This is a genomic window from Streptomyces sp. NPDC047525 (genome assembly GCF_040643025.1).
GTDB lineage: Bacteria > Actinomycetota > Actinomycetes > Streptomycetales > Streptomycetaceae > Streptomyces > Streptomyces durmitorensis.
This window is the reverse complement of the sequence record NZ_JBEYTL010000003.1, coordinates 513748-627489: the sequence shown is the minus strand read 5'-3', so window position 1 is coordinate 627489 and position 113742 is coordinate 513748. Positions and strand designations below refer to the sequence as shown.

The following is a 113742-nucleotide window of genomic DNA, read 5'->3' as shown; positions in this document are numbered from 1 at the left end:
GCGCTCATGGCCGCACTCCTCGACCTCAAGCTGAACCAGCGCGCGCTGATGCTGGCCCTGGACCGGGCGGGGACCGGCAGCCCCTACCTCAACCCCGCCTACGACCTGTGGCACTCCGAAATCGCCGGGATGCTGACCGGCGTACACGGACGCGAGGATGCCGACTATCTCGCGCACGCCCTGCTCGCCGCCGTCCGCAGTGACCTCGTCGAGCATCTGACCAGCCAGGGCGCGAGCCCCGGCCAGCTGCACGCGGGGTTGCGGAGGCTGTGCGCCTCCGTGCTCGCTCACGGTGCGGACGACGGCGTGTGAGGTGCCGGGGGTCGGCCGGAAAACCACGTGTAGTCGTCCCGTAACACGACTGGTGTTATCTTCCGGACCGGAACACTCCAGGCTCCATGGGGCGGTGCTGGCTCGGATGGCAGTAGGACAACTCCCGGATCAGGTGCGGGAGTTCGCGAGGTACCTCAGAGATCTCCTGGCGCGGCTCGATCCGGGCGCCGGGTGGTGCGGTGTGTTCTGGTCCCGTGACCCCGAGGGGATGCAGGCCTGCCTGGATGGCTCGGAAGTGCCCCCCTGGGATGTGATGGAGGCCCTGCTGCACGATCTGGCCACCCGGTACGGGGCGCAGGCCGCCGAGCCTGAGACGGAGCGGGCGCGGGCGCTGCACGGTGCCTCGCTCGCCGCGTACGACGCGCGGCCCGGCGGTCGCGGGCTGCTCGGCGAGCGCCTCGACATGATGCTCACCGAGCAGCGGTTCGCCGTGGAGCGGCAGGCGGACCTGGGCCGCGCGCTCGCGGCCGCGGCCACGCCGCACGAGGTGGAGCGGCTCAACCGCGATCTGGCCTGGGTCCGCGACGACCACGAGCGGGCCACCGCTCGGTGCGCGGAGCTCCGGGAGCGCATCGAGCTGCTCGACCGTGCGGACCGCCCGCAGTGGGTCGACTTCGGGACTCCGGTGTCGGACGACTTCGCGGCCGAGGACTTCGACGCCTTCGACGGGCAGGCGCCGGCGGCCTTCGGGGCTCGGGGAGTGGACGGCTTCGGTGGTGCAGGCGATGGCCTCGACGCCGGATCCTCGGAACTCGGCGGCCGGACACGGGAGTTCTGCGAGTCCCCGGAGGGTCGGGGCGCCCCGGCTCCGGATTCCCGCACCGTCTCCGTCGACGTCGACCCGGCCGACTCCGGCTCCGGCTCGGACCCCGAGGCCTCGCCCCACGACGCCCCCGCCGTCCCGAAGCAGGGCCGCAAGTCGCGCGACACGTCCCGCCGCCCGCGCCGCCCCCGAGGCGCCCGCTTCGCGGGGTTCGCGGGCCTCGACGAGGGCGTGGACGCGGCCGATGCCGTCGCCGCGCCGCAGGCGGCCGGGCAGCCGCCCGCCGTGAGCATCCCGCGCGGCGCGCGGTTCGCGCACGCCTCCGACGGCGGCGGCGACGAAGCCGGGGGCCGCGACACCGAGGGACCGGACCGCGACGCCGAGCAGGCCACCGCCGAGGCGGTCGCCGCCCTCGTCCGGCTCCGTGGTGAGGGCCGCAGCGGCGAGGCGCACGGCGTCCTGGTCGAGGCGGCGGGCTGGCCCGCGGCGCGCATCCCCGTGCTCGCCGGTGAGCTGCACCGCGCGGGCCTCGGCGCAGACTGGTCGACGCTGCTCTGGGAGGCCGCATCGCTGCCGCCCGACCGGCTCGTGGCGCTTGCCGACGCCCTCGCGGGCTCCGGCCGCGCCGACGACTGCCGCAAGCTGCTGCGGCAGGGCGTCTCACGGCCCGCACCGGAGATCGCCGAGGCGGTGCTCGCGCTGATCGACGCGGGCCGCGAGCGCGAGGCCCGCGCCCTGCTCGACGCCTATCTCCGTGTCCGTACCCCCGAGGACGCGGCCGGCTGCGCGCACACCGATCCCTACCGGCTCATCCCGCTGCTCCTCCAGGCGGCCCAAGGGGTGTCGGACGAGCGCCACTGGGATCTCGTGCACGCGCTGCGCGTCGCCGGATTCAGCGCCTGACGCGCCCTGACGCGCCCGCTTCGTCTGCGCGTTCTCGTCCGGTTCTCGCCCGGTTGGGTGCGAAACATGATCGACTCCGCCGGTTAACGGCGATGGTCTTGCCCAGCCCGGCGACGAGGCTTACGTTTTCCTGTCTACGCACCAAGTCTACGGGCGTAGAAGCTCTCTGACGTCCCGTCGAAGGAGCAGCTCATGGCCAACGTCGTACGCGCCGCACTGGTTCAGGCAACCTGGACCGGCGACACCGAATCCATGATTGCCAAGCACGAGGAGCACGCCCGCGAGGCGGCCCGCCAGGGTGCGAAGATCATTGGCTTCCAGGAAGTGTTCAACGCCCCCTATTTCTGCCAGGTGCAGGAGGCCGAGCACTACCGCTGGGCCGAACCCGTGCCGGACGGACCCACCGTCACGCGGATGCGGGAACTCGCCCGCGAGACCGGCATGGTCATCGTCGTCCCGGTCTTCGAGGTCGAGCAGTCCGGGTTCTACTTCAACACCGCCGCCGTGATCGACTCCGACGGTTCGTACCTGGGGAAGTACCGCAAGCACCACATCCCCCAGGTCAAGGGCTTCTGGGAGAAGTACTACTTCAAGCCCGGGAACGCGGGCTGGCCCGTCTTCGACACGGCGGTCGGCAAGGTCGGCGTCTACATCTGCTACGACCGCCACTTCCCCGAGGGCTGGCGCCAGCTGGGCCTGAACGGCGCCCAGATCGTCTACAACCCCTCCGCCACCTCCCGCGGCCTCTCCGCCTACCTCTGGCAGCTGGAACAGCCCGCGGCGGCCGTCGCCAACGAGTACTTCATCGCGGCCATCAACCGCGTGGGCGTCGAGGAGTACGGCGACAACGACTTCTACGGAACGTCGTACTTCGTCGACCCGCGCGGCCAGTTCGTCGGCGAGAGGGCGAGCGACAAGGCCGAGGAACTCGTCGTCAGGGACCTGGACTTGGGGCTGATCGAGGAAGTACGCCAGCAGTGGGCGTTCTACCGGGACCGCCGCCCCGACGCGTACGAAGGACTGGTACAGCCGTGAGTGATCTGCACACCCGCCACAAAGCCGTCCTGCCCGAGTGGCTCGCGCTCTACTACGCAGAGCCGCTGGAGATCACCCACGGCGAGGGCCGCCACGTCTGGGACGCGGACGGCAAGCAGTACCTCGACTTCTTCGGCGGCATCCTCACCACCATGACCGCCCACGCACTGCCCGAGGTCACCAAGGCGGTCAGCGAGCAGGCCGGGCGGATCATCCACTCGTCCACGCTCTACCTCAACCGGCCGATGATCGACCTCGCCGAGCGGGTCGCGGGCCTCTCCGGCATCCCGGACGCCCGCGTCTTCTTCACCACGTCGGGCACCGAGGCCAACGACACGGCCCTGCTCCTCGCCACCGCGCACCGCCGCTCGAACCAGATCCTGGCGATGCGCAACAGCTACCACGGCCGCTCGTTCACGGCCGTCGGCATCACCGGCAACAACGCCTGGTCGCCGACCAGCCTCTCGCCGCTCCAGACGCTGTACGTCCACGGGGGCGTCCGCAGCCGAGGACCGTACGCCGCGCTGAGCGACACCGAGTTCATCGAGGCCTGCGTCGCCGATCTGAAGGACATGCTCGGGCAGGCGCGGGGGGGAGTGGCGGCCCTGATCGCCGAGCCCATCCAGGGGGTCGGCGGCTTCACCTCGCCTCCGGACGGCCTCTACGCCGCCTTCCGCGAAGTCCTGTGGGAGCACGGCGTCCTGTGGATCTCGGACGAGGTGCAGACCGGCTGGGGCCGGACCGGCGACCACTTCTGGGGCTGGCAGGCGCACGCCGCGAGCGGCCCGCCGGACATCCTCACCTTCGCCAAGGGCATCGGCAACGGCATGTCCATCGGCGGCGTCGTCGCGAGCGCCGAGGTCATGAACTCCCTGGACTCCAACTCCATCTCGACCTTCGGCGGCTCACCGGTCACCATGGCGGCCGGCCTCGCCAACCTCACGTATCTCCTGGAACACGACCTCCAGGGCAACGCGCGGCGCGTCGGCGGACTGCTCATCGAGCGGGTGCGCGCCATCTGCGCCCAGCTGCCCGTCGTACGCGAAGTGCGCGGCCGAGGCCTGATGATCGGCGTCGAGCTGGTCGACCCCGCGACGGGCGAGGCCAATCCGCGGGCGGCCGCCGCCGTGCTCGAAGCGGCCCGCGAAGGCGGACTCCTGATCGGCAAGGGCGGCGGCCACGACACCAGCGTCCTGCGCATCGCCCCGCCGCTCTCGCTGACCGTCGCCGAGGCGGAAGAAGGGGCGGCGATCCTCGAACAGGCCCTGCGGAGCGTCTAGTTCACGTGCCTGCCGGTATGAACGTACGAGCATGAGAGGGAGCGCCCCATCATGAGTACCCGCACCCTGATCCGCGGTGGACTCGTCATCACCGCCGCCGAAGAGACCCACGCCGACGTGCTGATCGAGGACGGCCGGATCGCGGCGCTCGCCGCACACGGCTCGGGCGCCGCCGAGGCGTGGACGGCGGACCGTGTCATCGACGCGTCCCACAAGTACGTGATTCCGGGCGGAGTCGACGCGCACACGCACATGGACTTCCCGTTCGGCGGCACGTTCTCCTCCGACGACTTCGAGACGGGCACCCGGGCCGCGGCCTGGGGCGGCACCACCACCATCGTGGACTTCGCGGTGCAGAGCCGGGGGCACGCGCTGCGCGCCGGGCTCGACGCCTGGTACGCGAAGGCGGACGGCAAGTGCGCCATCGACTACGGCTTCCACATGATCCTCTCGGACGTGAACGAGAAGTCCCTGCGGGAGATGGACCTGCTGATCGAGGAAGGCGTCACCTCGTTCAAGCTCTTCACCGCGTACCCCGGCGTCTTCTTCAGCGACGACGGCCAGATCCTGCGGGCGATGCAGAAGGCCGCGGGCAACGGCGGCCTGATCATGACGCACGCGGAGAACGGCCTGGCCATCGACGTCCTGGTGGAGCAGGCGCTCGCGCGGGGCGAGACGGATCCGCGCTACCACGGAGAGGTGCGCAAGGCGCTCCTCGAGGCGGAGGCCACGCACCGGGTGATCAAGCTCGCCCAGGTGGCGGGCGCGCCGGTGTACGTGGTGCACGTGTCGGCGCAGGAGGCGGTGGCCGAGCTGGCCAGGGCGCGCGACGAGGGCCTGCCGGTGTTCGGGGAGACCTGTCCGCAGTATCTGTTCCTGTCCACGGACAACCTCGCGGAGCCCGGCTTCGAGGGTTCCAAGTACGTCTGCTCGACCCCGCTGCGGCCGCGCGAGCACCAGGCGGCGCTGTGGCGCGGACTGCGCACGAACGACCTCCAGGTGGTGTCGACCGACCACTGCCCCTTCTGCTTCGTCGGGCAGAAGGAGCTGGGCCGCGGGGACTTCTCCAAGATCCCGAACGGCCTGCCCGGCGTGGAGAACCGCATGGACCTCCTCCACCAGGCCGTCGTGGACGGGCACATCGGCCGCCGCCGCTGGATCGAGATCGCCTGCGCGAGCCCGGCCAGGATGTTCGGCCTGTACGGCAAGAAGGGCACGATCGCGCCGGGCGCGGACGCCGACGTCGTCATCTACGACCCGGCCGCCGAGCAGGTCATGTCGGCGGACACGCACCACATGAACGTGGACTACTCCGCGTACGAGGGAAAGCACGTCACCGGCCAGGTGGAGACCGTCCTGTCCCGCGGTGAAGTGGTCATCGACCAGCGCAAGTTCACCGGCCACGCAGGACACGGCGCGTACGTGCCGCGCGGCACCACCCAGTACCTCGGCTAGGAGAGGCGACGCACCATGGACTTCGGACTCGTCCTGCAGACCGATCCGCCGGCCGCCCAGGTCATCAGCCTCATGAAGCGCGCGGAGCGCAGCGGCTTCCGCTACGGCTGGACCTTCGACTCGGCCGTGCTCTGGCAGGAGCCCTTCGTCATCTACAGCCAGATCCTGGCCCAGACCGACCGGCTGATCGTCGGCCCGATGGTCACCAACCCGGGAACCCGCACCTGGGAGGTGACGGCCTCCACCTTCGCGACCCTGAACGACATGTACGGCAACCGCACGGTGTGCGGCATCGGCCGCGGCGACAGCGCGATGCGGGTGGCGGGCCGCGCCCCGAACACCCTCGCCCGGATCAGCGAGGCGATGAAGGTCATCCGGTCGCTGGCTTCGGGCGGGGAAGCGGACCTGGGCGGCACCACGATCCGCTTCCCCTGGATCAAGCCGGACGCCCAACTCCCGGTGTGGATGGCCGCGTACGGCCCCAAGGCGCTGAAGATGGCCGGTGAGGAGGCCGACGGCTTCATCCTCCAGCTGGCCGACCCGTATCTCACGGAGTCGATGGTGAAGGCGGTCAGGGACGCGGCCACGGCGGCGGGCCGCGACCCGGCGTCGGTGAAGATCTGCGTCGCCGCCCCCGCCTATCTGACGCAGGACGACTCGCCCGCCGCGCTCGCCCATGCCCGTGAGCAGTGCCGCTGGTTCGGCGGGATGGTCGGCAACCACGTCGCGGACCTGGTGAAGAAGTACGGCGAACACTCGGACCTGGTCCCCGAGGCCCTCACCGAGTACATCAAGGCCCGCGAGGGCTACGACTACTCCCACCACGGCCGCGCCGACAACCCCGACACGGCCTTCGTCCCCGACGACATCGTGGACCGCTTCTGCGTGATCGGCACGGCGGCGCAACACATCGCGAAACTGAGGGAGTTGAAGCAGCTGGGGGTGGATCAGTTCGCGCTGTACGCGATGCACGACGACCGTGAAGGCGTCATCGACGGATACGGCGACACGGTCATCCCCGCCCTGTCGTGAGCAGCCCCGGCGAGTTGGGCACTGCGCACCCGAGCGAAGGCGTCCGGTCAGGGCTGACGGACGGCGATGACGTCGAACTCCAGGATCACCTTCGGGCTCACGAGAAGTGAGGTCGCGGTGTTCCAGTTCACGCCCCAGTCGTTGCGGTTGATCGTGACGCTGCCCTCCAGACCGACCCGGAGGTCGCCCCGTGCGTCGCTCTCGGCGGCGGTCAGCTCGACGTCCAGGGTGACCGGTTTGCTCACGCCGCGGATGGTCAGGTCGCCGGTGACCCTGTAGGTGGTCTCGCCGGCCGGTGCCACGTCGGTCGAGGCGAAGGTGATGGCCGGGTGGTTGTCCGTGTCCAGGAACGTGCTGCGCAGTTGGTCGTCGCGCTGCCGGTTGTGGGTCTGCAGGCTCGTCGCCCGGATCGTGAGGCGTGCGCCGGATTTCGACGGGTGGTCGCCGTACAGGAGTACGTCGCCTTCGTACTCCTCGAACCGGCCGCGCACCCTGGTGGACATGGTGTGCCGGGCGACGAAGCCGATCCGGCTCTGGGTGGTGTCGAGGGCGTAGGAGCCGGTCAGCTCGGCGAGATCGATCGGGGTCGATGACATGGGTGGTGCCTCCTGGAGGTTGGAGGTTGGGGGTGGGATGGGCCGGCTCCCGAGGACCGGGAGCCGGCCGCCGGTCATCCGAACTGGCCGACCTGGTACTCGCCCGCGGGCCGCACGGTGAGGACGTTCAGGCGGTTGAAGGCATTGATGACGGCGATGATCGACACCAGGGCGGCGAGTTGGTCCTCGTCGTAGTGCTTGGCGGCGTTCGCCCACACCTCGTCGCTGACACCACCGGCCGCGTCGGCGATGCGGGTGCCCTCCTCCGCGAGCGCCAGCGCGGCCCGCTCGGCCTCGGTGAACACCGAGGCCTCCCGCCAGGCCGCGACCAGGTGGAGGCGGACCTGGGTCTCCCCGGCGTGCGCTGCTTCCTTGGTGTGGATGTCGATGCAGAAACCGCACCCGTTGATCTGGCTGGCGCGGAGTGCGACCAGCTCGTGCGTCGCGGCAGGCAACGTCGAGTCCGCGAGTGCCTTGCCCGCGGCAGCGATGTGCTTGACGACCTTGGCCGACACCGGATTGGTGAGGAAGTCGAGACGGGTGTCCACAGTGATCTCCTTCGCCTGCTTGACCGGCTCGCCCCATGGGCGGAACGGCCGTTCGCGGGACCTTGTCGTCCCAGCACCACCGACGAGACAGCCCCTCGGAATGTGAGGCGACGCCCCGGCGACGCAGGCGGGCATCACATTCGGGGAGGCTGTCTCGTCGTACTGGTGACGGCACATGCGGCAAGGGGAGTGGCGACACCATGAGGATCCAGTTCAAGACCGGCGACGCCCGGCGCGACCCGGGCCTGGGCGCGATCATGAGCGAGCGGCGTCAGCTGATCAATCTCGCGTACCGGCTCCTCGGCTCACTTGCCGATGCCGAGGACGTCGTACAAGAGGCCTACGTCCGCTGGTACGCCATGACCGAGCGGCAGCGGGAGGCCATCGAATCCCCCGGTGGCTGGTTGACGAAGGTCGCCGGTCGCATCTGCCTCGATCAGCTCCGCTCGGCACGGGCCCGGCGCGAGAGCTACGTGGGCGCGTGGATCCCGGAGCCGCTGCCCGATCGCACGGAGTGGGCCGAGGGGCGGCCGGGCGGCACGGCATCCGATCCGGCCGACCGGGTCACCCTCGACGAGTCGGTCAACATGGCGTTCCTCGTCGTGCTCGAATCCATGACCCCGGCCGAGCGCGTCGCGTTCATCCTGCATGACGTCTTCCGCTACTCCTTCGCCGAAGTGGCCGAGACCGTCGGCCGCAGCCCGGGGGCATGCCGCCAGCTGGCGTCCTCGGCCCGCCGCCGCATGCGCGCCTCGCACGCTCCCACGGCTCCGGCGGCCCGCAGCGCCGACGTCGTCAGGGACTTCAAGCGGGCATGGGAGGCCAAGGACATCGCCGCGCTCATCGGCCTCCTCGACCCCGATGCCACGGCACTCGCCGACGGCGGTGGCCTGGTCAACGCCGCGCCCCACCCCGTCGCGGGAGCCGAGGAGATCGCGCGCTACTTGATCGCCGTCTCCGGCAGGCTGCCCGGCCAGACGATCCTGGAGCGCACGGTCAACGGCCGCCCCGGCCTGGTGGTCCAGCACGAGGGTGTCACCACGTCGGTGATCGCCCTCGACGTCGCGGGCGACCGGATCACGCGCTTCTGGGCCGTACGAAATCCCGAGAAGCTGCGGACCTGGACTGCCTGAGAAGCCTCCCCGTCGAGCCGCCGGGCGCCGGCGTTTGTCCGCTTGGGGTCTGTGGTTTCCCATTTACGATCTTTGTCGTACGGTAAACTAACGAACTGAGCCAAGGTGCTCCATTGAGCCAGGGGTTGCTCAATATTCAAGCGGCGACGACGATCGCCGACGGTCGGAGGGGCGGGGGCAAGAGATGGGTCCCAGAGTCGTGCGCATCGACAACTCCGCCCGTGACAGCGTGCCTGATATCGACGGCGCCATGATGAGCAGCCCGCGCCGTTGATGCCTTCGGGGTTCTGACTCCGCCGTGCCCGCGCCCAGTTGCCGTCGCCCGTCTTTTCCGACGGCATGGAGCGCCGTGCGCCCGTGCCGCACCGCCGTGTCTGTCCTCTGGAGACCAGATGACCACCCAGGAGATTCCCGAGCGGCTGCTCGACGGCTACGCCGACATTCTCACGCGGGCCGCCGCGACCGGCCGCCGCCTCACCCGCGAGGAGCTGACGTCACGCCGTGCGCTCGGTGCGCAGGCCGCCCACGCCGGATACGCGTGGCGCGTCCTGATACGCGAGCACCTCGCCGCCACCCGCGCCCACCGTCCCGCGGCCGGCGATCCCGACCATCTGCTCGCGACCGCGGAGCAGGCCATCGACGCCTTCGCCGAGGGGTACGAACACGCGCAGCGGCTCGTCGTACGCCAAGAGGAGGCCGCGCGGCGCGAGTTGATCGACGACCTGCTGTACGGGCGAGGGGACCTGGGGCGTCTCGCCGCGCGCGCCGAGCGATTCGGCCTGCGGCTCTCCCACGCGCACACCGTGGCCGTGGCCGAGGGCCCTGACGCCTATGACGAGACCGATCCCGTGTCGCGGGACGTGGAGAGCGATCTCGTCGGCCGCTTCGGCGACCGCCACATCCTGCTCACCACCAAGGACGGGCGGCTCGTGTGCATCGCCCCCGCCCATCAGGACGAGGTGCTCGACCACTTCGCCAAGCGGGCCTACGCCGCCACCGACGGCGGCCGCATCGCCATCGGCCGGCCCCAGCCCGGCGCGGCAGGCATCGCCCACAGCTACGAAGAAGCCGTCAGCACCCTGGAGCTCGCGACGCGCATGGGCTTCGACGAGCCCGTGCTGCGCGCCGCCGACCTCCTGGTCTTCCCCGTCCTCGCCCGAGACCGGCAGGCCCTGGTGGACCTGGTGCTCACCACGCTCGGACCCCTGGAAGAGGCGCGGGGCGGCGCCGTGCCGCTGCTGAAGACCCTGTTCGCGTACTTCGACACCGGGTGCGTGGCGGCTCAGGCGGCGCGGGAGTTGTCGCTGAGCGTACGAGCCCTGACGTACCGCCTGGAGCGCGTCCGCACCCTCACCGGGTCCGACCCCGCCGACCCGCTGGACCGCTACACCCTCCAGACAGCGGTGATCGGCGCCCGACTGCTGGGCTGGCCGACCACTTCGCTGTGACCTGTGAGCTGTGACCAGTGGGCCGTGAGTTGTGAGCCGTGAACTGTGAGCCGTGAACTGTGAGCCGTGAACTGTGACGGTCAGTCGGTGACGTCGATCTTGCCGTTGAGCTTGGTGGGAGCCGCGCCCGCCAGGGGCTTGCCGCCGGTGATGCCCTTGAGGAGTTCGGCGACGTCGACTCCCGTGGTGGAGCTGAGGAGTTCGACGCCCTGGGCGACGTTGTCGGCGACCGTGCGCGACAGTTGGCTCGCGCCGTCCGTGGAGATCACGGTCATCTTGTCGATCGCGCTGAGCGGCTCCGCCGCCTTGGCCACCACGCTGGGCAGCACCTCGACGAGCATCTGCAGCACCGCCGCGTCGCCGTATTGGGCGAACGCGTCGGCCTTCTTGCGCATGGCCTCCGCCTCCGCGGCTCCCTTGGCACCGATCGCGGCGGCCTCGGCCTCGCCCTCCAGGCGTACGGCGTCGGCGAGCGCGGCACGCTGCGCCTTCTCGCCCTCACCGGTCAGACGGGCCCGGTCGGCATCGGCCTCGGCCTGCTTGACCAGGGAGACACGGCGGGCCTCGGCCTCCTGCTCGGCCTGGTAGCGGGCGGCGTCCGCGGGCTTGCGGATCTTGGTGTCCAGCTCCCGGTCGGTCAGGGCGGCCTGCCGCTGGGCGACCTTCTCCTGCTCGGTGAGGACCTCCTGCTGGCGGGCGGCCTCGGCGAGCGGTCCCGCGGCCCCGGCGCGCGCGGACGCCTCGTCGGTCTCGGCCTTGATCTCCGCCTGCTTGAGGGAGAACGTCCGCTGGGCGACGGCGATCTCCTCCTCGGCCTTCAGCCTGGCCTGCTCGGCGGCGCGGCGGGCCACGGCCTCGGCGATGTCCGCCTCCTGCTTGGCGCGGGCGGCCTCGGGACGGCCGAGGTCCTCCAGGTAGGAGCCCTCGGTGGTGATGTCCTGGATCTGGAAGGCGTCGAGCACCAGGCCCTGCCCGGACAGGCTGGCCTCGGCCTCCTCGGCGACCTGCCCGGCGAAGGCGGCGCGGTCGCGGATGATGTCCTCCACCGACATCCGGCCCACGATGGAGCGCAGCGCCCCGGAGAGCACTTCCTGGGTGAAGCCGACGATGCCGCCCTGCTGGGCGAGGAACCGCTGGGCCGCGGCGCGTATGGAGTCCTCGGTGCCGCCGACCTTGACGATCGCGACGCCCTCCAGGTTGGCCTTCACGCCGCGCAGCGTGACCGCGCCGCGCACCGCGATCGGGATGTGCCGCGAGGAGAGGTCGAGCGTGAACTTCTGCTGGACGAACGGCACGACGAACACGCCGCCGCCCACCACGACCTTCTGGCCGCTGTTGTCGGTGAAGATCCGGCCCGTGTCGGGGTCGGTGGACTTCTTGCCGCGCCGCCCGGTCACGATGAAGGCCTCGCTGGGCCCGGCGACCTTGTAGCGGGTCACGACGACGAGCGCGAGCAGTACGAGGAGTACGACGACTCCGATGACGGCGGTCAGGACTGGACTCATGGTGAATTCCCCCCTGCCTCCCCGAGGGCGGCAGATCGGTGATGTTGTACGCAGGCATGGTTGGCGCAGGCGTGGTTTGTACGCAGGCGTGGTTGTACGCAGGCGTGAAGGGGGCCGGCGCGGTGGTCAGCGCTGCACGGGGCGGACCGCGACCGAGGTCGGCGACAGTGCCGCCTCCACCCAGATCTCGGTGCCGCGGGTGATGGACACGGCGCTCTTGGCGGCGAACTTCACCGGCTGACCGGCGAGTTGGAGCAGCACCTCGCCGTAGCCGTCGACCGGGATCGCGGTGACCACGGCCCCCGAGGTGCCCACGAGATCGTCGCCCCGTGGCGTGGCCGCGGTCTGATCCCGCATCAGGGCGCGGCTGAACTTCCATGTCAGCCAGCCCGTTCCCGCACCGGCGGCCGCTCCGACGGCGGTGGCGCCGCCGGCGCCGAGCCCGGTCGTACCGAGCACGATCGCGCCGCCGAAGCCGAGCATGGACACGAATCCGGCGACCACGGGAAGGGACAGCACCCCGTCGAAGAGCCCGTCGAGCACTCCCACGCCGTCGAAGAGCCCTTCAAGGACCCCGTCGAAGACGAGGCAGAGCACCAGCAGCGCGATCCCCGCGACGCCAAGACCCAGAAAGACAGTCACCGGAGCACCTCCCCAACTTGCCGGATGTCTCGGTGAGGTGGGGATCGTCGCATGCCGGGCAGATGGTGCACATTGCCGTGACCCGGCAATCATTGGAGCTCTTTCATGCCGGTCTGCTGTTCTGCCGAGGCTCCCGGGCTCCCGGGCTCCCGGGCTGCCGATCTGCCGTTCTGTTGTTTCTTCGTTCGGCCGGTCTACGCGTCGGCAGGGCCCGTCCGGGCCTGGGCGCGTCGGCCGAGGAGTTCCGCCAGGCCCTGGCGGGTAGCGGCCAGGACGACGCGGTCCTGGGAGCGCAGGACGTACCCCGGGTGGAGGTCCCAGACGAGGCCCGTCGGCTGGTCGGTGCCGTCGTCCGACCGGGAGGCCGTCAGGTCCGGCAGCCGCTCGTCCGGCGCGGCGGAATCCAGGGCGATGACCCGCCAGACCCCGGGCCGGAACGACTCGGCGATCGTCCGCCCCTCCAGCTGGCGGTGCCCGGCGACGTCGAGGGCGGCAAACAGCAGGACCCGACGCTCGACGGGGATCGCGCCCAGGATCTGCCGCCCCATCATGGCTCCCGCGAACGCGGGGGCGGCGAGGGTGGAGACGCTGCGGCTGCGTGTGAGGGCCTGCGGGTGGGCGGCGCGCAGGGTGCGGTAGACGGCGGTGGCGAACGTGTCGTCGTAGAGGCGGAGGGCCACGCGGACGTTGGGCTTGACCGAGCGGGCGTACAGGGCGGCTTCGAGGTTCGTGGTGTCGACGCTGGTGAGGGCGAGCAGTGCGTGCGCGCGGTGGATCTTGGCGGCTTCCAGTACGCCTTCGTCCGTGACGTCGCCGACGACCGTGGGGACGCGCAGCCTGCGGGCGAGCGGGATGCCGCGCGCCTCGGGATCCTCCTCCACGCACACGACGGGGATGCCGAGTTCGCGGAGGCGGGCCAGGACGCGGGTCCCGATCTTGCCGAGGCCGAGCAGGACCACGTGGCCGGAGAGACCGCGCGGCGGACGGCGCAGGGAGGAGGCGGTGCGGAACGTGCCCAACGCCTCAAGGACGGCGGCGAGCAGCACCGGCAGGAGGAGCAACCCGGCCAGGCCGGAGAGGAGTTGAAGGATCTGGCGTGCGGTGGACTCGCCGAGCGCGGGGTCGTCGATGGCGAACAGGTCGAGCAGGGTCAGATACGCGGCGTGCAGCGGGTGGGCGTCGCTGGTCAGCCAGTTCGCCACCGCGAGGCCGAGGACGCAGGCCATGAGCCCGGCCACCGACCAGCGCAGCCGGGGCGAGAAGAGCGAGCCGAACGGGAGCCCGCGCCCGGTGAGGCGGCCGGGAGGCCGGTCGGGCCCGGCGTGCGAGACGGCTTTGAGGACCACGGTGCCCCTGCCGGTGGCGGAGGTGACGGTGCGGTCGTCGGGCAGCAGCAGCGGTCCGTCCTGGCCGCCGTCGTCCGAACCCTCCGCGCCCGCAGGGTCGTTGGTGGTCGACGAGAGCAGGGCGAGTGTGCAGAGACCGGGGTCGGCGACCTGGCCGCGGCCCGGCGGGTCCCGCTCGACGGCGCGCAGGAGAAGGCCGTCGGCCTGGACCACCTTGCTGGTACCGGCGACCGCGGTGGCCGCCAGGGCGGGAGCCGCGGTGTCGGCGTCGGACAGGACGGTGGTGGAGGCGATCACCTCTGCCGGATCCAGGCTGGGGGACGCGACCGCGGCGGCCTGGTCGAGGAGCTCCTCCAAGTGCTGGCCCAGCTTGCGGTTGTAGAGCCGGATCACGATCCGCAGGCGGGGGTTGAGGCGGCGGGCGACGAGCGCCGCGTGGATGTTCGTCTCGTCGTCGTCGTACACCAGCGCAAGCGCGGCAGCCTCGTGGACGCCCGCCTCGACGAGGGCCGCCTCGTCGGGCTCCGGTGCCTCCAGGACGCGAGGGACCTCGGGCCGCGGCGCCCCGTCCCCGTTGCCGCCCGGCGTACCGGCCGCGCGCGCCATGACGGCCTGCATCCGGCCCAGGAAGGCGACGGCCCGCGCCCGCCGGGCCGGTCCGGAGCGCGGGCCGTCGACCGGCAGCGCGGAGGGGACGACGACCGTCACCTGCTCGCGGTACACCGAGCGCAGCTCGGCGGCGAGGCGTTCGGCGAGCGCGTCGTCACCGCACACCACCATGTGGCCGCCGCTCTGCGGCGGTTGCCGCGCCTGACGAGGTATCACGGCCTCGTCGTCCGCGTCAGCGGAGTGGCGGACGGGCTGCGGATTCCCGTGGCTCACGACTCGCCCTCTCCAATGCCGGTATTGACACCGACACCGACACCGCGAGCGGGACCGACAGCGACTCCCGATGGCGGCGGCCAACCACGATTGAACATGTGGGACAAGGTAGTTGGGGTACGCGGCTGGCGCGATATGGCTCACCGGGAGCAGGATTGCCGTCGCCGCCGGTCGGGGAAACTGGCGGAGGGCGGGCTCTGAAAACTCTCCAGCACCCGTCGGCACCAGCCCCCACACCAGTACCTGACCTGAGTTGACCCGCGATGACCCGCGTTGACCCGAGTAAGGAGCCTGGGCATGGATTTCGGACATGTGCCGCAGACAGATCCGACCGCCTCGTGAGCGGCACCGTCCCCACGGGGCCGGCCGCCGCGGAGCCCGGCGCGACATCCCAGACCGTCGCCGACGACGGCCGCGTCGAACTGCTCCCCGGCGCCTTTCCGGAGCACAGCCGCTTCGCCAACGACGACCTCAAGCCCATCCCCGTCGCCGAACGCCACTGGGGCACCTACAACTTCGCCGCGCTGTGGGTCGGCATGGCCCACAACATCCCTTCCTGGACGCTCGCTTCGGGCCTGGTCGCGCTCGGCATGGACTGGCGCCAGGCCGTCTTCACCATCGCGGCGGCCAACGTGATCGTGCTCCTCCCCATGCTCCTGACGGGACACGCGGGCCCGAAGTACGGCATCCCGTTCCCCGTCCTGGCCCGCGCGTCCTTCGGCCTGCGCGGCGCGAACCTGCCCGCCCTGATCCGGGCCGCCGTGGCCTGCGGCTGGTTCGGCATCCAGACCTGGATCGGCGGCCAGGGAATCTACGTCCTGCTCAACCAGGTCTTCGACGGCGCATGGAGCGACGAGTCACGCATCGGCGGCTATCCCTGGCCGCTGTGGCTCTGCTTCGTACTCTTCTGGATCCTCCAACTGGCCATCATCTACCGGGGGATGGAGGCGTTGCGCCGCTTCGAGAACTGGGCGGCGCCCTTCGTGCTCGTCGGGGCCGTCGTGCTGCTCGTGTGGATCGCCGACAAGGCGGGCGGCCTCGGCCCGCTGCTCGACCAGCCGTCCACGCTGGGCTGGGGCGCCGACTTCTGGCCGGTGTTCTTCCCCGCCCTGATGGGCATGATCGGCTTCTGGTCCACGCTGTCCCTGAACATCCCCGACTTCACCCGGTTCGGGAAAGGGCAGCGGGCGCAGGTGTGGGGGCAGACGCTCGGCCTGCCGACCACCATGACCGCGTTCGCGCTCCTGTCCGTCCTCGTGACCTCCGGCTCGCAGGCGGTGTACGGCGAGCCGATCTGGGAGCCCGTCGACCTGGCCGCCAAGGCCGACAACGTCTTCGGGCTCCTCTACGCCCTGGTGACGGTCCTGGTCGCCACGGTCTCCGTGAACATCGCGGCGAACGTCGTCTCACCCGCGTACGACCTCGCCAACCTCGCCCCGAAGTTCATCAACTTCCGTACGGGCGCGCTGATCACCGGTGTCGTGGGCGTGGTCATCTTCCCGTGGAAGCTGATCGAGACGCCCGAGCTCTACATCTTCGTCTGGCTCGGCGTCGTGGGCGGACTGCTCGGCACGGTCGCCGGAATCCTGATCGCCGACTACTGGGTGGTGCGGCGGACGGTCCTGGACCTCGCCGATCTGTACCGCCCCGAAGGGCGCTACTGGTACACCGGCGGATGGAACCTGCGCGCCGTCGCCGCCTTCGCGGTCGGCGGCGTGCTGGCCGTGGGCGGTTCGCACTCCGCGCCGGGGAAGGGGCCGTTCCCCGAGGACGGGCTGATCCCGGTCCTGAAACCGCTCGCCGACTACGGATGGGCGATCGGGCTCGCATCTGCGCTGGTCGTCTACGTCGGGCTGATGGCGATGGGCAGGCGCGCGGGCTCCGGGGGAGGCCGGCCGGCGGCCTAGACTGGACGCTCGCGACCCTTGCGTACGAGACGTTCGTGCGCGCGAGTCCGGGCGCGGAGGGCGGAGGAGGACGACCGTGGCGACAGGCGGCACCGGCTTCGACGATCCGCCGGCCGAGGTTCTCGCCGAGGCGGCCGCGGCCTTCGGCCTGCTCGCCTCCTCCGCGCGGCTGCACATCGTGTGGGCGCTCGCGCAGGGCGAGAGCGATGTGACGGGCCTTGCCGAGCGGGTCGGCGGTGCGCTGCCCGCGGTCAGCCAGCATCTGACGAAGCTGAAGCTTGCCGGTCTCGTGCGGGCCCGGCGCGAGGGGCGGCGCCAGGTCTACTTCGTCGACGACGCGGATGTGGTGACCGTGGTGCGGCTGATGGTCGGACAGCTGTCGGACCGAGCCGACCGCTCCGACCGTGCCGACCGCTCCGTCCGAGCCGACCGTGCCGATCGCTCCGACCGTGCCGCGGAGGCTCCCGGGCGTCGGCTCCGCGGCCTTGGCGCCTGAGACCTTGGTTCCTGAGACCTTCGCGCCTGAATCCTTCGGGCCGGAAACCTTCGCACCAGAGGCCGCGGCCAGTGGGCTCACCTCGCTCGAAGTGCTGCGCCGTGTGGACAGTGGCCCGCGCGGCCTGACGGACGAGGAGGCCGAGCGGCGCGTCGCCCGGTTCGGCGAGAACACCCTTCCCGACCGGCGTGCGGTGTCGTGGCCGCGGCTCTTCGGCCGCAGCATGCGGGATCCGTTCACGGCGGTGCTGCTCTGCCTCGGTCTGGTGTCGGCCACTGTGGCGTCGTGGGGCACCGCCTGCGTGATCCTCTGCCTGGTCGTCGTCAGCGGGGTGCTGCGGACGTCCGGTGAGCACCGCGCCGACCGGTCCATGGCCGCGCTCCGGGCACTGGTGGCCACCACCGCGACCGTGCTGCGCCGCGCGGAACGGGACGGGGACCCGCAGGAGCACCCCCAGGAGCGGGAGATCCCGGTCGAGGAGCTGGTGCCCGGGGACGTGGTGCGGCTCGGCCCCGGTGACCTCGTCCCCGCCGACGTACGGCTGCTGCGCGCTAGCGGACTCAGCGTGCGCCAGGCCGCGCTGACGGGGGAGTCGGCGCCGGTGCCCAAGGCCGCCGCCGATGTGCCGGGCCCGCGGCGCCCCGAAGGCGCCTTCGACCAGCCTCATCTCTGCTTCCAGGGCAGCAGCGTCGCCTCGGGCAGCGGCACCGCGGTGGTCGTCGCGACCGGGGAGCGGACTCGGTTTGCCGCGGCGCAGGGCCTGGCGGGGAGGCGGGGGCTTTCAGGGTGGCGGGGGTTGTCGGGGAGGCGGGGCCTTTCAGGGTGGCGGGGGCTGTCGGGGCAGCGCGGGCTGGCGGGGAAGCGTGGGCTTCCGGGGTGGCGCGGGCAGTCGGAGCAGCGCGGGCTGTCGGGGCGGCAGGGGCTGCCGGGGCGGCGCGGGCTGCTGGAGCAGCGTGGGCTCTCGGGGTGGCGCGAGCCGAGTGCCTTCGACCGCTCCGTGCACGGCATCTCCTGGGTCCTCATCCGGTTCATGCTGCTGACCCCGCCGCTCGTCCTGATGGCCAACGCCGCCCTGCGCGGGCGAGGCCTTGAGACCCTGCCGTTCGCGGTCGCCGTGGCGGTCGGCCTGACGCCGGAGATGCTGCCGGTCATCGTCACCACCTGCCTGGCGCGCGGTGCCTCGCTCCTGGCCCGTACGCACGGGGTGATCGTCAAACGGCTGCCCGCTCTGCACGACCTCGGCGCCGTCGACGTCCTGTGCCTGGACAAGACCGGCACGCTCACCGAGGACCGGCCGGTGCTCGACCGCGCCCTGGGCGCCGACGGGCGTGCGGCGCCCGAAGCGCTGCACTGGGCCGCGGTCAACTCCTGGTGGACGCTCCAGCTCGCCGAGCTGCCCGCCCCCGACCCGCTCGACGACGCGGTCCTCGATGCCGCGGACGAGGAAGAAGCCTTGCGGTACGACGGGGTGGCGGCGCTGCCCTTCGATTCCGTACGCCGCATCGCCACCGCCGTCGTACGCCGTCCCGGCAGCCTCGGCACCCACACGCTCGTGGTCAAGGGCGCCGCCGAGGACGTACTGGAACGCTGTGTGCTGGAGGACGGTGAACGCGCGAGGCTCCTGTCCGTCGCCGCCGACGAAGCGGCCAGTGGCCTGCGCGTCCTCGCCGTCGCCACCGCCGAGCGGCCCGCCCGCACCCGCGCCTACACCGCGGCCGACGAACGCGGCCTGACCTTCCGTGGCTTCCTCACCCTGCGGGACGCGCTCGCCCCGACCGCGGCCACCGCCCTGCGCGACCTCGCTCAGAGCGGCATCACGGTCAAGATCCTCACCGGCGACCATCCGGGGACTGCGGCGCGGGCCTGCCGCGAGCTGGGGATCGGCTCCGGCCAGGTCCTGACCGCCGACCGCCTCGACTCCCTCACCGACGCCGAACTCGCCGAGACCGCCCGGCGCACCACCGTCTTCGCCCGCTGCACCCCCGAGCACAAGGCCCGCATCACCGCGGCGCTGCGGTCCTGCGGGCACACCACCGGATTTCTCGGCGACGGGGTCAACGACCTGCCCGCGCTGCGGGCCGCCGACGTGGGGATCGCCCCGCGGGCCGCCGTGGACGTCGTACGCGAGAGCGCCGACGTGGTCCTCGCCGACAAGGACCTCACCGCGATCGACCAGGCCGTCCTCGCGGGACGCCACAGCAGCGGCAACATCGCCACGTACCTGCGCGTCACCCTCTCCTCGAACCTCGGCAACGTCATCGCGATGCTCTCCGCGGGACTCCTGCTGCCGTTCCTGCCGATGCTCCCGGCGCAGGTCCTCGTGCAGAACCTGTGCTTCGACGCCGCGCAGGTCGCCTTCGCCTACGAGCGGCCGCATCCGGCGGTGCTCCGTCGCCCCACCGTGCTGCGGCCCCGCGCCTTCCTGCGTTTCATCACCGGCTTCGGGGCCCTCAACGCCCTCGCCGACCTCGCCACCTTCCTCGTCCTCGCGCTCGCCCTGCACGGCCCCGGTGCCGTGGACGACCAGGCGGTGTTCCACTCCGGGTGGTTCACCGAGAACCTGCTGACCCAGGCTCTGGTGATGCTGCTCCTGCGGACCGGCCGCCGCAGGGCCGAGGGCAGGACGCCGGGCCCGGTCGGCTGGTCGGTGGCCGCGCTCGCCGCCGTCGGACTGCTCCTTCCGCTCTCCCCGCTGGGGCCGCTCCTGGGGATGACGGCTCTGCCGGGCCTGTACTACCTGCTGCTCGCGGTGGTGCTCGGTCTCTACGCGGTGGCGCTCGAGGCGCTCCGGCGGCGGTGGGACGCTCAGCCGTAGGAGAGATCGGAGCAGGGGGTGTCGTCGGCCGAGCGGGCGTCGTCGGCGACTTTGGTGGGGACCTTGGTGGGGACGGGTTCCGGCTCGTCGGATGGCGCGGCCGAGGGGGCATCCGCGTACGACTGGCCGAGGGTGACGGTGATGCCGGGCGTGGCCGCCGCCTCGAGTTCCGCGCCAGGGAACAGGCGGGCGAGGGACTTCGCGCGGCTCCGTTCGCCGGGGCCGTGGGCGATCACCGTGGTGGCGTGATCCTGGGCTGCGGCGGTCGCGGTGCCGGTGACCGTGAAGTCGTGCTCGGCGAGGGTCTTCGCCGCGCGGGCGGCGAGGCCGGTGACGGTGGTGCCGTTCTCGACGGCCACGGCGGCGCCGCCTCCGGAGACGGCCGCGGCGGACTTCGCACCGCTGGACTCCCGCTTGCCCTTCTCACTCTTCTCTCCCTTCTCGGCCCTCTCGCCGTTCTTGCCGCCGGCGTCCGCCCCGTCCAGCGTGCGGTCGTCCTTGAGCGACGCCCAGAGCGCGTCGGCGTCCGGCTGGACGACGGCGACGCGCGCACCCTCGTACCGCCAGGGGATGGTGACGAACTTGGTGTTGCTCAGATCGATGTCCTTCAGGGACATCGCGAACGAGATCAGTTTGTCGGCGGAGCCGAGTCCGGGGTCGACGGTCATCGACTTCGTCGCGGCGTCCGCGAGCGGCAGCAGCTTGGTGGGGGTCAGGCCGTCGCTCTTGACCTTCTTCAACAGGCTGGCGACGAAGGCCTGTTGCCGCTTGATGCGGCCTATGTCGGAGCCGTCGCCGATGCCGTGCCGGATGCGTACGTAATCCAGGGCCTTCTGGCCCGCCACCTCCTGCTCGCCCTTGGCGAAGAGGCGCGTGCCCCGGGTGGTGCGGTGGGGGTTGAGGTCGCGTTGGTAGACGTCCTGCGGCAGGCACACCTGCACTCCGCCCACCACGTCCGTCAGCTCCGCGAACCCCTTGAAGTCGACGACGACGGTGTGATCGACGCGCAGGCCGGTGAGGTGCTCGACGGTGTTCTGGGTGCAGGCGGGGTTGCCCTTGGCGGTCTGACCCACGGAGTACGCGGCGTTGAACATGGTGTGCGGCCGGGTCCTGGTCCAGCTGCCGTCCGGCAGTTTGCAGGGCGGGAGGTCCACGAGGGTGTCGCGGGGGATGGAGACGGCGACGGCGTGCCGGTGGTCGGCGTACACATGCAGCAGGAAGGCGGTGTCGGAGCGGCCGATGTCGCTCTTGTCGCCGCCGCCGAGCGCGCTGTTCCCCGCTGTGCGCGCGTCCGAGCCGATCACCAGGACGTTCTCGCCCTTGGATGCGTCGGCGTCGGGCCGGTCGCCGGAGACGCCGTCCGCCGCGAAGGTGTCGATGTTGCCGCTCAGACGGAAGTACGCCCACCCGGCGCCTGCCGTCACGAGAACCAGGAGTGACAGGACGACGCCGAGCGTGAGCCGCACACGGCCGCGCTTGCGCCGACGGCCGCGTACAGCTGCACGGTGGCTGGTTGTCATGGGTGCCGCCCTATCCGTCCGAGTCGTTCCGCCTCATGGAGAGGGACCTTCTGGCCCGCCCCATGGTTGTACAGTTGCGCAATGTAGCAATCTTTTCTGAGGCAACCGACGGCTGAGTGACAGCTGAGACATCTGTGGAGAAGGGCGGGCGACGATGCTCCGAAACGGACTGGAACCCTGGCATCTGCTCATCGTGGCGATCGTGGTCATCGTGCTGTTCGGCTCGAAGAAGCTGCCGGACACGGCGCGCGCGGTGGGCAAGTCCCTGCGGATCCTGAAGAGCGAGACCAGGGCGATGCAGGAGGACGGGGAGCGGGGGAAGGGCTAGGTCGGCCGCACCGCCGTCACCAGCCACACCCCCGCCCGCAACCGCACGCCGAACTCGGTCGCGTACGGCCGGAACGCCTCCTCCAGCGATGCCCGCGTCGCGGCGGTCACCGTCCGGCCCGGTGTGCGCGACAGGATGAAGTCGACGGCGTCCGCCGGGGTCTGGCCCCATACCGTCTCCACCGGCACGGGAGTCACCGTCACGTCCTCATACGCGGTGAGCACCTCGTGGATGCGGGCCGGGTCCGAGAGCGAGGCCATCGCGGTGCGGGCGGCGGTGGCGTCGGCCGCGGCCTCGGGCGGTATGGACTCCGGGCTCTCCTCGGGGCCGTCCTCCCGCGCGAGGAGTTCGGCGAAGAGGCCGAGCGTGCGGGACTCCTCGGTGCCCTGGCCGACGGGCTGCGGACAGACGAACACCAGCCGCCCGCCGGGGCGCAACGCGCGGGCGATGTTCGTGAACGCGGCGGTGTGGTCGGCGAAGAACATCACCCCGCCACGGCTGATCGCGACGTCGTACCCGGCTGGGGGGAACGCGTGGGTCTGGGCATCCGCCTGTTCGTACGCCGCGTTCGTGATGCCGTCGGATGCCGTGCTCGCACGGGCGCGGTCGAGGAGCGGCGCCGATATGTCGACGCCCACCGCATGGCCGTGCGCGGCGCGGCGGGCCGCGATGCGCGTGGTGATGCCCGCACCGCAGCCGATGTCCAGGACGCGGTCGCCGGAGCCGATGGCCGCGGCTTCGAAGAGCGCGTCGTTCACGCCGGAGAGCATCGTGTCGTACCGGTCGTGGTGTGTGGCCCAGTGCGTGCCCACCGAGCCGTTCCACGCCTGCGCCTGGCGGGAGTTGGGGGTCGGTGTCGTCGCTGTGGTCATGACGTCTCCTTGGCGTAGCGGGCCGAGTGGTGCACCGCGAGGGCGCCCTCGATGCGGTCGACCGCCGTGAACGCGCCGTACGCGACCAGGTGCACGAGGCAGTGGTCGCTGAACGGTGGCTTCTTCCAGGCCGCCACGTCCTCGTCGGTGATGCGGTACGGCGCGAGCGCGGCGAGCAGCGCGAGGCGTGCTCCCGGGCGGGACGCGCGGTCGGGCAGGGCGTCCCAGGACAGCGGCGGATGCGCGCCGTCCCACGCCGCCACCGCCGCCTGCACTAGGGCCTGGTCCGCTTCGTCGAGCAGTCCCGCGCCCATCGTCGCCGCGGCACGGAGCGCGGCGTACGCGGAACCGATGGGCGTGCCCGCGGCCCAGGCAGGGCCGGGCTGAGGATCGTCAATCAGGGCCAGGGAGTCGCCGGGGGCGAGGGTGCGGCGCACCGTCTTCTGCAAGGTGCGGCCGCCGAGCGAGCGCACCGCCCGGAAGCGCTGCGCGTTGCACGGCAGCATGGCCTCGGTGATCAGCGACGACGCGACGCGGTTGATGAAGTGGAAGGAGAGCGCGGTGCCGATGTGGGCCGGGGCGTGGGCCCGCGGGAACGGCGGAGAGACGAGCTCCGGCGCCCGCGGCGTCCGGGTCGCCTGAGCCCAGGCGAGCAGCCGCGCCTGCGCCGGGTCCTCGGGCTGCTCGCCGCGCAGCACCCGCTCGGCGACGCGGTGGTCGCCGGTGGCGTGCAGCATGACCGTGTGCGCGCTCACGCAGAACGGGCAGCGGTTGGCGAGCGAGACGCCCAGCGCGACCAGCTCCCGGCCGGTGCGCGTGGTGCCCCCGCTGCCGAAGGCGTCGTCGCCGCCGACCAGCAGGGACTCGCGGAGCAACGCCCAGGTGGCGGTGAACAGTTCGGGCGCGGGCGAGAGGGCGACGAGCGGCGCCGGCTCCGCGATACCGAAGTTCTCGGCCATCTGCGCGTACGCCTCGGCGGTCCTGCCGGTCGCGGATTTCGGGAGTACGGGATCGGTGTATCGAAAGGTTGCCATGCCCCGATGGTCGGGGCGCCGGGTGCCTCGGGTCGTCGTCCGGCGGAAGGCAGTTGAGGGTACGTCGCCGGGGCCGGACGGGGCTGTGGCTACTACGCGGGGAGTAGTGCGGGAGCGGTCTGCTGGGGTGACGCGGTTGTCAGCGGTGGGCTCTATCGTTCTGAACACGGCGGGGGATGCGCCGGTGCGAGGGACGCGGGGATGCGATGACGCGGGGGCGGAGATGGCGGCGGACAGGGCGGTAGGCGCGGCGGAGCAGGTGAACGTGCGCGACCGGGTGCGGAATCAGGTGCGGCAGGCGTGGGTCGGTGACGCCGTGCTCGCGGTCGTGGTGGGGGCGATAGTCGCGGTCGCGGCGGGGCTGGGGGACGGCGGCGCGGGGCTCCTCGACTACGCCCTGATCGGCACCGGTTCGCTCGCTCTCGCCGCGCACCGGGCGGCGCCGCGCGCCGCGCTCGCGCTCACCACGGCGTGCCTGCTCGGCGAGGTGTTGTACGCGGGCGCGAGCAGTGTCGCGGCGATCCCGGTGGTGGCGGCCGTGCACACGGCAGCGCGCGCGGCTCACCGGGGCCTCGCCGCTGTCGCAGCCGGGGTGTTCCTCGTGGGCTTCGCGGTCGCGGGGGAGGCGTCGGACGACGTCGTGCAGCGGACGCTGCTGCTGGCCGGCTGGTTCCTGTGCGCCCTCGTCACGGGCCTCGCCGACAAGAACTGGCAGGCGTATCTGCGCCAGACCGAGCAGCGGGCCCTGGAGGCCGAGCGGACCCGCGAGGAGGCGGCGCTGCGCAGGGCGGGCGAGGAGCGGCTGCGGATCGCGCGCGAACTGCACGACTCGCTGACGCACAGCATCTCGATCGTCAAGCTCCAGGCGGGGGTGGCCGTCCACCTCGCCCGCAAGCGGGGCGAGGACATACCGCCCGCGCTGCTCGCCATCCAGGAGGCGAGCGGCGAGGCGATGCGTGAACTGCGGTCCACACTCACGGTGTTGCGCACGGACGAGCCGACGGGGAGTCCCGCGCTGCTCGTCGAGCGTGCGCGGGCCGCGGGGCTCGCCGTGGAGCTTGCGGTGCGGGGCCGGGAGCGGACCCTGGCCGGTGAGCTGGAGCGGGCCGCGTATCGGATCGTGCAGGAAGGCCTCACCAACGCGGCCCGCCATGCGGGCGGCTTGGCCACGGTGACGGTCGGACTCGACTACGGGGAGAGGGTGCTGGGGGTGCGGGTGGAGGACGACGGGGTCGCCGACGCGGGGCGGCCACCGGTGGAGGGGACCGGGCTCACGGGGATGCGGGAGCGGGTCGCCTCCCTGGGCGGGACGTTGCGGGCGGGGCCGCGGGTCGAGGGGGGATTCCTGGTGCGGGCGGAACTGCCGCTGGGGGATGGGGTGTTGGCGTCCGGTGTGACCGCCGGGCGGCAGGAAGGAACGTCCGCGGAGGCCAGGGTGGCCGCCGGGCGACCGGGGGAGGAGATGTGATCCGGGTGGTGCTCATCGACGACCAGGCGTTGATGCGGGCCGGGTTCCGTGCGCTGCTCGAAGCCGAGGACGGCATCGAGGTGGTGGGGGAGGCCTCCGACGGGGAGCGCGGGGTCGCTCTCGTGCGGGAGTGCATGCCGGACGTCGCGCTCATAGACGTACAGATGCCGGTGATGACCGGGATCGAGGCGACACGTCGGATCGCCGCCGACCCCCGCCTCGGCGGCGTACGCGTCGTGATCCTCACCAACTACGGCCTCGACGAGTACGTCTTCGACGCGCTGCGTGCCGGTGCCAGTGGGTTTCTGCTCAAGGACACGGAGCCCGCCGACCTGCTGCACGGCATCGAGATCGTCGCGCGCGGGGACTCCCTGCTCTCGCCCTCCGTGACCAGCAGGCTGATCGGCGAGTTCGTCTCGCGGCCACCGGACCGGGCCACCGCGCCGGGCCTGGAGACCCTCACGCGCCGGGAGCGGGAGGTCACCGCGCTGGCCGCGCGCGGGCTGACGAACGAGGAGATCGCCGAGCACATGGTGATCAGCCCGTTCACGGCGAAGACGCATGTGAGCCGGGCGATGACGAAGCTCGGCGCGCGCGACCGGGCCCAACTGGTCGTGTTCGCCTATGAGTCGGGGCTCGTCGCGGCGAGGAACGCAACTCCTTAGGCGCCCATGGACTCGGAGCGCCGATATGAAGGCGAAGGCAGATAGGGGGAAACTGTGGCCATGGCATGATCTCCGCGTGACCGTCATAGCGTTCAGACATGTCGCTGCCCTCTCGGCCGTGGTCCTGCTCGCCACCGGGTGCGGGCTCTCGGAGGAGTTGGAGCGGGAGGCGGATCCCGGGCGTACGGCGCCGGCTCAGGACGGCCGGACCAGCGCGGGGGGCGGTCTGTCGGCCTCGGCCGGTCCCGACTCGCCGACCGGGATACCCGTCGAGACGGGGCCGTCGCAGGTGCCCGACGTGGCGTCGCCCTCCTGCCCCGCGTCCGGTGTCCGCATCGAGGCGGGCATGGTCAACCCCGCCATGGGCCTGCGCGCGATGAGCGTGACCGTGACCAACTGCGGCAAGGACATCTATCGCCTGAAGGGCTATCCGAAGCTGCGGGTCCTGGACGAGCACCGCGAACCCCTCGACGTACAGATCCTCGAAGGTACCGAGCCCATCATGGCGAGAGACGACGACCCCGGGCCGAACCACCGCGTCTCGCTCAAGCGGGGCGAGGAGGCCTACACCGTCCTCGTCTGGCGCAACACCGTCACGGACACGACCACGACCGCCGTCAGCGGCACCTACCTCAAGGTCACCCCGGCGCCTGGCACCCGCCCCGGGACCGTGACGCCGGAGGGCCGGATCGACCTCGGCAACACCGGCCGCATCGGCACGACCGCCTGGCAGAGGGAGCCCGCCGACGACGCGAGCCCGTCAAGGCCTACGGCACCCGCGCCGTCCACTCCGGCGAGCTGAACTTCGTCCGGGCCAGTTCCCGCGCCCTGGCCATCTCCTCGTCCGTGGCCTTGCCCACCGTCAGGCCGTACCGCCCGCGGAAGGAGTCGAGCATCCGCTCGATCACGGTCTCGCGCGGGAGGCCCGTCTGGCGGCGCAGCGGGTCCACGCGCTTCTTCGCGCTCCGCGTGCCCTTGTCCGAGAGCTTCTCGCGGCCGATGCGGAGCACCTCGACCATCTTCTCCGCGTCGATGTCGTACGACATGGTCACGTGGTGCAGTACGGCGCCGTGCCCGCCGGCGACGCGCTTCTGGGCGGCGCCCGCGACCTTGCCGGCGTCGGTGGCGATGTCGTTGAGGGGTTGGTACCACGCCTTGATGCCCATGTCGCCGAGGGCGTCGAGCACCCAGTCGTCCAGATAGGCGTAGCTGTCGGCGAAGGACAGGCCCTGCACGAGGGAGTCCGGGACCGAGAGCGAGTACGTGATGGCGTTGCCCGGCTCGCAGAACATGGCGCCGCCGCCACTGATCCGGCGCACCACCTGGACGCCGTGGCGCGCGGCGCCCTCCTGGTCCACTTCGTTGCGCAGCGACTGGAAGCTGCCGATGACGACCGCCGGGGACTCCCACTCCCACACACGTAGCGTCGGCGGGCGGCGCCCGGCGGCGACCTCCTCGGTGAGCACCTCGTCCAGCGCCATCAGGAGGGCGGGGGACTGCGGGGCCTCGTGGATCAGCTGCCAGTCGTAGTCGGTCCAGTCCGTGGCATGCGCGAGGGCCCGGCGCACCGCGACGCCCACGCCCTCCGACGTGAGGCCGTACATCACCGTGCCCTCGGGGAGCGCGGCGTCGACGCGGGCGGCGAGACCCGCCGTGTCGGTCTCGGCGGGTGCGCCCTCCAGGGCACGGCTCAGGGCGTCGAATGCCTCGTCAGGTTCGAGGAAGAAGTCCCCCGCCACCCGCACATGCCGCAGCGTGCCGTCCTCGACCTCCAGGTCCACGACGACGAGCTTGCCGCCGGGGACCTTGTACTCACCGTGCACTGTGCTTCCTCCGGGCCTTGCCGAATCGCGGACACCGGCAGCCTGCGATTTCATATCAGGACAACTCGACCCACTAGGGATAGATTCCCGCACAGGGTGGTCAGTCGTCCCCTCGGCGCCGGCCCTGACGGGAGCTGACGAGGAGTCCATGAGCCACGCCGAGACCAGTGACCAAGCCACCGCCGGTGCGTCACCGGCCGTCAAGCTGACGCTCGCCACGCTGACGATGATGGTCGTCGGCTCCATGGTCGGCGCGGGCGTGTTCTCGCTGCCACGGCGGTTCGCCCAGGAGACCGGGGTCGCGGGCGCGTTGATCGCCTGGGCCATCGCCGGTGCGGGCATGCTGATGCTCGCCTTCGTCTTCCAGACCCTCGCCGTCCGCAGACCGGATCTGGACGCCGGTGTCTACGCCTACGCGAAGGCAGGGTTCGGCGAGTACCTCGGCTTCTTCTCCGCCTTCGGGTACTGGGCCAGCGCGTGCGTCGGCAACGTCACCTACTGGGTGCTCATCATGTCGACCATCGGCGCCATCTGGCCGAGCCTCGGCGACGGCGACACCCTGCTCGCCGTCGTCCTCTCCTCGTTCGGCCTGTGGGCGTTCTTCCTGCTCATCCGCCGCGGCGTCAAGGAAGCGGCGGCGATCAACAGGATCGTCACCGTCGCCAAGATCGTGCCCATCCTCGTCTTCGTGATCCTGGCCCTCTTCTTCTTCAAGCCGTCCGTCTTCGCGGACAACTTCGGCGGCGCGGACTACGCGGGATCGCTGTTCAACCAGGTGCGCGGCACCATGCTGGCCACCGTCTTCGTCTTCCTCGGGGTCGAGGGCGCGAGCGTCTACTCCCGGCACGCCAAGCGCCGCGAGGACGTCGGCCGGGCCACGATCCTGGGCTTCCTCAGCGTCTTCGCCGTCTTCGCCTCGGTCACCATCGTGTCGTACGGGATCATGCCGATGGCGGAGATCGCCGAGCTGCGCCAGCCCTCCATGGCGGGGGTCCTGGAGGAGGCGGTCGGCACCTGGGGCAAGGTCTTCGTCAGCGTAGGACTCATCATCTCCGTGCTCGGCGCCTACCTCGCCTGGACGCTGATGGCCGCGGAAGTGCTCTTCGTCGCCGCGAAGGACGACGACATGCCCCGCTTCCTGCGCAAGGCCACATCGGAGGACGTGCCGGTCCCCGCGCTCCTGATGACCACCGCGCTGAGCCAGGTGGTCCTGGTCGTCACGATGTTCTCCGACGACGCGTTCAACTTCGCGCTCGACCTGACCAGCGCGCTGAGCCTCATCCCGTTCCTGCTCGCGGCCGGTTTCGCCGTCAAGATCGCCACCGGGCCCGGCCGCGAGGGCGTCGCCGGACAGAGCACCCGCAAGGAACTCGTGATCGCGGTGATCGCCACGCTGTACATGGCGTTCCTGCTGTACGCGGCCGGGCTCAAGTTCGTCCTTGTCTCCTTCATCATCTACGCCCCCGCGACGCTCCTGTTCATCAAGGCCCGGCGGGAGCAGAACCGGCGCCTGTTCTCCCCGCGCGAGGCCGTCATCTGCGCCGTCTCGATCGCGGGCGCCGTCGTGGGCGTGATCGCGCTCGCGGCGGGCTGGATCGACCTCTGACCGGACCAGGCCGGGCCCGCCCCCGAACCAGTCGCCACCGACCGAAAGGCGCACCGTGACCAGCCACGACACCCCCGCCGCACCGACGTTCGGCGTCCACTCCGAGGTCGGCAGGCTGCGCAAGGTACTGGTCTGCGCGCCGGGACTCGCACACCGCAGGCTGACCCCCACCAACGCCGACGACCTGCTCTTCGACGACGTCATGTGGGTGGAGAACGCCCAGCGCGACCACGCGGACTTCGTCATCAAGCTCCAGCAGCGCGGCGTCGAGGTCGTCGAGCTGCACGACCTCCTCGCGCAGACCATGGCGATCCCCGAGGCAAGGACCTGGCTCCTCGACCGGAAGATCACCGCGAACGAGGTCGGCCTCGGGCTCATCGACGGCACCCGCGCCTTCCTGGAGACACTGGAGCCGAGGCAGCTCGCCGAGTACCTCATCGGGGGCCTTGCGACCGCGGATCTGCCGGACGAGTTCCGCTCCGGCTATGTCGCGCTCGTGCGCGAATCCACCGGCGTACGCGAGTACTTGATGCCGCCGCTGCCGAACACGCTCTACACGCGCGACACGACGTGCTGGCTGTACGGGGGCGTCACGCTCAACCCGCTGTACTGGCCGGCCCGGCACGACGAGACGCTCCTGATGAAGGCCGTCTACCGGTTCCACCCCGACTTCACGGGGGCCACGGTGTGGTGGGGCGACCCCGAACTCGACTGGGGCCAGGCGACGTTCGAGGGCGGCGACATCATGCCCGTCGGCAACGGCGTCGTCCTGATGGGCATGAGCGAGCGCACCTCGCGGCAGGCCATCACCCAGGTCGCGTCCGCGCTGTTCGAGAACGGCGCGGCCGAGCAGGTCATCGTCGCGGGCATGCCCAAGCTGCGGGCCGCCATGCACCTCGACACGGTCTTCACCTTCGCCGACCGCGACATCGTCACGCTCTACCCGAAGATCATGGACGCCGTGCACTCCTTCACGCTGCGCCCCGGCGGCAAGGCGTCCGGTGTCGAGATCACGGACGAGGGCTCGCGCGCGTTCGTCGACGTGGTCGCCAAGTCGCTCGGCCTGCCCGACCTGCGCGTGATCGAGACGGGCGGGGACGTCTACGCCTCCGAGCGGCAGCAGTGGGACAGCGGCAACAACGCCGTCGCCCTGGAGCCGGGCGTGGTCTTCACCTACGACCGCAACACCCAGACCAACACGCTGCTGCGCAAGGCGGGCGTCGAGGTCATCACCATCGTCGGCGCCGAACTCGGCCGGGGCCGCGGCGGCGGACACTGCATGACGTGCCCGCTCGTCCGCGACGCCGTGGACTTCTGAAGCCCCCAGCGGTACGGGGGCTCAGTACCGCCGGTCTAGTACCGCTGCGCCTTGACCAGCTTCGCGGAGAGCTTCGGCTCCGGGGGCTCGTGGCTGATGGCGTACCGCTGGGCGCGCTTGCCCGGTTCGAGGTTCTCCGTGCCGACGTAGCGGGTCTCCACGGTCTTGCCCGACGAGTCCACGAAGTCGACCTGCACGGCGAAGTCGGCCGTCTTGTCGGTCCTGTTGGTGAAGGTCACCACGGAGGCGAGCACACCGCCCGTCTCGGCGCGCGGCTTGCCCGTCATCGAGACGTCGGACATCGCGTTGCCCCGCCCGTCGACGTCCTTCAGGGCGTCCTTGGCGGCCTGGTTGGCCCGTTCCGTGTCGGCGGACACGGACGCCTCGAACTCGTCCGCGCGCTCCGAGGCGGAGGCCTCGGCCGCCGAGGCCGAGGCACGGGCGGACTCGGCGGCCTCCGAGGCCTGCGACTTCAACGGCGACGCGGTCTTCTCCGAGAACGACGACGAGTCCGGGGCGGTCGGCCGTTCGCTCACCGTCCGGCTGCCCTCGGCCGACGGGGCGTCGCTGTCGGTGCTGCACGAGACGAGGGCGGCGGCGGCCGTCACCGTGGCGGCGAGCGTGAGGGCGGCGGACACCGCGGGCCTGCGGCGTGCGGGGCGCCGCTTCCCGCGGGGCGGCATCGGGTTCATTCGGTGCGGTCCTTTCCCTGCTGCTGTTGCTTGTTGCCTGTTACCTGTTGCTGGTCGTGAGGGGGGGTGTCAGTAGCGCAGGGCGCAGGCGATCCGGCCCCGGTCGGCGAGCGCGCCTTCGGGTACGAAGTGGACCTGTGTGCCGGTGTCCAGGGCCCGCTCGACGATGTCGTCGACGACGTCGTCCACCGCGTCGAGGTCGTCCGGATCGGCAGGCACCAGATGTCCGCCGTCGTCGCGCACGGTCGCCTGGTAGGTGTCCTCCACGGCGAGGAGGCGTACCCGGTCCGTCGTCACGTTCTGCCAGACCTCGTCGAGACCGGCGGCGTAGTGGCGTCGGCCCTGCGCCGCGTCCAACTCATGGAGCACGGAGTCGAGTTCGCTCTTGTCCTGGGCGGCGAGGAAGGGGCGTACCGCCTGCCACACCGCGTCCGCCGGGCCGTGCACGAGGCCGCCGTGCGGCACCCGGCCGGCCTCCTTGATGACCGTGCCCGCGCCGTCGAGGAGGGACAGTGCCGCGGCCTCGCCTGCCACGAACAGGGGGCGCGGATGGGCGCGGAGCACACTGGCCGTGGACAGGTCCGCCTCGCGCAGGAACCTGCGGGTCTGCTCGTCGCGGTAGGTGCTCGGCAGGTCGCCGATCCGCTCCTTGCGCTCGGCGTCCGGGTCCTCCAGGCTCCGGGTCAGCGGGAATCCGTCCGCCTTGTGCTCGGTGACCCGCTCCGGGGTGCCGCTCCACAGCGAGACGCGGTCGGCCGAGATGGTGAGGACCCAGTACGGACGCTCGGCGGCCTGGGCCGCGACGACGTTGCGCGTCAGGAAGGTGTCCGAGAGCACCACGCGCGACGGCACCGTCCTGGCCAGGGACCACACCTGGTGCTCCCCGGGGGCGGCGAACACGGCGAGCCCGTCCTCGGCGTGCACGAGGTCGATCTCCGCCACCGCCCGGTCCAACTGCGCGGCCACCTCGATCCGCTGCTCCCTGGCCACGGCCGGGTCGGACTTCAGACGCTCCTTGGCCTCGGCGACGAGGTTGCGCAGCCGCACGGCATCCTGCGCGTTGTCCGGCTCCCTGCGGTGGGTCGGCAGCAGGACCGTGACGGCGGGATAGGGGCGCGGCCGGCGCAGCCCGGCCAGGGTGGCCGGGTTGAGGGAGGGGTGCATGGGGTGACCCTTTCGGGGCGGGGCGGCGGATGAGGTGGCTCCGGAGGCGGCTGGGGGGGAGCCTCCAGAGAGGGATGAGGTGCCTCCAGAGAGGGAATTACGCCATGAAATGCACCATATGCCGGTTCCCTGGCCGTGGCATTTCACCCGGGGCAGCTCACCTCAGCAGGAAGCCGAAGACGTACCCGAGGGCATTCGTGGCCCAGTGCAGCCCCATGGGGGCGAGCAGGCTTCCGCTGCGGCGGCGCAGTTCGCAGAAGAGGCAGCCCGCCAGTGCCGTGAAGAGGACCGCTCCGGCGTCGACGACGATCACGCCGAGGATCGAGTGCCCGAAGGCGCCGCCGAGCGCGGGCTTGGCGTCGGCGAGACCCAGCGACGGCAGGATGTGCCAGAGACCGAAGAGCCCCGACGAGACCAGGGTCGCGGTGAGCGGCCCGCGCGAGCGCAGGAGCAGCCCGAACAGGACGCCCCGGAAGGCCACCTCCTCGAGCAGGACCGTGCCGAACGGAACCGTCACCAGCACCCGCTGGGCGACCTCACCCCCGCTCAGACCGCTCTGCCGCTGATCCTCGAACAGCCCGCGGGTGAGCGGCAGCGCGGCCGCGACGGCGTACCCCGCGGCGACGATTCCGATCAGGGCGAGCGCCCAGCACAGACCGCGCACGAGGGTGCCGCGCGCGAGGCCGACGTCGGCCCACCGCCCGCCCGACCAGTACACGATCGCGAGCAGCACCGCCGTGGCCAGCAGGGAGAGGGGGAGGCTCAGGGACTGCGCCCACCGGTTGTTCGCGAGGTTGCTGAGCACGAGGACGGCGACGGTGGCGGTGACGGCGGTGGCCGTCGTGACCGGACGCCGCAAGAGCCGCGGAAGCCGCACGAGCCGCAGGTGCCGCGGGTGCCGCGAGGAGGGGCGTCGGGCGTGCACGAGTCCATCGTGCGGGCGTCCCGCGCACGCGGCGACCGGAGGTCCGGAGCCGCGTACCGAGTCGCCGCGTGTACGCAGGGGACTCAACCTGAAGGCATGGAAGAGCGCGCGTCCGGCCAGCGGCGCCGGCGCCTGTGCCTGCGGTGGCTCCGGCCCGTCGCCTGGGTCGTGGCGGTGCTGTGCGTGGCGGTCCTCGCCACGACGGCCACGGCGCGCAGCACGGTCCTCAGTCCCGGCTTCCACCAAGGCGTGCTGAAGGACCAGCACGCCTACGACCGCCTCTACAACGAGGTCCTGGTCGACCCGCAGAGCCTCCCGGTCGCCCGCGGCCTGCTGGGGCGGCTGCCGGTCCCGGAGGCCGCCGTGACGTCCAACCTGAAGATCGTGCTTCCCCCGGAGACCTTGCGCGCCATGACCGACCGCCAGATCGAGGAGGTGACCGGCTATCTGCGGGGCGAGCACGCGACGCTGCGCCTCACGGCGGACCTGCGGCCGGTGCTCACCAATGTCGGCGACCTGGCCCAGACGTACTTCGGCGATCTCGTCGCCTCCGTGCAGCGGCAGCCCGAGCCCGACTTCCCCGCATTCCTGACGGACCTGAACAGCGCGGCGCGGAGTGTGACCACCGGAGAGCCGCCCACCGGCCTTCCCGCCCTGGAACTGTCCAGGGAGCAGGCCGTCACCGCGGCCCGCGCGCTCCTCCAGGTGGTGCCCGAGGACCGCCGCGACGCACTCCGTCCCGAGGTCGAGGTGGCCCTGGAGAGCGGCGACGTGGCGTCGGCGCTCGCCGCCGTCGGCCCCGAGGCCGTCTCCGACCGCACGCGCCTGGCCACCGAGCAGCTGCGGACGACCGTGGGCGGCGACACCTGGGACATCACCGCCGACCTCGACACGTCGCAGGACGCGCTCGCCCCGCTGCACCGGGCGCGCTCCGTCACGCACCTCGCCCAGGAGGTGGTCGAGCCGCTCGCAGCCCTGCTGGGCGTCGCCGCCCTGGCGTTCCTGTGGTTCTCCGGGCCGCGGGCCCCCGCGCGCCGTCTGATGGGGCTGGGCTGGGCGCTCGCCGCGGGCGGACTGCTGACCGGCCTTGCCGCCCTGTTCGCCCGCACGGCCACGGACGACGGGGTGATCACTGCGCCCGTGTCCTGGCCGGAGTCCGTGGCGCGGCTCGTCGACGACGTGGGGAACGCCGCCCTGGACGGCGTCATCGGCACGGCCACCGCGACCGCGTACATCCTGCTCGCGGCGGGCGCGCTGCTCGTCACCGTCAGCTGGGTGTGGCAGGCGGGACCGGCGCTCACGGTCAGCCCGCGGCGGGTCCAGGTGCTCGCCGTCGGGGTGGCCGGGGCCGCGCTCGGGGGTGTCGTCCTTGCTCCCCTGGCGGTCGGCCGCTCCGAGCCGCGGGCCTGCCAGGGCAGCGCCCGGCTCTGCGACCGCCCGTACGACGAGATCGCCCAGCTCACCTCGCACAACGCGATGTCGACCACGGCCGACCAGTTCATCGGGCCGCTCCAGGACCCCGGCATCACGGCCCAGCTCAACGATGGCGTACGCGCCCTGCAGATCGACACCTACACCTGGGAGGGGCCCGAGCAGATCGCCGAGCGTCTGAAGGGCTCGGACTTCTCGCCCCGCCTCCAAGGGCAGATCAAGGCCGCGATCAACAAGTTCAACCCGCCCCGTGACGGCCTGTGGCTCTGCCACTCGGTGTGCCGGGCCGGGGCGATCGGCCTCGTGCCCACGCTGCGCGAGACGGGCGACTGGCTGCGCGCCCACCCCACCGACGTGGTCACGCTGATCGTGCAGGACGCCGTCAGCGCCGATGACACCGCGGCCGCCTTCGAGGAGGCCGGGCTCACGGACCTGCTGTTCACGCCCGACCCCGACCCTGACGAGCCGTGGCCCGAGCTCGGCGACATGATCGACAGCGGTCGGCGCCTTGTGGTGTTCGCCGAGCGCGAGGACGGGCCCCAGCCCTGGTACCGCAACTTCTACCGGTACGGCATGGAGACGCCGTTCGCCTTCCGCAGCCCAGCGGACATGACCTGCGCCCCGCACCGGGGCGGCGAGGACAAGCGGCTCTTCCTGCTCAACCACTTCATCACCATCGACGGCGGCAGCCGCCTCGACGCGGGCACGGTCAACCGGCGCGAGGCGGTGCTCGACCGCGTGCACGACTGCGAGCGGCAGCGCGGCAGGCCGGTGAACTTCGTCGCCGTCGACTACCTCAACATCGGCGATGCGAGGGGGGCGGTGGATGCGCTGAATGCGGAGCGCTAGCAGGGGTGGAAGTGCGATTTGAGCCGGTTTGCGAGGTGTGGGGGACTGGGTGAGCATGGGGTCGCGCGCCCTTTGCCGGGGACATCCGTCATCGGACGGCCGCGCCGGACCTCGGAGCTGAGGCGGTTGACGAAGGATGCGCCTTTGGCGGACGCTCGGCGGTGGATCGTGCGGCGCGGCGGCGCGATCGTCAGGAAGCCGTACTGGGAACGGCCCGACTCCACCTACCTGGTCAGACGCTGGCCGGACCTCACGGCAGCCTGCGTCGGCACCGTCTTCTTCTGGCTCTCCCTCACGCCGTCCCTCGTGCCCCGGCCCTGGTTGCTGCAGGGCGTCGTCGGAGGGATCACGGCGGCCATCGGATACGGACTCGGCTCGGTCGTCGCCACCGTGTGCCGCGCGCTGTTCCGGTGGCGGCCGAGCGAGAAGGCACGGGCGCGTCTCTGGCAGGCGTACTGGGTCATCGGGCTCGTCCTCACGGTGTGGCTGATCGCCGAGAGCGACCACGCGCAGCGCCGCCTGCGCGAGCTCCAGGGACTGCCGCCGTCGATGGCCTGGCACACGCCGGTCATCATGCTGATCGCCCTCCTGCTCTGGGCCCTGTTCCTTTTCGTGGCCCGTGGCATCCGCCTCGGTGCACGCAGGCTGATCCGCGCCCTGCACCGGTTCGTGCCGCTGCCCGTCGCCATCGGCCTCGGCGTCGCGCTCAGCGCGCTGATCGTCACGATCGGGCTGCGCGACGTCGTCTTCCAGCGCGGCGTCATCGACCTCGCCGATCGCATCGCCTACGCGACGAACGGCGGCACCAAGGAAGGCATCCGCCGACCGACCTCGCCGCTGGTCTCCGGGGGGCCCGGCTCGCTCCTGCGCTGGCAGGACCTCGGATTCCAGGGCCGCAACTTCGCGGGGTCCACGCCGACGAGCGAGCAGATCACCCAGTACACGGGCAGGCCCGCGAAGGACCCCGTGCGGGTCTACGTCAGCGCGTCGGCGCCGGAGGCCTTCAGCAGCAGGGACCCCTTCGAGGCCAAGGCCCGGCTCGCGGTGGAGGAGCTGGAGCGGACCGGTGCGTTCGACCGGGACGTGCTGGCCATCGCCGGGACCACGGGGACCGGCTGGGTCAACGCCGACATCAGTGAACCCCTGGAGTACATGCACGACGGCAACACGGCCATCGTCGCCGTCCAGTACTCCTACCTGCCCAGCTGGGTTTCCTTCCTCGTCGACAAGGAGCGCGCCGCGCAGGCCACGAGCCTGCTCGTCGACGCGGTCCTCGCGAAGTGGTCCGCCCTGCCGGAGGACGACCGGCCCAAGCTCGTGGTCACCGGGGAGAGCCTGGGCGGGTTCGCGATCGAGTCGTCGTTCGACGGGGTGGACGATCTGCTGGCCCGGACGGACGGGGCGCTGATCGTCGGCACGCCCAACTTCGCGCCGATGTCGCAGGAGATCCGCGATCACCGGGACGCGGGGAGCCCGGTGTGGCGGCCGCTGTACGACGAGGGCAGGAACGTGCGGTTCGCGCAGTTCCCCGAGCGGGATCTGAAGCGGCCGGGCGGGGCGTGGGGCCAGCCGCGGGTGGTGTACCTGCAGAACGCGTCCGACCCGGTCGTCTGGTGGTCCTCCGCCCTGCTCCTGCACCGCCCGCAGTGGCTCGACGACCCGCTGGGCCCGGACATCACCCCGGCGATCAGGTGGTTCCCCGTCGTCACCTTCTGGCAGACGTCGGTGGACATGGCGGTGTCGTACGGCGTCGAGGCGCCGCACGGTCACCGGTACGGGTCGGGGCCGGTGGACGGGTGGGCGGCGATCGTTCCCCGGGAGGGATGGGGCGAGAAGGACACGGAGCGACTACGACAGCACATGGAGGAGCGGAAGCCGCCTTACTGAGGCGGGGCTGCGGGGGCTGCTTCGGCCGGGAAGCGCGAGGCCCCGCCCCGCCCCACCCTCGGCACCGCGGGGCAGCCTCGCCCCCCACCCACCCCTGTCACTGCGGGGCAATCGGGCGGGTGGGCGGGAGAGGCTTGTTCGTCCAGGGGCGGATGCGGGGTGACGGGCGGGTGGGTGGGAGGGGCCTGTTCGTGCAGGTGGGACGCGGGGGGCGAGGTAAAGGCAGGGCCCAGGGGCCAGGTCACGTGGGATTCATCTCGAATCCATGTCCCGTACCGCCGACCCGTACGGATTGTCAGTCCGGCGTGCTCTCATGGATGCATGATCGAAGTGATCGAAGACTTTCTTGTACGTGGCGTCTCCGACGTCGAAGAAGCCCTCCGCAAGGCCGCCGCAGCCGAGGTCATGCCGAGATTCCGGCAGCTCGCCGAGGGCGAAGTCGTCCAGAAGAGCGGGCCGCACGACCTCGTGACGGTGGCCGACCGGCTCGCCGAGGAGCAGCTGACGGCAGCACTCACCACCCTGCTCCCGGGCTCCCTCGTCGTGGGCGAGGAAGCCGTGCACGCGGACCCCTCGACGTACGAGGCGATAGGCACCGACGCACCGGTGTGGATCGTCGACCCGGTCGACGGCACACGGCAGTTCGTGCACGGCGACCCCGGATTCTGCATGCTGATCGCCCTGGCGTGGCGCGGAGAGGTGCTCGCCTCCTGGACGTACGCCCCGGCGCTCGACGAGATGGCCGTCGCGGTGCGCGGCAAGGGCGCCTGGCTGGACGGGGAGCGCCTGGTGGCCGGTTCTCCGGGCGAAGTGCTCGAAGTGGCGACCTCGCACCCGGACTTCACCACCCCCGAGCAGAAGCGCGCGCTGCTCGGCCTCCGCGTGGAGGGCGTCGCGCCGCGGCCCTGCGGTTCGGCGGGGCTCGAGTATCTCGCCATAGCCAAGGGGGAGTTGGACGCGGTCGCGTTCTCCTGGGAGCTCGCCTGGGACCACGCGGCGGGGCTGCTGCTCGTCGCCGAGGCCGGGGGCGGCAATCTGACCGTCGCCGGGGAGCCCTTCCGCATCGAGGGCGGGAACGCGCTGCCGTTCACGGCCGCCCGGGACGCCGCCACGGCTGACCGGGTGGTGGAGTTGCTGTCGGCCTCAGCCTGATCTGCGGCGCGCTGCGCCGCGGCTCGAGGCTGAAGCGCACGGTGGTGACCTCGAACTCGATGACGGTGCCGACGCCCGGCCAGTCCCCGGGATCGAGCGGGAGCTGCGCCAGGTCCACGAAGCCCACGAGCGGCAGCCCCAGCTCGACGAAGAGCCCGACCCGCCCCGGGCCCCACGGCAGGACGTCGACCGTGCCGGTCAGGCGGGTGCCTTGGGGGAGCGGGCCGCTCGTTTCCGGCGCCGTGGTGTTCCGGCTGTGGCGGGCGCGCTCCCACGCGGCTTCGAATTCCGCCTCGGAGACCGGCTCCCCACCGCTGACGGGGCCGTTCACGAGTGCGCCGTACCTCACCTCGTAGAGCTGCGCCCCCAGCGGCTCGAACTTGTCGAGCACCCAGGCCAGTTCGTCACGCGAGGCCGCCACGGACGCCGGGCCGTGCGGGTCGGTGAAGGACGCCTGCCGTAGGGCGATCGCGTCGTCCCCCGTCTCGAACCACTCGTCGGAGCCCACGTCAGCGCGGCGGAACCAGTACGTCACCCGTCAGAGGCTACCCGCGCCCACGGCGCTGTCGGTGGCCCGGCCTATCCTGGGCGGCAGAGGCCATCGGCTGACAAAGGAGTCCGAAGGTGCCGTCGATGCTTGATGCCGTCGTCGTGGGGGCGGGTCCGAACGGACTGACCGCTGCCGTCGAGCTGGCCCGCCGGGGCTTCTCGGTGGCCGTGTTCGAGGCCAAGGACACCGTCGGTGGCGGGGCGAGGACCGAGGAGCTGACGCTTCCCGGGTTCCGGCACGACCCCTGTTCCGCCGCACACCCGCTGGGCATCAACTCACCCGTGTTCCGCACCATGCCCCTCGACCGGTACGGCCTTCAGTGGCTCCAGCCGCAGCTGCCCATGGCCCACCCCTTCACGGACGGCAGCGCCGCCGTGCTGTCCCGTTCCGTCGCCGAGACCGCCGCCTCGTTCGGGCCGCGCGACGCGGGGGCGTACAGAAGGCTCATCGAGCCCTTCGTCGGCAAGTGGGACACCCTCCTGCAGGACTTCATGGCGCTGCCGTCGACGGCGCTGCCGCGCGACCCCGTGACCCTCGCCCGCTTCGGCCTCGCGGGCCTGGCGCCCTCCACCTGGCTCATGCGGCGCTTCCGCGACGAGCGGGCCCGCGCCCTGTTCTCCGGGCTCGTCGCCCATGTCATCGCGCCGCTCGGCGGAATCGCCACCGGCGCCGTCGGCATGGTCTTCGCGCTGGCCGCGCACGCCCGTGGCTGGCCGGTGGCCCGGGGTGGTTCGCAGTCGATCTCGGACGCGCTCACCGCGTATCTGAAGGACCTGGGCGGCGCGGTCCACACGGACTACGAGGTCAAGCGGCTCGACGACCTGCCGCCGGCGCGCGCGTACATCTTCGACACCTCACCCACCGCACTCGCCCGGATCGCAGGTCTGGGGCGGAGCTATGAGGGCTATCGGTACGGCGCGAGCGTCTTCAAGATCGACTACGCCCTGGACGGGCCCGTCCCGTGGACGGCGAAGGAGGCCAGGGAGGCGGGCACCGTGCAGGTGGGGGGCAGCAGCGCCGAGATCGGCGCCGCGCTGCACGCCGCCTCGCGCGAGAACCGCGCGCCCGACCCGCCGTTCCTGATCACCGTGCAGCCCAGCCTCGTCGACCCGTCCCGCGCGCCCGCGGGCAAGCAGGTCTTCTGGGCGTACGGCCATGTGCCGAACGGCTGGGACGGCGATCTCACCGACGCGATCGAGCGCCAGCTGGAGCGCTTCGCCCCCGGCTTCCGCGACCGCGTCCTCGCCCGCGCCACCGCGGGCCCGCCCGAGATGGCCGCGCGCAACGCCAACTACGTGGGCGGTGACATCGCCTGCGGCGCGGCCAGTGGACTCCAGTTGCTGCTGCGCCCCAAGCCCTCCCTCTTCCCTTATGGCACCGCGCACCCGGCCGTCTTCCTCTGCTCGTCCGCGACGCCGCCCGGCCCCGGCGTGCACGGCATGTCGGGGCACAACGCCGCGAAGGCGGTCTGGCGCAGGCTTCGCGCGGTGTGAGGGGCCTTGGGGCGGCTTCCGCGGCCCCGCAGCACCCCCGAACCTCCATGTCGGATTTTCGCCAGCCACCCCACCCGCCATGCCCGATCCTTGAACCATGCCCACCGCCCCAGCCGCAACCACGACAACCACCGCCACCACCCCACCGCCCCCCTCGATGCACACCGACGCCGAGCGCTGCGTACGTGCCGTGCAGTCGAAGGACGCGCGGTTCGACGGCTGGTTCTACACCGCCGTTCTGACCACCCGCATCTACTGCCGCCCCAGCTGCCCCGTAGTCCCCCCGAAGCCCGAGAACATGAGCTTCTACCCGAGCGCGGCGGCCTGCCAGCAGGAAGGGTTCCGGGCGTGCAAGCGGTGCCGGCCGGACAGCAGTCCCGGCTCGCCCGAGTGGAATCAGCGTGCCGACCTCGTGGCCCGCGCCATGCGTCTCATCGGGGACGGCGTGGTGGACCGCGACGGAGTCCCCGGCCTCTCCACCCGCCTCGGCTACAGCACCCGCCAGGTGGAACGCCAGCTCCTCGCGGAACTCGGCGCGGGCCCCCTCGCCCTGGCCAGGGCCCAGCGTGCCCAGACCGCCCGCCTGCTCATCGAGACGACCCCGATGCCCATGGCGGAGATCGCCTTCGCCGCCGGTTTCTCCTCGATCCGCACCTTCAACGACACCGTCCGCGAAGTCTTCGCCCTGGCCCCCAGCGAACTACGAGACCGCGCCCCGAAGACAGCCAAGCCAGCAGCACCGAAGGCCGCCCAGAACGTGCCCGCCCCCGGCACCCTCTCGCTCCGCCTCCCCTTCCGCGCCCCGCTCAACCCGGACAACCTCTTCGGCCACCTCATCGCCACCGCCGTACCCGGAGTCGAGGAGTGGCGCGACGGCGCCTACCGCCGCACGCTCCGACTCCCCTACGGCCACGGAGTCGTCGCCCTCACCCCCGCCCCGGACCACATCGCCTGCCGCCTCAGCCTCACCGACATGCGCGACCTCACGATCGCCATCAGCCGCTGCCGCCGCATGCTCGACCTGGACGCGGACCCGGTCGCGGTGGACGCCCAGCTGAGCGCCGATCCGCTGCTCGCACCCCTCGTGGCCAAGACGCCGGGCCGTCGCGTGCCGCGCACGGTCGACGAGGCGGAGTTCGCCGTACGCGCGGTACTCGGCCAGCAGGTCTCCACGGCCGCCGCCCGCACCCACGCCGCACGCCTGGTCACCGCGCACGGCGAGCCGATTGACGACCCCGAGGGCGGCCTCACCCACCTCTTCCCCGCCCCGGAAGCCCTCGCCGCGCTCGACCCGGAGTCACTCGCCCTGCCGCGCAGCCGCCGCACCACCCTGACCACGCTCGTACGTCACCTCGCCGACGGATCGCTGAAACTCGGCGTGGAGAGCGGCTGGGAAGAAGCCCGCGCCCGGCTCACCGAACTGCCCGGCTTCGGCCCCTGGACGGTCGAGGTCATCGCGATGCGGGCGCTCGGCGACCCCGACGCCTTCCTCCCCACCGACCTCGGGATCCGGCGCGCGGCACAGGAACTCGGCCTCCCGCACACCCCGGCGGCCCTGACCGAACGGGCCGCGGCCTGGCGCCCCTGGCGGGCGTACGCGGTGCAGTACCTGTGGGCGATCGACGACCACCCCATCAACAGCATCCCGGCGTAGTCCACCCACTCGCCCCATACAACAGACGTCCGGCCCCGCGACAGAGGACAGACAGACCATGCACCGCCAACACACCCTCATCGACAGCCCTTACGGCCCCCTGACCCTCGTGGCCACCGACGGCACCCTCAGCGGCCTCTACATGACAGAGCAGCGCCACCGCCCGCCCGAGGAGACCTTCGGCGACCGCGACGCGGGACCGTTCAGCGAGACGATCAGCCAGCTGGAGGCGTACTTCGCGGGCGAGTTGAGGGAGTTCGACCTGCCGATGCGCCTCGACGGCACGCCGTTCCAGCGCACCGTCTGGCAGCAGCTCCAGCTGATCCCGTACGGAGAGACCCGTACGTACGGACAGCTGGCGGACGCGCTGGGCAAGCCCAACGCCTCGCGCGCCGTCGGCCTGGCCAACGGCAAGAACCCGATCGGCGTCATCGTGCCCTGCCACCGGGTGATCGGCGCGGGCGGCTCCCTGACCGGCTACGGCGGCGGACTCGACCGCAAGCAGCGGCTGCTGGCCTTCGAGGGCGCGACACAGGGGAGCGAGGACGCCCTCTTCTAAGGGCCAGACACAACGGAACAATGGAATAGCGGCCCGCGGAGGTCAGCCGACCCGCAGCCCGTTCTCCAGCTCCACGGCCCCCACCCCGGCCCCGGCTCCCGCCCCCGCATCGAGCACCTCGAGCCCGGCCCGCACCCGCAGCCCCAGCTCGCCCGGCAGGAACTCCGGGAGATCCTCGCGGGCCACGAGCCGCCAGGAGAGCAACTCGTCGTCCTGGAGCTTGATCGACTTCAGCTGGTCGTCGCCGAGCACCCCGCCGTCGTACAGATAGGCCACCAGCGGCGGCCGCGCCGTACCCGGCACCCAGTCCACCGCGAGCAGCGCGCCCAGCTCGACGTCCAGGCCGATCTCCTCGGCGGTCTCACGGCGTGCCCCCTGCCGAGGTGTCTCCCCTTCGTCCGACTCGACGGTGCCGCCGGGCAGCGCCCACCCGTCCCGGTAGTTGGGCTCGACCAGCAGGATCCGTCCCTCGGAGTCCCGGAAGAGAGCGGCGGCCCCGGCGATGACGCGGGGGAGGCCGGCGATGTACGTGGCGTAGTCCTGAGCGGTCATCTGGAAAGGGTAGACAACTCCACCGTCCGTGCCGCCAGCTCGCTGATCCGCGCGCCGTCGAAGCCGAACACCGCACTGCGCACCCGGTCCTCGAGCGGATCCCGCCACTGCGCGGGGATCGCCTTGGCCCCGCACAGCACGCCCGCGACGGACCCCGCGGTCGCGCCGTTCGAGTCGGTGTCGAGGCCGCCGCGCACCGTCAGGGCGATGGTGCGCGTGAAGTCGCCGTCCCCGTACAGGAGTCCGGCGGTCAGGACGGCCGAGTTCGGCACCACGTGGACCCAGCCGAGCCCGGAGGTCTCCGCCTCGGCGGTGGCCAGCGTCTCCTCCCAGCTGAGCCCGGCCTCGTGGAGGGTGACGACCCGGCGCACCGTACGGGCGAGCCGGCAGCTCGACGGGATGACGCCGAATGCCACGTCCAGGGCGGCGCGCGGCGTCACCGCGGTGAACGAGGCCGAGACGAGCGCCGCCGCCCACATCGCCCCGTAGACGCCGTTGCCGGTGTGCGAGAGCACCGCGTCCCGGCGGGCGAGCGAGGCGGCACGGCGCGGTGCGCCGGGGTTCGTCCAGCCGAAGACGTCGGCACGGATGAGGGCGCCGATCCACTCCTGGCAGGAGTTCTCGTACGTCGCGGTGAGCGGCGGCTTGAGACCGTTCACGAGATTCCGGTACGCGGCGCGCTCCGCGGTGAACGTCTGCAGGTAGGGAAGGCGCAGCAGCCACAGCTCGCCGACCTGCTCGGTGCTGAACGCGAACCCGTGCGTCTCCAGGAGGTGCAGTCCGAGGATCGCGTAGTCGACGTCGTCGTCGCGGCAGCTGCCGTGCACCCCGCCGCGCACGCAGCTCTGCCACTCGGGACGGAGCTGGAACTCCTCCACCCAGGAGGGAGGTTCGGGCAGATAGTCGGTGAGCGGCAGCGCGTCGGCCTGGCGCAGATAGCGCTCGATGCGCTCACGCGTCCAGTAGTCGCCCCGCTCGATGGGTTTGCCGAGCATGTTGCCCGCGATCCGCCCGATCCAGCCGCCGAGGACGCGGTCGGCGAGTTCCGTGTGCACTGGGGTCATGCCTCCGGTTTACCGAATTCGGGGGGCTTGTGCGCGGTCAACGCGACCGGTTCGGCGCGGAGCATGAGACGTTTGTCTGGTTTTCGATCAGATGCACATTCTTGGGAGCGTCCGTGCAGCCCGTGCAGCCCATGAAGCCTGAAGCGACTGATCGATCATTTCTGTGATCAGAGTGCACTGGTATAGCCCAATTTAGAGCGATTTAAGGGAGCGGACCGAGGCTCCGAAATGCGGGCGGCCATGGGCAGGCGGCCCCTCCTCCGGTTATGGTCGCAGCGGCGCGACTGCCTTGACGCGAGCAAGGCCCGGAAAGCAAGGGGATGCAAGGTGGCGGACGCTGCTGGGACGGCGGGGCATGTGCTCATCGCCGCGGACAAGTTCAAGGGCTCACTCACGGCCGTGCAGGTCGCGGAGCGGGTGACGGCCGGGCTTCGCCGTGTCGCCCCGCACGTGGAGGTCGAGGCCCTGCCGGTGGCCGACGGCGGTGACGGCACGGTGGCCGCGGCGGTCGCCGCCGGTTTCGAACGCCGTGAGGTACGGGTCACGGGACCGCTCGGCGACGAGGTCACCGCGGCGTACGCGCTGCGGGACGGGACCGCGGTGGTGGAGATGGCGGAGGCGTCGGGCCTCCAGCTGCTGCCCGAGGGAGTCTTCGCGCCGCTCACGTCCACGACGTACGGCTCCGGGGAACTGCTGCGCGCGGCGCTCGACGCGGGCGCGCGGACGATCGTCTTCGGCGTCGGAGGCAGCGCGACGACGGACGGCGGCGCCGGAATGCTGGCCGCGCTCGGTGCGGTGTTCCTGGACGCGGATGGCGCGCCGGTGGCGCCGGGCGGTGGACCGCTGGCCTCGCTGGCCACGGCTGACCTGTCCGGCATCGACAAGCGGTTCGCCTCGGTGGACCTGGTCCTGGCCAGCGACGTGGACAACCCGCTGACCGGCCCGAAGGGCGCTCCCGCGGTGTACGGGCCGCAGAAGGGGGCGAGCCCGCAGGACGTGGCCGAGCTGGACGCGGCCCTCGCGCACTTCGCGCGGGTGCTCTCCGATTCGGTGGGCTCCTCCGCCCTGGAGTACGCCGAGTCCCCGGGAGCCGGAGCGGCAGGCGGCATCGGCTACGGCGCCCTCGTCGGGCTCGGCGCTAGCTTCCGCCCCGGCATCGAGGTCATGCTGGACGTTCTCGGCTTCGCGCCCGCGCTGGCGCGGGCGTCGCTGGTCATCACGGGGGAGGGCTCGCTGGACGAGCAGACCCTCCACGGCAAGGCTCCCGCGGGTGTCGCGGCGGCGGCCCGTGAGGCGGGCGTCGAGGTCGTGGCGGTCTGCGGCCGCCTGGCCCTTCCGGCGGAGGCCCTGGGCAAGGCGGGCATCCGACGCGCGTACGCCCTCACGGAGGTGGAGCCGGACGTGGCGCGATGCATCGCCGAGGCCGGGCCCATCCTGGAGACGGTGGCGGAGAACATCGCCCGGGATTTCCTGAGCTAGGCGTTCCACTGGGGGGTGCGGTGATGGCCTGCGGGCCGGTGGGGGCCGGCCGCGCAGTTCCCCGCGCCCCTGACGGGGCCGAACACCGGCCGGGCTGGATCTGTCCAGCCCGGCCGGATGGATCCAGCCCGTCCGGCGTTTGAGGACGAACTCGGCGGAGCCGGTGATCTACGGCGCGCAACGCCACCGGAGGCAGGATCCCCACCTCAGCCCGGCGCCAGCCGATACGCGTCGAGGGCCAATGTCATCTCCATCAGATCCCGGGGCCGCGCAAGCGACCGCGAGGTCAGCTGCTCGAGCCGCCGCAAGCGGTTGAACACCGTGTTCCGGTGGCAGTAGAGCCGCCCCGCGGCCCGCCCCGCCGACCCCTCGCACGCGAGCCAGGCGTCCAGCGTCTCCAGGAGCACCGCCCGGTCGGCCGGTTCAAGGGCGAGGACCTCCCCGAAGACGTCCGACACCAGACGCCCCGCCAGCTCCGGCTGGCTCACCACCAGGGCCGTCGGCATCCGCTGGTCGAGCCGCACGATCCCGGTCGCGTCCGGCGGACACGTACGCAGTGCAAGCTCGGCCAGGCGCCGCGCGTGGCCCAGCTCGGAGAGCCCCGCCACCACAGGGCTGATGCCGCCGGGCCCCGGGCACCGCCCGTCGAGCGCGGCGGTCAGCTCGTCAAGGCCCTCCTCCGCCCCGAGCGCCACCACCCCCACCTCACGGTCGGTCCGCATCCGCCAGACGAAGCGGAACCCGGCCCGCTGGATCTGCCGGTGGAACGCGGCACGCCCGTCACGCCGCTCGGCCCGCAGGACCACCACCGCGTACGGCCCGCGCTCCGGCAGATCAAGCCCCGCGGCCACCTGCGAGGCGAGCCCGGGGGCCGACTGGCCCTCCAGGAGCGCGTCGAACAGTGCCTGAAGCTGCTCGTCGGTGCGGCGCCGCAGCTCCATCTCCGTCGCCCGGTACGCGTCGGACGCCGCCGCGGCCTGGGCGTCGACCGCCGACCACACCATCGTCGCCGACCGCATCAGGACCGCGAGCTTCTCCGGGTCCTGCCCCACGGTGCCTTCGAGCAGCGAGTCCCAGACCAGATAGCCCGCGTTGCGGTACGAGTGCACCACCAGGTCGAGCGGCAGACCCTGCTGGGCCCGGCGCCGTCCCGCCTCCTCCGCGTACTCCAGATCGCGCCGCGGCGACGCGCGGGGAGCCGAGATGGTCTCGATGCCGATCCGCATCGCGTCCTCCGCCTCCCGCCACTGCTGGTCGTACGGCAGCACCCGCGCGTACACCGGCGAGTGCTCGAACAGCTGCCGCAGATGTTCGTCCACCAGCTCGGGAACGCGGGGGAGCAGCGCCACGCACGCCTCCTCAAGGACCTTCCAGTCGTGGCCCGTCCGAGGCCTGCGTCCGCTCATGGTTCTCTCCCCCATCGCTGCCGCCCGCCGTGCCTCTCTGCTGCGGAGGATGCCACCGCCCGGCCACCCCTGGCAGGCCCCTGACACGGGGTGTTGTGCCCGTGCACAACGGGCGGCCGGTCCCGCTGGTCACCCGCAGCGATTCGGACACAGGCCGTGGACGGGCGGGCGCGGCGGTGCTGTTGTGAGCGCCACGTGAAGGGCCGTGCGGCACGGGCGGCCGAGCGCCATGGGCAGGGCAGGCGGAGGACAGGGGGTCCCAGGTGGGTGGTTCCGGACTGGTCGTACAGGACGCGTCGGTCGGATACGGACCGGTGCGCGCGCTGCGCCAGGTGTCGATCGAGGTACCGGACGGCGCCGTCGTCGCGGTGCTCGGCGGCAACGGCGCGGGCAAGTCGACGCTCCTGCGCGCCATTTCACGCACCCTCGCCTTTCACCGGGGTGCGCTCACCACCGGCTCCATCCACTTCGGCGGGCGGCGCATCGACGGACTCCACGCGGACCGGGTGGTCGCCGCCGGAGTCTCCCAAGTCCCCGAAGGAAGAAGGGTGTTCGCCCGGATGACCGTCGCCGACAACCTGCGGGCGGGCGCGCTCGGCTCCGCGGGAAGCCGGGCCGCGAAGGCCAGGGCCCTGGAGCGCGTCCATGAACTCTTCCCGGTGCTCGCCGAGCGCGCGGGCCAGCGGGCCGGGCTCCTCTCGGGCGGCGAGCAGCAGATGCTCGCGGTGGCCAGGGCGCTGATGGGCTCGCCGAAGCTGCTCCTCCTGGACGAACCGTCCCTGGGGCTCGCCCCGTTGATGGCGGCACGCATCGCCGACACCATCCAGGAGATCAACACCCAGGGCACCTCGGTGCTCCTCGTCGAACAGAACGCGGCGCTCGCGCTGCGCCTCGCGTCGCGTGCGTACGTCCTGGACGTGGGCGAAGTGGCACTCGCGGGACCGGCGGACGAGCTGTCCGCGTCCGACGAGGTACGCCGCCGCTACCTCGGCGTGGTCGACGAGACCGCGGCGGCCGACGCCTCGCGCGGGGTCAGCGCGCTGCCGGTGCTGCGGCGATGGGCGGGCCGGCGATGACCGAGGACCACACGGCGGCCGATGGGCCACCGCAGGAGGCGGTCGACGTACCCGCCCTGGAAGTCAGGGAGTTGACCGTCCGCTTCGCGGGTCTCACCGCGCTCGACGCCGTCAGCTTCACCGTCGGGCCCGGCACCGTGCACGCGGTCATCGGGCCCAACGGCGCGGGGAAGTCCACCTGCTTCAACGTCCTGTCCGGCGTGTACCGCGCCACCGGCGGCAGCGTCCGCTTCGGTGAGCACGAGCTGACGGCGATGCCTCCGCACCGCATCGCCGACCTCGGCGTCGCACGGATCTTCCAGAACCTCGCCCTGCCGCCGCGCGCGACGGTCGCCGACAGCCTGATGCTCGGCCGTCACCGGCTGACCCGCACGGGATTCCTCGCCGCGGGCCTTCGCCTGCCGTCGGCCGCGCGCGAGGAGCGCGTACACCGCGAACGCGTCCGTGAGATAGCGGCGTTCGTGGGCATCGAACAGCAACTGCACGCACCGGCAGGCTCCTTGCCGTACGGGCAGCAGAAACTCGCCGAACTGGCCCGTGCCTTGTGCATGGAGCCACGGCTGCTCCTGCTCGACGAGCCCGTCGCGGGCATGACCGCGGATGAGCGCCGCCGCACGGCGGCCGTCATCGCGGGCGTCCGCGACAGCCTCGGAATCTCGATCGTCCTGGTGGAACACGACATGGGGGTGGTGATGCGGCTCGCGGACGCGGTGACCGTACTGGACTTCGGCCGGCGCATAGCGGACGGCGCCCCGGCGGCCGTGCAGAACGACCCGGCGGTCGTGCGGGCCTACCTGGGAGAGGAGGCCACGTCATGACCACCTTCGTCGAGCTGCTTCTCAACGGTCTCGCGATGGGCTCCGTCTACGCCCTCATCGCCCTCGGCTTCGTCGTCATCTTCCGGGCCACCGAAGTCGTGAACTTCGCGCATGCCTCGCTGCTCCTGGCCGGCGGCTACATCACCGCGATCCTCCACGACGACATCGGCTTCTGGCCGGCGCTGCTCGTCGGCATCGCGGGCGCCGCCGTGGTCGGCGCCGCCATCGAGTTCTTCGTCATGCGGCGCTACCGGGGCTCGGACCACAGCGTCCTCGCCATCGTCACCATCGGCGTCGACATCCTGCTCACCACCGAACTCACCCGCCGCCTAGGCACCGATGTCCTCTCCCTCGGCGACCCCTGGGGCGACTCCGTGCTCACCATCGGGTCGGTCTCCATCGCCCATACGCGGATCGCCGCGTTCGTCTCCGCCGCGCTCCTGATCACCGTCTTCCTGCTCGCCTTCCGCTACACCTCCTGGGGTGTGGCGATGCGCGCCGCGGCGGAGAGCCCGGAGACGGCGGCCCTGATGGGCGTGCGCCTGGGCAGGGTCTCGCTCGGCGCCTGGGCGGTGGCGGGCGGTCTGGCCGCCGTGGCGGCGCTCTTCCTCACGGTCTTCCCGACCCCGGGGCTCGAACGGGCCACCTCGCTGGCCGCGCTGAAGGCGTTCCCCGCCGCGATCCTCGGCGGGCTCGACTCCACCACGGGCGCTCTCGTCGGCGGGCTCGTGGTCGGGGTCACCGAGTCGCTCGCCACCGGGTACCAGAGCGAACTCACCTTCCTGGGAAGGGGCCTCGGCGACCTCGCGCCCTACCTCGTGATGACCGTCATCCTCCTCATCCGGCCCGCCGGACTCTTCGGCACGAAGGAGCTCACCCGTGTCTGAAGTCCTGGCCCGTGGACGGGAGTTGCGCTCCCGAGGCCGTACGCGGATGACGCGCCCCCGGACGTACGTCTGGATCGCGGGGGCCGTCCTCCTGCTCGCCCTGCCCTTCTATCTCGACCGGTTCTGGCTCCAGGCGGGCCTCTTCGCCATGGCGGCCGCGATCGGCGCCATCGGCCTCAACCTCCTCACCGGCGCGACCGGCCAGCTCTCCATGGGGCACGCCTTCTTCCTCGCGATCGGCGCGTACGGATACTGCGTCTTCGCGGGGGACGGGGAGGACGGCCTGACCGGGCTCGGGCTCCCCACCTGGATCGCTGCCACCCTCGCCGTGATCGTCGCGGGGATCGCGGGCGGACTCTTCAGCCCCATCGCGGGACGCCTGCGCGGCGCGTACCTCGGCATCGCGACCCTCGCCCTGATCTTCATCGGGCAGCACGTGCTCTTCAACGCCCATGACCTGACCGGCGGCTCCAACGGACGCGACGTGCCGCCCCTGAGCCTCTTCGGCATCACCTTCGACGACAGTGAGCTCGTCGTGGCGGCCGTGCCGTTCGGGTCGTCGGAGAAGCTCTGGTACGCGGGGCTCTTCCTCCTCTTCGGCTGCGGACTCTTCGCCCGCGGTGTGCTGCGCGGGCGGCCGGGGCGCGCCATGAACGCCATCCGCGACCACCGCATCGCCGCAGGCGTCATCGGGGTGCCCGTCGCCCGCTACCGTGCGGGAGTCTTCGTCCTGTCGTCGATGTACGCGGGCCTCGCCGGGGTCCTGCTGGCCCTCGTCTTCCAGCGCACCGTGCCGGACTACTTCGGCATCACGCTGTCCCTCGAATACCTCGCCATGATCGTCATCGGCGGCCTCGGCTCGGTGGCGGGCGCGGTGGCCGGTGCGGCCGTCGTGTCCCTGCTGCCGCAGCTCCTGACCCGGTACAGCGACGCGCTGCCCCTGGTCTCGGCCCCCGGCAGTGGCGGGATCACACCGGGTGAGGCGTCCCGATATCTGTACGGCGCCGCCGTCGTGGCGGTGGTGCTGTTCCTGCCCGGCGGCCTGGCCAGCTTCGCCGCCCGGCGCTCGAGGCCGACGTCCGGCCCAACTCCAGGGGAGGAACGATGAGTTCACGCACATTGAAAAGGGCCACCGCGACGGCTACGGCACTTGCCGCGCTGCTTGCGGTGGCGGGTTGCAGCTCCAAGGCGGAGGACGACAAGGGCGACAAGAAGAGCGAGGGCGGGGTCAAGACCGGCGTCGGCGTCTCGTCCGACGCGATCACGCTCGGCGTGCTCACCGACATGACCGGTGTCTACGCGACCCTCGGCAAGAGCGTCACCCAGGCCCAGCAGCTCTACGTCAAGCAGACCAACGCCGACGGCGGCATCTGCGGCCGCAAGCTGAAGCTGACCGTCCGCGACCACGGCTACGACCCTCAGAAGGCGGTCGCCGGGTACACCGAGCTGGAGCCGGACGTCCTCGGCTTCGCCCAGTTCATCGGCTCCCCGTTCGTCGCCGCGGTCAAGCAGCGGGTCGACGCGGACAAGGCGCTCGTACTGCCGCAGGCCTGGTCCGCGAACCTCCTGGGCAGCCCGTACGTCCGGGTCGTCGGCTCGACGTACGACCTGGAGACGATCAACGCGATCGACTTCCTGATGAAGGAGAAGGGCCTCAAGAAGGGCGACAAGCTCGGCCATGTCTACTTCGAGGGCGACTACGGCGAGAACGCTCTGAAGGGCTCGCAGTACATGGCGAAGAAGTCGGGCCTCACCGTCGTCGAGCAGAAGATCAAGGCGACCGACAACGACATGACGGCGCAGGTCGCCGCCCTGAAGAAGGCCGGGGTGAAGGGCGTGGTGATCAGTGCGGGCCCGCGCCAGGCGGCCTCGCTGGTGGGTGTCGCGGCGGCGGGCAAGTTCGACGTCCCGATCATCGGCAACAACTCGGCGTTCGCGCCCCAGCTCCTGGGCACACAGGCGGGCCCGGCCCTCGCGAAGAACTACTACGTGGCCTCGCCGACCCTGCCGATCGGCGCGGACACCCCCGTGGCGAAGAAGCTGGTCACCGACTACAAGGCGGCGTACCCCAAGGACGCCCTGGACAACGGCGTGTCGGCCGGCTGGACCGCGGCGTCCATCTTCGGCGAGGCACTGAAGAGGGCGTGCAAGAGCAAGGACCTCACCCGTGAGGGCGTCGACAAGGCGCTCCTGACGATCAACGCCTACGACACGGGCCTCGGCGTCGACCAGAACTTCACCGACCCCAAGGCGCCCTCCTCGAAGGAGAGCGTGATCCTGCGGCCCGACAAGAACGTGACGGGCGGCATGAAGGTGGCCAGGGAGCCGGGCGCCTCGGCGGCGGCCGAGGGGTACACCACGCCGGGAGCCTGAGAGCGCACCGCGTCCGAGCGGCCCGGATCCGGGCAACGAGAAGGGGCCCGAACCAAGTGGTTCGGGCCCCTTCCGCGACGTACAAGAACCGCTACGGCAGCTGCGCTGCCCGTGCCTCACGCCGGTTGTCCCGGAAGTTGTTCACCCGGCGGGCCGTGGCGAACAGCGGGATCACCGCGCCGAGCACCAGCTGCAGCGCGCAGCCGGTCTGCAGCAGGAGCTGCCCGCCCGGAGCCTCGAAGGCCCAGGCCGCCAGCAGCCCCATGGCCGCGACGATCCACGCGAGCATCGCCACCGCGAGGGGACCCCGCGGCTTGGGGTACTCGACCCGGCTGACCATGAGCCACGCCGTACCGATGATCGCCAGGAGCGTCGCCACGAAGGGCAGCTCCAGGAGCACGATCGAGACGACCGTGAGGGCACCGAAGGGCGAGGGCATGCCCTGGAAGGTGCCGTCCTTCACGGTCACGCAACTGAACCGCGCAAGCCGCAGCACCACCGCCAACAGCACGACGATCGCTCCGACCGCGGCCACTCTCTGGTGCGCGTCGTCGGCGACCATGCCGTAGACGAGGACGAAGTACGCGGGGGCCAGACCGAAGCTGATCAGGTCCGACAGGTTGTCGAGCTCGGCGCCCATCGGCGAGGAGCGCAGCTTGCGTGCCACGAGCCCGTCGAAGAGGTCGAAGACGGCCGCGCAGAGCATCAGGATCACGGCGGTCGCGGCGGAGTGCCGCGCCATGCCGCTTTCGTTGCTGCCCTGAAGGTGCGGGATGAGGATGCCCGTGGTGGTGAAGTACACCGCCATGAAGCCGCACGTGGCGTTACCGAGCGTGAGGGTGTCCGCTATTGAAAGGCGGAGTGAGAGAGGCATCTCCTCGTCGGCCTCGTCCTCGGCCGCCTCGGGCACCCAGCCCGCCTGTGTCTCAGGATCAACCACGGTCAATTCGAGTCACCCCAGCCACGGTCTTCTGACCGACCTCGACGTCCACGTCGACACCCTCGGGGAGGTAGATGTCGACGCGAGAGCCGAAGCGGATCAGGCCGATCCGTTCACCTTGCTCCACCTTCGTGCCCTGCGGCACGTAAGGAACGATGCGTCGCGCGACGGCGCCCGCGATCTGGATCATCTCGATGTCACCGAGCTCGGTGTCGAAGTGCCAGACGACGCGTTCGTTGTTCTCGCTCTCCTTGTTGAACGCCGGGACGAACCCGCCGGGGATGTGCTCCACGGACGTCACCGTGCCCGCGAGGGGCGCGCGGTTGACGTGGACGTTCAACGGGCTCATGAAGATCGCGACGCGGGTACGCCCGTCCTTCCACGGCATGATGCTCTGCACCACGCCGTCGGCCGGGGAGATGACCCGGCCCTGGGCGATGTCGCGCTCGGGGTCGCGGAAGAACCACAGCATGCCCGCCGCCAAGGCGGTGGCAGGCACGGCGACGGCCGCGGCGCCCTTGGAGTGACGCGCGCGGACGAGGCTGAGCGCCGCGGTGGCGACGGTCGGCAGGAGCCACGGCGATGCTCCGCGCGCAAGGCGTACGCCAGCGAGGCTGTCGCGTGGTGCAGAGGTTTGGCTGTGGGGCATGGATGACCTTCGTAGCGGATGATGCCGCGCATGAACGGGGGACGGCGGCTTTTTCCGGATGGTATCGGTTGCGAGCCACAACTGGGCAAGCCAGGAAGCGGAGTCGACGGCCGAAGAGTGTTGACAGGGTGTGACCTTGTTCTCGATGAAAACACCCCAAATCGGGCATCTAGCCCTGGAATCGATACTCTTCGAGCAGTCGCCGCCCAATGATCATTTTCTGGATCTCGGCGGTACCTTCGCCGATCAGCAGCATCGGAGCCTCACGGTACAGGCGCTCGATCTCGTACTCCTTCGAGAAGCCATAACCGCCATGAATCCGGAACGCGTCCTCTACGACTTCTTTGCAGTATTCAGAGGCGAGGTACTTCGCCATCCCTGCTTCGAGGTCGTTTCGTTCCCCGGAGTCCTTTTTGCGTGCTGCATTCACCATCATCGCATGGGCGGCCTCGACCTTGGTAGCCATCTCGGCCAGCTTGAACTGAATCGCCTGGTGCTGGGCGATCGCCTTGCCGAAAGTGTGGCGTTGCTGGGCATATGAGACACCGAGCTCAAATGCACGCTGAGCGACCCCGCAGCCACGCGCCGCGACATTTACCCGACCGACTTCGACGCCGTCCATCATTTGGTAAAAACCGCGTCCGGTCGTCCCGCCGAGCACGCGATTGGCCGGAATTCGCAGTCCGTCCATGATGAGTTCGGTCGTGTCGACGCCCTTGTAACCCATCTTGTCGATCTTGCCGGGGATGGTGAGGCCGGGCCGGACCTCTCCGAAGCCGGGCTCCTTCTCGACGAGGAAGGTCGTCATCGACTTGTGGGGCGCCGTGCCCTCGGGGTGTCCTTCGTCACTTCGGCACAGAACGGCCACCAGAGTCGACGTTCCGCCGTTGGTCAGCCACATCTTCTGACCGTTGAGGACGTACTCGTCGCCGTCCTTGACGCCCTTGGACGTGATCGCCGACACGTCGGAGCCGAGTGCGGGCTCCGACATGGAGAACGCGCCGCGCACCTCGCCGGCCGCCATGCGCGGCAGGAAGGTGTCCTTCTGCTCCTGCGTCCCGTGCTGCTTGAGCATGTAGGCGACGATGAAGTGGGTGTTGATGATGCCGGAGACCGACATCCAGCCACGCGCTATCTCCTCGACGCACAGTGCGTACGTGAGCAGCGACTCGCCCAGACCGCCGTACTCCTCCGGGATCATGAGCCCGAAGAGGCCCAACTCCTTGAGACCGTCCACGATCTGCTGCGGGTACTCGTCACGGTGCTCGAGCTCCGTGGCGACCGGAATGATCTCCTTGTCGACGAAGTCCCGGACGGTGGAGAGGATCTCCTGCTGGATGTCGGTGAGACCTGCGGTCTGCGCGAGTCGGCTCATGGCTACTTCTCCTGCGTCTTCTTCGCGGTGTCCCGCAGCTCCGGGCGGCCGGGCTGCTCGCCGCCGCGCTCCTTGATGTACGTCTCGGTGGGGACCATCACCTTGCGGCGGAACACGCAGACCAGCGTGCCGTCCTGCTTGTAGCCCTTGGTCTCCACATGGACGATCCCGCGGTCCGACTTGGACTTCGACGGAGTCTTGTCCAGGACCGTGGTCTCGCCGTAGATCGTGTCGCCGTGGAAGGTCGGCGCCACGTGCTTGAGCGACTCGACCTCCAGGTTGGCGATCGCCTTGCCCGAGACGTCCGGCACGGACATGCCCAGAAGCAGCGAGTAGATGTAGTTGCCCACGACGACGTTCTTCCCGAAGTCGGTCGTCTTCTCCGCATAGTTGCTGTCCATGTGGAGGGGGTGGTGGTTCATCGTCAGGAGGCAGAAGAGGTGGTCGTCGTACTCGGTGACCGTCTTTCCGGGCCAGTGCTTGTAGACGTCCCCGACGGTGAACTCTTCGTAGGTGCGGCCGAACTGCATGGTCAGGCCTCCGGGATCTCGAACTTGGAGGTGCGCGTCATGCCCGCGGCGCGCCCCTTGCCGGAGATGACAAGGGCCATCTTGCGGCTCGCCTCGTCGATCATCTCGTCGCCGAGCATCGCCGAGCCCTTCTTGCCGCCCGCCTCGGAGGTGCAGTAGTCGTAGGCGTCCAGGATCAGCTCGGCGTGGTCGTAGTCCTCCTGGGAGGGCGAGAAGACCTCGTTGGCCGCCTCGACCTGGCCGGGGTGCAGGACCCACTTGCCGTCGAAGCCGAGGGCTGCGGCGCGGTTCGCGACCTCGCGGTAGCCGTCGACGTTCTTGATCTGGAGGTAAGGGCCGTCGATCGCCTGGAGGTTGTTGGCGCGCGCGGCCATCAGGATCTTCATCAGGATGAAGTGGTAGGCGTCCGCGGGGTAGCCGGGCGGCTGCTCGCCGACGACCAGGGACTTCATGTTGATGGATGCCATGAAGTCGGCCGGGCCGAAGATGATCGTCTCGACGCGCGGCGACGCCTGCGCGATCGCGTTGACGTTGTTCAGGCCCTGCGCGTTCTCGATCTGCGCCTCGATGCCGATCTTGCCGACCTCGAAGCCCATCGTCTTCTCGATCTGCGTGAGCAGGAAGTCGAGCGCGACGACCTGGTCGGCTGTCTGCACCTTCGGCAGCATGATGCAGTCGAGGTTCTGGCCCGCGCCCTCGACGACCGTGACCACGTCGCGGTACGTCCACTCGGTCGTCCAGTCGTTGACGCGCACGACCCGCGTCTTGCCCGTCCAGTCGCCCTCGTTGAGGAACTTGACGATGGTGTGCCGTGCCTCCGGCTTGGCGAGCGGCGCGCAGGCGTCCTCCAGGTCGAGGAAGACCTGGTCGGCGGGGAGGCCCTGGGCCTTCTCCAGGAAGCGCGGGTTCGAACCCGGTACCGCCAGACACGAGCGGCGGGGGCGGAGACGGTTGATGGGCGCGGTCATGCGGGGACCTCCAGAGGGTCGAGCTTGTTCGCTTTCCGGATCTCGTCGACGATACGGCCGATGATCTCGGTGATGCCGAAGTCCTTGGGGGTGAAGACGGCGGCCACACCGGCCGCCTTCAGGTCCTCGGCGTCGCTGTTGGGGATGATGCCGCCCGCGATGACGGGGATGTCGGGAGCGCCCGCCTCGCGCAGGCGCACCAGGACGTCCGGCACGAGCTGCGCGTGCGAGCCGGAGAGGATCGACAGGCCCACGGCGTGCACGTCCTCCGCGAGCGCGGCGTCGACGATCTGCTCGGGCGTGAGCCTGATGCCCTGGTAGACCACCTCGAAGCCGGCGTCACGCGCACGCACCGCGATCTGCTCGGCCCCGTTGGAGTGCCCGTCGAGGCCCGGCTTGCCGACCAGGAAGCGGAGCTTGCCGGTGCCGAGGTCGGCGGCGGTCTTGGCGACCTTGTCGCGGACGAGGGCGAGCGGCGTACCGGCCTCCGCGGTGACGGCCACCGGAGCGCTGGAGACACCCGTGGGCGCCCGGAACTCTCCGAAGACCTCCCGCAGGGCGCCGGACCACTCCCCGGTCGTCACACCGGCGCGTGCGCACTCCAGGGTGGCCTCCATGAGGTTGCCCGTGCCCGCGGCGACCTCCTTGAGCTTCTCCAGGGCCTTGCAGGGGCGCGGGTGGTTGAACGGCGGCTGGTAGCGGGTGTCGCGCCAGTGCTTGAGGGCGTTCACGACGCGGTTCTCGACCGCCGGGTCGACCGTCATGATCGCCGTGTCCAGGTCAGCGGTGAGCGGGTTGGGCTCGGTCGACTCGTAGGCGTTGACGCCGACGATCTTCTCCTCGCCCGACTCGATGCGCGCCCTGCGCTCGGCGTGCGAGGAGACCAGCTGCGACTTCAGGTAGCCGGACTCGACGGCGGCCATCGCGCCGCCCATCTGCTCGATGCGGTCCATCTCGGCGAGCGACTCCTCGACGAGGGACTCCACCTTGGCCTCGATGACGTGCGAGCCCTCGAAGATGTCCTCGTACTCCAGGAGATCGCTCTCCAGGGCGAGCACCTGCTGGATGCGCAGCGACCACTGCTGGTCCCACGGCCGGGGCAGGCCGAGCGCCTCGTTCCAGGCGGGGAGCTGCACGGCACGCGCGCGTGCGTCCTTGGAGAGTGTGACGGCCAGCATCTCCAGGACGATGCGCTGGACGTTGTTCTCGGGCTGCGCCTCGGTCAGGCCGAGCGAGTTGACCTGCACGCCGTAGCGGAAACGGCGCTGCTTGGGGTTGGTGATGCCGTACCGCTCGCGCGTGATCCGGTCCCAGATGCGGCCGAAGGCCCGCATCTTGCACATCTCCTCGACGAAGCGGACGCCCGCGTTCACGAAGAAGGAGATGCGGGCGACGACGTCACCGAACTTCTCGTCCGGCACCTGCCCGGAGTCGCGCACGGCGTCGAGGACGGCGACGGCGGTGGACATCGCGTACGCGATCTCCTGCACCGGAGTGGCCCCGGCCTCCTGCAGGTGGTAGCTGCAGATGTTGATGGGGTTCCACTTGGGGATGTGCGCCACCGTGTACGTGATCATGTCGGTGGTGAGGCGGAGGGAGGGCACCGGCGGGAAGACGTGCGTCCCGCGCGAGAGGTACTCCTTGACGATGTCGTTCTGCGTCGTCCCCTGGAGCTGCGTGATGTCCACGCCCTGCTCCTCCGCGACCACCTGATAGAGCGCCAGGAGCCACATGGCCGTGGCATTGATCGTCATCGAGGTGTTCATCTGCTCCAGGGGGATGTCCTGGAACAGCCGCCGCATGTCGCCCACGTGCGAGACGGGGACGCCGACCCGGCCGACCTCGCCGCGGGCGAGGATGTGGTCCGGGTCGTAGCCGGTCTGCGTGGGCAGGTCGAACGCGACCGAGAGGCCCGTCTGACCCTTGGCGAGGTTGCGCCGGTACAGCTCGTTGGACGCCTCGGCCGTGGAGTGACCGGCATAGGTCCGCATGAGCCACGGCCGGTCCTTCTGACGCTCTGTCATGTGCGAACCCTCAGCCCTCAGACGTTCCGGAAGCGGTTGATGGCGTCGATGTGCTTGGCCCGCATCTCGGGGTCGCGCACGCCGAGGCCTTCTTGGGGTGCGAGGGCGAGGACGCCGACCTTGCCCTGGTGGAGGTTGCGGTGGACGTCGTAGGCGGCCTGGCCGGTCTCTTCGAGGGAGTAGACGCGGGAGAGGGTGGGGTGGATCTTGCCCTTGGCGATGAGGCGGTTGGCTTCCCAGGCCTCGCGGTAGTTGGCGAAGTGCGAGCCCACGATGCTCTTGAGGGACATCCACAGGTAGCGGTTGTCGTACTCGTGGTTGTAGCCGGAGGTCGAGGCGCAGGTGACGATGGTGCCGCCCTTGCGGGTGACGTAGACGGAGGCGCCGAAGGTCTCGCGGCCGGGGTGTTCGAAGACGATGTCCACGTCCTCGCCGCCGGTGAGTTCGCGGATGCGCTTGCCGAAGCGCTTCCATTCCTTGGGGTCCTGGGTGTGTTCGTCCTTCCAGAACTTGTAGCCCTCGGCGTTGCGGTCGATGATCGCCTCGGCGCCCATGGCGCGGCAGATGTCGGCCTTCTGGTCGCTGGAGACGACGCAGATCGGGTTGGCGCCTCCGGCGAGGGCGAACTGGGTGGCGTAGGAGCCGAGGCCGCCGCTGGCGCCCCAGATCAGGACGTTGTCGCCCTGCTTCATGCCGGCGCCGTTGCGCGAGACGAGCTGGCGGTAGGCGGTGGAGTTGACCAGGCCGGGGGACGCGGCCTCTTCCCAGCTCAGGTGGTCGGGCTTGGGCATCAGCTGGTTGGACTTGACCAGGGCGATCTCCGCGAGGCCGCCGAAGTTGGTCTCGAAGCCCCAGATGCGCTGCTCGGGGTCGAGCATCGTGTCGTTGTGGCCGTCGGAGGATTCCAGCTCGACGGACAGGCAGTGCGCGACGACCTCGTCGCCGGGGTTCCAGGCGTTGACGCCGGGTCCGGTGCGCAGGACGACGCCTGCCAGGTCGGAGCCGATGACGTGGTAGGGCAGGTCGTGGCGCTTGGTCAGCTCGCTCAGGCGGCCGTACCGCTCCAGGAAGCTGAAGGTGGACACGGGCTCGAAGATCGAGGTCCACACGGAGTTGTAGTTGACCGAGGAGGCCATGACGGCCACCAGGGCCTCGCCCGGGCCGAGTTCGGGCACCGGAACGTTGTCCAGGTGCAGCGACTTGCGGGGGTCCTTGTCGCGGGTCTCGAGCCCGGCGAACATCTCCGCCTCGTCCTTGTGCACGGTGATCGCGCGGTACGAGTCGGGCAGGGGGAGAGCGGCGAAGTCGGCGGACGTGGTGTCCGGCGACTGGATCGCGTCCAGGATTTCCTTCACGGTGATGCCTCCGGCGAAGTGCGGGCCCCCTCTGAGGGGAACACGCTCTTGAGGGTTACGTCGGGTGCTGCTGGTGCTTGTGGAGGTGTGCCGTCGGTTCGGCGAAGGGTGATGCTCGGCAGCGCTTGGTGTGGCGCGGGAGGTTGCCTGTGACGCAGGCGTCCGGGCGCACGAGCCGTGGCTTGTGGGGACAGCCGGCGTACGGATGTTCTCTGCACGCCGGCCGCCCGGACAACATCAACGTATGACACCGCGTGCCAGTGGGCAAGACACTGAGTGCCATCAATTTTTGATGGATGATCGATCAGTGCAGGTCAGAGGGTGTGACTGCATGACAGAGGGGGCGCTACCGGTGGGTAGCGCCCCCTCAAAAGCCAAGGACGAAAGGATGGAAAACGGGACCTAAAGCGTCCCGGGAGTCCCGAGAGTCCTAGGAGTCCCGCTCCCGCAGTGCCTTCTCGATCGTCCGCATGATCTCGTCGAGCGGTGCGTCCGTCCGTGCGACGGTGACCAGGACGTCGCCGCCGGTGCTCACCGAGGCCGCCGGAGCGGTGGTCGTGTCGCGCCCCGCCCCGATGCCCGAACCGAAGGTCCTGCGGACGATGGCGAAGGCATGGTCCAGCTGGGTCTCCACGTCGCCCTGGCCGCCCGCACGCAGCCACCGGCGAAGGACGTGGTTGTGCGCGGTCACCACCGCGGAGGCCGCGACCTCCGCGAGCAGCGGATCGTCGTTGCCGTCGTGGTGGGCCTGCTCGTCGAAGTGGCCCAGGAGATAGCGCGTGAAGAGCCGTTCGTAGCGGGCCACCGAGGCGATCTCCCGCTCGCGCAGCGTGGGGACCTCGCGCGTCAGGCGGTACCGCTCGACGGACACCGCGGGCGACGCGGCGTACATCTTCATGACTTCCTTGATGCCCCGGCACACGGTGTCCAGCGGGTGCTCGTGCGGCGGTGCCGCGTTGAGGACCGCCTCCGCCCGGATCAACGTGTCGTCGTGGTCCGGGAAGATCGCCTCTTCCTTGGAGCGGAAGTGCCGGAAGAAGGTCCGGCGCGCGACCCCGGCCTGCGCGGCGATCTCGTCGACCGTCGTCGCCTCGTACCCCTTGGACGCGAAGAGCTCCATCGCCGCGGCCGCCAGCTCCCGGCGCATCTTGAGCCGTTGGGCGGCGGCGCGGCTGCCGGCCGCGCTCTCCGGAGCGTCGGGCGTAGCGGGCGTACGTGAGGACTTGGCGGCCTTGGGCATGACCCGAACGTACTGCATATGCGCAGCCGAGTGCTCCTGCGGGACGGGGCCGCCCGACGGTTCGAGCAGCCCGCCCCAGTCCGTGCGCTGTCTGCCGTCAGGCGCGCCCCCGTCCGTTTCCGGCCTACCGTCGGGCATATTCGCGGAAGCCGCGGCCGGTCTTGCGGCCGAGGCAGCCCGCGGCCACCAGGTGTTCGAGCAGGGGAGCGGGGGCCAGGCCCGGGTCGCGGAACTCGCGGTGCAGGACCTTCTCGATGGCCAGCGAGACATCCAGGCCCACGACGTCCAGGAGCTCGAAGGGGCCCATGGGGTAGCCGCCGCCGAGCTTCATCGCGGCGTCGATGTCGTCGAGCGTCGCGTAGTGCTCCTGGACCATCTTGATCGCGTTGTTGAGGTAGGGGAACAGGAGCGCGTTCACGATGAAGCCCGCGCGGTCGCCGCAGTCCACCGGGTGCTTCTTGATGGTCGCGCAGACCTGACGGACCGTCGCGTGCACGTCGTCGTCCGTGAGGACCGTGCGGACCACCTCGACCAGCTTCATCGCCGGGGCCGGGTTGAAGAAGTGCATCCCGATCACGTCGCCGGGACGCGAGGTGGCGCGGGCGCAGGCGACGACGGGCAGGGACGAGGTGGTGGTCGCCAGGATCGCGCCCGGCTTGCAGACCTTGTCGAACGCCGCGAACAGCTGCTGCTTGATCTCCAGGTCCTCGGCGACCGCCTCGAGGGCCAGGTCGACATCGGCGAACGCGTCGTACGTACCGGCCGGAGTGATCCGGTCCAGCGTCTTGGCCGCGGTCTCCGCCGTCATGCGGCCCTTGTCGACAGACCGCGAAAGCGACTTGCCGATACGGGACTTGGCCTTCTCGGCCTTCTCCTCGCTGCGCGCGGCGAGCACCACGTCGTAACCGGCCTTGGCGAAGACCTCGGCGATGCCGGACGCCATGGTCCCGGACCCGGCGACACCGACCGAGCGGATGGTGCGCCCGCCGCCCTGCCGGCCGTCCTCCGGCGGGGTCAGCGCGTCACGCACGACGACCGAACTGCCGGGCGCCTCGTACGAATAGAAGCCGCGCCCCGACTTGCGGCCGGTCAGGCCCGCTTCGCTGAGCTGCTTGAGGATCGGCGCGGGCGCGTGCAGACGGTCGTGCGACTCGGAGTACATCGCGTCCAGGACCGTGCGGGCCGTGTCGACGCCGATCAGGTCGAGCAGCGCGAGCGGGCCCATCGGCAGGCCGCAGCCAAGACGCATCGCGGCGTCGATGTCCTCGCGGGACGCGTACTTCGCCTCGTACATCGCCGCTGCCTGGTTGAGGTAGCCGAAGAGCAGGCCGTCGGCGACGAATCCGGGCCGGTCGCCGACCGCGACGGGCTCCTTGCCGAGCGCGTACGCGAGGTCGGTGACGGAGGCGACGGCCGCGGGCGCGGTCAGCACGGACGAGACCACCTCGACCAGCTTCATCGCCGGGGCCGGATTGAAGAAGTGCAGGCCGAGCACCCGCTCGGGGCGCGCCGATTCGGCGGCCAGACGGGTCACGGACAGCGCGTTCGTGCCGGTCGCGATGATCGTCTCGGGGCGCACGACGCCGTCGAGTTCACGGATGAGCTGCTGCTTGATCTCGTACGACTCCGGGGCGACCTCGATCACCAGGTCGGCGTCGGCCGCGGCCTGCAGGTCGGTGAAAGTGCGGATGCGGGCGAGCGCGTCACGCCGCTCGTCCTCGGTGAGCTGCTCACGGCGCACGGCACGAGCGGTCGACGACTCGACGGCGGCGACGGCCTGGGCGCCCGCGGCCTCGCTGATGTCGATGCCGATGACCTCGCGTCCGGCGCGGGCCAGGACCTCGGCGATGCCGGTGCCCATCGTGCCGAGACCGATCACGGCGACGGTGTTCAAGGGAGTGTCCATGCGTGGACTCCAGGAAGTGAGTGACGACTGAGGGGCGCACGCGGTGCGCGGCAACGGCGGCGCGGCGTACGGAAGGTGAGCTGCTGCGTGTCGTGACCGGGCGGCGAGAACGCACACGCCCGTGAGAGTCGACCGGCTCTGTCCCGGAGCCGCGTCGTACTGGGGTGGAGCTGAGGTGCTCGAAGCACCGAACCGACAAGCACTCGCACCGGCTGCGTCACCAGGCCGCTGCGAGGTAAGGAACTGCTGACGGGGAGTGTGCCCCGCTCACATGAGATTAACCGGCGAGTAACGAGCGCGCCAGTCCCCGGGGTTTGTGATCTACATCGCGGATAGGCTCCCCGTCATGGACGTGGAGTTGCGGACGGTGACGGAACGCTTACGCCGCGAGGCGGGAGTCTCGAAGACCTACGAGAGGCTGGTCGCGACCGGCGATGTCGAGGAACTCGCGGAGGTGCTCGCCGCGGCGGGTCAGCCACTGTGGGCACGGGAGCTCGCGGCGGTCCGGCTCGGTGCCGCCGGGGACAGCAGGGCCTTCGAGTCCCTGGTGCTGCTCCTGAACCACCGGGACCCCTCGCGGTGCGCGGCCGCGGCATACGCGCTGGCCCGCCTCGGCGACCCGCGTACGGCACGGGCGGCAGCCGCCCTGGCCACCAATGAGCTGCGCGTCGCCTACGCCCTGCACCCGGTGCGTCTGCTCACCGAGCTGCGCGCGCCCGAGTCGGCGCCCGCCCTGATCACCACGCTGGGGCGCAGGCTCGCCCCGCACGATCCGTACGGGAAGATCGCGCTCGCGTGCGTGGAGGGCCTGGGAGCGCTGGGGGACCCGCGCGCCCGGCCCGTCCTGACGCAGGCGTGCGGCTTTCCGCGCCTCGCGGCCGCGGCGTCCGCGGCCCTGGCCCGATTGCCCGGCTAGCTTGGGCCGATCGGGTCTGCCGACCGGTCCGCCGAGCCGGTCTACAGGACGGCGTACGCCTCTATCTCCATCAGGAACTGCGGCGCGACCAGCGCCGAGACCTGGACCGCGGAGGCGGCGGGGAGGTGCTCCGGATCCATGTACGTGTCCCGCGCCGTCCGGATGTCGGGCATGTATGCCATGTCCGTGACGTAGTACGTCAGCTTCACGACGTCCCGGAAGCTGCCGCCCGCGGCCACGAGGCAGTGCCACAGATTGTCGAACACCTGCCGGGCCTGGGCGGCCGGGTCGCCCTCGCCGACGAGCTTCCCGTCCTTGTCCAGGGCGAGTTGACCTGCGATCGCCACGAAGCGGCCCGTCCCCATGACCACGTGCGTGTACTGGGTGGCGGGGAAGACACCGCTGGGGGCGTTGATGTGGGTCAGTCGGCTCATGGGCCCATCCTGGACCACCGCTGTCTCAACGCCCCCGGCGGGTTTGGCCGTTGCTCAGCCGCGGTAGCCGAGCAGCCCGTGCAGCGCGGCGCCGCGCCCCGAACCGCTCTTGGTGCTCATCGGCTTCGGGTCGGGCAGCGCCTCGCACACCGCGTCGGCCTCGCCGCCGCTCCGCGGCACCTTGCCCTTCCCCAGATAGGCCGCCAAGTGGCCGTCCAGGCAGGTGCTTCCGGAGAGGGTGATGCCGTGGTTGCCGCCTCCCTGTTCCACGACGAGGCTCGATCCGTGCAGCTTGCGGTGCATCGTGACGCCGCCCTCGTAGGGGGTGGCCGCGTCGTCCGTCGCCTGGAAGAGCAGCACCGGAGGCAGATCGGGGTTGGCCACGTTCGTCGGCTCCAGGGAGCCCGTCGGCCAGTACGCGCACGGCGCGTTGTACCAGGCGTTGCTCCAGGTCATGAACGGCGCCTTCTCGTGGACCTTCCCGTTGTCGTCGCGCCAGGTGCTCCAGTCGCGCGGCCAGCCCGCGTCACGGCACTGCACGGCCGTGTAGACGCTGTAGCCGTTGTCGCCCGCGGCGTCGACGGCGCCGAAGTTCTCGTACGCCTCCACGAGCGGATCCGCGTCCTTGTCGTTCACGTACGAGGCGAACGCCTCGGCGAGGAACGGCCAGTAGCCGTTGAAGTAGCCGCCCGGCAGATAGGTGTCCTCCAGCTCACCGGCGCCGACCTTCTCGCCCGCGGGCTTCTTTGCGACGGCCGCCCGCATCGCGTACCACTTGGCCTCGACCTTCGCCGGGTCCTTGCCGAGCCCGTACGTCTTGTGGTGCTTGGCGACCCAGGCCGCGAAGGCCTTGTGGCGGGTGTCGAAGGCGTGGTCCTGCTGGAGGTTGTCGTCGTACCAGACGCCCGTGGGGTCGACGGCCGAGTCGAGGACCATGCGGCGCACGCGGTCCGGGAAGAGCTTTCCGTAGACGGCGCCCAGGTACGTGCCGTATGAGTAGCCGAAGTAGTTGATCTTCTTGGCGCCGAGTGCGCCGCGGATCGCGTCCATGTCCTTGACCGCGCTCACCGTGTCGATGAACGGCAGGACGTCCGCGTACTTCTCGGCACACGCCGTCACGAAGGCCTGCGTCCGGTCGAGGTTGGCCTTCTCGATCGCGGGCGTGGCGGGCACGGAGTCCGGGCGCACCGGGTCGAAGTGGCCGGGGCGGCAGTCGAGGGCGGGCTTGCTCTTGCCGACGCCGCGCGGGTCGAAGCCGATGACGTCGTACTGCGCCGACACCTTCGCGGGCAGCGTCTTCGCGACGAACCCCGCGAGGGACAGACCGCTGCCGCCGGGGCCGCCGGGGTTGACCAGGAGCGGGCCCTGGGACTTCTTCGCGGTGTGCGGGACCCGGGACAGGGCGAGGGTGATCTGCCGGCCGTGCGGCAGGTCGTGGTCGAGCGGGACGTCGAGCGAGGAGCACTGAAGCGTGGGGTAGTCCTTGGTCGCGCACTTCTCCCAGGTGAGGGGGGCGGCGCGCGGCGTGCTCGCGGTGTCGGCGCTCGCGGCGGGTACCGCGGCCGTGGCCATCGAGGCCACCACCGCGGTGACGCCGCACAGGGCGACGGCGCGTCTGTTCATCCGGCCTCCAGGGACGGGGAGTGCGGGCCGCGGGTGCCGCGGTCCCGGCGGCATCGTCCCCGGAAACTCCGCCCAGAAGGTGCGCTTTTGACGACAAATAACCTGAAAGGCGCAGTGTGAAGATCAGAGGAGGGTGAGCTGCGTGCCTCCGGGCCGGGGCTCCGACTCGGGTTCCTCCGGTACGCGGACGCGGCGGGCGGCGCCCCCGCGCGCGGGCCCGATGCCGAATTCCTCGGCCAGCTCGTGCACGTGCCGGGTGATCCGGCGCTGGTACCACTTGGGCGCGTAGGCACCCTCCGCGTACAGCCGCTCGTAGCGCCGTACGAGGTAGGGGTGGTGCTGTTCGAGCCAGGACATGAACCACTCGCGCGCTCCGGGCCGCAGATGCAGCACGAGCGGCGTCACGGAGGTCGCCCCCGATGCGGCGATGGCCCGCACGGTCGCCCGCAGCTGCTCGGGCCGGTCCCCGAGGAAGGGGATCACGGGCGCCATGAGCACCCCGCAGCCGATCCCGTGCTCGGTCAGCGTCCGTACGACGTCGAGCCGCCGTTCCGGAGCGGGCGTCCCCGGCTCGACGGTGCGCCACAGCTCCTGGTCGACGAAGCCGACGGACACGGAGATGCCGACGTCGGTGACGGCGGCGGCCTGGCGCAGCAGTTCGAGGTCGCGCAGGATCAGCGTGCCCTTCGTGAGGATGGAGAAGGGATTCGCGTGATCGCGCAGGGCGGCGATGATCCCGGGCATGAGCGCGTACCGCCCCTCGGCCCGCTGATAGCAGTCGACGTTCGTGCCCATGGCGATGTGCTCGCCGTGCCAGCGGGGCGAGGCGAGCTGGCGGCGCAGCAGATCGGGGGCGTTGACCTTGACCACGATCTGGCTGTCGAAGCCGAGCCCCGTGTCCAGGTCCAGATAGCTGTGCGTCTTGCGCGCGAAGCAGTAGACGCACGCGTGCGAGCAGCCGCGGTACGGATTGACCGTCCACTCGAAGGGCATGCGGGACGCTCCCGGCACCCGGTTCACGATCGTTCTGGCCCGGATCTCGTGGAAGGTGATTCCAGAGAACTCAGGTGTGTTGAAGGTCCTGGTCGTGACCGCGTCCGCGCCGAACAGCGCGGCATTCGCGACACCCCGTGACGGCCCGTCGGCGAGGTTCTCCCAGCGCATGACGCCTCCTCGGTAGCACTGACCACACAATAGAACACATGTTCCCTTGATCGTGCGCGGAGCGGGCCGGACTCTCTCTGCCGCTAGCGTGTGGCCTTCGGCTGACCCACCACTCGACCGGGAGGTCATGACGTGACCAGCAAGTTCACCGAGCTTTCGATCGACTGTGCCGATCCCGGCACTCTCGCCCGGTTCTGGTGCTCGGTCCTCGACTACGAGGTGCAGGAGGAGGATGCGGACGAGGGGGTCGTCATCATCGGCTCCCCTCTGGTGCCCGAGGGCAAGAAGCGACCCGGGCCGGTGCCGCCCGCGCTCACCTTCGCGCGCGTGCCCGAGGGCAAGACCGTCAAGAACCGGCTCCACATCGACGTCAACCCCACCGACAGGGAGCAGGACGAGGAGGTCCGCCGCCTGCTCGGCCTGGGCGCCCGGCATGCCGACGTCGGCCAGACCGGCGACGAGGACTGGGTCACGCTCGTCGACCCGGAGGGGAACGAGTTCTGCGTCCTCGCGGGCCGTCGTCCCTGAGCGGGGCCGCACGCCCTTGCCGGGACCCCGATTTGGGACGCCGGTACGCAGGGTGGTTGGCTTTCCGCGAACCACCCCCCGAGTGACAACCGAGTGCTGGAGGAAGTGCCATGGCGCAGGTCGAGGCGACCACGGAGCGGATCATCGCGGCGCAGCCGGAGGACGTCTTCGACGCGCTTGCCGACTACGAAGGCACGCGCCCGAAGATCCTGTCGGAGCACTTCAGTGAGTTCGAGGTGCGTGAGGGCGGCGACGGCGAGGGAACGCTCGTCCACTGGAAGCTCCAGGCGACCAGCAAGCGGATCCGGGACTGCCTCCTCGAGGTCACCGAGCCGACCGACGGGCAGCTCGTCGAGAAGGACCGCAACTCCTCCATGGTCACCACCTGGACCGTGACCCCGGCGGGGGAGGGCAAGGCGCGCGTGGTCGTCTCCACCGTGTGGAACGGCGCGGGCGGCATCGGCGGTTTCTTCGAGAAGACCTTCGCCCCCAAGGGGCTCGGGCGGATCTACGACGAGGTGCTCGGCAAGCTCGCCGCCCAGGTCGAGAAGTAGGACGAGAAGTAGACCGACGTCTGACCGGTCCTCAACTCCGGTAGCCCATAAGGGTTGTTGTCACGCTCACCGTTTCGAGTGGTTTTCTGTTCGGGCCAGTTGTACGGCGTAGGGCTCCCACCGGCGCATACGTGTGCCGGACACCATGTAGGTGCGACTCGTCGCGCTTGCTCGCAGTTGTCGCGTAATGCGAGAAATGTGCGGCGCAGGCGTGACGAGGGGAGCAGGACGTGGGCGGGACGACGCTGGTGAAGGGCGCCGAGCGGGAAGGTGCCGAGGGGGCCGTGGTGACCCCGGCGCCTCCGGACACCCAGGAGGCGCCACCACCCCAGGAGCATGTGTCGGCGACGGCGGGGCTCAGCCCCGCCCGCGTCCGGATGGTCTTCGTCGGACTCATGCTCGCCCTGCTGCTCGCCGCGCTCGAGCAGATGATCGTCGCCACCGCGCTCCCGAAGATCGTCGGTGAGCTGCACGGCCTCGACAAGATGTCCTGGGCGATCACCGCCTACCTGCTGACGTCCACGATCGGGCTGCCCATCTACGGCAAGCTCGGGGATCTCTTCGGGCGCAAGGGCGTCTTCCAGTTCGCGATTCTCATCTTCATCATCGGTTCCGCGCTTGCCGGTTGGTCGCGGACGATGGACCAGCTCATCGCCTTCCGCGCCATCCAGGGCATCGGCGCGGGCGGCCTCATGATCGGCGTACAGGCGATCATCGCGGACATCGTGCCGCCCCGGGAGCGCGGGCGCTACATGGGTCTCATCGGCGCCGCGTTCGGCCTCGCGTCGGTCGCGGGACCTCTGCTCGGCGGGTTCTTCACCGATCACGTCACCTGGCGCTGGTGCTTCTACTTCAACGTGCCCTTCGGGCTGGTCACCTTCGCCGTCGTCAGCTTCGGCCTGAAGCTGCCCAAGCGCACGACGAAGGCCCGACTCGACGTGCTCGGCGCGCTGTTGCTCGCGTCGGCCTCCACCTGCCTTGTGCTCCTGACCAGTTGGGGCGGCACCGAGTACGCGTGGGGCTCGCGCGTCATCCTGGGGCTCGGGGGCGGGGCCGTCGCCTCGATCGTGCTCTTCGCCGTGGCCGAACGCTTCGCCGCAGAACCGATCATCCCGCTGCGCCTGTTCCGTGACCCGGTCTTCAACATCACCGCCCTGGTGGGCATGGTCGTCGGCGTCGCCCTCTTCGGAGCGGCCAGCTACCTGCCGACCTTCCTGCAGATGGTCGACGGCGCGAGCGCCACCGAGTCCGGCCTTCTCATGCTGCCGATGATGGGCGGCGTCGTCGGCGCCTCGATCCTCTCCGGACAGCTCATCAGCCACACCGGGCGCTACAAGATCTACCCGGTCGTCGGCGGCATCCTGTCCGTCATCGGCATGTGGCTGCTCTCCCGCCTCGAGGCCGACACCCCCCGGCTGCACTACAGCATCTGGATGGCCGTGCTCGGCGCGGGCGTCGGCCTCGTCATGCCCGTGCTCATCCTCGCCGTGCAGAACGCGGTACGCCCCGCCGACCTCGGCACGGCCACCAGCGCCAACAACTACTTCCGGCAGATCGGCGGCAGCGTCGGCGCCGCGATCTTCGGGACCCTCTTCGCCGACCGCCTCGCGGACTCACTCGCCGACCGCATCCCCGCCGGGGCCGGTCTTCCGGACCCCGAGGCCATCACCCCGCAGCTCGTCCACGCGATGCCCGCCCCGCTGCGCGACGGCTACATCCAGGCCTACGCCGACGCGATGCCGCGCATCTTCCTCTACCTGGTGCCGGTGCTCGCCCTCGGCATGCTGATCACCTTCTTCCTCAAGGAGACCCCCCTGTTGTCCAGCGCCGCGTCCCAGGACGCCCCCACGGCCGCGCCCACGTCCATCCCCCCGGCTCGTACCGCCTACGCCGCGGGAGTGCCCGTCTGCGGCACCGTGCAGCACCCGGACGGCACCGTGGTGCCCCGCGCCGCCCTGACCCTCATCGACGTCGCGGGGCAGCAGATCGGCCGCGGCGCGAGCGGCGACGACGGGCGGTACGCGCTCTCCACGCCGGGCTCGGGATCGTTCGTCCTGATCGCGGCCGCGGGCGGCCACCAGCCGCAGGCGGTCACCGTCACCGTGGGGGAGCGCCCCGTGGAGCTCGACGTGGTGCTCGGCGGCGCCGGGCGCCTGGCCGGCAGCGTGGTCACCGCCGACGGGACCCCGGTCAGGGACGCCGCGGTGACCCTCACCGACGTCCGCGGAGAGGTCGTCGCCACCACCCGCAGCGGGCGCGAAGGCGGCTATGTCATCACGGAGCTGGTCGCCGGCGAGTACACCCTCGCCGCCAGTGCGCCCGCCTTCCGCCCCGCCGCCCTGCCCGTCAGCGTGCAGGCATCGCGCGAGACCCGCCAGGACGTCGAGCTCGCGGGCGGCGCCGTCCTGCGCGGGACCGTGCGGGCCGGCGGCGGGCGCCCCGTCGAGGACGCGCGCGTGACGCTGCTCGACGCCGCGGGCAACGTCGTGGACACCCTCACGACCAGTCAGGACGGCACCTTCCGGTTCATCGATCTGTCGTCCGGCGAGTACACGGTCATCGCCGCGGGCTATCCGCCGGTGGCCACCGTGCTCCAGGTCGCGGGCGGCGGGCGCACGGAGCGCGATCTCCAGCTGGGGCACGAGGACTAGGGCTGTCCGCACCGAGAGCAGGCGCCTGTCCGGGCCCCTCTGACGGTCCGGCGGAAAATACCCGCCGGAGGCGCCCCCGCGCGTCCCAATTCCCGCATTGCACCGCACGGCAACCTGCGCCGGTCGTACGGTGGTTGGGGCGGCGCAGGCCTTCGCGGTGCCGCCGGAAGGAGCGAGGCCATGGAATACGGCACCCCGGACGGGCCGGTGGCGCAGCCTGCCATGGCCGGCCGGATCCCCCTCGCCGTGGTGGTCGTCGACGGCGCGGGTCTCGTCTCGCACTGGAGCACCGGCGCACGGAAGCTGTTCGGCTACTCCAGGGAGGCGGCCGTCGGCAGCCCGGCGGGCGACCTGCTTCCGGTGGCCGGCGCGATCCCGGACGAACGCGCGAACTACTCCGAGTACGACGGCCTGGGCCCCGACCTGGGAACCTCCCTCGACGGACGCATCTCGTACCCCGCCGCCGGGCGCGCGCGGCTCTCCGTGCCCGGCGGCGAGCAGGAGCGCGTGGACGTCCTGTGGTGGGCGTATCCGCTCGTCGGTCCCGGACCCGAGCGGCTCCTCGTGCTCGCCGCCGACGCGGACCGGCTCGCCGACGAGGAAGGTCATGAGCCGGGCCAGGTGGAGCGGATAGCACCGGCGTTCGCCCTGCACACGGACTTCCCCGGAGCGGAAGGCCTTGCGCGCGGGCTGCCCGAGATCCTGCCCAACATGAGCGTGGGCGAGAGCTCCCGCATCGTGGCGCAGGTCCTCGAACTGGGCTATCCCGTCCTGGAGTTCAGCAAGCACGACCGGGTGCCCGTCACCCCGGACTGGGGCGTGCCGCGCCGCGCCGAGCGCAAGACACGCAGGCTGCGCACCCAGCGGGCCGCCGCGGAGGGCATCGCGCCGGAGCCCGGCGCAGCGGACGAGCCCGAGGACCTCGAGTACGTGGCGGTGCGCGAGCGCCTGGAGTTCCTGAACGAGGTCAGCGGGCGCATCGGCACCTCGCTCGACCTGTCGCGGACGATCATCGAGGTCAGCCGGGCCGTCGTGCCGCGGTTCACGGACGTCGCGGGCACGTACCTGCGCGAACAGGTCGTCGCGGGCGAGGGCTTCCCCGAGGGTCCGCCGGACGAGACGACCCTGTGGCACCGGGTCGCCGTGGAGCACACGGACGAGCCGGGCCGCTGGGACGACGTCGTGCCCGTCGGCGAGTCCATGCCGTTCCCGTCGCACACGCCGTTCTTCCAGTGCATGACCTCCGGCGATCCGGTCCTCGTACCGCGCATCACCGAGCAGATGGGCAACGCGATCGCCTCGCAGTTCGAGAAGCGGGACATCCGCCCGCTCATCAACCACCGCTCGATGCTCGTCGTGCCGCTGAAGGCCCGCAACGTGGTGCTCGGATTCATGATCCTGCTGCGCCACCAGGAGCGGCCCGTCTTCAACGACATGGACCGCGTCACCGGCGCCGAACTCGCCGCCCGTGCGGGCCTCGTGCTCGACAACGCCCGCATGTACACGTACCAGGAGAGTGTCGCCGACACCCTCCAGGACAGCATGCTGCCGCACATCGAGCCGCGCATGACGGGCTGCGACATCGCCACGCGCTATCTGCCGGGCACGCTCCTCGGCCGGGTCGGCGGCGACTGGTTCGACTCCGTGAAACTGCCCGGATCGCGCACCGCGCTCGTCGTCGGCGACGTGATGGGGCACGGCCTCAACTCGGCGGCGATGATGGGCCAGATGCGCACGGCCGTGCAGACCATGGCCGCCCTCGACCTGCCGCCCGCCCAGCTCCTGCGCAACCTCGACGACCTGGCGCAGCGGCTCGGCGAGCACTATCTCGCGACCTGTCTGTACGCGGTCTACGACCCCATCGCGAGCGAGCTGCACCTCGCCAACGCGGGACACATCCCGCCCGTCCTGGTCCGCGCCGACGACGGGCGCAGCGAACTCCTCGACCTGCCGACGGGCGCGCCCATCGGTGTCGGAGGCGTGCCCTTCGAGGCGGTCACGGTGCGCGTGGCGCCCGGCGACCGGCTCCTGATGTGCACCGACGGCCTCGTCGAGGTGCGCGGCGAGGACATCGGTGTCGGCCTCGCCACGCTGACCGAGTCCGCGGCCCACCCCGCGGCCTCCATGGACGACGCCTGCGACACGATCATCCGGGCGCTCAACACCCGCGGCGGACGCAAGGACGACGTCGCCCTCCTGATGGCGCGCCTGAACGGCATCGCGGACGAGGACGTCGCGGCCTGGCGGTTCGCGCTCGACCCGAGCGAGGTGAGCAGGGCGCGCGAACTGGTCCGCGCCCAACTGCGCATCTGGTCCCGTGCCGCCCTGTCCGAGACCGCCGAGCTCCTGGTCGGCGAGCTCGTCACGAACGCCGTACGCCACTCGCGCGGCCGCGGCGTCGGACTCCGCCTGGTCCGCGCGGGCGCCACGCTGATCTGCGAGGTCGAGGACGACGACCACACCCTGCCCACGCTCCTCAGCGCGGGCCCCGGCGACGAGTTCGGGCGCGGACTGCGGCTCGTGAGCGTGCTCGCCAAGGAGTGGGGCACGAGCCGTACGGCCTCCGGCAAGACCGTGTGGTTCGAGCTGGTGCCGCCGCGTAGGTGAGAGCCCTGAGCGCACCCCAGGGGCGTGCGCTCGGTGAGAACACGGGGAAGGCGCGGCGAATGATTGCGCCGGTCACTTGTCCGCGCACCCCAGGCGCGGTAGACCGATCTTGCCGTCGGCTTCGGCGGTCGTCGTCGCATCCTGGGGAGCAGGGCATGAGCGTCACGAGTCGGTACAAGGATGCCTGGGAGGGGTTCTGGCGGGATGCCCCCGAGGAACCGGGGGCCGTCTTCTGGGACGCCGAACCCGCGCTCACCGTCGGCATCCATCTCGCCCTCTTCGAACCGCACATGGCGGCCGCGGGACTGCCCGTCGTGGACCTCGGCTGCGGCAACGGCACCCAGACCCGTTTCCTCGCCGACCGCTACCCGCGCGTCATCGGCGCCGACCTGTCCGCCGCCGCCCTCGACCACGCACGGCGCGCCGACCCGGCGGGACAGGTCGAGTTCCGTCAGGTCGACGCCGTGGAGAGGGCCGAGGCCGAGCAGCTGCACGCGGAACTCGGCGACGTGAACGTCTATATGCGCGGGGTGCTCCACCAGTGCGAGCCCGCCGACCGTCAGCCGCTGGTCGACGGCATCGCGGCGCTGCTGGGCGAGCGCGGCAGAGCGTTCGTCGTCGAGCTCGCCGAGGCCGCGGGGACGGTCCTGAAGGGCCTCGCCCAGAGCCCCGAGGGCCCGCCGCCGAAGCTGGCGCCGGTGTTCTCGCACGGCATCGCGCCGGGCGAGGTCGCGGACACCGCTGTGCCGGAGTACGTCGCGGCGGCGGGCCTCACGGTGCTCGCGAAGGGTGAACTGCCGCTCACGACCACGGAGTTCGCTGCCGACGGCACGCGGATCGAGCTGCCGTCGAAATGGCTGGTGGTGGGGCGGGCGGAGTGACGTCGGCGGGCATTTGCAGGTTCGCGTCAACCGTCCATAGGTTGACCCGATGGGTCTCTTCGACAAACTGACCGGCACCAGGCACCCCACCAGTGGTGTCACACCGCGTTCGGCCGAGGAAGTCCGGGCCGCGCTGCTCGGGCTCGACGGGCCGGACGTGCCGTATCGCGTGCGGCGCGCCACCCCGGCCGAGAACGCCGACCTCGTGGCGGAGTGGCGGATCCTGGAGCCCGCGTGGCACACGTTCTTCGTCCGCACCCAGCTGGACCGGACCATCAAGACCCGGATGCGCCTGGTGCCGGAGAGCCACGAGGTGCGCACCGTCGACGAGCAGTGGCAGGTCTCGTGGGTCGGGGACACTCCCCGGCTCGCGCAGTCGCGCGAGTACTCGCGCGGGCAGGTGACCATGAAGACCCGGCAGTGGACGTACGAGCGCGGGGCCGACGGCAAGCTGCACAAGAAGGAGACGTTCAGCTTTGACCCCGCCGAGATGAAGGAGCCCCTGCGGGACGCGGTTCTCGGCGCGGGGTGGGTGTGGCGGGGAGTGGTGTTCAAGCTGTGAGCGCGGCCAGCGGCTCGCGGGACGCGGGCCCGGTGAAGCCCCCGCGTCCCGCAGAGATGTGACGGAGGGTCAGGACCGCGGACCTCAGGACGCCTTCGGCGGCCTGATCCGCCGCGCGGCGACCATCCCCGCGGCGGCCAACGCGCCCGTCAGCGCGAACGTGGCCGCCAGGGCGACGGATGCCGACGCCCCGTGCACATCGGCGAGGGAGACCGCCGCGCCGCCCAGGCCGCTGAGCACCGCGACCGCCAGGGTCTGGGCCAGCTGCATCGCGCCGCTCGCCTCGCCCTGCCGGTCGGCCGGTGCCTGCTCCATGGCGTCCGTGGTCGCGGCGTTGAAGGCCACGCCCATGCCCGCGCCGCCGATCGCCCAGCCGGCCACGGCGGTCAGTGCGGGCACGGCGTCGACGAGGATGCCGAGTGCCATCACCACGATGCCCACGAGGAGCACGGCGAAGCCCGCCGCGATCGGCACGGCACGGGAGCGCCCGCCCCAGCGCGCGTCCGCCCTGCCCTGCCAGGCCGCCCCGAGCACCCAGGTGATCGCCCCCGCAGAGAGCCCGAGCCCCGCCTCCGTGGCGCTGAGGCCGCGCAGTCGGACCAGGCCGAGCGGCAGGAACGCCTCGCTGCCGAAGTAGGCCCCGCAGAGCAGGAACCGCAGCACCACGCCGGTCGGCACCCCGGGCCGCACGGTGAGCGTGCCGGGAGGTGTCACCGAGCGCAGCGCGTAGATCCCCGCGGCGGCGCCGATGAGGGCCAGGGGGACGAGCAACGCCGGTTCGCGCAGCTGGAGTCCGGCCAGGAGCACTCCGGTGCCCGCGGCGAGCAGGATGCTGCGGGCCACCGGAGTCGCCCACCACCGGCCGTCCTTGAGCCGCGCCGCGCCGCCGCTGCCCAGGTGGCGCAGGCGCGGCAGGACCAGTGCGGCGGCCATGGCGATCAGTGGCAGGAGGAGCACGAACACGCCGCGCCAGGAGATCCGGTCGGCGATCACGGCGGCGACCGTCGGCCCGACGAGGGAGGGGACGGTCCAGGCACCCGAGACGAGCGCGAACATCCGCGCCCTCAACTGCTGTGGATACGCCAGGGAGATGACCATGTACGCCAGCGCCATGACGGCGCCGACGCCGAGGCCCTGGAGGAAGCGCCCGGCCAGGAAGGCGGGCCAGTTCGGCGCGGACCCGGCCACCGCGCAGCCGACGGCGAAGACGGCCAGGCCGAAGGCCAACGGCCGCGCGGGGCCCCGGAGATCGGCGGCCCGCCCGGCGGCGACCGTGCCGATCAGGTTCGCCAGCATCAGCGCGGACAGGCCCCAGCCGTAGGCACCCAGGCCGCCGAGCTTCCCCGCGATCTCCGGCAGCACGGTGGCCACGCCCATCGACTCGAAGGCCACCAGGCCGACCGAGAGGACGATGCCCCAGGTCAGCGCCGTGTAGGGCGCACGAAGCACGCTCTCGTCCCCGGCGGCACGCACGCTCTCGTCCCCGGCGGCACGCACGCTCTCGTCCCCGGCGGTACACACGGGCTCTGGCGTGGTGAGCGCCCGGTCGGTAGGTGATTCCTGCTCAGGCAAGGTCGCCCCCTCCTTTATGTTTCGATCCGGAACGGAACGAAATCACATGCTACCTATACTGCGTCCCATGGCAACCCTCGACTCCGTCGGCCGCACCGAACGTCCCGCGGGACGGCCCCGCGACACCCGGCTCGACGGGGCCATCCTGACCGCGACGGCGGAGCTCCTGGAGGAGTCCGGCTACGCCCACCTGACGATGGAGGCGGTGGCGCGCCGCGCGGGCACGACCAAACCCGCCATCCGCCGCCGCTGGGCGTCCCGGCAGCGCCTTGTCGTCGCGGCGCTCGCCGAGACCATGGGCACCGCCCCCACCCCGGACACCGGCTGCACGCACTGCGACCTGATCGAGGGCATCGAGACCATCGGCCGCGCCTTCGGCGGCAATCTCGGCCGCCGCACCCTGCCTGCCCTGGTGGCCGACCTCGCCGACGACCCGGAGCTCGACCGCACCTTCGCCGACACGATCTTCCACCCCAGAAGGGCCACCACCGAGGCGGCCCTGCGACGCGGCATCGAACGCGGCGACATCCGCCCCGACGCGGACATCGACCTGCTCCTGGACGTGCTCGCCGCCACCACCTACCACCGGGTGCTCTTCGGCCACGCCCCCGTGAGCGACTCCCTCGCCCATGACGTCGTGATGACGGTGATGGGCGGCGCCGCGACGCCCCGCTGGCGCGGGCACTACCAGCGGCGCCACTCCGACTGACATGCCGGGACCTGACGGCCGTGTCAGGATCACGGGCGGGGGGCTCGTACGCCTTCGTACGTCCTCGTACGCCCAGGGAGCCGCCCCGTGCCGAACGACGCAGCCGCCCGCCGCAGCCCCCGCCGGGCGGACTTGACGGACTGGGCGGACGGTCTGCCGCCCGCGTCGGGAGCCGTGGTCATGGCCACCGCCGTGCTCTCCGTCGGGCTGCACCTGCTCGGCCTGGAGTGGGCGTCACTGGTCCTGCTCGGCGTGGCGCTGGTGGTCTGGCTCTTCCTCGCCACCGTCTTCGTCCGGCACCTGCTGACCGAACGGGACCGCTGGCACCACGAGATCGACACCCCGCCCGCGCTGACCGCCGTCGCCGCGACGGCGGTCCTGGGCACCCGCATCTCGCTGCTCGGACACCAGCCCGTGTCGGTGGCACTGCTCTGCCTCAGCGTGCTGCTCTGGCCGTTGCTGATGTCCCACGTCATCCGCCACTGGCAGAGCAGGGTGCCGGGCGCCGCCTACCTGGTGTGCGTGGCCACGCAGGCCATCGTCGTGCTCGCCGCCACCGTGGCCACCGCCGACCGGCAGACATGGCTGATGTGGCCCGCCCTCGCCCTCTTCGCCATCGGCCTCGTCCTGTACGCCGTGGTGCTGCTCCGCTTCGACTTCCGCCAGCTCGCCACCGGCCAGGGCGACCACTGGATCATCGCCGGAGCCATGGCCATCTCCGCGCTCGCCGCAGCGGCGCCGCACGGCCCGCTCCGGTGGGCGACCCCGGCGCACGACGCCCTGCGGATCATCACCCTCGTCGCCCTTGGCCTCGCCCTCGCCTGGTACGCGGTGCTCGTCGTCTGCGAACTGCGGTGGCCGCGCCTCCACCACGACGTACGCCGCTGGGCCACCGTCTTCCCCCTCGGCATGACCGCCGTCGCCGCCCTGTCCACCTCCACGGCCGCGGACGTCCCGGCGCTCTGGACCTGCGGGAAGGTGCTGCTCTGGCCCGCGCTCGCGGTCTGGGCCGTGGTCGGGGCGGGCGCGTTCCGTGCGGCGCGCGAGGGCACCGCGCCCCGGGCCCCCGCCGGACTCAGCCCGCCGGGGTGACGGCGGCGGGGGTGACGGCGGCCCCCGGCACCACGCTCCGGGGATCCCCCTGCGCCACGTCACGCGCCACGTCGCGGGCGGTCCGCGCGAAGGTCTCGATCGCCCCCGTGCCGTGCCCTGCCCGCCACACCAGGCCGTACCCGACCGGCTCGGCGTCGGTGAAGGGGACGTACGCGACACCCGGCCGCGTGAAGTACGTCCCGGTGTGGGCGGGAGCGAGGAACGCTCCCTTGCCGCCCGCGACCATCATCAGCGCCTCCTGCATGTTGGTCACGCCGGGACCACGGCCGATCGGTCTGCCGGACGGGGTGCGCGAAGGGACGTGGTGCTCCAGCCAGTAGTCGGGCAGCTCGCCCTCGATCGTCAGGAGCGGTACGTCGGCCAGGTCCTCCAGTGACACCGAGTCCCGCGCGGACAGCGGATGCGCCGATGCGACCGCGAGGACCCGCTCCTCCGCAAGCAGCGCGGGCCCGCCGCCCAGGTCGTCCTCGCGCACCGGGAACTCCGTGAGCTGCACGTCGAACTCGCCCTTGCGCAGCTGCCCGTACGGATCGCCGAGCGGCACCTCGCAGATCTCCACGGCAAGACCCGGATGGCTCACGCGCAGCGCCTCCGTCGCCCGCATCACGATCTCGCCGGCCAGCGGATTGGCGAAGCCCACGTGCAGCACGCTGTCGATGCCGCGCGCGGTGGCCGCGGCCCGCTCGACGGCGGCGTCGATGGCCCGGTGGTGCGGCTCCAGGTCGGCCCGGAGCTGACGGCCGACCGCCGTGAGGCCGACGCGGCGGCTGGTGCGGATGAACAGGGGTGCGCCGACGCGGCGTTCGGTGCGCTGGATCAGCTGGCTCACCCGGGCGCGGGACAGCCGCATGCGCTCGGCCGTCCTGCCGAAGTGCAGCTCCTCGGCCAGGAGCAGAAAGCACTCCAGTTCATCGCGTTCCATCGATGTCCCCCAGGCGGATCGGATCGGTAAGCCTGGTTGAACGAACGTTGCGATCTTCGCCGTTGTTCCGTCCGTACGCCCTGATCGAAGGTGAGTGAGCCGGGAAATCCCGTGCACCACCGATGAATTGGCGGAGAAACGACGTGAGTACGCAGAGAGAGTCATCAGCCGGGGCGCCGAGCGCAGCCCCGGTCGCCCCGTCCGGATTCAAGCCCCGCGAGTGGGGCGTCCTGCTCGTCCTGTGCGGCGCGATCTTCCTCGAAGGCATCGACGTGGCCATGCTCAACGTGGCCCTGCCGTCCATCCGCGCCGACCTGGGCCTCTCCACCGGGTCCCTCCAGTGGGTCATGAGCGCCTACGTCCTCGGCTACGGCGGCTTCATGCTGCTCGGCGGCCGTGCGGCCGACCTCTTCGGACGCCGTCAGATGTTCGTCTTCTGGCTCTCCGTCTTCCTGGTCTTCTCCGGGCTCGGCGGCTTCGCCACCGAGGGCTGGACGCTGATCGTCGCCCGCTTCGTCACCGGCGTCGCCGCGGCCTTCATGACCCCCGCGGGCCTCTCCATCATCACCACGGGCTTCGAGGAGGGCCCGCGGCGCAACAAGGCGCTGCTCTTCTACTCCGGCACCGCCGCGGGCGGCTTCTCGATCGGCCTGGTCGTCGGCGGTCTGCTCACCGCGATCGGCTGGCGCTGGGTCTTCTTCGTGCCCGTGGTGCTCTCCGCCCTGATCCTGGCCGCCGCGCTCGCCTTCGTCCCCAAGTCCCCGCGTCCCGACCGCACCGGGCAGAGCGTCGACCTGTTGGGCGCCTTCACGGTCACCGCGGCGATCGTGCTGCTCGTCCTGGGCGTCGAGCGCGCCTCCCACGCGAGCGCCGCCGCCACGGCCGGCACCCTCGCCGCGGGTCTCGCCCTCCTCGCCGTCTTCGTCGCCGCCGAGCGCCGCTCGCCGTCCCCGCTCGTCCGCCTTGGCATCTTCCGCAGCGGCGCCCTGGTCCGCGCCAACCTCGCGGGTCTCTTCTTCGCGGGCGGCTTCTTCGGATTCCAGTTCCTGGTCGTGCTCTACCTCCAGGAGCTGCGGGACTGGTCCACGCTCCAGACCAGCTTCGCGATGATCGTCGTCGGTATCGACGCGGTGCTCTCGCCCACTCTCACGCCCAAGCTGGTCGAGCGCTTCGGCAACGCCCGCGTGATCTTCGGCGGTCTTCTCCTCGCCGCGCTCTCCTACGCCCTGTTCCTGCCGGTCGGCGCCGACTGGACGTACCTGGCGATGTTCCCCAGCCTGATCGTCCTCGGCCTCGGCTTCGCCCTCACCTACGGACCGCTCACCATCGTCGCCACCCAGGGCGTCAAGGAGGAGGAGCAGGGCCTGGCCGGAGGGCTGCTCTACACCGCCTTCCAGTTCGGCGCCGCGCTCGGCCTCTCCACTGTCACGGCCGTCAACGTCTGGGCCACCACGTCCAGTTCGCCCTCCGCGCAGCTCGACGGCTACCGCGCGGCCCTGTGGGTCCCGCTCGCCGCTGCCCTGCTCGCCGCGCTGATCAGCGCCTTCGGGCTCCGCTCGCGGCCGGGCACGGTGACGGCGTCCGGCACACCCGCGGACGAGCGCACCCCCGAGATCCCCGCGACGAACTGACCCGCCACCCATCGAGCAAGGAGCACCCGCCATGCCCACCACCAAAGTCAGCGACTTCTCCGACCTCCAGGACACGTTCTTCTCGTACGTACGCGACATCAAGTACGCCACGATGATCACCGTCGACCGCAGGAACCGCCCACGGGCCCGCGTCCTGCTCCCCGTCTGGGAGATCGTCGAAGGACGCCCGGTCGGCTGGCTCGCCGCCTACAAGACCCCCGTCAAGACGGCCCACCTGGCCGACAACCCGCACACCACCTACTCCTACTGGAACCCCCGCCAGAACGCCGTCCACGTCGACGCCCTCTCCGCCTGGGCCGACGACGAGGCCTCCAAGCGCCACGCCTGGGACCTCTACACCAGAGGCGGGCCGCCGGGCGTGGGATACGACCCCGTCCACTACTGGCGCGGCGGCCCGGAGGATCCCGAGTACCACGTGATCCGCATCGACCCCTGGCGGATCCAGCTGGTCCGCGGATCGGATCTGCGCAGCACGATCTGGCAGCCCACGCCGGTCACGGCGAATTGATCACCGATAACGCGGGGGCACGCGACGCGGTCGCCGACGGACCTGGCCCAGGAGTTGGCGACCGCGTAGCGTGAGGCGGCATGAAGATCCTGATCAGCGCCGACATGGAGGGCGCCACGGGCGTGACCTGGCCGGCCGACGTGCTGCCCGGTACGCCGCAGTGGGAGCGGTGCCGTTCGATGTTCACATCGGACGTCAACGCCGCCGTGCTCGGCTTCCTCGACGGGGGCGCCGACGAGGTGCTCATCAACGAGGCGCACTGGACCATGCGCAACCTCCTCCTGGAGAACCTCGACGAGCGGGCCCAGATGCTCACCGGGCGGCACAAGTCCCTCTCCATGGTCGAGGGCGTCCAGCACGACGACGTGGACGGCATCGCGTTCATCGGCTACCACGCGGGCGCCGGCATGGAGGGCGTCCTCGCGCACACCTACCTCGCCAACTCGATCACCGGGGTCTGGGTCAACGGCGTCCGGGCGAGCGAGGGACTGCTCAACTCCCACGTCGTCGCCGAGTACGGAGTGCCCGTCGTCCTCGTCACCGGCGACGACCTGGCCTGCGAGGACGCGCTCGGCTACGCGCCCGGGGCCCTGAAGGTCGCCGTCAAGGACCACGTCTCGCGGTACGCGGCGGTCTGCCGCACCCCGAGGCGCACCGCGTCCGACATCCGGGCGGCGGCGAAGGAGGCGGCGAGCCTCGCCGTGCGGCACGACCCGGTTCAGGGCGGCCCGTTCACCGTCGAGCTCGAATTCGACGCCGAGCACCTGTCCATGGCGTCCACCGTCGTGCCGGGCGTGCGACGCACCGGTGAGCGGAAGATCGCTTACACCAGCGAGACCATGTACGAGGGCATTCGTACGTTCAAGGCGGTCACGACGATCGCCTCGGCGGCAGTGGAGGAGCAGTATGGCTGAGGAGCAGCCGGGGCATCAGGTCGCCGGACACGTCGACGGGCAGGCGCTCGACGAGGTGGTCCGGTTCACCTCGGAGCTCATCCGCATCGACACCACGAACCGGGGCGGCGGCGACTGCCGCGAGCGGCCCGCCGCCGAGTACGCCGCCGAGCGCCTCGCCGAAGCCGGGCTTCAGCCGACCCTCCTGGAGCGCACACCAGGGCGTACGAACGTCGTCGCGCGCATCGAGGGCACGGACCCCTCGGCCGACGCGCTGCTCGTGCACGGCCACTTGGACGTCGTGCCGGCCGAGGCCGCCGACTGGACCGTCGACCCGTTCTCCGGGGAGGTCCGCGACGGCGTCGTCTGGGGCCGCGGCGCCATCGACATGAAGAACATGGACGCGATGATCCTCTCCGTGGTGCGCGGCTGGGCGCGCGCGGGAGTGCGGCCCCGGCGGGACATCGTGATCGCGTTCACCGCCGACGAGGAGGCGAGCGCCGAGGACGGTTCCGGGTTCCTCGCCGATCAGCACGCGTCGCTCTTCGAGGGATGCACGGAAGGCATCAGTGAGTCCGGAGCCTTCACCTTCCACGACGGACGCGGCAACCAGCTCTACGCCATCGCCGCGGGGGAGCGCGGCACCGGCTGGCTGAAGCTGACCGCGCGCGGCAAGGCGGGCCACGGCTCGAAGGTGAACCCCGACAACGCCGTGGGCAAGCTCGCGGCCGCCATCTCGCGCATCGGGGACCACCGCTGGCCGGTGCGGATCACGCCAACGGTGCGGGCCGCACTGACCGAACTGGCCGCGCTGTACGGGGAACAGGCAGACCTGGACGCGCCGGGGTTCGACGTGGACGCGCTCCTGGAGAAGCTCGGTCCGGCCGCCGACCTCGTGGCGCCGACCGTGCGCAACAGCGCCAACCCGACGATGCTGCAGGCCGGTTACAAGGTGAACGTGATCCCCGGCGAGGCCGTCGCCTATGTGGACGGCCGCTTTCTGCCAGGCGGGGAGGAAGAGTTCGCCGTCACTCTTGACCGGCTCACCGGAGCGGACGTCGACTGGGAGTTCCACCACCGTGAGGTGGCGCTCCAGGCGCCGGTCCACTCGTCGACGTACGCGAAGATGCGCGCGGCCGTCGAGGAGTTCGCGCCCGAGGGGCACGTCGTGCCGTACTGCATGTCCGGCGGCACGGACGCCAAGCAGTTCTCACGACTCGGCATCACCGGCTACGGCTTCTCGCCGCTGAAGACACCGGAGGGTTTCGACTACCAGGCGCTCTTCCACGGGGTCGACGAACGCGTCCCGGTCGACGCGCTGCACTTCGGCGTCCGCGTCCTCGACCGCTATCTGAGAACGGCCTAGGGAACACAACCGATCATGGGGGAAGAGAAGGACATGATGGAGACCCAGGCTTACGGATCATGGCCGTCACCCATCGACGCGGCGCTCGCCGCGGCCCACGACGGCTCACCGGCCCACGTGGGTTTCGTCGGGGACGAGGCGTGGTGGACCGAGCCGAGGCCCGCCGAAGGCGGCAGGCGCGCCCTGATCCGGCGGCGTCCGGGCGGCGCGGAGGAGTCCGTGCTGCCCGAGCCGTGGAACGTGCGCAGCCGGGTCATGGAGTACGGGGGGCGGTCCTGGGCCGGGGCCGTGGGGCCTGAGGGGCCGCTGGTGGTGTTCGCCGATTTCGCGGACCAGCGCCTGTACGCGTACGAGCCCGACACCCCCGCAGCCGCGCCGCGCCCGCTGACCCCGCTCTCCGGCGTGGGCGGCGGCCTGCGGTACGTCGACCTGTGCGTGCACCTGGACCGGGGCGAGGTCTGGTGCGTCCTGGAGGAGTTCACCGGCCAGGGGCCGACCGATGTGCGGCGGGTCGCCGTCGCCGTGCCGCTCGACGGATCGGCGGCCGACGACCGCGCGGCGGTGCGGGAACTCTCCGACGACCGGCACCGGTTCATCACGGGGCCCCGCCTCTCGCCGGACGGCGCGCGCGTGGCGTGGATCGCCTGGGATCACCCCCGGATGCCGTGGGACGGCACGGAACTCCTCGTCGCCGAGATCAGGGCGGACGGCACGTTCGGCGCGCCGCGGGTGTACGCGGGCGGCCCGGAGGAGTCCATCGCGCAGGTGGAGTGGGCGCCCGACGGACGGCTCCTGTTCGCGAGCGACCGGACCGGGTGGTGGAACCTCTACCGCACGGACCCGGTGAACGGCGGGCACGAAGCCCCGGTCTGTCCGCGCCAGGAGGAGTTCGCGGGCCCCCTGTGGCAGGTCGGCTCCGGCTGGTTCGCACCCCTGGACAGCGGCCTGGTCGCCGTCGTGCACGGCAAGGGCGCCACCGCGCTCGGCGTGCTCGACCCGGAGACCGGCGAGGTCGTCGACGCGGCAGGACCCTGGACGGAGTGGTCGGCGACCGTCGCGGTGAACGGCACCCGCGCCGTCGGCGTCGCGGCGAGCCCCCGCAGCGCGTACGAGGTCGTGGAGCTGGACACCAGCACCGGCCGCGCCCGGGTGATCGGCGCCGCGCACGACGACCCGGTGGACACCGCGTACTACCCCGAGCCGCGCATCCGCACGTTCAGCGGCCCGGCGGGCCGCGAGATCCACGCGCACGTCTACCCTCCGCACCACCCGACCCGCGTCGCCCCCGACGACGAACTCCCGCCGTACGTGGTGTGGGTGCACGGCGGCCCCACCGGCCGCTCCCCGCTCGTGCTCGACCTGGAGATCGCCTACTTCACCTCGCGCGGCATCGGCGTCGCGGAGGTCAACTACGGCGGCTCGACCGGCTACGGCCGCGCGTACCGCAACCGCCTGCGCGAGCAGTGGGGCATCGTCGACGTCGAGGACTGCGCGGCCGTCGCGCTCGCGCTCGCCGACGAGGGCACCGCCGACCGCGACCGCCTCGCCATCCGCGGCGGCAGCGCGGGCGGCTGGACCACGGCGGCCTCGCTGACCACGACGGACGTGTACGCCTGCGGCACGATCATCTACCCGGTCCTCGACCTCACGGAGTGGGCCGCGGGCGGCACCCATGACTTCGAGTCGCGGTACCTGGACTCGATGATCGGACCGTTCGACGAGGTGCCGACGCGGTACGTGGAGCGTTCCCCCGCGGAGCACGCCGACCGGGTCAGCGTGCCCTTCCTGCTGCTCCAGGGGCTCGACGACGTGATCTGCCCGCCCGAGCAGGCGGAGCGGTTCGTCTCCGAGCTCGAAGGGCGGGGCGTGCCGTACGCCTACATCGCCTTCGAGGGCGAGGGGCACGGATTCCGTCGCGCGGACACGCTGATCCGCGCCCTGGAGGCGGAACTCTCCCTCTACGCCCAGGTGTTCCGCCTGAACCTGTCCGGTGGCGCCCCCACCCTGGAGCTCGCCAAGTGAACCCCCTGACGCGTCCCGCGCGGCTGACCCCGGGCGCGCGGGTCGCCGTCGTGGCGCCCAGCGGCCCGGTGCCGGGCGACCAGCTGGACGCGGGGCTCGACATCCTGCGCGGCTGGGACCTGGAACCGGTCGTCGCTCCCCATGTCCTGGACCGGCACCGGAAGTTCGACTACCTCGCGGGCGTGGACGCCGACCGGGCGCGGGACCTGGAGCACGCCTGGTGCGACCCTTCCGTGGCCGCCGTGTTCTGCGCGCGCGGCGGGTACGGAGCCGCGCGCATGGTGGACCTCCTGGACTGGCCGGCGATGCGTGCGGCCGGGCCCAAGGTGTTCCTCGGCTACAGCGACATCACCACGCTGCACGAGGCGTTCGCCGCGCGGCTCGGCCTCGCCACGCTGCACGGGCCGATGACCGCCGTCGTCGACTTCCTGAAGAGCACGCGGGCGCAGGAGCACCTGCGCGCGACGCTCTTCGAGCCGGAGTCGGTACAGGTGATCGCTCCGGAGGGGGCGGCCGCGCTGGTTCCGGGGAGGGCGCGCGGAGTCACCCTCGGCGGGTGCGTGAGCCTCCTGGCGGCGGAGCTCGGCACGCCCGGGGCGCGGGTGTCCGCGCGGGGCGGGATCCTGTGCGTCGAGGACATAGGCGAGGAGGCCTACAGCCTGGACCGCATCCTCACGCAGCTCTCGCGGTCCGGCTGGCTGGACGGCGTCGCGGGGATCGCCCTCGGGTCGTGGGTGGACTGCGAGCCGCCCGGCATGGTGCGGGCGCTCTTCCGCGACCGGCTCGGCGGTCTCGGGGTGCCGGTCGTCGAGGAGTTCGGCTTCGGGCACTGCGAGGGGGCACTGACGGTTCCGTTCGGGGTCGCGGGTGAACTGGACGCGGAGGCGGGGACGTTGACGCTGGATGTACCCGCGCTGGTGTGAGGACCGCGGCCGCGTGAGTGCGTGCCCGTTCGCTGAAGTCCCTCGCTGATTCCCCTCACTGAATCTCCGTCAACTCCTGGCGAGAAACTCCTGTCACGAGCGTTGACCCACGCCTGACACGTGTCACAACATGACCCCTGGCCGGTTACTTACCGGTCGGTAGTCGGCTGTCCTCAGCGTGGAGGTCTCGTGTCCCGTCGTACCGCGTCCCGTCGTGCCGTCTCCCGCTCCCGCTCCCGCGCGCCGCTCGCACTCGCCGTCGGCGCCGCCCTCGCCGCGCCCCTGGCGCTCGCGGCGCCCGCGCCCGCGAGCGCCACCGGCCAATTCACGGTCACCCCGCTGAAGTTCACGGTCGACGCGGGCGGCAGGAGGTGCACCGTCGACGCCGACCTCTACCGCCCCGCCGGCGTGGACGCCGCGCACCCCGCGCCCGCCGTCCTCACCACCAACGGCTTCGGCGGCAGCAAGTCGGACGGCTCGACCGCGGCCACCGGCAAGGCCTTCGCCGAGCGCGGCTATGTCGGGCTCGTCTACTCGGGGCTCGGCTTCGGCAAGTCCGGCTGCCTGATCTCGCTCGACGACCCGAAGACCGACGGCAAGGCCGCCTCCGGGCTCGTCGACTTCCTCGCCGGGAAGCGCGCGGCCGACGACGGCACGACGGTCGACTACGTCACCAAGGACGGCAAGGCCGATCCCCGCGTCGGCATGATCGGCGGTTCGTACGGCGGGGCGGTCCAGATGGCGACGGCCGCCGTGGACCACCGGGTCGACGCCCTCGTACCGATGATCACCTGGAACGACCTGAGCTACTCGCTGGACCCGAACAACGCCTTTGACCGCAGCGTCCCCGGCGCCTCCAAATGGCAGTGGATGAACGGCTTCTACCTCATCGGCGAGGGCCAGCCGCTCCTGGAGCCGAGCCTTGACCCGTCCCGCATCAACTCCCTGACCTGCCTGCACTTCGTCACGAAGGCCTGCGAGACGATCCGCACGCTCAACTCGGGCCGCTACCCCGCCGACAAGACCGAGGCACTCCAGGAGTACGCGCGCAGCGTCTCGCCCGTCTCGTACCTGCCGCAGGTCAAGGCGCCCACCCTGCTGATCCAGGGCCAGGCCGACAGCCTCTTCAACCTGAACGAGGCGCAGGCGACGTATGAGACGCTCAAGGCGCAGGGCACCACGACGAAGATGATCTGGCAGTCCTGGGGCCACAGTGGAGGCCTCACCGACGCCGCGTCCGGTGAACTCAACCTCTCCGAGGGCAACTTGGAGACGAGCTACGTCGGCAAGCGCGTCCTGGCGTGGTTCGACCGCTACCTCCGGCAGAACAAGGGCGCCGACACCGGACCCGCCTTCGCCTACCACCAGGACTGGGTCCCCGTCGACAGCGGACCGAACGGCACCTACGCGACGGCATCGAAGGTGCCCGCCCTGAGCCAGAAGCTGTATCTGTCCGGTGACGGCAAGCTCGTCGACAACCGGAAGAAGGTCGCGCGCGGCAGCCGCGAGTACCGCAACTGGCTGATCCCCACCAGCCACTCCGAGAGCTCACTCGCCGGCATGATCGGCCTGCCCGACCCCGCCCCGCGCGACACCAAGGGCACCTACCTCGACTGGACGACCGAGCCGCTGACCACGGCCGTGGACGTCGTCGGCTCCGCGAAGGCCACCCTGAAGGTCGTCTCGCCCAGGACCGAGAGGGTGCAGAACTCCGGCGACGCGGCCGACAAGCTGGTCCTCTTCGCCAAGCTCTACGACATCGCGCCCGACGGCAAGAAGACGCTTCAGCACCGGCTCGTGGCGCCTGTGCGCGTGCCGGACGTGACGAAGCCGTTCACCGTGTCGCTGCCGGGGATCGTGCACCGGTACGAAGCGGGGCACAGGCTGCAGTTCGTGGTGGCGGCCAGCGATGACGCGTATGCCGGGAACAGGGGGGTGAAGCCGGTGACCGTCACCAGCGCGCCCGACGACACCGGGGTGATCCAGCTGCCCGTCGTCCGCTGAGCCTCCTGGAGCTCACCCGGGCTCACCCGGACGGCCCACACCCCCACCCCGGAGGGGCACCCACCGCGCGCGAACCCGGCCCAGCTGCCCATGCTGGTCACCGGGGGAGGCCGGTCGAATGCTCCGACGGAAGGGTTCACGATGAGTCCCAGCACCTCCTCGGGCGGCTCCAAGGGCAGCTCGGGCGGCGGCGGTGGCGCAGTGACGCCCGGCAGGATCGTCGTCGCCCTGCTCGCCGTCCTCACCTTGGTCTTCATCTTCGAGAACACCCGCAGCACCAAGATCAGGCTGTTGATCCCCGAAGTGACCGTGCCGCTGTGGATGGCCCTGTTCGGCACGGCGGTCATCGGTGCGCTGTGCGGGGCGTACTACATGCGGAGGCGCAAGTGAGGATGCTCATCAGGCGTGCGGGAGTCGTCGCGGGCGCCACGCTCGCCGCGGGCGTCATGACCGTGACGACCGCGGCGGCGGCAGGACCGCCGATGCCGGACTTCCGGGGGCAGGGCCTCGCGCGGGTCTTCTCCGGGGTCGACTACCGCACCCGCGTCGAGGTGCGGGACGTCAGCGGCCACCAGCGCAACGTCCTGTGGCCGCTCAGCTGGAAGGTGTGCACGCAGTCTCCGGCGCCCGGCAAGGAACTGACCGGGCAGACGGTCACCATCGGCGTCGTGAAGAAGGCCGAGCGCTGCCCCGTATAGGGAGCGGCTAGCGTGTCCGGATGTCCGACGACACCGTCCATCTCGCCGAGGGGCCCCGCGTGGGCATACGCCCCTTCACCCACGCCGACGGCCCCGAGTTCACCGCACGCGCGCGGGAGAGCCGGGAGCTGCACCGCCCCTGGCTCTTCCCGCCCACCACGGACGAGGCCTACGCCGCGTACGCGGGCGCGCTCATCGAGGGCCGGGGCAAGGCGGGGTTCCTGGTGTGTGACCGGGAGGCGGACGGTGCCATCGCCGGGTTCATCAACATCAACAACATCGTCGCGGGCGCCTTCCGGTGCGGGGCGCTGGGGTACGGCGCCTTCGCGCACGCGGCGGGCCGTGGGCTGATGGGGGAGGGGCTCGGGCTCGTCGTGCGGTACGCCTTCGCGGTGCTCGACCTGCACCGCCTGGAGATCAACGTCCAGCCGGGCAACACCGCGTCGATCGCGCTCGCCCGCCGCTGCGGGTTCCGCCTCGAGGGTTTCTCGCCGGACTTCCTCTTCGTCGACGGGGCGTGGCGCGATCACCAGCGGTGGGCGCTGACCGCCGGGACGACCGGCTAGCGGCGCGACGGCTTCCGGTTGATCTTCATGGTGTCCATGTCCGTCGCCGAGCACTTCAGGTCGCGGAAGCCGAGGCCGCGTGCCCGCAGTGCCGTCTCAGCCCGGTCCTCCGCGAGCGCCTGAGCCATCTCCTCGCCGTCCTCGGCGTCCGAGAGGACCTCGAAGCGGTACGTGAAGCGCTTGAGCGTGCGGTCGTACGAGAGCGAGCCCTCCGGCGTGAACTGGAACTGCGACAGGCTCTGCTCCCCGACCTCGGACAGGAGCAGGTCCCGCGCCGCGTCCGTCAGGCCGTCCCACGTGCCCCGGACGATCACCCGGTAGGTGTGCTGCGTGCCCATGCTGTGCGTCCCGCTCTCTCGCCGTTCACCGAAGGCCTCAGCGTACGTCGCGGGCGTGCCGCGCGCCTTTGCATAATCCTGACCGGGAGAGCCCCTGGTCGGGACGGCGACGACCGTGTTCCATGGTGATCGTGACGACCACCGTGCGACGTGACGTACTGACGCTGCCCGCCGCCCCGTTGGGCCCCGAGAACCCCCTGCCGCCCCTGCGGCCGCTCCGTGAGGTGCACACCCTGGACGAGCGCGGCAGACAGGGGCTTCCGCGCGACATGGCGCGGCAGCTGGGGTACGAGCCGCTGCGCGGCATCCTGCCGACGCGGGTGCTCGACGGGTACGGACGCGAGCGGACCGAGACCACGCTCGACACCCTGGTCATCGAGAACGACCGGCTGCGCGCCACCGTCCTGCCGGGTTTCGGCGGCCGTGTCCACTCCCTCTTCCACAAGCCGACCGGACGTGAACTCCTCTACCGCAACCCGGTGTTGCAGCCCGCCGCCTTCGCGCTCAACGGCGCCTGGTTCTCCGGCGGCATCGAGTGGAACATCGGCGCCACCGGCCATACGACCCTGTCCTGCGCGCCGCTGCACGCCGCGCGCGTGACGGCGCCCGACGGCGGCGAGATGCTGCGGCTCTGGGAGTGGGAGCGGCTGCGGGACGTGCCGTTCCAGGTGGACCTGTGGCTGCCCGAGGGGTCCGACTTCCTCCATGTCGGCGTGCGCATCCGCAATCCGCACGAGAAGGCGGTGCCGGTCTACTGGTGGTCCAACATCGCGGTGCCGCAGGAGCGCAGGGTCCTCGCCCCGGCAGACGAGGCCTGGCACTTCGGGTACGAGGGTGGCCTGCGCCGGGTGGCGGTGCCCGAGACCGGCGGGGTGGACCGGACGTACCCGCCCCGCAGCGAGTACGCGGCGGACTACTTCTACGACGTACCGGACCGGGCCCGGCGCTGGATAGCCGCCCTCGACGACGACGGGCACGGCCTCGTCCAGACGTCGACCGACCTGCTGCGCGGCCGCAAGCTCTTCGTGTGGGGCTCCGGCACGGGCGGGCAGCGCTGGCAGGAGTGGCTGACGGAGCCGGGCACCGGCGGGTACGCGGAGATCCAGGCGGGCCTCGCGCGCACGCAGCTCGAGCACGTACGCCTGGACTCCGAGAGCGAGTTCACGTGGCTGGAGTCGTACGGCCCGCTGTCGGCGGACCCGGCCCTGGTGCACGGCGGCGACTGGCCCGCCGCGCGTGAGGAGGCGCGGGCGCGGCTCGCCGACGCGCTGCCGCGGGCCGCGGTGGAGGAGGCGTACGACGCGTGGCGGCCGTGCGCGGACACCGAGCCGGGCGAGGTGCTCGCCACCGGGTCGGGGTGGGGCGCGCTCGAAGTCCTGCGCGCGGACCACAAGTTGCCGGGCACGCCGTTCGCCGAGGGCACGCTGGGCCCCGAACAGGAGCCGTGGCTCGAGCTGTTGCACTCCGGCGCCGTCCCCGAGCCGCGCCGGGTGGCGCCGCCGGGGCCGACCCTGGTCGCCCCGCACTGGCGGGACATGCTGGAGACGGCGCCCGCGCGGCCGGTCGCCGAGTACCACCTGGGCGTGGCGCAGTGGCACGCGGGCGACCGTGCGCAGGCGGTGCGCAGCTGGGAGCGCGGCCTCGAACTCGCCCCATCGCGCTGGCCGTTGCTGCGGTGCCTCGCGGTCGCCGACCAGGATTCGGACCACATCGAGCGCGCCGCGGACCGGTACGCGGAAGCCTTCGACGACCTGTGCCAGGAGCGGCGCGACGACGGCACCCTGTGGACGTCCGCGAGTGCGGCCCTCGGCAGGGAGGCGATAGGCGTCCTGCTCGCCGCCGGACGGCAGGCGGCGGCGCGCGGCGTGTGGGAGCGGCTGCCCGAATCCACGCGGGCGGAGGGCCGCTTCCGCCTCGTCGAGGTCCAACTGCTCCTGGCCGAGGGGGAGAGGGACGCGGCGCGGGCGATATTCGACGAGGGCTTCGAGGTGGCCGACCTGCGCGAGGGCGCCGAGGTCCTGGGCGAGCTGTGGCACGCGGCGACCGACGAGAAGCTGCCCGCCCGGTACGACTACCGGATGCGGGCAGCCTCGGAGGAGTGAAGGCCCTGGGGGGGCGGGGCAGCCGCCCCCCAGGGAGTCGGCGGGGCGCAGGGCTTCGGACCGGTGGGTGGTCCTGGGGGCGGGAGTTGGCCGCCCCCCAGGGCATCGGCTACGCCAACTCGCCGTTCCTGGCCACGATGTCGCCGTGGTGGTCACCATGCCCGGCTGCGGCGGATCCGCCCTGGCCTGTGGCGGGTTGCTCCTCGCGTATGAGGAGGAGTCGGCGGGGCGCGGGGCTTCGGGGTGGTGGGTGGTCCTGGGGGCGGGAGTCGGTCGCCCCCAGGGGGTCGGGCTACGCCAACTCGCCGTTCCTGGCCACGACCTGGCCGCCGTGGACGACCATGTCCCGCTGCGGCATGTCCACCAGGACCTGCGGCAGGCACTCGCCGCGGACGAGGATGAAGTCGGCGGGGGCGCCGGGCTTCAGGTCCGCGTGGTCGAGGCCCATCACGTCGGCGCCGCCGTGCGCGCCCACGCCGTAGCAGTCGGCGAGTTCGTCGTCGAGGCGGACGTCGGTGACCCAGCCGAGTATGTGCGCGCGGTGCAGCATGTCGGCGTTGCCGAACGGGCTCCACGAGTCGCGCACCCCGTCCGAGCCGAGCCCGACCCGCACGCCGTGCTCGCGCAGCTTCGCGATCGGCAGGACGAGCGACTCGTTCGGCGCGACCGTCGTCAGGGAGATGTCCTGCTCGCCCAAGTCGGCCGCCATCTTGTCCAGTTCGGCGCCGGACAGGTTCGGCAGGCAGAAGACGTGGCTGACCGTGACCTTGCCGCGCAGGGAGAGGGCGCGGGTGCGGTCGATGATGGCCCGCAGGACCTTCGTGCCCTTCTCGTCGCGGTCGTGCAGGTGGATGTCCACGCCGACCCCGTGCCGGTCCGCGAGGCCGAAGACGAGGTCGAGCTGCTCGTCCATCGCGTTGTCGAAGCTGATCGGGTCGATGCCGCCGACCAGATCGATCGCGCCGGAACGGGCCGCTTCCTCCAGGAGCTCCGCCGTGCCCGGGGTCCGGATCACGCCGTGCTGCGGGAAGGCCACGACCTGCACGTCCAGGGCGTGCCCGAGCCGCTTGCGGGCCGCGTTCACGCCCTCGACGCCGGCCAGGTCGTACGCGGGCGCCACGTCCACGTGGGCGCGCATCGCGCGGGTGCCCCGGGTCACGGCGTGCGCCATCAGGCCGTACGCCCGCTCGCCGACGGGCCGCGGCTGGCTCTTGAACACCTCCACGTCCTGGGCGCAGTAATCCGCGATGCCGCTCGCCGGCTTCCGCGTGATCCAGGAGCTGCCCCACGTCGTCTTGTCCGGGTGGATGTGGGCGTCCACGAGCGAGGGCAGGGCGACCCGGCCGCCGCCGTCGATCACCTTGGCGCCCTTGGGGGCCCGGCCGTCCGTGATCCGGCCGTCGACCACCGTGAGGTCGACGGGCTTCTTCGCGCCGAAGGGGCGGACGTTGCGGAACACCACGGCCTGGGGGCGGTGGCCGTCGCCACGGGACGAGGCGGTGGCCGGGGAGCCGGCCGCCACGGCGGCTCCGGTACCGGCGAACGCGGCGGCGGCGCCGAGCACGCCGCGACGGGAGAGAGGCGTCATAGGGGTCTCCTTCGGGGATGGGGTGCGCAGATGACTGCCGAAAAGGGGACGGTGGGGTTCAGAGCGCGATGCCCGAACGGACCACGCGCAGGGGCTTCTTGAGGACCGTCACGTCGGACAGCGGGTCGCCGTCCAGGAGGATCACGTCACCGGCGAAGCCGCGCGCGAGGCGGCCCGCCGTGCGCTCAAGGCCGAGCAGCTTCGCGGCCCCGGTGGTGGCCGTGCGGATCGCGTCGAGCGCCGGGAGCCCGGCCGCGTGCATCAGCTCCACCTCGCGGCCGATGGGCTTGATCTTCCCGCCGGAGGAGTCCGTGCCCGCCGCGAGCGGCACGCCCATCTCGTGCGCGGCGAGCACGGCCCGCTTCAGGACCGGCAGGTACTGGCGGCCGCGCTCGGCGAGCACCGGGTCCGGGGAGCCGGCGAGACCGGCGATCGCGGTGAGGGTCGGCGTGAAGTACGTGCCCCTGCGCCGCATCTCGTGCAGCGTGCGCTCGCCGACGAACGCGCCGTGCTCCAGCGAGCGGATGCCCGCCATGACGGCGTCGTGGCAGCCCTTCTCGCTGTAGCTGTGGCAGAGCACGCCCTTGCCGCCGCGCCGGGCCGCCGCGACCACGGCGGACAACTGCTCGCGGTCGTACACCTGGGCCAGCGGGTCCTGCTCGGGCAGGCCCGCCCGCTCGTTGACCCGGGTCTTGATGACGTCGGCGCCACGGGCGAGGTTGACCTCGACGACGCGGCGCAGCGCCTCGGGCGAGCGCACGCCGTCCCGCAGCCTGGCCAGCGGGGTCAGCTCCGGGTCGGCGAGGATCGTGTCGCCCAGGTCGGGCGTGACAAAGACACCGGCGGCGCGCAGCCGGGGCGCCTGCTCCGGGGCCTGGCGGGCCAGCTCCCGCACGGCGATGTCCTGGAAGAAGTTGGTCGAACCGCTGCGGGCGCTGGTCGCGCCGAGCAGTACCGCGTCGCGGGCCTCGGCGGCGGTGTTGAGGTGGATGTGCCCCTCGACGAGGCCCGGCAGGATCCACTGCCCGTGCGCGTCGATCACCTCGGCCCCGTCCGGCACCTCGCCCCGGCCGCGCCTGCCCGCCGAGCGGACGACGCCGTCCACGACGACGACCACCGCGTCCTCGGTCACCTCGCCGGTCGCGGGGTCCAGGAGGGTGCCGCCCTCGATGACCAGATCGCCGCCGGTCCGCCGCCCCTCGCGAGCGGTGGTGCCGGATGCGGCGGCGTCGGCCCGCGGCGCGGAGGCGGCCAGCGCGGCCGTGGTCCCGGCGAGCGCCGCCGCACCCGCGAGGACGCCGCGGCGGGTGAGCCGGGAGGAGGGCGGAGGAATGGACTCGACGCACATGGGACTGCTCCAGGACGTGTTGCGGAGGGAACGCGTCCGCAGTTTGTATACCAAGCTGGAGCCGCCCGCAAGGAAGGGCGGGGCAGGATAGGGGTCCTGTAGTCGAATGTCCTGGAATGATGGCGAGGGATTTCCTCACTGGTATACGAAAAGGGGAGGCGGGGTCCTGCCTCGGTCACGCCTCCTCGGTCACGCCTCGAAGAGCGACCGCAGCGCCACCGCCTGGCTGTCCCGCACGTGCAGCAGCGTGCTCGCCGCCGCGGTCTCCTCGTCGCCCGCCGCGATCTGCCGGTAGATCAGGCCGTGCTGGGCCCGCATGTGGTCCGGCTCCGCGCGCATGCCGAACAGGAGCTGGAGCTGCCAGCTCAGCTGCTCCATCGTGCGGGCCAGCAGAGGATTGCCGGAGAGGGTCACGATGCCCTCGTGGAAGGCCGTGTGCGCGGCGACCTCGCGCGGCCCGTCGTCCACGTCCGACGCCTGCTCGGCCTGGCCGAGCGTGGCCCGCAGCGCGGCGAGCCCCGGCGGCTCGTCCGGCGCGCTTTCCGCCACCCGGCGCGCGGAGAGCCGGGACGCCTGGACCGCGAGCGGCTCCCACACCTCGTACAGATGCCGCACGTCGGAACGCTCCAGGCGGCGCACCCGCACCCCGCTGTGCGGCAGGAGCTCGAGGAGGCCCTCGGCGACCAGCGCGCGCATCGCCTCCCGCACGGGAACCCGCGACATCCGCAGCTCCTCGGCGACCTCACGCTCCACCAGGCGCGCGCCCAGTGGATAGCGGCGGTCCACGATGCGCTGCCGGACGGCCTCGCGCGCCTGGGCGCTCAACGACACCCGTTCCGTACCGCTCGCACTGCCCGCCACGTGCACCGTCCTCCGTTCGGCCTGCCTGCCGTGGAGGATACGGGGCGGCCGGGGCGGTCAGGTCGCGGCGCGCCGGTCCACGTACTCGAAGACCGCGCCGTCCGGATGCATCGCGATGAGATTGCGGCCCACCGGGGTCGGGACGGGGCCCGCGATGACATGGGCGCCGGACGCGTTCAGGACGGCGTACGCCTCGTCGACGTTCTCCACCGCGATCGTCGCCGAGACCTTCCGGAGGATCTCGATCTCCTTCTCGGGACCGCTCATCAACAGAAAGCACCCGACCGCCGCGACCGACACGCCCCCACGCTCGAAACGCTGCGCGGGACCGCCCGCGAGACGTTCGTAGAAGGCGACCGAGGACTCCAGGTCCTCGACGCAGATACGCAGCGTGGCTCCCAGGATCTCCATACGGGCGAGCCTAGTTGGCCGGGCCCGGACGCGAGATCGTTTCCGGCGACTTCCGGGACATCCACCCCGTGGCGGCCACCACATCGGCCGCGATGTCCGCGACCCGCCGCCCGTCCGTCGCCACGCGAAGCGTGCCGTCGGCCGCGTGCTCCTCCAGGCGGCGGGCCATGAAAGCGCTCCGGCGCAGCTGCTGTTCGAGCTCCGAGCCCAGCTCGCGGCGGGTGAGGCGTTCCTCGACGGTGGCATCCGTCGCCGTGAGGAGCACACGGATGATGCGCGGCCCGCGCAGGGCGCTGACGAACATCCACTCCTCGCTGCCGAGCACGCTCGCCGTGTTCGTGTAGACGAGGCGGCGGCAGCCGAGATCGCTGTAATTCCCCCACATCGCCGCGAGGTTGCGCTCGGTGATCCGCGCGCGGTGCGGGTCGCCCTCCGGTGCCGGGTGGACCGTGTCCAGGGTGTCGCCCTCGATGTACGCGTGCCCCACGTCCGCCGCCCGCAGCAGCGCCGCGACCTCCCAGCCGACCGAGGACTTGCCGACCCCGGAACGGCCTCCGATGAGCAGTGCTTCCGTCGTGTGCATGGAGGGGAGCGTGGCAGGCCGGTGCGGTCTCACGCGACCCGGTATTCCTCGACCTCCTCGGTGCGCCGCAGCTCCAGGCCGTGGCCGATGCCGCCGTCGGGGCGGACGACGCCGCCCGTCGGATCGAGGGCGCCGTCGAAGAACATCGACTCGACCCGCACATGGTCGTGGAGCCACTCGATGTGCCGCAGATTCGGTACGCACGCGGCGACCGCGGCATGCGCGTGCGGGGCGCAGCGGGCCGAGACCTCGATGCCGTGCGCCTGCGCGAGGGCCGCGGCGCGCAGCCACTCGGTCAGACCGCCGCAGCGCGTCGCGTCCAGCTGGAGGCAGTCCACGGCGGGCACCATCCGCGCGAAGTACGGGAGGTCGTAGCCGTATGCGCCGGCCGTCACGTCGCAGACCAGCGCGTCCCGCACCAGCGCGAGCCCCCGCAGGTCGTCCGACGGCACCGGCTCCTCGAACCAGCCCACCCCGTGCTCGGCGAGGACCCGGCCCACCCGGACCGCCTGCTTGCGGGTGTAGCCGCCGCTCGCGTCGACGTACAACTCGGCCTGCGAGCCGATGACGTCACGCGCGGTGCGCACCCGCAGCACGTCGCGGGCCGCGGCCCGCCCCCAGTCCTCGCCGACCTTTATCTTGACGCGGGGTATGCCCTGGCCGTGCACCCAGCCGTTCAGCTGGGCCGCCAGATGCGTGTCGTGGTACGTCGTGAAGCCTCCGCTGCCGTAGACGGGGACCTCGTCGCGGGCCGCGCCCAGGAGACGTATGAGCGGGATCTCCAGGAGGCGTGCCTTCAGGTCCCACAGGGCGATGTCGATCGCCGACACGGCGCACGAGGCGGCGCCGGGGCGGCCGGTGTTGCGGATCGCCTTCGTCATCGCCGCGTGCGCCGCGGGGATGTCGAGGGCGTCGAGTCCCGTGACGGCGGGGACGAGCTGCTCGGCCATCAGGGCCACGGTGGACGCGGGAGCGTAGGTCCAGCCCGTGCCCGTCGCGTCGCCCGCGGTGACCTCGACGAACACGATCGTCGTGCTCTCCCACGCGAAGGTGCCGTCCGCCTCGGGGGCGTCCGCGGGCACCAGGTACGCGGACATGGCGGGGCTTTCGATGGGCACTGCGTCCTTCATCGGGACCGTCCTGGATCACATGCGGGGGTGGGGGGCCGTGGGGCGGCGCGGCGTCGGCTCTCGCCCGCACCTGCGGTGGCGTCCCCGGACGGGTATCCCGAAGCCCGCCGGGCAAACGGCGTGCGTACCGGGGGCAGGGCCCGGAGTCCGGCGGAGTTTGGCGGCGGTCCGCCGGGGCAACCGGGAGTCCCGCGTGCCCGTGCCGACGGGAGGTCCCGCGCGGCGGAAGCCGGCGGCCCGACGCGACCGGCGGACCGCCGCGACCGAACGCCCCCAGCCAAGGAGGACCCGCCATGACCACCAGTGAACTCGCCCAGCTCGCACGGCAGTTGCGGGTCGACTCCGTCCGGGCTGCGGATGCCGCGGGATCCGGCCACCCCACCTCGTCGATGTCCGCCGCCGACCTGATGGCGGTGCTCCTGGGGCGCCACCTGCACTACGACTTCGACCGGCCCGACCATCCGGGCAACGACCGCTTCATCCTCTCCAAAGGACATGCGTCGCCGCTCCTGTACGCGGCGTACAAGGCGGCGGGCGTGGTCACCGACAGCGAGTTGCTGACCTTCCGCACCCAGGGCAGCCGTCTGGAGGGACACCCGACGCCGCGCCGCATCCCGTGGGTGGAGACCGCCACCGGATCCCTGGGGCAGGGGCTTCCGGTCGGCGTCGGCATGGCGCTCTCGGGCAAGCGGCTCGACCGGATCCCCTATCGGGTCTGGGTGCTGTGCGGCGACAGCGAGCTTGCGGAGGGCTCGGTGTGGGAGGCGGTCGAGCACGCCGGGTACGAGCACCTGGACAACCTGACCGCCCTCGTCGACGTCAACCGCCTGGGGCAGCGCGGCCCCACCCGCCACGCGTGGGATCTCGGCGCCTACGCCCGCCGGTTCGCCGCCTTCGGCTGGCACGTCGTCGAGGTCGACGGCCACGACCTGGACGCGGTCGACCTCGCCTTCCAGGAGGCCCGCTCCACCACCCGGCAGCCCACGGCCATCCTCGCCCGCACCGTCAAGGGCAAGGGTGTCGCCTCCGTCGAGGACCGCGAGGGCATGCACGGCAAGCCCCTGCCGGAGGCACGGGCGGCGATCGAGGAGCTGGGCGGCGCGCACGACGTCCGCGTCGAGGTGCGCAAGCCCGCCGCCGCGCGGGCGCTGCACGCGACGCGCACCGGCCATCTGGAGCTGCCGCGCCACGAGGTGGGCGAATCGGTCGCCACCCGCACCGCCTTCGGCCAGGCGCTCGCCGCGCTCGGCACCGCGCGCGGCGACATCGTGGCCCTCGACGGGGAGGTCGGCGACTCCACGCGGGCGGAGTACTTCGCCAAGGAGCACCCCGACCGCTACTTCGAGTGCTACATCGCCGAGCAGCAACTCGTGGCTGCCGCCGTGGGGTTGGCGGCCCGCGGCTGGGTTCCGTACGCGTCGACGTTCGCGGCCTTCTTCACCCGCGCCCACGACTTCATCCGCATGGCGGCGATCAGCGGCTCCGGCATCAACCTCGTCGGCTCCCACGCGGGCGTCGCCATCGGCCAGGACGGTCCTTCCCAGATGGGGCTCGAAGACCTGGCGATGTTCCGCGCCGTGCACGACTCGACGGTCCTGTATCCGTGCGACGCCCACCAGACGGGGCGGCTCGTCGCGCAGATGGCGGGCCTGGACGGCGTGCGCTACCTCCGTACGTCGCGCGGGGAGACGCCCGTCATCTACGGGCCCGGAGAGGAGTTCCCCGTCGGCGGCTCCAAGGTCCTGCGCTCGTCCGACGCCGACCGGCTCACGCTGGTGGCGGCGGGCGTGACCGTCCACGAGGCGCTGACGGCCGCCGAGTTCCTGGACCGTGAGGGCATTCAGGTGCGGGTCATCGACCTGTACTCGGTCAAGCCCGTCGACCGCGCCACCCTGCGCGAGGCCGCCGACCGCACCGGCTGTCTGCTCACCGTCGAGGACCACCGGCCGGAGGGCGGCATCGGTGACGCCGTCTTCGAGGCCTTCGGTGACGGGAGCCCGGTGCCGCGCCTGGTGCGGCTCGCGGTGCGGACGATGCCGGGATCGGCGTCCCCCGACGAGCAGTTGCGCGCCGCCGGAATCGACGCCGAGTCCATCGCGGCGGCGGCGCGGCTGCTCGTGGAGCAGGCGGTGGTGCGGTGAGGCCGGTCAGTGCTGCGTGGGCTTGCCGGGCCGTCCGTGCTTCGTGGGTTCGCCGGACCGTCAGCGCTTCCCGGGCTTCGCGGTCCGCGCCCTGAACCAGGCGTTGGCCGTGGGCGCGAACATCAGGACCATCGCCGCGAGCACCGCGCTCAGATGCAGTACGCGGCTGGCGCCGAACAGGACGTCCACCACGTCCAGGTCCCGGAAGGCGTCGCCCAGCGGATGGTCGGCCAGCCACCGGACGGGCTCGACCACCAGGGACAGCGTGCCGAGGACACCGAGCCCCACGGCGAGCGTCAGGCGGGCCCAGTTCCTGCCGCGGCGCAGCTGGACGGCGACCAGGACGGCCGCCGAGAACACGGTCATCCGTACCAGCAGGCCGCCCGCGATCTCCCCGGCGGACGTGTCGCCGTCGGAGATCAGCCGGCCGACCATGAGCACCGTCTCGAAGAAGCCCGCCACGACCGCGGTGATCCAGAGCGCGAACGCGGCGCGGACGGCCGGGGGAGGGGCGGGCTCCCCGCCGCCGGACCGGGGAGTGGGGAGGGGGCGCCGGATCCCCGGCCGCGCCGAGCTCTCGGCGGGCCCGTCAGGGCGCCCCTGCCCCGGATGTCTCTGCGTTCCGTTCGCCATGGTCTGCCTCGCTCACTCCGGTCCGACCTGAACCGTCCCTCTGAATCCTTCCGGCGCACGCGGCCCGGGGCACGCCCGTCAGCCCCCGTCCTCAGGTGTCGTCAGCACCCCTACGCAGCATGAAAGGAACCCCACATGACCAGCGCACGAACCCTGCGGGCGGGAGGCCACACCGTCCAGCTGCACCGGCCCGACAAGGTCCTCTTCCCGGCCGACGGCACGGCGGGCCGCACGACCGACGGATCGGCGGGCCACACGCAAGCGGGCTACACGAAAGGGGACCTCGCCGACTACTACCGGGCCGTGGCCCCGTTCATGCTGCCCCACCTGCGCGGCCGCCCCTTAATGCTGGAGCGGCACCCGGACGGCGTCGACGGGCCCCGCTTCATGCAGAAGGACACCCCCGGCCACTACCCGGACTGGATCACCCGCGCCGAGGTCGCCAAGGAGGGCGGCACCGTCACGCACACCGTCTGCGACGACACCGCCACGCTCCTCTACCTCGCCGACCAGGCCTGCCTCACGCTGCACCGCTGGACGTCCCGCGTCGGCGGCACCGGCGGCGTCACCCATCCCGACCGGCTCGTCTTCGACCTCGACCCGGCCAAGGACGACTTCGGCCCCGTGCGCGACGCGGCGCGTCTCCTGGGCGAACTGCTCGACCACGTCGGGCTGCCCTCCGCCCTGATGACCACGGGCTCGCGCGGACTGCACGTCATCGTGCCCCTCAACGGCCGCCACGACTTCGACGACGTACGCGCCTTCGCCAAGGACGTCGCCGAGACCCTCGCCCAGGCCCACCCCGAGCAGCTCACCACGGCCGCCCGCAAGAAGGACCGCGGCGACCGTCTCTACCTGGACGTGCAGCGCAACGCGTACGCGCAGACCGTCGTCGCCCCTTTCTCGGTCCGCGCACGGCCCGGCGCGCCGGTGGCCGTGCCCGTCGCCTGGGAGGCCGTCGACGACCCCGCGCTCGGCGCCCGCCGCTGGACCATCGAAGGCGCCGTCGAGCAGGCCCGCACCGACCCCTGGGCGGGACTCCTGCGCTCGGGCCGCGCCCTGGGCCCGGCCCGCCGCAAGCTGCGCGCGCTGCGCGGCTGAGGTTTGGCCATGGCGCGCGGGGTCACTCGGACTCGGCGCGCGGTGTGAGAGGTGAGGAGAGGGAGCAGTGAGCACGTACATCTACGGCATCGTCGGAAGCAGTCATCCGAACCTGCCGGACGACGTGAGGGAAACGAACGCCGGGGACGCCGGTGACACCGGGAGCGGTGCGAACGGCGCGAACGGCATGAACGGCATGGACGGCATCGGTGAACCGCCCCTCCCCGTCAGGGTCGTGCGGCGCGGTGAACTCGCCGCGCTCGTCAGCGACGCTCCCGGAGACCTGAAGCCCAAGCAGCGGGACCTGCTCGCGCACCAGAACGTCCTGTCCGAGGCCGGCCTGTGGGGCGCCGTGCTCCCGATGCGCTTCGGCAGCCTCGCGCCCGACGACGAGGCGGTCCTCACGGTCCTGGCGGAACGGGCCGAGCACTACACGGAGCGGCTGCGCGCCCTTGACAGCAGGGTCGAGTACAACGTGAAGGCCTCCCACAACGAGCGCGCCGTCCTGCACCAGGTCCTCGCGGAGAACCCGGAACTACGGGCCATGGTCGAGGCCAACCAGCTGGCAGGGGGCGGCAGTCACGAGCACAAGCTGCGCCTCGGCGAGAAGGTCGCCGCGACCGTGCGGGCGCGCGAGTCGAGCGACGCCGATCATGTGCGGCGCGCCCTTGAGGCGACCACCGAAGCGGTCTACGCGGGGCCCGAGGGGACGGGCTGGCCGGCCGACCTCTCCTTCCTCGTGCACCGCGACGCGGCCGTGGGCTTCCTTTCCGCGGTCGACGAACTGCGCGCCGATCAGCCCCACTTGGACCTGCGGGTGCGCGGCCCGCTGCCGCCGTACAGCTTCGTCGAGTCCGCCGGTCCGGACCCGGCCGAGCCCGCGGGCTGAGACCCGCGGGCTCGTGGACATGCTGGACATTCAGGGTTCCGAGTACGGCTACCACCGGTGGGCGGCTACCAGCGGTACCAGCGGGAGCGCGACCCGGTGGCCGTGGTGCTGCGCATCAGGAAGCCGACCAGCCAGATGACGAGCACGGCGATGGCGACCCACCAGAGAATCTTCACGGCGAACCCCGCGCCGAAGAGAAGCAGGGCAAGCAGAAGGACGAGCAGAATAGGAACCATAGTGTCTTACCTCCTGCTGCCCCGGGTATCCCCAACGGGTCGATCCACGCGCGGAATCAAGAACTCGTGTGCGACTGTGCGCCACGCCACTTCACTCGACTCCCTGCGTCACTTCCGGCAGAGCACCTCTCCGTGCAGCACGGCGAACCACCCGTCGTCCCGCGTCCCCCACTCCCGCCACGCGTCGGCGAAGGAGCTCAGCTCACCGGCGTCGGCGTGCCCGCCCTCGACGGCGCGTCCCGCGTAGGCGGACGCGACCGTGCGGTCCGCCCAGAGCCCGCTCCACCAGGCGCGCTCCTCCTCCGAGCTGTAGCACCAGGTGCTCGCGCTCGCGGTGACGTCGTCGAAACCGGCCTCCAGGGCCCAGGACTTGAGGCGGCGCCCCGCGTCCGGCTCCCCGCCGTTGGCGCGGGCCACCCGCCGGTACAGGTCCAGCCAGCCGTCCATGGCGGGGGAGTTCGGATACCAGGTCATCGCCGCGTAGTCCGCGTCGCGGGCGGCGACGATGCCGCCCGGCGCGCAGACGCGCCGCATCTCGCTCAGGGCGCGCACCGGGTCGCCGACGTGCTGGAGCACCTGATGCGCGTGGACGACGCAGAAGGAGTCGTCGGGGTAGTCCAGGGCGTGCACGTCCGCGACGGCGAACTCCATGTTCTCCAGGCCGCGTTCGGCAGCCGTCGCGCGGGCGCGGTCCAGGATGCCGGGCGCGTGGTCGACGCCCGTGACGTGGCCGTCGGGGACGAGCTCGGCCAGATCGGCGGTGATGGTGCCGGGGCCGCAGCCGATGTCCAGGATCCGCATGTGCGGCTTCACCGAACCGACGAGATAGGCGGCCGAGTTGGCGGCGGTCCGCCAGGTGTGGGAGCGCAGCACGGACTCGTGGTGTCCATGCGTGTAGACGGCGGTCTCCTCCGGCATGACGGGAACTCCTTCACGTTCGCTGCCGCTCGCTGCGGTGAATCGAACGGTACGCCGCCATGTCGAATAATGAGACCCGCGTATCACCATGTGGTCACCCGGTGGCTGGGCCACCCCGAACCACAGCAGGCCGTGGTTCGCGCTGCGGCTCAGGCGGGGCAGAAGGCGGTCGGCGCCCGGCCGGTGCCGGGTTGCGACGGCGTCGAGGTGCGGTGGTCCAGGGCGACGAGGCGGGTTCGCGGAGGCATGGGGCGCGGGTGCCCCGGCGGACGGTTTCCTTTCCCCGGCCGCAGGACGCGTCGGAAAACCGACCCCTTCGCCAGCCGAGGGCGGCGGGCGGGACGAAACGCATTTGCAGCAACCCGTGCCACCCACAGACAATCCCCGCATGGGACATCTGGAAGCCGCGCACATCGAGTACTACCTGCCGGACGGCCGAGCTCTGCTCGGCGATGTCTCCTTCCGTGTCGGTGAGGGCGCCATCGTCGCCCTCGTCGGGGCGAACGGCGCGGGCAAGACCACCCTGCTCCGCCTGATCTCGGGCGAGATCCAGCCGCACGGCGGCACCGTCACCGTCAGCGGCGGTCTCGGCGTCATGCCGCAGTTCGTGGGGTCGGTGCGCGACGAGACGACCGTGCGCGACCTGCTCGTCTCCGTGTCGAACGCCCGCATCCGCGAGACTGCGAAGGCCGTGGACGTCGCCGAACACCTGATCATGACCGTCGACGACGAGGCCGCCCAGCTCCAGTACGCCCAGGCCCTCTCCGACTGGGCCGAGGCCCACGGCTACGAGGCCGAGACGCTCTGGGACATGTGCACCACCGCCGCCCTCGGCATCCCGTACGACAAGGCGCAGTTCCGCGAGGTCCGCACGCTCTCCGGCGGCGAGCAGAAGCGCCTGGTGCTCGAAGCCCTGCTGCGCGGCGGCGACGAGGTGCTGCTCCTTGACGAGCCGGACAACTACCTCGACGTCCCCGGAAAGCGCTGGCTTGAGGAGAAGCTCAAGGAGACGCGCAAGACCGTCCTGTTCGTCTCGCACGACCGCGAGCTCCTCGCCCGCGCCGCCGAGAAGATCGTCAGCGTCGAGCCGGGGCCCGCGGGCGCCGACGCCTGGGTGCACGGCGGCGGCTTCGCCACCTTCCACGAGGCGCGGCGCGAGCGGTTCGCGCGCTTCGAGGAGCTGCGCAGGCGCTGGGACGAGAAGCACGCCCAGCTGAAGAAGCTCGTGCTCAGCCTGCGGCAGGCCGCCTCGATCAGCCATGAGCTCGCCTCGCGGTACGCCGCGGCGCAGACCCGCCTGCGCAAGTTCGAGGAGGCCGGGCCGCCGCCCGAGCCGCCGCGCGAGCAGGACATCACGATGCGCCTTCAGGGCGGGCGGACCGGCATCCGCGCCATCACCTGCGAGGGCCTCGAACTGACCGGCCTGATGAAGCCCTTCGACATCGAGGTCTTCTACGGCGAGCGCGTCGCCGTCCTCGGCTCGAACGGCTCCGGCAAGTCGCACTTCCTGCGCCTCCTCGCCGGCGGCGACGTCGCGCACACCGGCGCCTGGAAGCTCGGCGCGCGCGTCGTCGCGGGCCACTTCGCGCAGACCCACGCCCACCCCGAGCTCTTCGGCCGCACGCTCCTGGACATCCTGTGGCGCGAGCACGCCCAGGCCAAGGGGCCCGCCATGTCACGCCTTCGCCGCTACGAGCTCACGGGCCAGGCCGAGCAGCGCTTCGAGCGGCTCTCGGGCGGCCAGCAGGCGCGCTTCCAGATCCTGCTCCTGGAGCTGGAGGGCTCCACCGCCCTGCTGCTCGACGAGCCCACCGACAACCTCGACCTGGAGTCGGCCGAGGCGCTCCAGGAGGGCCTCGAAGCGTACGAAGGGACGGTGCTCGCGGTGACGCACGACCGCTGGTTCGCCCGCTCCTTCGACCGCTATCTCGTCTTCGGCAGCGACGGCCTCGTGCGCGAGACGCCGGAGCCGGTCTGGGACGAGCGCCGGGTGGAGCGGAAGCGGTAGCGCCGCCTGCCGCCAGGAGGACAATGGCGGGCATGGCAGACACGACTGGCACAGCGGGCCCGTCCGACGGGGCGGGCGACCCGCTCCTCGCCCGGCACTCGGCCGCCCTCGAACTGTTCACCGACCGGGTGCACGCGGTCGGCGCCGATCAGTGGGACGCGCCGACGCCGTGCGCCGACTGGTCCGTGCGCGACCTCGTCAACCACCTCGCCGCCGAGCAGCTCTGGGTGCCCTCGCTCGTCCGCGACGGCGCCACCATCGACTCCGTCGGCGACGCCTTCGACGGCGACGTCCTCGGCCCCGACCCCGTCACCTCCTGGGACACGGCCGCGGCCGCGTCCCGCGAGGCGTTCCGCGAGCCGGGCGCCCTGGACCGCACGGTTCAGCTCTCCTTCGGCGAAACCGCGGCGGACTTCTACTGCGGGCAGATGATCGGCGACCTCGTCGTGCACGCCTGGGACCTGTCCCGGGCGATCGGAGCGGACGAAAAGCTTCCGGAGGACCTCGTCGCCTTTTCCGTACGGGAAATCAAGCCGTACGCTGCGGACCTGGCGAAGACCGGGCTCTTCGCCCCCGCGGTGGAAGCGCCGCAGGACGCCGACGCGCAGACGGAGCTGCTGAGTCTGCTGGGGCGCGAGGTGTAGCCGCGGGGGAGCGCGAGTGACGGCGGGGGAGCGGGTGATCACGCGTGAGTGCTGAGACGCTGAGGACGTCCTTCAGGACCGCGGACGTGGACGAGGCACGGCAGATGATCGGTGCCACGTTCTACAGCAATTTCATGGATGTCATCGACGGGCCGCGCGCCTTCCGGGCCGAGTTCGACATCGGGCAGCTCGGTGCGCTGACCCTCGGCGAGCTCAGCTGCGGCGCCGATGTGCGCATGCGGCTCGGCGAACTGGGCGCCTACCACGTGAACATACTGCTCGGCGGGCACATGAGCTTCCGGCAGGGCGGCGGCGCGGGCACCGTAGCGACGGCCGAGCGGGCCGGGGTGTTCCAGCCCGTCGGCGACACGGTGGTGGAGCGGTGGACCGGCGACTGCCGGGTCCTGGCGGTGAAGATGGACCGCGAAGCGCTCGACCGGCGCCTCGAGCAGCTCCTCGGCAGGCCCGTGCGCGCCCCGCTGACGCTCGCCCCCGAGCTCGACACCACCCGCGGCCCCGGCCGCAGTTGGGCCCGGCTCGTCACCACGGTCATCGAGGACCTGCGCGACGAGGAGCCGGGAGCACCGCGGGCCCCGGCGTCGCTCTACACGTCGCCGCTGGTCGCGGCGCCCCTCCAGGAGGCGATCCTGAACGGGCTGCTGCTCTGCGCGGAGCATCCCTTCCGTGACGAACTCGCAGCTCCCGTGCAGAAGTTGCGCCCGGCACCGGTGAAGCGCGCGATGGACGCCGTCCAGGAGCGGCCCGAGCATCCCTTCACCCCGGCCGGGCTCGCCGCCGAGGCGCGGGTCGGGGTGCGCTGGCTGCAGGAGGCGTTCCGCCGCTACGTGGGCATGTCCCCCATGGCGTACGTGCGGGACGTGCGGCTGACCCGGGTGCGCGACGAACTGCGGGCCGCTGAGCCCGGCGCGCTCAGTGTGAGCGAGGTGGCGCACCGGTGGGGCTTCAGCCATCTGGGCAGGTTCGCCGAGCAGTACCACGCCCGGTTCGGGGAGCTGCCGTCCAAGACGCTGCGGGGCTGAACGGCGGAAAGCGGGCAGCACCGCCCGCCGCCCGGACCGTGCGTTATCCGGACAGCGGCCGCGCTCAGCGGATCGTGACCATGAGGCGACTGATTTATCGTTTCAGCTGTCACCGGTTGGGCCGGTCGCTGCCCACGGGTCCATAACCCGCCCCAGGGGCACGGCCGTGACGGACCGCCGGGGATGATCCGGCCCGGCCCCAGGCCGGGCCGGGCCCGCGCCGCGGGTCCGGTCGCTCCCCCCGCACCACCGTGCAACCGGACCCGCTCCCTCAGGACCGGGCCGGGCCCCCGCCCGGCCGAGGGCCGGGGCAGCGGTGTGCCCGGCTTCAGGCCGATGCGGCGAGATCGCTGAGGGTCACCATGCCCACCGGCTGCCCGTTCTCGACGACGGGCAGCCTGCGCACGGCGTTCTCGAGCATCAGGCTGACCGCGGACGACACCGCGTCGTCCGGGGCGACCATCACCGGGTTCGGGGTGCAGACGGCCTGCGCGCTGACGGTGAGGGGGTCGGCGCCGTCGGCGACGGCCCGCAGCGTGATGTCCCGGTCGGTGAGCACGCCGACCACGCGACCGGCCGTGGCCACCAGGACATGGCCGATGTCCTGCGCGCGCATCAGCTGGGCCGCTTCCACCAGTGAGGCATCGGGGCCCACCGCTATGACGCCCGGAGTCATGACGTCCCTTACGACAACAGCCATGGTTGCGGCCCTTCCTGCGGGGGTGAGTGCGTCCCGCCGCAGTACCCCTGTGCGGCCGGTCCATGCGGGTTTGCCCGGAAGAAGTCGGGGGACCCGGCCGGTGCACCCGCCACGGCACACCTGTGTTTGCGCCCAGGACCTCGGGGCAGGCGAAGTAGACAGTGCTTCGGACCGGAGGCACGTCCGTGGGAGCGATCCGCGCTCGCCCCGGGTGTGCCCGCCGCGACTGTGCGCGCCTCCCACGGTGACCCCTCAACCCAAGGCACCCCACAAGGGAGTTGCGACGCATCATGCGATCCGACGCGCGACAGACGAAGCGCCATCCGCACGACGACGCCCCCGACACCGCCGCCGCTTTCCGCAGGCTCACCGAGATGCCTCAGGGTCCCGAACGCGACGCTCTGCGCCAGGAGTTGGTCAAGGCCTGGCTGCCGATGGCCGAACGGCTCGCCGGCCGGTTCCGCAACCGCGGCGAAGCCCTTGACGACCTGCGTCAGGTCGCGGCACTCGGCCTGGTCAAGGCCGTCGACCGGTACGACCCCGAGCGCGGCAGTGCCTTCGAGAGCTATGCCGTGCCGACCGTCACCGGCGAGATCAAGCGCCACTTCCGCGATCACATGTGGACCCTCCATGTGCCGCGCCGTGTACAGGACTTGCGCAACCGGGTGCGGTTCGCCCGGCAGGACCTGGCCCAGACCGTGCCCGGACGCGCGCCGACCCTCGCCGAGATCGCCGAGAAGGCGCAGCTCTCCATGGAGGACGCGGCCGCTGGCCTCGAGGCGCTCGACAGCTTCACCGCGCTCTCCCTGGACGCCGAACTGCCGGGCAGCGAGGACGGATACGCGCTGCGGGACGTCCTGGGCGCGCCCGACCCCGCGCTCGACGTCGTCATCGACCGCGAGGCCGTCAAGCCCCGCATCGCCGCGCTGCCCGAGCGGGAGCGCGACATCCTCTACATGCGGTTCTTCGGCGACATGACGCAGAGCCGCATCGCCGAGCAGCTCGGCATCTCGCAGATGCACGTCTCCCGTCTGATCAGCCGCTGCTGCGACCGCCTGCGCGACCAGGTCATGCAGGACGCCGCCTAGTCCCTCTCGGCGGCCCGGCGGCCCGGCGGTCGGGACATGGCCAGCGCGATGTGGCGCGCCATCACGTCCACCGCCTGCGCCTCGGCCATCGAGAAGGCGAGCCGCGCCCCGCTCCTGAACAGCGTGAGCACACCCTCCACCGGGCCGTCAGGGCGTCCCCGCAGCGGCACGCACAGCAGGGACGTCACCTGCGCGCGTACGAGGACGGGGGCGCCGGACGGGTCCCGGCCGAAGGAGTCCGGGTCCTCCGGGCGGACCTGGAGCATGGGCGCCCCGCCGCGTGCCGCCTCGACGACGAGGGGGCACGCGGCGGGGTCCTGTGCCAGGACGTCGCCGACCGGTGCGTCCTTCGGCCCGAGGACGGTCCTGCGCCGCGCCCGTGCGGCCCCCTCGTCAGCGATCACCCAGTCCGCGAACCGCGGGTGCAGCACGGCTGCCGCCCGTTCGAGCACGGCCGCGCGGTCCCCGGCGGGAGCGGTGAGCAGCGCCGTGGTCATGGCGTCCGCGAGGTCCATCCGGGCCGTGTGCCGGGTCGCCTCGCCGAGGTCGGGGGCGTGCGTGCGGAAGTTCTCCTGCGGAGCCGCGCCCGAGCTGGCGGGCGGCGTGCCCGGCTGCAGCGCCACCAGGACCGCCGTACGCGGTTCGGCGCCGGGCCGCAGCGCGGTGAGCGTCGCGCGGACCGGGAGGTGCGGAGTGCGCTGGAGGTGGACGGTGAGGCTGCGGTCGCCCTCGCCGCGGGCGACCGCCGCGGTCTGCGAGCGGAACGCGACCCGGTCCGCGTGCAGCAGGAATCCGGTCAGCGGCCTGCCGGTGGCGTAGCCCGCGCGGACGCCCGTGAAGCCGGTCGCGGCGAAGTTCATCCGCCGGACCACCGCCTCCCGGTCGACCAGGGCGACGGGCAGGGGAAGCCGCTGGAAGAGGGCCCGCAGGAGCCGCTCCTCGTCCCGGTCGGACGTGCCGCCGCCCAAGTGGCCCTCGGCGGCGAGACGTTCGTAGAGCGGCCTCAACTGGTCGGCGACATGGTCGAGTTCGAAGATCGCCGCGTCGAGAACGGTGCCGAGGTCGTCCGTCGGCACGGAGCGTGCCGACTTCAACTCGGCGACGCGGCGCACGAAATCCGCAATCTCTTCACCGAACTCCTCCATTTTGGCCATGTGCAGAACGTATCCGCTGCGGCTGTTTTCCGGGGGTACTCACGGGAAGGCGGAGAGAAGGCGGAGGAGGAAGAACACGATGCCACTCTTACCGGAACCGGACCTGGCAGGACCGGAATCAGCTCTGCCGGGACGCAGGCTCTCGGAACTCGCCGAACAGGCCGTGCGCTGCACCCCCGCGTGCTGCGGCGCGGGCACGACCGTGTCGGAAGGCGGCAGTGAACACCCCGCGTCGGTGACCCATCCCGACCTGGCCGGTCTGGTCTCCGTCCAGCTGCGCTCGGGCGACGGGCCCATCCCGGACGCGCAGGAGCGGGGCGCGCCGGTGGAGACCGGTGACCTTCTGCGGGACGAACGGTGGCCCCAGTACCGCGCCATGGCGCTCGACTCCGGCGTACGCTCCAGCATCACGCTCCCCTTCCAGCGTGCGGGGCTCACGGTCACGCTGACCCTGTTCAGCTTCCGCCCCGGCGCCCTGGACGACGTGCCGCACGGCCCCGCCCAGGCGCTCGGCGACCTCGCCACGACGGGCCTGGTCCGCGACCGCCGCTACCGCGCGGCCCTCGCCGAGCTGGACCACCTCGGCACGGCCCTGCGCACCCGCCCCGTGGTCGACCAGGCCTGCGGCATCATCATGCACGTCCTGAGCTGCGACGTGGACAAGGCCTTCGCGATGCTGCGCCGCATCTCCCAGACCACGAACCGCAAGCTCTCCGACGTCGCGTCGGCGGTGGTGGAGACGCGCGGGAAGGGCCTTGAGCGGGAGCTGGCGGGACTGGCCGCGGAGGAAGGCTGACCGCTCTCTTCCCGGGGCGGGCCCCAGGACCGGGCAGGCCCCGGGAGGAGAAACCACTCGGCCGGAGGCTCCCGCGCGCGCGGAGCGGCCCGTCACGTTTCGATGGGTTCATGCGGACGGAACCCGAAGGCCGTGGCCCTGTCCGGTACGGACCTCCCCTGCCGGAGCCAGGCCTCCCGGTCCTGCCCGAGCTGTCCGCCGTGCTCGCCGGCGCCGCGGGCCGCGCCCACGCCGAACCGCCCGGCGGCAGCCCCGCCCTCCTGGACGCCGCGAGCGGCTACTGGGCCCGGCGCGGCCTCCCGGGGGAGCGGGACCAGGTCGCCGCCGCGCCCGGGGCCGCGCCGCTGCTGCTCGCGCTGACCGCCGCGCTCGGCGGCGGCGACGTGCTGCTCCCGCGTCCCTGCCCCGCCTGGTGGGCGCCGCAGGTGCGGCTGCTCGGCCGGTCGGTGTACCACGTGCCGACGCCCGCCGAGTGCGGCGGCGTCCCCGATCCGTACGCCCTCCTGGAGACCGTCCGCCGTATCCGCGCCGAGGGCGGCACTCCCCGCCTGCTCGTGCTCTCCGTCGCCGACGACCCGACGGCCACCGTGCCGCCGCCGGAACTGCTGCACGAAGCCGTGGAGGCGGCGGCGGACGAAGGGCTGCACATCGTCAGCGACGAGACCTGGCGCGACACTCTGCACCGCCCGCACGACACCCTGCTCATCGGCCCCGCCGAGATGGCCCCCGAGCGGGTGACGGTCCTGACCGACCTCTCCGGGGCCTTCCTGCCGCCGGGCTGGCCCGCCGCGGTCGCCCGCTTCCCGGCCGGTGCGCGCGGCGCGGCGCTGCGGGCCCGCACCCTGGACGTCCTCACCGCGCTCGGGGCATGCGTCGCGGCGCCGGTCGGGGCGGCGGCGTCGTACGCGCTGGGAGAGCCGGACGAGGTGACCGACCGCCTCGACCGCGCGACCCGCCTGCACGCGCGGGTGGCCGCCGCCGCGCAGCGCGAGGTGCTCGCTGCGGGCGCGCTCGCCCTGCCCCCGCGGGCGGGCCGCCACTTCTACGTGGACCTCGGCCCCCTCCGCCCGGCCCTCGCCGCACGCGGCGTGGGCGACTCGCAGGACCTGGAGGACTTCCTCGGCGAACGCCTGGCGATGCCCGCACCCGGCGGCCACCGCTTCGGCGACGACCTGGGCGCGCTGCGCGTACGCCTGTCCACGGGACCGCTGCTCGGCTCAACCCGGCAGGAGCGGATGACGTCTCTCACCGCACCGGACGCGCTGGAATTGCCGCACGTGGAACGGGCGTTGAGCATGCTTGGATCGGCCTTCGACGATCTCCGCGCAGCAGCACAGCGAATGGAGCCTCCTCGGTGAAGCAACAGACGCAGACGGACCAGACGCAACAGGACGACCACGCGATCCACCCACGG

General features: G+C 71.7%; 100 protein-coding genes (1 of these 100 only partly in view). 58 read left to right on the top strand and 42 right to left on the bottom strand.

Annotation, left to right across the window (positions count from 1 at the left end):
• The 6 genes from ABZ833_RS11705 to ABZ833_RS11680 form a co-directional block, all read left to right on the top strand.
• Positions 1-312, top strand: partial view of a TetR/AcrR family transcriptional regulator gene (locus tag ABZ833_RS11705; protein WP_361044820.1) — the 3' portion only. It extends 285 nt beyond the left edge of the window; only the last 312 of its 597 coding nucleotides appear in the window; its start codon lies off the left edge, out of view; it ends in the stop codon at positions 310-312.
• A 106-nt stretch (positions 313-418) separates the two neighbouring features.
• The gene (locus ABZ833_RS11700) at positions 419-1999 is read left to right on the top strand and encodes a hypothetical protein (RefSeq protein ID WP_361044431.1); all 1581 of its coding nucleotides are present in this window, start codon (positions 419-421) and stop codon (positions 1997-1999) included.
• A 192-nt stretch (positions 2000-2191) separates the two neighbouring features.
• Positions 2192-3034 (top strand): nitrilase-related carbon-nitrogen hydrolase, encoded by an 843-nt coding sequence (locus ABZ833_RS11695; protein ID WP_361044428.1) that lies wholly within the window; start codon positions 2192-2194, stop codon positions 3032-3034.
• A complete protein-coding gene (locus ABZ833_RS11690) occupies positions 3031-4314 on the top strand; it encodes an aspartate aminotransferase family protein (RefSeq protein WP_361044426.1) in 1284 nt (427 codons plus the stop codon). The genes ABZ833_RS11695 and ABZ833_RS11690 overlap by 4 nt, the downstream gene beginning before the upstream one ends.
• A 51-nt stretch (positions 4315-4365) precedes the next feature.
• Entirely contained in the window at positions 4366-5769 is a 1404-nt protein-coding gene (gene hydA, locus ABZ833_RS11685) for a dihydropyrimidinase (RefSeq protein ID WP_361044424.1), read from the top strand.
• Positions 5770-5784: 15 nt separating this feature from the next.
• Positions 5785-6801 (top strand): TIGR03842 family LLM class F420-dependent oxidoreductase, encoded by a 1017-nt coding sequence (locus ABZ833_RS11680; RefSeq protein WP_361044421.1) that lies wholly within the window; start codon positions 5785-5787, stop codon positions 6799-6801.
• A gap of 47 nt (positions 6802-6848) precedes the next feature.
• Here ABZ833_RS11680 and ABZ833_RS11675 read toward each other — a convergent pair whose 3' ends face one another.
• The gene (locus ABZ833_RS11675; RefSeq protein WP_361044419.1) at positions 6849-7397 is read right to left on the bottom strand and encodes a YceI family protein; all 549 of its coding nucleotides are present in this window, start codon (positions 7395-7397) and stop codon (positions 6849-6851) included.
• 74 nt (positions 7398-7471) lie between these two features.
• On the bottom strand, positions 7472-7945 hold the full coding sequence (locus tag ABZ833_RS11670; RefSeq protein ID WP_361044417.1) for a carboxymuconolactone decarboxylase family protein: 474 nt from the start codon (positions 7943-7945) through the stop codon (positions 7472-7474).
• A 200-nt stretch (positions 7946-8145) separates the two neighbouring features.
• Between ABZ833_RS11670 and sigJ the strand changes: the two genes are divergently transcribed.
• A complete protein-coding gene (gene sigJ, locus ABZ833_RS11665; protein ID WP_361044414.1) occupies positions 8146-9078 on the top strand; it encodes an RNA polymerase sigma factor SigJ in 933 nt (310 codons plus the stop codon).
• 392 nt (positions 9079-9470) lie between these two features.
• Positions 9471-10526, top strand: coding sequence for a helix-turn-helix domain-containing protein (locus ABZ833_RS11660; protein WP_361044412.1), 1056 nt, complete (start codon positions 9471-9473; stop codon positions 10524-10526).
• Between the two features lie 80 nt (positions 10527-10606).
• On the opposite strand, the gene ABZ833_RS11655 is transcribed toward ABZ833_RS11660, so the two are convergent.
• From ABZ833_RS11655 to ABZ833_RS11645, 3 genes are all read right to left on the bottom strand, one after another.
• Complete coding sequence (locus ABZ833_RS11655) at positions 10607-12031, bottom strand: SPFH domain-containing protein (protein ID WP_361044410.1); 1425 nt, start codon at positions 12029-12031, stop codon at positions 10607-10609.
• Positions 12032-12157: 126 nt separating this feature from the next.
• Entirely contained in the window at positions 12158-12673 is a 516-nt protein-coding gene (locus ABZ833_RS11650; RefSeq protein WP_361044408.1) for a hypothetical protein, read from the bottom strand.
• A gap of 194 nt (positions 12674-12867) precedes the next feature.
• On the bottom strand, positions 12868-14799 hold the full coding sequence (locus ABZ833_RS11645) for an NAD-binding protein (protein ID WP_361044817.1): 1932 nt from the start codon (positions 14797-14799) through the stop codon (positions 12868-12870).
• Between the two features lie 440 nt (positions 14800-15239).
• On the opposite strand from ABZ833_RS11645, the gene ABZ833_RS11640 reads away from it, so the two are divergent.
• The 3 genes from ABZ833_RS11640 to ABZ833_RS11630 all read left to right on the top strand — a co-directional run bounded on the left by ABZ833_RS11640 (position 15240) and on the right by ABZ833_RS11630 (position 20119).
• Positions 15240-16808 carry an NCS1 family nucleobase:cation symporter-1 gene (locus tag ABZ833_RS11640; protein WP_361044405.1) on the top strand — a complete coding sequence of 523 codons (1569 nt, stop codon included), beginning with the start codon at positions 15240-15242 and terminating at the stop codon, positions 16806-16808.
• A gap of 76 nt (positions 16809-16884) precedes the next feature.
• Positions 16885-17304 (top strand): metalloregulator ArsR/SmtB family transcription factor, encoded by a 420-nt coding sequence (locus ABZ833_RS11635; RefSeq protein WP_361044402.1) that lies wholly within the window; start codon positions 16885-16887, stop codon positions 17302-17304.
• A 91-nt stretch (positions 17305-17395) separates the two neighbouring features.
• Positions 17396-20119, top strand: a complete 2724-nt coding sequence (locus ABZ833_RS11630) for an HAD-IC family P-type ATPase (protein ID WP_361044814.1) — start codon at positions 17396-17398, stop codon at positions 20117-20119.
• On the opposite strand, the gene ABZ833_RS11625 is transcribed toward ABZ833_RS11630, so the two are convergent.
• Positions 20110-21639, bottom strand: a complete 1530-nt coding sequence (locus tag ABZ833_RS11625) for an LCP family protein (RefSeq protein ID WP_361044400.1) — start codon at positions 21637-21639, stop codon at positions 20110-20112. The two genes, ABZ833_RS11630 and ABZ833_RS11625, sit on opposite strands and share 10 nt — an antisense overlap.
• Positions 21640-21793: 154 nt before the next feature.
• Here ABZ833_RS11625 and tatA point away from each other — a divergent pair, with 154 nt between their 5' ends.
• Positions 21794-21967 (top strand): Sec-independent protein translocase subunit TatA, encoded by a 174-nt coding sequence (gene tatA, locus ABZ833_RS11620; protein WP_249586773.1) that lies wholly within the window; start codon positions 21794-21796, stop codon positions 21965-21967.
• Here tatA and ABZ833_RS11615 read toward each other — a convergent pair.
• Together ABZ833_RS11615 and ABZ833_RS11610 are read right to left on the bottom strand one after the other, a co-directional pair.
• Positions 21964-22839 (bottom strand): class I SAM-dependent methyltransferase, encoded by an 876-nt coding sequence (locus ABZ833_RS11615; protein WP_361044398.1) that lies wholly within the window; start codon positions 22837-22839, stop codon positions 21964-21966. The two genes, tatA and ABZ833_RS11615, sit on opposite strands and share 4 nt — an antisense overlap.
• Positions 22836-23873, bottom strand: a complete 1038-nt coding sequence (locus ABZ833_RS11610; RefSeq protein ID WP_361044394.1) for a carboxymuconolactone decarboxylase family protein — start codon at positions 23871-23873, stop codon at positions 22836-22838. The genes ABZ833_RS11615 and ABZ833_RS11610 overlap by 4 nt, the downstream gene beginning before the upstream one ends.
• A 223-nt stretch (positions 23874-24096) precedes the next feature.
• On the opposite strand from ABZ833_RS11610, the gene ABZ833_RS11605 reads away from it, so the two are divergent.
• From ABZ833_RS11605 to ABZ833_RS11595, 3 genes are all read left to right on the top strand, one after another.
• The gene (locus ABZ833_RS11605) at positions 24097-25341 is read left to right on the top strand and encodes a histidine kinase (protein ID WP_361044392.1); all 1245 of its coding nucleotides are present in this window, start codon (positions 24097-24099) and stop codon (positions 25339-25341) included.
• Positions 25338-26006: a response regulator transcription factor gene (locus ABZ833_RS11600; protein ID WP_361044389.1), complete on the top strand. Its 669-nt coding sequence runs from the start codon at positions 25338-25340 to the stop codon at positions 26004-26006. Before ABZ833_RS11605 ends, ABZ833_RS11600 begins: the two co-directional genes overlap by 4 nt.
• A gap of 76 nt (positions 26007-26082) precedes the next feature.
• On the top strand, positions 26083-26808 hold the full coding sequence (locus ABZ833_RS11595; RefSeq protein WP_361044387.1) for a DUF4232 domain-containing protein: 726 nt from the start codon (positions 26083-26085) through the stop codon (positions 26806-26808).
• Here the strand turns inward: ABZ833_RS11595 and ABZ833_RS11590 are convergent.
• The gene (locus ABZ833_RS11590; RefSeq protein ID WP_361044384.1) at positions 26774-27829 is read right to left on the bottom strand and encodes a biotin/lipoate A/B protein ligase family protein; all 1056 of its coding nucleotides are present in this window, start codon (positions 27827-27829) and stop codon (positions 26774-26776) included. The two genes, ABZ833_RS11595 and ABZ833_RS11590, sit on opposite strands and share 35 nt — an antisense overlap.
• Positions 27830-27977: 148 nt before the next feature.
• Here ABZ833_RS11590 and ABZ833_RS11585 point away from each other — a divergent pair, with 148 nt between their 5' ends.
• Positions 27978-29435 carry a basic amino acid/polyamine antiporter gene (locus ABZ833_RS11585; RefSeq protein WP_361044382.1) on the top strand — a complete coding sequence of 486 codons (1458 nt, stop codon included), beginning with the start codon at positions 27978-27980 and terminating at the stop codon, positions 29433-29435.
• A 55-nt stretch (positions 29436-29490) separates the two neighbouring features.
• Positions 29491-30753: an arginine deiminase gene (locus ABZ833_RS11580; RefSeq protein WP_361044380.1), complete on the top strand. Its 1263-nt coding sequence runs from the start codon at positions 29491-29493 to the stop codon at positions 30751-30753.
• Between the two features lie 35 nt (positions 30754-30788).
• On the opposite strand, the gene ABZ833_RS11575 is transcribed toward ABZ833_RS11580, so the two are convergent.
• The 3 genes from ABZ833_RS11575 to ABZ833_RS11565 all read right to left on the bottom strand — a co-directional run bounded on the left by ABZ833_RS11575 (position 30789) and on the right by ABZ833_RS11565 (position 33534).
• Positions 30789-31445: a hypothetical protein gene (locus ABZ833_RS11575; protein ID WP_361044377.1), complete on the bottom strand. Its 657-nt coding sequence runs from the start codon at positions 31443-31445 to the stop codon at positions 30789-30791.
• A gap of 69 nt (positions 31446-31514) precedes the next feature.
• Positions 31515-32609 (bottom strand): chemotaxis protein, encoded by a 1095-nt coding sequence (locus tag ABZ833_RS11570; RefSeq protein ID WP_361044374.1) that lies wholly within the window; start codon positions 32607-32609, stop codon positions 31515-31517.
• A 157-nt stretch (positions 32610-32766) separates the two neighbouring features.
• A complete protein-coding gene (locus ABZ833_RS11565) occupies positions 32767-33534 on the bottom strand; it encodes a CPBP family intramembrane glutamic endopeptidase (RefSeq protein ID WP_361044372.1) in 768 nt (255 codons plus the stop codon).
• 96 nt (positions 33535-33630) lie between these two features.
• Here ABZ833_RS11565 and ABZ833_RS11560 point away from each other — a divergent pair, with 96 nt between their 5' ends.
• The 3 genes from ABZ833_RS11560 (at position 33631) to ABZ833_RS11550 (ending at position 38853) form a co-directional block, all read left to right on the top strand.
• Positions 33631-35814 carry a hypothetical protein gene (locus ABZ833_RS11560; RefSeq protein ID WP_361044370.1) on the top strand — a complete coding sequence of 728 codons (2184 nt, stop codon included), beginning with the start codon at positions 33631-33633 and terminating at the stop codon, positions 35812-35814.
• 144 nt (positions 35815-35958) lie between these two features.
• Positions 35959-37701, top strand: a complete 1743-nt coding sequence (locus ABZ833_RS11555) for an alpha/beta-hydrolase family protein (RefSeq protein WP_361044367.1) — start codon at positions 35959-35961, stop codon at positions 37699-37701.
• Positions 37702-38022: 321 nt separating this feature from the next.
• Positions 38023-38853: an inositol monophosphatase family protein gene (locus tag ABZ833_RS11550; protein WP_361044365.1), complete on the top strand. Its 831-nt coding sequence runs from the start codon at positions 38023-38025 to the stop codon at positions 38851-38853.
• On the opposite strand, the gene ABZ833_RS11545 is transcribed toward ABZ833_RS11550, so the two are convergent.
• The gene (locus ABZ833_RS11545; protein WP_361044362.1) at positions 38789-39388 is read right to left on the bottom strand and encodes a hypothetical protein; all 600 of its coding nucleotides are present in this window, start codon (positions 39386-39388) and stop codon (positions 38789-38791) included. The genes ABZ833_RS11550 and ABZ833_RS11545 overlap by 65 nt on opposite strands.
• 98 nt (positions 39389-39486) lie before the next feature.
• On the opposite strand from ABZ833_RS11545, the gene ABZ833_RS11540 reads away from it, so the two are divergent.
• From ABZ833_RS11540 to ABZ833_RS11530, 3 genes are all read left to right on the top strand, one after another.
• Positions 39487-40896 (top strand): NAD(P)/FAD-dependent oxidoreductase, encoded by a 1410-nt coding sequence (locus tag ABZ833_RS11540; RefSeq protein WP_361044811.1) that lies wholly within the window; start codon positions 39487-39489, stop codon positions 40894-40896.
• Between the two features lie 157 nt (positions 40897-41053).
• Positions 41054-42550 (top strand): AlkA N-terminal domain-containing protein, encoded by a 1497-nt coding sequence (locus ABZ833_RS11535; protein ID WP_361044808.1) that lies wholly within the window; start codon positions 41054-41056, stop codon positions 42548-42550.
• Positions 42551-42608: 58 nt separating this feature from the next.
• Positions 42609-43109 carry a methylated-DNA--[protein]-cysteine S-methyltransferase gene (locus ABZ833_RS11530; RefSeq protein WP_361044359.1) on the top strand — a complete coding sequence of 167 codons (501 nt, stop codon included), beginning with the start codon at positions 42609-42611 and terminating at the stop codon, positions 43107-43109.
• 42 nt (positions 43110-43151) lie between these two features.
• Here ABZ833_RS11530 and ABZ833_RS11525 read toward each other — a convergent pair whose 3' ends face one another.
• The gene (locus ABZ833_RS11525) at positions 43152-43661 is read right to left on the bottom strand and encodes an NUDIX hydrolase (RefSeq protein WP_361044357.1); all 510 of its coding nucleotides are present in this window, start codon (positions 43659-43661) and stop codon (positions 43152-43154) included.
• Entirely contained in the window at positions 43658-44725 is a 1068-nt protein-coding gene (locus ABZ833_RS11520; protein ID WP_361044354.1) for an ADP-ribosylglycohydrolase family protein, read from the bottom strand. Before ABZ833_RS11520 ends, ABZ833_RS11525 begins: the two co-directional genes overlap by 4 nt.
• 357 nt (positions 44726-45082) lie before the next feature.
• Here ABZ833_RS11520 and ABZ833_RS11515 point away from each other — a divergent pair, with 357 nt between their 5' ends.
• Complete coding sequence (locus ABZ833_RS11515; protein WP_361044805.1) at positions 45083-46204, top strand: glycerate kinase; 1122 nt, start codon at positions 45083-45085, stop codon at positions 46202-46204.
• Between the two features lie 206 nt (positions 46205-46410).
• Here ABZ833_RS11515 and ABZ833_RS11510 read toward each other — a convergent pair whose 3' ends face one another.
• A complete protein-coding gene (locus ABZ833_RS11510; protein WP_361044352.1) occupies positions 46411-47610 on the bottom strand; it encodes a helix-turn-helix domain-containing protein in 1200 nt (399 codons plus the stop codon).
• 263 nt (positions 47611-47873) lie between these two features.
• Between ABZ833_RS11510 and ABZ833_RS11505 the strand changes: the two genes are divergently transcribed.
• The 5 genes from ABZ833_RS11505 to ABZ833_RS11485 are packed head-to-tail and all read left to right on the top strand — an operon-like array spanning position 47874 to position 52764.
• Positions 47874-48686, top strand: coding sequence for an ABC transporter ATP-binding protein (locus ABZ833_RS11505; protein ID WP_361044349.1), 813 nt, complete (start codon positions 47874-47876; stop codon positions 48684-48686).
• Entirely contained in the window at positions 48683-49504 is an 822-nt protein-coding gene (locus ABZ833_RS11500; RefSeq protein WP_361044347.1) for an ABC transporter ATP-binding protein, read from the top strand. Before ABZ833_RS11505 ends, ABZ833_RS11500 begins: the two co-directional genes overlap by 4 nt.
• A complete protein-coding gene (locus ABZ833_RS11495; RefSeq protein WP_361044345.1) occupies positions 49501-50391 on the top strand; it encodes a branched-chain amino acid ABC transporter permease in 891 nt (296 codons plus the stop codon). The genes ABZ833_RS11500 and ABZ833_RS11495 overlap by 4 nt, the downstream gene beginning before the upstream one ends.
• A 46-nt stretch (positions 50392-50437) precedes the next feature.
• Positions 50438-51499, top strand: coding sequence for a branched-chain amino acid ABC transporter permease (locus tag ABZ833_RS11490; RefSeq protein ID WP_249592751.1), 1062 nt, complete (start codon positions 50438-50440; stop codon positions 51497-51499).
• A complete protein-coding gene (locus tag ABZ833_RS11485) occupies positions 51496-52764 on the top strand; it encodes an ABC transporter substrate-binding protein (protein WP_361044343.1) in 1269 nt (422 codons plus the stop codon). Before ABZ833_RS11490 ends, ABZ833_RS11485 begins: the two co-directional genes overlap by 4 nt.
• Before the next feature lie 91 nt (positions 52765-52855).
• On the opposite strand, the gene pssA is transcribed toward ABZ833_RS11485, so the two are convergent.
• The 9 genes from pssA to ABZ833_RS11440 all read right to left on the bottom strand — a co-directional run bounded on the left by pssA (position 52856) and on the right by ABZ833_RS11440 (position 63751).
• Positions 52856-53710 (bottom strand): CDP-diacylglycerol--serine O-phosphatidyltransferase, encoded by an 855-nt coding sequence (gene pssA / locus ABZ833_RS11480; RefSeq protein ID WP_249586749.1) that lies wholly within the window; start codon positions 53708-53710, stop codon positions 52856-52858.
• Positions 53697-54353 (bottom strand): phosphatidylserine decarboxylase, encoded by a 657-nt coding sequence (locus tag ABZ833_RS11475; protein ID WP_361044341.1) that lies wholly within the window; start codon positions 54351-54353, stop codon positions 53697-53699. Before ABZ833_RS11475 ends, pssA begins: the two co-directional genes overlap by 14 nt.
• Before the next feature lie 169 nt (positions 54354-54522).
• The gene (locus ABZ833_RS11470) at positions 54523-55728 is read right to left on the bottom strand and encodes an acyl-CoA dehydrogenase family protein (RefSeq protein ID WP_160508249.1); all 1206 of its coding nucleotides are present in this window, start codon (positions 55726-55728) and stop codon (positions 54523-54525) included.
• Positions 55729-55730: 2 nt separating this feature from the next.
• Entirely contained in the window at positions 55731-56258 is a 528-nt protein-coding gene (locus tag ABZ833_RS11465; RefSeq protein WP_361044337.1) for a MaoC family dehydratase, read from the bottom strand.
• Between the two features lie 2 nt (positions 56259-56260).
• Positions 56261-57226, bottom strand: coding sequence for a CoA ester lyase (locus ABZ833_RS11460; protein WP_249586745.1), 966 nt, complete (start codon positions 57224-57226; stop codon positions 56261-56263).
• On the bottom strand, positions 57223-59250 hold the full coding sequence (locus ABZ833_RS11455) for a methylmalonyl-CoA mutase family protein (protein ID WP_361044334.1): 2028 nt from the start codon (positions 59248-59250) through the stop codon (positions 57223-57225). Before ABZ833_RS11455 ends, ABZ833_RS11460 begins: the two co-directional genes overlap by 4 nt.
• A gap of 17 nt (positions 59251-59267) precedes the next feature.
• Complete coding sequence (gene ccrA / locus ABZ833_RS11450; RefSeq protein ID WP_361044332.1) at positions 59268-60605, bottom strand: crotonyl-CoA carboxylase/reductase; 1338 nt, start codon at positions 60603-60605, stop codon at positions 59268-59270.
• A gap of 430 nt (positions 60606-61035) precedes the next feature.
• Positions 61036-61863: a TetR family transcriptional regulator gene (locus ABZ833_RS11445; RefSeq protein ID WP_361044330.1), complete on the bottom strand. Its 828-nt coding sequence runs from the start codon at positions 61861-61863 to the stop codon at positions 61036-61038.
• Between the two features lie 106 nt (positions 61864-61969).
• Positions 61970-63751 carry a 3-hydroxyacyl-CoA dehydrogenase family protein gene (locus tag ABZ833_RS11440; RefSeq protein WP_361044328.1) on the bottom strand — a complete coding sequence of 594 codons (1782 nt, stop codon included), beginning with the start codon at positions 63749-63751 and terminating at the stop codon, positions 61970-61972.
• A 346-nt stretch (positions 63752-64097) separates the two neighbouring features.
• Between ABZ833_RS11440 and ABZ833_RS11435 the strand changes: the two genes are divergently transcribed.
• Positions 64098-64667 carry an adenylosuccinate lyase gene (locus ABZ833_RS11435; protein ID WP_361044325.1) on the top strand — a complete coding sequence of 190 codons (570 nt, stop codon included), beginning with the start codon at positions 64098-64100 and terminating at the stop codon, positions 64665-64667.
• 41 nt (positions 64668-64708) lie between these two features.
• Here the strand turns inward: ABZ833_RS11435 and ABZ833_RS11430 are convergent, their stop codons facing one another.
• The 3 genes from ABZ833_RS11430 to ABZ833_RS11420 all read right to left on the bottom strand — a co-directional run bounded on the left by ABZ833_RS11430 (position 64709) and on the right by ABZ833_RS11420 (position 67888).
• Positions 64709-65101 (bottom strand): RidA family protein, encoded by a 393-nt coding sequence (locus ABZ833_RS11430; protein WP_361044323.1) that lies wholly within the window; start codon positions 65099-65101, stop codon positions 64709-64711.
• 54 nt (positions 65102-65155) lie between these two features.
• Positions 65156-66724, bottom strand: a complete 1569-nt coding sequence (locus ABZ833_RS11425) for an alpha/beta hydrolase (protein WP_361044320.1) — start codon at positions 66722-66724, stop codon at positions 65156-65158.
• 123 nt (positions 66725-66847) lie between these two features.
• On the bottom strand, positions 66848-67888 hold the full coding sequence (locus ABZ833_RS11420; protein WP_361044318.1) for an Rv2578c family radical SAM protein: 1041 nt from the start codon (positions 67886-67888) through the stop codon (positions 66848-66850).
• Positions 67889-68020: 132 nt separating this feature from the next.
• On the opposite strand from ABZ833_RS11420, the gene ABZ833_RS11415 reads away from it, so the two are divergent.
• The 6 genes from ABZ833_RS11415 (at position 68021) to ABZ833_RS11390 (ending at position 75671) form a co-directional block, all read left to right on the top strand.
• Positions 68021-68416: a VOC family protein gene (locus ABZ833_RS11415; protein ID WP_361044315.1), complete on the top strand. Its 396-nt coding sequence runs from the start codon at positions 68021-68023 to the stop codon at positions 68414-68416.
• A gap of 110 nt (positions 68417-68526) precedes the next feature.
• Positions 68527-68970, top strand: coding sequence for an SRPBCC family protein (locus tag ABZ833_RS11410; RefSeq protein WP_361044312.1), 444 nt, complete (start codon positions 68527-68529; stop codon positions 68968-68970).
• Positions 68971-69200: 230 nt separating this feature from the next.
• Positions 69201-71621 (top strand): MFS transporter, encoded by a 2421-nt coding sequence (locus ABZ833_RS11405; protein WP_361044310.1) that lies wholly within the window; start codon positions 69201-69203, stop codon positions 71619-71621.
• 180 nt (positions 71622-71801) lie between these two features.
• Entirely contained in the window at positions 71802-74228 is a 2427-nt protein-coding gene (locus tag ABZ833_RS11400) for a SpoIIE family protein phosphatase (RefSeq protein ID WP_361044308.1), read from the top strand.
• Positions 74229-74383: 155 nt separating this feature from the next.
• On the top strand, positions 74384-75109 hold the full coding sequence (locus ABZ833_RS11395; protein ID WP_361044305.1) for a class I SAM-dependent methyltransferase: 726 nt from the start codon (positions 74384-74386) through the stop codon (positions 75107-75109).
• Between the two features lie 49 nt (positions 75110-75158).
• A complete protein-coding gene (locus tag ABZ833_RS11390; RefSeq protein WP_361044302.1) occupies positions 75159-75671 on the top strand; it encodes a hypothetical protein in 513 nt (170 codons plus the stop codon).
• Between the two features lie 84 nt (positions 75672-75755).
• Here ABZ833_RS11390 and ABZ833_RS11385 read toward each other — a convergent pair whose 3' ends face one another.
• Positions 75756-77243, bottom strand: a complete 1488-nt coding sequence (locus tag ABZ833_RS11385; protein ID WP_361044299.1) for an MFS transporter — start codon at positions 77241-77243, stop codon at positions 75756-75758.
• A 67-nt stretch (positions 77244-77310) separates the two neighbouring features.
• On the opposite strand from ABZ833_RS11385, the gene ABZ833_RS11380 reads away from it, so the two are divergent.
• Together ABZ833_RS11380 and ABZ833_RS11375 are read left to right on the top strand one after the other, a co-directional pair.
• On the top strand, positions 77311-77952 hold the full coding sequence (locus ABZ833_RS11380) for a TetR/AcrR family transcriptional regulator (protein WP_249586729.1): 642 nt from the start codon (positions 77311-77313) through the stop codon (positions 77950-77952).
• A gap of 87 nt (positions 77953-78039) precedes the next feature.
• On the top strand, positions 78040-79044 hold the full coding sequence (locus tag ABZ833_RS11375; protein WP_361044295.1) for a tellurite resistance/C4-dicarboxylate transporter family protein: 1005 nt from the start codon (positions 78040-78042) through the stop codon (positions 79042-79044).
• On the opposite strand, the gene ABZ833_RS11370 is transcribed toward ABZ833_RS11375, so the two are convergent.
• On the bottom strand, positions 79028-79987 hold the full coding sequence (locus ABZ833_RS11370) for a LysR family transcriptional regulator (RefSeq protein WP_361044292.1): 960 nt from the start codon (positions 79985-79987) through the stop codon (positions 79028-79030). The genes ABZ833_RS11375 and ABZ833_RS11370 overlap by 17 nt on opposite strands.
• Before the next feature lie 230 nt (positions 79988-80217).
• Here ABZ833_RS11370 and ABZ833_RS11365 point away from each other — a divergent pair, with 230 nt between their 5' ends.
• The 10 genes from ABZ833_RS11365 to ABZ833_RS11320 all read left to right on the top strand — a co-directional run bounded on the left by ABZ833_RS11365 (position 80218) and on the right by ABZ833_RS11320 (position 90619).
• Positions 80218-81618, top strand: a complete 1401-nt coding sequence (locus ABZ833_RS11365; protein WP_361044801.1) for an MFS transporter — start codon at positions 80218-80220, stop codon at positions 81616-81618.
• Between the two features lie 31 nt (positions 81619-81649).
• Entirely contained in the window at positions 81650-82147 is a 498-nt protein-coding gene (locus ABZ833_RS11360) for a pyridoxamine 5'-phosphate oxidase family protein (protein ID WP_361044290.1), read from the top strand.
• Positions 82148-82227: 80 nt separating this feature from the next.
• Positions 82228-83061 (top strand): M55 family metallopeptidase, encoded by an 834-nt coding sequence (locus tag ABZ833_RS11355; RefSeq protein WP_361044287.1) that lies wholly within the window; start codon positions 82228-82230, stop codon positions 83059-83061.
• Entirely contained in the window at positions 83054-84406 is a 1353-nt protein-coding gene (locus tag ABZ833_RS11350; protein WP_249586724.1) for a M20/M25/M40 family metallo-hydrolase, read from the top strand. Before ABZ833_RS11355 ends, ABZ833_RS11350 begins: the two co-directional genes overlap by 8 nt.
• Before the next feature lie 36 nt (positions 84407-84442).
• Entirely contained in the window at positions 84443-86428 is a 1986-nt protein-coding gene (locus tag ABZ833_RS11345; protein ID WP_361044798.1) for an LpqB family beta-propeller domain-containing protein, read from the top strand.
• Positions 86425-87351, top strand: coding sequence for an LD-carboxypeptidase (locus ABZ833_RS11340; protein WP_361044285.1), 927 nt, complete (start codon positions 86425-86427; stop codon positions 87349-87351). Before ABZ833_RS11345 ends, ABZ833_RS11340 begins: the two co-directional genes overlap by 4 nt.
• A 282-nt stretch (positions 87352-87633) precedes the next feature.
• Positions 87634-89355: a CocE/NonD family hydrolase gene (locus ABZ833_RS11335; RefSeq protein WP_361044795.1), complete on the top strand. Its 1722-nt coding sequence runs from the start codon at positions 87634-87636 to the stop codon at positions 89353-89355.
• Between the two features lie 141 nt (positions 89356-89496).
• Entirely contained in the window at positions 89497-89745 is a 249-nt protein-coding gene (locus ABZ833_RS11330) for a DUF1049 domain-containing protein (protein ID WP_249586721.1), read from the top strand.
• Positions 89746-89747: 2 nt separating this feature from the next.
• Positions 89748-90053 (top strand): hypothetical protein, encoded by a 306-nt coding sequence (locus ABZ833_RS11325; protein WP_361044792.1) that lies wholly within the window; start codon positions 89748-89750, stop codon positions 90051-90053.
• A gap of 20 nt (positions 90054-90073) precedes the next feature.
• The gene (locus tag ABZ833_RS11320) at positions 90074-90619 is read left to right on the top strand and encodes a GNAT family protein (RefSeq protein WP_361044282.1); all 546 of its coding nucleotides are present in this window, start codon (positions 90074-90076) and stop codon (positions 90617-90619) included.
• Here ABZ833_RS11320 and ABZ833_RS11315 read toward each other — a convergent pair.
• The gene (locus ABZ833_RS11315; RefSeq protein WP_361044279.1) at positions 90616-90957 is read right to left on the bottom strand and encodes a DUF6204 family protein; all 342 of its coding nucleotides are present in this window, start codon (positions 90955-90957) and stop codon (positions 90616-90618) included. The genes ABZ833_RS11320 and ABZ833_RS11315 overlap by 4 nt on opposite strands.
• Positions 90958-91079: 122 nt before the next feature.
• Here ABZ833_RS11315 and ABZ833_RS11310 point away from each other — a divergent pair, with 122 nt between their 5' ends.
• Complete coding sequence (locus ABZ833_RS11310) at positions 91080-93059, top strand: DUF5107 domain-containing protein (RefSeq protein WP_361044277.1); 1980 nt, start codon at positions 91080-91082, stop codon at positions 93057-93059.
• A 292-nt stretch (positions 93060-93351) separates the two neighbouring features.
• Here the strand turns inward: ABZ833_RS11310 and ABZ833_RS11305 are convergent, their stop codons facing one another.
• The 6 genes from ABZ833_RS11305 to ABZ833_RS11280 all read right to left on the bottom strand — a co-directional run bounded on the left by ABZ833_RS11305 (position 93352) and on the right by ABZ833_RS11280 (position 98980).
• On the bottom strand, positions 93352-94647 hold the full coding sequence (locus ABZ833_RS11305) for an amidohydrolase family protein (RefSeq protein WP_361044275.1): 1296 nt from the start codon (positions 94645-94647) through the stop codon (positions 93352-93354).
• A gap of 58 nt (positions 94648-94705) precedes the next feature.
• Positions 94706-95995 carry an amidohydrolase family protein gene (locus tag ABZ833_RS11300; protein WP_361044272.1) on the bottom strand — a complete coding sequence of 430 codons (1290 nt, stop codon included), beginning with the start codon at positions 95993-95995 and terminating at the stop codon, positions 94706-94708.
• Positions 95996-96184: 189 nt separating this feature from the next.
• Positions 96185-96856, bottom strand: a complete 672-nt coding sequence (locus ABZ833_RS11295; protein ID WP_249586716.1) for a GntR family transcriptional regulator — start codon at positions 96854-96856, stop codon at positions 96185-96187.
• Between the two features lie 57 nt (positions 96857-96913).
• On the bottom strand, positions 96914-97267 hold the full coding sequence (locus ABZ833_RS11290) for a VOC family protein (RefSeq protein WP_361044268.1): 354 nt from the start codon (positions 97265-97267) through the stop codon (positions 96914-96916).
• A 10-nt stretch (positions 97268-97277) separates the two neighbouring features.
• Positions 97278-97850 (bottom strand): hypothetical protein, encoded by a 573-nt coding sequence (locus ABZ833_RS11285; RefSeq protein WP_361044266.1) that lies wholly within the window; start codon positions 97848-97850, stop codon positions 97278-97280.
• Positions 97851-97879: 29 nt separating this feature from the next.
• Positions 97880-98980 (bottom strand): enolase C-terminal domain-like protein, encoded by a 1101-nt coding sequence (locus ABZ833_RS11280; protein WP_361044263.1) that lies wholly within the window; start codon positions 98978-98980, stop codon positions 97880-97882.
• A gap of 293 nt (positions 98981-99273) precedes the next feature.
• Here ABZ833_RS11280 and ABZ833_RS11275 point away from each other — a divergent pair, with 293 nt between their 5' ends.
• A complete protein-coding gene (locus ABZ833_RS11275; protein WP_361044260.1) occupies positions 99274-101121 on the top strand; it encodes a transketolase in 1848 nt (615 codons plus the stop codon).
• Between the two features lie 60 nt (positions 101122-101181).
• On the opposite strand, the gene ABZ833_RS11270 is transcribed toward ABZ833_RS11275, so the two are convergent.
• Positions 101182-101754, bottom strand: a complete 573-nt coding sequence (locus ABZ833_RS11270) for a hypothetical protein (RefSeq protein WP_361044258.1) — start codon at positions 101752-101754, stop codon at positions 101182-101184.
• Positions 101755-101889: 135 nt separating this feature from the next.
• On the opposite strand from ABZ833_RS11270, the gene ligD reads away from it, so the two are divergent.
• Together ligD and ABZ833_RS11260 are read left to right on the top strand one after the other, a co-directional pair.
• Positions 101890-102855, top strand: a complete 966-nt coding sequence (gene ligD, locus ABZ833_RS11265) for a non-homologous end-joining DNA ligase (RefSeq protein ID WP_361044256.1) — start codon at positions 101890-101892, stop codon at positions 102853-102855.
• Between the two features lie 67 nt (positions 102856-102922).
• Positions 102923-103744, top strand: a complete 822-nt coding sequence (locus ABZ833_RS11260) for a GvpL/GvpF family gas vesicle protein (protein WP_361044253.1) — start codon at positions 102923-102925, stop codon at positions 103742-103744.
• A gap of 65 nt (positions 103745-103809) precedes the next feature.
• Here ABZ833_RS11260 and ABZ833_RS11255 read toward each other — a convergent pair whose 3' ends face one another.
• Positions 103810-103980, bottom strand: coding sequence for a hydrophobic protein (locus ABZ833_RS11255; protein ID WP_249586708.1), 171 nt, complete (start codon positions 103978-103980; stop codon positions 103810-103812).
• 108 nt (positions 103981-104088) lie between these two features.
• A complete protein-coding gene (locus tag ABZ833_RS11250; RefSeq protein ID WP_361044249.1) occupies positions 104089-104898 on the bottom strand; it encodes a class I SAM-dependent methyltransferase in 810 nt (269 codons plus the stop codon).
• 388 nt (positions 104899-105286) lie between these two features.
• Here ABZ833_RS11250 and ABZ833_RS11245 point away from each other — a divergent pair, with 388 nt between their 5' ends.
• The 3 genes from ABZ833_RS11245 to ABZ833_RS11235 are packed head-to-tail and all read left to right on the top strand — an operon-like array spanning position 105287 to position 108590.
• Positions 105287-106906: an ATP-binding cassette domain-containing protein gene (locus ABZ833_RS11245; RefSeq protein ID WP_361044246.1), complete on the top strand. Its 1620-nt coding sequence runs from the start codon at positions 105287-105289 to the stop codon at positions 106904-106906.
• Between the two features lie 32 nt (positions 106907-106938).
• The gene (locus ABZ833_RS11240; protein WP_361044243.1) at positions 106939-107550 is read left to right on the top strand and encodes a TIGR03086 family metal-binding protein; all 612 of its coding nucleotides are present in this window, start codon (positions 106939-106941) and stop codon (positions 107548-107550) included.
• Between the two features lie 44 nt (positions 107551-107594).
• Positions 107595-108590, top strand: a complete 996-nt coding sequence (locus ABZ833_RS11235) for an AraC family transcriptional regulator (protein WP_361044240.1) — start codon at positions 107595-107597, stop codon at positions 108588-108590.
• 328 nt (positions 108591-108918) lie between these two features.
• Here the strand turns inward: ABZ833_RS11235 and ABZ833_RS11230 are convergent, their stop codons facing one another.
• A complete protein-coding gene (locus ABZ833_RS11230; protein ID WP_361044237.1) occupies positions 108919-109290 on the bottom strand; it encodes a CBS domain-containing protein in 372 nt (123 codons plus the stop codon).
• 290 nt (positions 109291-109580) lie between these two features.
• Between ABZ833_RS11230 and ABZ833_RS11225 the strand changes: the two genes are divergently transcribed.
• On the top strand, positions 109581-110378 hold the full coding sequence (locus tag ABZ833_RS11225; RefSeq protein ID WP_361044234.1) for an RNA polymerase sigma factor SigF: 798 nt from the start codon (positions 109581-109583) through the stop codon (positions 110376-110378).
• Here ABZ833_RS11225 and ABZ833_RS11220 read toward each other — a convergent pair.
• Positions 110375-111532: a GAF domain-containing protein gene (locus tag ABZ833_RS11220; protein WP_361044231.1), complete on the bottom strand. Its 1158-nt coding sequence runs from the start codon at positions 111530-111532 to the stop codon at positions 110375-110377. The two genes, ABZ833_RS11225 and ABZ833_RS11220, sit on opposite strands and share 4 nt — an antisense overlap.
• A 79-nt stretch (positions 111533-111611) precedes the next feature.
• Here ABZ833_RS11220 and ABZ833_RS11215 point away from each other — a divergent pair, with 79 nt between their 5' ends.
• Positions 111612-112328: an ANTAR domain-containing protein gene (locus ABZ833_RS11215; protein ID WP_361044229.1), complete on the top strand. Its 717-nt coding sequence runs from the start codon at positions 111612-111614 to the stop codon at positions 112326-112328.
• Positions 112329-112438: 110 nt separating this feature from the next.
• On the top strand, positions 112439-113686 hold the full coding sequence (locus ABZ833_RS11210; protein ID WP_361044227.1) for an aminotransferase class I/II-fold pyridoxal phosphate-dependent enzyme: 1248 nt from the start codon (positions 112439-112441) through the stop codon (positions 113684-113686).
• Positions 113687-113742: the final 56 nt, after the last annotated feature.

What these genes read in the sequence shown, in the direction of transcription:
- ABZ833_RS11350 (WP_249586724.1), top strand. Translation starts at nt 83,054, where the DNA reads ATGGCTGAGGAGCAGCCGGGGCATCAGGTCGCCGGACACGTCGACGGG.
- ABZ833_RS11465 (WP_361044337.1), bottom strand. Translation starts at nt 56,258, where the DNA reads ATGCAGTTCGGCCGCACCTACGAAGAGTTCACCGTCGGGGACGTCTAC.
- ABZ833_RS11290 (WP_361044268.1), bottom strand. Translation starts at nt 97,267, where the DNA reads ATGGAGATCCTGGGAGCCACGCTGCGTATCTGCGTCGAGGACCTGGAG.
- ABZ833_RS11225 (WP_361044234.1), top strand. Translation starts at nt 109,581, where the DNA reads ATGCGATCCGACGCGCGACAGACGAAGCGCCATCCGCACGACGACGCC.
- ABZ833_RS11615 (WP_361044398.1), bottom strand. Translation starts at nt 22,839, where the DNA reads ATGACCACAGCGACGACACCGACCCCCAACTCCCGCCAGGCGCAGGCG.
- ABZ833_RS11245 (WP_361044246.1), top strand. Translation starts at nt 105,287, where the DNA reads ATGGGACATCTGGAAGCCGCGCACATCGAGTACTACCTGCCGGACGGC.
- hydA (WP_361044424.1), top strand. Translation starts at nt 4,366, where the DNA reads ATGAGTACCCGCACCCTGATCCGCGGTGGACTCGTCATCACCGCCGCC.
- ABZ833_RS11695 (WP_361044428.1), top strand. Translation starts at nt 2,192, where the DNA reads ATGGCCAACGTCGTACGCGCCGCACTGGTTCAGGCAACCTGGACCGGC.
- ABZ833_RS11455 (WP_361044334.1), bottom strand. Translation starts at nt 59,250, where the DNA reads ATGACAGAGCGTCAGAAGGACCGGCCGTGGCTCATGCGGACCTATGCC.
- ABZ833_RS11575 (WP_361044377.1), bottom strand. Translation starts at nt 31,445, where the DNA reads ATGAACCCGATGCCGCCCCGCGGGAAGCGGCGCCCCGCACGCCGCAGG.
- ABZ833_RS11495 (WP_361044345.1), top strand. Translation starts at nt 49,501, where the DNA reads ATGACCACCTTCGTCGAGCTGCTTCTCAACGGTCTCGCGATGGGCTCC.
- ABZ833_RS11525 (WP_361044357.1), bottom strand. Translation starts at nt 43,661, where the DNA reads ATGACCGCTCAGGACTACGCCACGTACATCGCCGGCCTCCCCCGCGTC.
- ABZ833_RS11510 (WP_361044352.1), bottom strand. Translation starts at nt 47,610, where the DNA reads ATGAGCGGACGCAGGCCTCGGACGGGCCACGACTGGAAGGTCCTTGAG.
- ABZ833_RS11280 (WP_361044263.1), bottom strand. Translation starts at nt 98,980, where the DNA reads ATGAAGGACGCAGTGCCCATCGAAAGCCCCGCCATGTCCGCGTACCTG.
- ABZ833_RS11460 (WP_249586745.1), bottom strand. Translation starts at nt 57,226, where the DNA reads ATGACCGCGCCCATCAACCGTCTCCGCCCCCGCCGCTCGTGTCTGGCG.
- ABZ833_RS11605 (WP_361044392.1), top strand. Translation starts at nt 24,097, where the DNA reads ATGGCGGCGGACAGGGCGGTAGGCGCGGCGGAGCAGGTGAACGTGCGC.
- ABZ833_RS11660 (WP_361044412.1), top strand. Translation starts at nt 9,471, where the DNA reads ATGACCACCCAGGAGATTCCCGAGCGGCTGCTCGACGGCTACGCCGAC.
- ABZ833_RS11395 (WP_361044305.1), top strand. Translation starts at nt 74,384, where the DNA reads ATGAGCGTCACGAGTCGGTACAAGGATGCCTGGGAGGGGTTCTGGCGG.
- sigJ (WP_361044414.1), top strand. Translation starts at nt 8,146, where the DNA reads ATGAGGATCCAGTTCAAGACCGGCGACGCCCGGCGCGACCCGGGCCTG.
- ABZ833_RS11550 (WP_361044365.1), top strand. Translation starts at nt 38,023, where the DNA reads ATGATCGAAGTGATCGAAGACTTTCTTGTACGTGGCGTCTCCGACGTC.
- ABZ833_RS11300 (WP_361044272.1), bottom strand. Translation starts at nt 95,995, where the DNA reads ATGTGCGTCGAGTCCATTCCTCCGCCCTCCTCCCGGCTCACCCGCCGC.
- ABZ833_RS11535 (WP_361044808.1), top strand. Translation starts at nt 41,054, where the DNA reads ATGCACACCGACGCCGAGCGCTGCGTACGTGCCGTGCAGTCGAAGGAC.
- ABZ833_RS11570 (WP_361044374.1), bottom strand. Translation starts at nt 32,609, where the DNA reads ATGCACCCCTCCCTCAACCCGGCCACCCTGGCCGGGCTGCGCCGGCCG.
- ABZ833_RS11390 (WP_361044302.1), top strand. Translation starts at nt 75,159, where the DNA reads ATGGGTCTCTTCGACAAACTGACCGGCACCAGGCACCCCACCAGTGGT.
- ABZ833_RS11530 (WP_361044359.1), top strand. Translation starts at nt 42,609, where the DNA reads ATGCACCGCCAACACACCCTCATCGACAGCCCTTACGGCCCCCTGACC.
- ABZ833_RS11490 (WP_249592751.1), top strand. Translation starts at nt 50,438, where the DNA reads ATGACGCGCCCCCGGACGTACGTCTGGATCGCGGGGGCCGTCCTCCTG.
- ligD (WP_361044256.1), top strand. Translation starts at nt 101,890, where the DNA reads ATGACCAGCGCACGAACCCTGCGGGCGGGAGGCCACACCGTCCAGCTG.
- ABZ833_RS11520 (WP_361044354.1), bottom strand. Translation starts at nt 44,725, where the DNA reads ATGACCCCAGTGCACACGGAACTCGCCGACCGCGTCCTCGGCGGCTGG.
- ABZ833_RS11215 (WP_361044229.1), top strand. Translation starts at nt 111,612, where the DNA reads ATGCCACTCTTACCGGAACCGGACCTGGCAGGACCGGAATCAGCTCTG.
- ABZ833_RS11445 (WP_361044330.1), bottom strand. Translation starts at nt 61,863, where the DNA reads ATGCAGTACGTTCGGGTCATGCCCAAGGCCGCCAAGTCCTCACGTACG.
- ABZ833_RS11440 (WP_361044328.1), bottom strand. Translation starts at nt 63,751, where the DNA reads ATGGACACTCCCTTGAACACCGTCGCCGTGATCGGTCTCGGCACGATG.
- ABZ833_RS11475 (WP_361044341.1), bottom strand. Translation starts at nt 54,353, where the DNA reads ATGCCCCACAGCCAAACCTCTGCACCACGCGACAGCCTCGCTGGCGTA.
- ABZ833_RS11645 (WP_361044817.1), bottom strand. Translation starts at nt 14,799, where the DNA reads ATGGTGGTGTGCGGTGACGACGCGCTCGCCGAACGCCTCGCCGCCGAG.
- ABZ833_RS11485 (WP_361044343.1), top strand. Translation starts at nt 51,496, where the DNA reads ATGAGTTCACGCACATTGAAAAGGGCCACCGCGACGGCTACGGCACTT.
- ABZ833_RS11680 (WP_361044421.1), top strand. Translation starts at nt 5,785, where the DNA reads ATGGACTTCGGACTCGTCCTGCAGACCGATCCGCCGGCCGCCCAGGTC.
- ABZ833_RS11370 (WP_361044292.1), bottom strand. Translation starts at nt 79,987, where the DNA reads ATGGAACGCGATGAACTGGAGTGCTTTCTGCTCCTGGCCGAGGAGCTG.
- ABZ833_RS11230 (WP_361044237.1), bottom strand. Translation starts at nt 109,290, where the DNA reads ATGGCTGTTGTCGTAAGGGACGTCATGACTCCGGGCGTCATAGCGGTG.
- ABZ833_RS11310 (WP_361044277.1), top strand. Translation starts at nt 91,080, where the DNA reads ATGGTGATCGTGACGACCACCGTGCGACGTGACGTACTGACGCTGCCC.
- ABZ833_RS11330 (WP_249586721.1), top strand. Translation starts at nt 89,497, where the DNA reads ATGAGTCCCAGCACCTCCTCGGGCGGCTCCAAGGGCAGCTCGGGCGGC.
- ABZ833_RS11410 (WP_361044312.1), top strand. Translation starts at nt 68,527, where the DNA reads ATGGCGCAGGTCGAGGCGACCACGGAGCGGATCATCGCGGCGCAGCCG.
- ABZ833_RS11380 (WP_249586729.1), top strand. Translation starts at nt 77,311, where the DNA reads ATGGCAACCCTCGACTCCGTCGGCCGCACCGAACGTCCCGCGGGACGG.
- ABZ833_RS11360 (WP_361044290.1), top strand. Translation starts at nt 81,650, where the DNA reads ATGCCCACCACCAAAGTCAGCGACTTCTCCGACCTCCAGGACACGTTC.
- ABZ833_RS11435 (WP_361044325.1), top strand. Translation starts at nt 64,098, where the DNA reads ATGGACGTGGAGTTGCGGACGGTGACGGAACGCTTACGCCGCGAGGCG.
- ABZ833_RS11400 (WP_361044308.1), top strand. Translation starts at nt 71,802, where the DNA reads ATGGAATACGGCACCCCGGACGGGCCGGTGGCGCAGCCTGCCATGGCC.
- ABZ833_RS11270 (WP_361044258.1), bottom strand. Translation starts at nt 101,754, where the DNA reads ATGGCGAACGGAACGCAGAGACATCCGGGGCAGGGGCGCCCTGACGGG.
- ABZ833_RS11610 (WP_361044394.1), bottom strand. Translation starts at nt 23,873, where the DNA reads ATGGCAACCTTTCGATACACCGATCCCGTACTCCCGAAATCCGCGACC.
- ABZ833_RS11430 (WP_361044323.1), bottom strand. Translation starts at nt 65,101, where the DNA reads ATGAGCCGACTGACCCACATCAACGCCCCCAGCGGTGTCTTCCCCGCC.
- ABZ833_RS11500 (WP_361044347.1), top strand. Translation starts at nt 48,683, where the DNA reads ATGACCGAGGACCACACGGCGGCCGATGGGCCACCGCAGGAGGCGGTC.
- ABZ833_RS11625 (WP_361044400.1), bottom strand. Translation starts at nt 21,639, where the DNA reads ATGACAACCAGCCACCGTGCAGCTGTACGCGGCCGTCGGCGCAAGCGC.
- ABZ833_RS11655 (WP_361044410.1), bottom strand. Translation starts at nt 12,031, where the DNA reads ATGAGTCCAGTCCTGACCGCCGTCATCGGAGTCGTCGTACTCCTCGTA.
- ABZ833_RS11355 (WP_361044287.1), top strand. Translation starts at nt 82,228, where the DNA reads ATGAAGATCCTGATCAGCGCCGACATGGAGGGCGCCACGGGCGTGACC.
- ABZ833_RS11675 (WP_361044419.1), bottom strand. Translation starts at nt 7,397, where the DNA reads ATGTCATCGACCCCGATCGATCTCGCCGAGCTGACCGGCTCCTACGCC.
- ABZ833_RS11325 (WP_361044792.1), top strand. Translation starts at nt 89,748, where the DNA reads ATGCTCATCAGGCGTGCGGGAGTCGTCGCGGGCGCCACGCTCGCCGCG.
- ABZ833_RS11585 (WP_361044382.1), top strand. Translation starts at nt 27,978, where the DNA reads ATGAGCCACGCCGAGACCAGTGACCAAGCCACCGCCGGTGCGTCACCG.
- ABZ833_RS11320 (WP_361044282.1), top strand. Translation starts at nt 90,074, where the DNA reads ATGTCCGACGACACCGTCCATCTCGCCGAGGGGCCCCGCGTGGGCATA.
- ABZ833_RS11275 (WP_361044260.1), top strand. Translation starts at nt 99,274, where the DNA reads ATGACCACCAGTGAACTCGCCCAGCTCGCACGGCAGTTGCGGGTCGAC.
- ABZ833_RS11285 (WP_361044266.1), bottom strand. Translation starts at nt 97,850, where the DNA reads ATGCACACGACGGAAGCACTGCTCATCGGAGGCCGTTCCGGGGTCGGC.
- ABZ833_RS11560 (WP_361044370.1), top strand. Translation starts at nt 33,631, where the DNA reads ATGGAAGAGCGCGCGTCCGGCCAGCGGCGCCGGCGCCTGTGCCTGCGG.
- ABZ833_RS11255 (WP_249586708.1), bottom strand. Translation starts at nt 103,980, where the DNA reads ATGGTTCCTATTCTGCTCGTCCTTCTGCTTGCCCTGCTTCTCTTCGGC.
- ABZ833_RS11470 (WP_160508249.1), bottom strand. Translation starts at nt 55,728, where the DNA reads ATGAGCCGACTCGCGCAGACCGCAGGTCTCACCGACATCCAGCAGGAG.
- ABZ833_RS11315 (WP_361044279.1), bottom strand. Translation starts at nt 90,957, where the DNA reads ATGGGCACGCAGCACACCTACCGGGTGATCGTCCGGGGCACGTGGGAC.
- ABZ833_RS11425 (WP_361044320.1), bottom strand. Translation starts at nt 66,724, where the DNA reads ATGAACAGACGCGCCGTCGCCCTGTGCGGCGTCACCGCGGTGGTGGCC.
- ABZ833_RS11240 (WP_361044243.1), top strand. Translation starts at nt 106,939, where the DNA reads ATGGCAGACACGACTGGCACAGCGGGCCCGTCCGACGGGGCGGGCGAC.
- ABZ833_RS11700 (WP_361044431.1), top strand. Translation starts at nt 419, where the DNA reads ATGGCAGTAGGACAACTCCCGGATCAGGTGCGGGAGTTCGCGAGGTAC.
- ABZ833_RS11540 (WP_361044811.1), top strand. Translation starts at nt 39,487, where the DNA reads ATGCTTGATGCCGTCGTCGTGGGGGCGGGTCCGAACGGACTGACCGCT.
- ABZ833_RS11210 (WP_361044227.1), top strand. Translation starts at nt 112,439, where the DNA reads ATGCGGACGGAACCCGAAGGCCGTGGCCCTGTCCGGTACGGACCTCCC.
- ABZ833_RS11305 (WP_361044275.1), bottom strand. Translation starts at nt 94,647, where the DNA reads ATGACGCCTCTCTCCCGTCGCGGCGTGCTCGGCGCCGCCGCCGCGTTC.
- ABZ833_RS11220 (WP_361044231.1), bottom strand. Translation starts at nt 111,532, where the DNA reads ATGGCCAAAATGGAGGAGTTCGGTGAAGAGATTGCGGATTTCGTGCGC.
- ABZ833_RS11345 (WP_361044798.1), top strand. Translation starts at nt 84,443, where the DNA reads ATGGAGACCCAGGCTTACGGATCATGGCCGTCACCCATCGACGCGGCG.
- ABZ833_RS11420 (WP_361044318.1), bottom strand. Translation starts at nt 67,888, where the DNA reads ATGCGCTGGGAGAACCTCGCCGACGGGCCGTCACGGGGTGTCGCGAAT.
- ABZ833_RS11250 (WP_361044249.1), bottom strand. Translation starts at nt 104,898, where the DNA reads ATGCCGGAGGAGACCGCCGTCTACACGCATGGACACCACGAGTCCGTG.
- tatA (WP_249586773.1), top strand. Translation starts at nt 21,794, where the DNA reads ATGCTCCGAAACGGACTGGAACCCTGGCATCTGCTCATCGTGGCGATC.